General features: G+C 65.5%; 94 protein-coding genes, 1 tRNA gene, 2 other RNA genes, 2 pseudogenes and 1 riboswitch (2 of these 100 running past the window's edge). Of the genes and pseudogenes, 44 read left to right on the forward strand and 55 right to left on the reverse strand.

The features are described from left to right. Positions 1-697, reverse strand: the 5' portion of a protein-coding gene (locus ACCQ09_RS15255) for an IS5-like element IS1646 family transposase (RefSeq protein WP_108133919.1). Its footprint begins 284 nt before the window's first position; 697 of the gene's 981 nt are visible here — the first part of the coding sequence; the start codon lies at positions 695-697; its stop codon lies beyond the left edge, outside the window. Positions 698-1,110: 413 nt separating this feature from the next. Here ACCQ09_RS15255 and mutS point away from each other — a divergent pair, with 413 nt between their 5' ends. From mutS to katG, 3 genes are all read left to right on the forward strand, one after another. Next, the gene (mutS, locus tag ACCQ09_RS15260) at positions 1,111-3,666 is read left to right on the forward strand and encodes a DNA mismatch repair protein MutS (protein WP_012438933.1); all 2,556 of its coding nucleotides are present in this window, start codon (positions 1,111-1,113) and stop codon (positions 3,664-3,666) included. Positions 3,667-4,187: 521 nt separating this feature from the next. Beyond that, the gene (locus tag ACCQ09_RS15265) at positions 4,188-4,802 is read left to right on the forward strand and encodes a DUF937 domain-containing protein (RefSeq protein ID WP_040941616.1); all 615 of its coding nucleotides are present in this window, start codon (positions 4,188-4,190) and stop codon (positions 4,800-4,802) included. 307 nt (positions 4,803-5,109) lie between these two features. Beyond that, complete coding sequence (katG, locus tag ACCQ09_RS15270; protein ID WP_040941617.1) at positions 5,110-7,356, forward strand: catalase/peroxidase HPI; 2,247 nt, start codon at positions 5,110-5,112, stop codon at positions 7,354-7,356. 338 nt (positions 7,357-7,694) lie between these two features. Here the strand turns inward: katG and ACCQ09_RS15275 are convergent, their stop codons facing one another. Next, complete coding sequence (locus tag ACCQ09_RS15275) at positions 7,695-8,102, reverse strand: RNA-binding S4 domain-containing protein (protein ID WP_040941618.1); 408 nt, start codon at positions 8,100-8,102, stop codon at positions 7,695-7,697. Between the two features lie 548 nt (positions 8,103-8,650). On the opposite strand from ACCQ09_RS15275, the gene ACCQ09_RS15280 reads away from it, so the two are divergent. Continuing rightward, a complete protein-coding gene (locus ACCQ09_RS15280) occupies positions 8,651-10,126 on the forward strand; it encodes an MATE family efflux transporter (RefSeq protein ID WP_011036400.1) in 1,476 nt (491 codons plus the stop codon). A gap of 1,101 nt (positions 10,127-11,227) precedes the next feature. Here ACCQ09_RS15280 and rplS read toward each other — a convergent pair. The 9 genes from rplS to ffh form a co-directional block, all read right to left on the reverse strand. After that, entirely contained in the window at positions 11,228-11,635 is a 408-nt protein-coding gene (gene rplS / locus ACCQ09_RS15285; RefSeq protein WP_011036399.1) for a 50S ribosomal protein L19, read from the reverse strand. A 144-nt stretch (positions 11,636-11,779) separates the two neighbouring features. Then, positions 11,780-12,538 carry a tRNA (guanosine(37)-N1)-methyltransferase TrmD gene (gene trmD, locus ACCQ09_RS15290; RefSeq protein ID WP_012438935.1) on the reverse strand — a complete coding sequence of 253 codons (759 nt, stop codon included), beginning with the start codon at positions 12,536-12,538 and terminating at the stop codon, positions 11,780-11,782. Positions 12,539-12,596: 58 nt separating this feature from the next. Then, positions 12,597-13,109: a ribosome maturation factor RimM gene (rimM, locus tag ACCQ09_RS15295; RefSeq protein ID WP_012438936.1), complete on the reverse strand. Its 513-nt coding sequence runs from the start codon at positions 13,107-13,109 to the stop codon at positions 12,597-12,599. A gap of 43 nt (positions 13,110-13,152) precedes the next feature. Further along, positions 13,153-13,413: a 30S ribosomal protein S16 gene (gene rpsP, locus ACCQ09_RS15300; RefSeq protein ID WP_011036396.1), complete on the reverse strand. Its 261-nt coding sequence runs from the start codon at positions 13,411-13,413 to the stop codon at positions 13,153-13,155. Between the two features lie 108 nt (positions 13,414-13,521). After that, positions 13,522-14,319 carry an aminotransferase class IV family protein gene (locus ACCQ09_RS15305; protein WP_040942368.1) on the reverse strand — a complete coding sequence of 266 codons (798 nt, stop codon included), beginning with the start codon at positions 14,317-14,319 and terminating at the stop codon, positions 13,522-13,524. Further along, a complete protein-coding gene (locus ACCQ09_RS15310; RefSeq protein WP_040941619.1) occupies positions 14,310-15,404 on the reverse strand; it encodes an NAD(P)H-dependent flavin oxidoreductase in 1,095 nt (364 codons plus the stop codon). The genes ACCQ09_RS15305 and ACCQ09_RS15310 overlap by 10 nt, the downstream gene beginning before the upstream one ends. 1 nt (position 15,405) lies before the next feature. Continuing rightward, entirely contained in the window at positions 15,406-16,245 is an 840-nt protein-coding gene (locus ACCQ09_RS15315; protein ID WP_011036393.1) for a DUF2314 domain-containing protein, read from the reverse strand. A gap of 258 nt (positions 16,246-16,503) precedes the next feature. Then, entirely contained in the window at positions 16,504-17,730 is a 1,227-nt protein-coding gene (locus ACCQ09_RS15320) for a hypothetical protein (RefSeq protein WP_228428444.1), read from the reverse strand. Between the two features lie 100 nt (positions 17,731-17,830). Further along, complete coding sequence (gene ffh, locus ACCQ09_RS15325; protein ID WP_011036391.1) at positions 17,831-19,207, reverse strand: signal recognition particle protein; 1,377 nt, start codon at positions 19,205-19,207, stop codon at positions 17,831-17,833. 280 nt (positions 19,208-19,487) lie between these two features. Between ffh and ACCQ09_RS15330 the strand changes: the two genes are divergently transcribed. After that, a complete protein-coding gene (locus tag ACCQ09_RS15330; protein WP_011036390.1) occupies positions 19,488-20,285 on the forward strand; it encodes a cytochrome C assembly family protein in 798 nt (265 codons plus the stop codon). Between the two features lie 277 nt (positions 20,286-20,562). Here ACCQ09_RS15330 and ACCQ09_RS15335 read toward each other — a convergent pair whose 3' ends face one another. Beyond that, on the reverse strand, positions 20,563-21,618 hold the full coding sequence (locus ACCQ09_RS15335) for an aldose epimerase family protein (protein ID WP_012438939.1): 1,056 nt from the start codon (positions 21,616-21,618) through the stop codon (positions 20,563-20,565). Between the two features lie 276 nt (positions 21,619-21,894). Here ACCQ09_RS15335 and ACCQ09_RS15340 point away from each other — a divergent pair, with 276 nt between their 5' ends. Beyond that, positions 21,895-23,475, forward strand: a complete 1,581-nt coding sequence (locus tag ACCQ09_RS15340; protein WP_012438940.1) for an alpha-N-arabinofuranosidase — start codon at positions 21,895-21,897, stop codon at positions 23,473-23,475. Between the two features lie 157 nt (positions 23,476-23,632). Here ACCQ09_RS15340 and ACCQ09_RS15345 read toward each other — a convergent pair whose 3' ends face one another. After that, positions 23,633-24,640 (reverse strand): LysR family transcriptional regulator, encoded by a 1,008-nt coding sequence (locus ACCQ09_RS15345; RefSeq protein ID WP_040941621.1) that lies wholly within the window; start codon positions 24,638-24,640, stop codon positions 23,633-23,635. 129 nt (positions 24,641-24,769) lie between these two features. Between ACCQ09_RS15345 and ACCQ09_RS15350 the strand changes: the two genes are divergently transcribed. Next, the gene (locus ACCQ09_RS15350; protein ID WP_011036386.1) at positions 24,770-25,039 is read left to right on the forward strand and encodes a DUF2798 domain-containing protein; all 270 of its coding nucleotides are present in this window, start codon (positions 24,770-24,772) and stop codon (positions 25,037-25,039) included. Between the two features lie 229 nt (positions 25,040-25,268). Then, complete coding sequence (locus ACCQ09_RS15355; RefSeq protein WP_011036385.1) at positions 25,269-26,627, forward strand: glycoside hydrolase family 16 protein; 1,359 nt, start codon at positions 25,269-25,271, stop codon at positions 26,625-26,627. A 58-nt stretch (positions 26,628-26,685) separates the two neighbouring features. Here ACCQ09_RS15355 and ACCQ09_RS15360 read toward each other — a convergent pair. The 3 genes from ACCQ09_RS15360 to ACCQ09_RS15370 all read right to left on the reverse strand — a co-directional run bounded on the left by ACCQ09_RS15360 (position 26,686) and on the right by ACCQ09_RS15370 (position 28,356). After that, a non-coding RNA gene (locus ACCQ09_RS15360) (sX9 sRNA) lies at positions 26,686-26,760 on the reverse strand. 77 nt (positions 26,761-26,837) lie between these two features. Next, complete coding sequence (locus tag ACCQ09_RS15365; RefSeq protein ID WP_011036384.1) at positions 26,838-27,200, reverse strand: response regulator; 363 nt, start codon at positions 27,198-27,200, stop codon at positions 26,838-26,840. After that, positions 27,193-28,356, reverse strand: a complete 1,164-nt coding sequence (locus ACCQ09_RS15370) for a two-component system sensor histidine kinase NtrB (RefSeq protein WP_228428136.1) — start codon at positions 28,354-28,356, stop codon at positions 27,193-27,195. Before ACCQ09_RS15370 ends, ACCQ09_RS15365 begins: the two co-directional genes overlap by 8 nt. A 156-nt stretch (positions 28,357-28,512) precedes the next feature. On the opposite strand from ACCQ09_RS15370, the gene ACCQ09_RS15375 reads away from it, so the two are divergent. The 6 genes from ACCQ09_RS15375 (at position 28,513) to trxC (ending at position 35,350) form a co-directional block, all read left to right on the forward strand. Next, positions 28,513-31,653 (forward strand): hybrid sensor histidine kinase/response regulator, encoded by a 3,141-nt coding sequence (locus tag ACCQ09_RS15375; RefSeq protein WP_040941622.1) that lies wholly within the window; start codon positions 28,513-28,515, stop codon positions 31,651-31,653. Then, positions 31,626-32,474 carry a CheR family methyltransferase gene (locus ACCQ09_RS15380; protein ID WP_016944969.1) on the forward strand — a complete coding sequence of 283 codons (849 nt, stop codon included), beginning with the start codon at positions 31,626-31,628 and terminating at the stop codon, positions 32,472-32,474. The genes ACCQ09_RS15375 and ACCQ09_RS15380 overlap by 28 nt, the downstream gene beginning before the upstream one ends. After that, positions 32,471-33,058, forward strand: a complete 588-nt coding sequence (locus ACCQ09_RS15385) for a chemotaxis protein CheB (RefSeq protein WP_011036380.1) — start codon at positions 32,471-32,473, stop codon at positions 33,056-33,058. Before ACCQ09_RS15380 ends, ACCQ09_RS15385 begins: the two co-directional genes overlap by 4 nt. After that, the gene (locus ACCQ09_RS15390; protein WP_011036379.1) at positions 33,055-34,179 is read left to right on the forward strand and encodes a hybrid sensor histidine kinase/response regulator; all 1,125 of its coding nucleotides are present in this window, start codon (positions 33,055-33,057) and stop codon (positions 34,177-34,179) included. The genes ACCQ09_RS15385 and ACCQ09_RS15390 overlap by 4 nt, the downstream gene beginning before the upstream one ends. A gap of 181 nt (positions 34,180-34,360) precedes the next feature. Then, the gene (locus ACCQ09_RS15395; protein WP_011036378.1) at positions 34,361-34,729 is read left to right on the forward strand and encodes a DUF1428 domain-containing protein; all 369 of its coding nucleotides are present in this window, start codon (positions 34,361-34,363) and stop codon (positions 34,727-34,729) included. 174 nt (positions 34,730-34,903) lie between these two features. Next, the gene (gene trxC, locus ACCQ09_RS15400; RefSeq protein WP_011036377.1) at positions 34,904-35,350 is read left to right on the forward strand and encodes a thioredoxin TrxC; all 447 of its coding nucleotides are present in this window, start codon (positions 34,904-34,906) and stop codon (positions 35,348-35,350) included. 227 nt (positions 35,351-35,577) lie between these two features. Here trxC and ACCQ09_RS15405 read toward each other — a convergent pair whose 3' ends face one another. Further along, on the reverse strand, positions 35,578-37,947 hold the full coding sequence (locus ACCQ09_RS15405) for a TonB-dependent receptor (protein ID WP_040941624.1): 2,370 nt from the start codon (positions 37,945-37,947) through the stop codon (positions 35,578-35,580). 183 nt (positions 37,948-38,130) lie between these two features. On the opposite strand from ACCQ09_RS15405, the gene ACCQ09_RS15410 reads away from it, so the two are divergent. Further along, complete coding sequence (locus ACCQ09_RS15410) at positions 38,131-39,894, forward strand: glycoside hydrolase family 43 protein (protein WP_372386167.1); 1,764 nt, start codon at positions 38,131-38,133, stop codon at positions 39,892-39,894. 83 nt (positions 39,895-39,977) lie between these two features. On the opposite strand, the gene ACCQ09_RS15415 is transcribed toward ACCQ09_RS15410, so the two are convergent. From ACCQ09_RS15415 to ACCQ09_RS15440, 6 genes are read right to left on the reverse strand one after another with little or no spacing between them, the layout of a single operon-like run. After that, a complete protein-coding gene (locus ACCQ09_RS15415; RefSeq protein ID WP_197708510.1) occupies positions 39,978-41,912 on the reverse strand; it encodes a PAS domain-containing hybrid sensor histidine kinase/response regulator in 1,935 nt (644 codons plus the stop codon). Next, complete coding sequence (locus tag ACCQ09_RS15420; protein ID WP_040941627.1) at positions 41,905-42,783, reverse strand: sensor histidine kinase; 879 nt, start codon at positions 42,781-42,783, stop codon at positions 41,905-41,907. Before ACCQ09_RS15420 ends, ACCQ09_RS15415 begins: the two co-directional genes overlap by 8 nt. After that, a complete protein-coding gene (locus ACCQ09_RS15425; RefSeq protein ID WP_040941628.1) occupies positions 42,780-43,790 on the reverse strand; it encodes an ATP-binding protein in 1,011 nt (336 codons plus the stop codon). The genes ACCQ09_RS15420 and ACCQ09_RS15425 overlap by 4 nt, the downstream gene beginning before the upstream one ends. Next, positions 43,781-44,182: an anti-sigma regulatory factor gene (locus tag ACCQ09_RS15430; RefSeq protein ID WP_011036370.1), complete on the reverse strand. Its 402-nt coding sequence runs from the start codon at positions 44,180-44,182 to the stop codon at positions 43,781-43,783. The genes ACCQ09_RS15425 and ACCQ09_RS15430 overlap by 10 nt, the downstream gene beginning before the upstream one ends. Beyond that, positions 44,179-44,541, reverse strand: a complete 363-nt coding sequence (locus ACCQ09_RS15435; RefSeq protein WP_011036369.1) for an STAS domain-containing protein — start codon at positions 44,539-44,541, stop codon at positions 44,179-44,181. Before ACCQ09_RS15435 ends, ACCQ09_RS15430 begins: the two co-directional genes overlap by 4 nt. 1 nt (position 44,542) lies before the next feature. Continuing rightward, on the reverse strand, positions 44,543-45,385 hold the full coding sequence (locus tag ACCQ09_RS15440) for an STAS domain-containing protein (protein WP_011036368.1): 843 nt from the start codon (positions 45,383-45,385) through the stop codon (positions 44,543-44,545). Positions 45,386-46,044: 659 nt separating this feature from the next. On the opposite strand from ACCQ09_RS15440, the gene ACCQ09_RS15445 reads away from it, so the two are divergent. Then, positions 46,045-47,145, forward strand: coding sequence for an NADH:flavin oxidoreductase/NADH oxidase (locus tag ACCQ09_RS15445; protein ID WP_040941629.1), 1,101 nt, complete (start codon positions 46,045-46,047; stop codon positions 47,143-47,145). A 369-nt stretch (positions 47,146-47,514) separates the two neighbouring features. On the opposite strand, the gene ACCQ09_RS15450 is transcribed toward ACCQ09_RS15445, so the two are convergent. The 3 genes from ACCQ09_RS15450 to ACCQ09_RS15460 form a co-directional block, all read right to left on the reverse strand. Beyond that, complete coding sequence (locus ACCQ09_RS15450; RefSeq protein ID WP_040941630.1) at positions 47,515-49,839, reverse strand: tetratricopeptide repeat protein; 2,325 nt, start codon at positions 49,837-49,839, stop codon at positions 47,515-47,517. Between the two features lie 22 nt (positions 49,840-49,861). Next, complete coding sequence (locus ACCQ09_RS15455; RefSeq protein WP_040941631.1) at positions 49,862-51,736, reverse strand: ATP-binding protein; 1,875 nt, start codon at positions 51,734-51,736, stop codon at positions 49,862-49,864. Positions 51,737-52,138: 402 nt separating this feature from the next. Then, the gene (locus tag ACCQ09_RS15460) at positions 52,139-53,494 is read right to left on the reverse strand and encodes a helix-turn-helix transcriptional regulator (protein WP_016944964.1); all 1,356 of its coding nucleotides are present in this window, start codon (positions 53,492-53,494) and stop codon (positions 52,139-52,141) included. Positions 53,495-54,394: 900 nt separating this feature from the next. On the opposite strand from ACCQ09_RS15460, the gene ACCQ09_RS15465 reads away from it, so the two are divergent. Beyond that, a complete protein-coding gene (locus ACCQ09_RS15465; protein WP_029217108.1) occupies positions 54,395-55,180 on the forward strand; it encodes a winged helix-turn-helix transcriptional regulator in 786 nt (261 codons plus the stop codon). A 473-nt stretch (positions 55,181-55,653) separates the two neighbouring features. Here ACCQ09_RS15465 and ACCQ09_RS15470 read toward each other — a convergent pair whose 3' ends face one another. From ACCQ09_RS15470 to murJ, 13 genes are all read right to left on the reverse strand, one after another. Then, on the reverse strand, positions 55,654-56,040 hold the full coding sequence (locus ACCQ09_RS15470) for a DUF805 domain-containing protein (RefSeq protein WP_011036362.1): 387 nt from the start codon (positions 56,038-56,040) through the stop codon (positions 55,654-55,656). Positions 56,041-56,365: 325 nt separating this feature from the next. After that, positions 56,366-57,757 carry a DNA repair protein RadA gene (radA, locus tag ACCQ09_RS15475; protein ID WP_012438953.1) on the reverse strand — a complete coding sequence of 464 codons (1,392 nt, stop codon included), beginning with the start codon at positions 57,755-57,757 and terminating at the stop codon, positions 56,366-56,368. A 601-nt stretch (positions 57,758-58,358) separates the two neighbouring features. Next, complete coding sequence (locus ACCQ09_RS15480; protein WP_228428134.1) at positions 58,359-60,239, reverse strand: M61 family metallopeptidase; 1,881 nt, start codon at positions 60,237-60,239, stop codon at positions 58,359-58,361. A 155-nt stretch (positions 60,240-60,394) separates the two neighbouring features. Next, positions 60,395-60,730: a cytochrome o ubiquinol oxidase subunit IV gene (cyoD, locus tag ACCQ09_RS15485; protein ID WP_011036359.1), complete on the reverse strand. Its 336-nt coding sequence runs from the start codon at positions 60,728-60,730 to the stop codon at positions 60,395-60,397. Then, positions 60,730-61,365 carry a cytochrome o ubiquinol oxidase subunit III gene (cyoC, locus tag ACCQ09_RS15490; RefSeq protein ID WP_172666290.1) on the reverse strand — a complete coding sequence of 212 codons (636 nt, stop codon included), beginning with the start codon at positions 61,363-61,365 and terminating at the stop codon, positions 60,730-60,732. Before cyoC ends, cyoD begins: the two co-directional genes overlap by 1 nt. Beyond that, on the reverse strand, positions 61,362-63,362 hold the full coding sequence (gene cyoB / locus ACCQ09_RS15495) for a cytochrome o ubiquinol oxidase subunit I (protein ID WP_228423640.1): 2,001 nt from the start codon (positions 63,360-63,362) through the stop codon (positions 61,362-61,364). Before cyoB ends, cyoC begins: the two co-directional genes overlap by 4 nt. Further along, complete coding sequence (gene cyoA, locus ACCQ09_RS15500; protein WP_103702634.1) at positions 63,362-64,297, reverse strand: ubiquinol oxidase subunit II; 936 nt, start codon at positions 64,295-64,297, stop codon at positions 63,362-63,364. The genes cyoB and cyoA overlap by 1 nt, the downstream gene beginning before the upstream one ends. A gap of 354 nt (positions 64,298-64,651) precedes the next feature. After that, positions 64,652-64,727 (reverse strand) — tRNA-Thr (locus tag ACCQ09_RS15505). A gap of 184 nt (positions 64,728-64,911) precedes the next feature. Then, the gene (gene ispH, locus ACCQ09_RS15510) at positions 64,912-65,862 is read right to left on the reverse strand and encodes a 4-hydroxy-3-methylbut-2-enyl diphosphate reductase (RefSeq protein ID WP_040941634.1); all 951 of its coding nucleotides are present in this window, start codon (positions 65,860-65,862) and stop codon (positions 64,912-64,914) included. A 135-nt stretch (positions 65,863-65,997) separates the two neighbouring features. Further along, a complete protein-coding gene (gene lspA / locus ACCQ09_RS15515; RefSeq protein ID WP_011036354.1) occupies positions 65,998-66,501 on the reverse strand; it encodes a signal peptidase II in 504 nt (167 codons plus the stop codon). 267 nt (positions 66,502-66,768) lie between these two features. Beyond that, entirely contained in the window at positions 66,769-69,600 is a 2,832-nt protein-coding gene (gene ileS, locus ACCQ09_RS15520; RefSeq protein WP_040941635.1) for an isoleucine--tRNA ligase, read from the reverse strand. Between the two features lie 6 nt (positions 69,601-69,606). Next, positions 69,607-70,695 carry a bifunctional riboflavin kinase/FAD synthetase gene (locus ACCQ09_RS15525; RefSeq protein ID WP_012438958.1) on the reverse strand — a complete coding sequence of 363 codons (1,089 nt, stop codon included), beginning with the start codon at positions 70,693-70,695 and terminating at the stop codon, positions 69,607-69,609. Positions 70,696-70,932: 237 nt separating this feature from the next. Next, positions 70,933-72,525 (reverse strand): murein biosynthesis integral membrane protein MurJ, encoded by a 1,593-nt coding sequence (gene murJ, locus ACCQ09_RS15530; protein ID WP_012438959.1) that lies wholly within the window; start codon positions 72,523-72,525, stop codon positions 70,933-70,935. A gap of 116 nt (positions 72,526-72,641) precedes the next feature. Between murJ and rpsT the strand changes: the two genes are divergently transcribed. Then, positions 72,642-72,911, forward strand: coding sequence for a 30S ribosomal protein S20 (rpsT, locus tag ACCQ09_RS15535; RefSeq protein WP_002807888.1), 270 nt, complete (start codon positions 72,642-72,644; stop codon positions 72,909-72,911). Between the two features lie 91 nt (positions 72,912-73,002). On the opposite strand, the gene obgE is transcribed toward rpsT, so the two are convergent. The 3 genes from obgE to rplU form a co-directional block, all read right to left on the reverse strand. Beyond that, a complete protein-coding gene (gene obgE, locus ACCQ09_RS15540) occupies positions 73,003-74,055 on the reverse strand; it encodes a GTPase ObgE (protein WP_011036350.1) in 1,053 nt (350 codons plus the stop codon). A gap of 250 nt (positions 74,056-74,305) precedes the next feature. Then, positions 74,306-74,566, reverse strand: a complete 261-nt coding sequence (gene rpmA, locus ACCQ09_RS15545) for a 50S ribosomal protein L27 (protein ID WP_011036349.1) — start codon at positions 74,564-74,566, stop codon at positions 74,306-74,308. Positions 74,567-74,578: 12 nt separating this feature from the next. Further along, on the reverse strand, positions 74,579-74,899 hold the full coding sequence (rplU, locus tag ACCQ09_RS15550) for a 50S ribosomal protein L21 (RefSeq protein WP_005989959.1): 321 nt from the start codon (positions 74,897-74,899) through the stop codon (positions 74,579-74,581). A gap of 292 nt (positions 74,900-75,191) precedes the next feature. Between rplU and uvrA the strand changes: the two genes are divergently transcribed. The 5 genes from uvrA (at position 75,192) to ACCQ09_RS15575 (ending at position 81,296) form a co-directional block, all read left to right on the forward strand. After that, complete coding sequence (uvrA, locus tag ACCQ09_RS15555) at positions 75,192-78,158, forward strand: excinuclease ABC subunit UvrA (RefSeq protein ID WP_075286029.1); 2,967 nt, start codon at positions 75,192-75,194, stop codon at positions 78,156-78,158. Continuing rightward, entirely contained in the window at positions 78,158-78,562 is a 405-nt protein-coding gene (locus ACCQ09_RS15560; RefSeq protein WP_011036347.1) for an acyl-CoA thioesterase, read from the forward strand. The genes uvrA and ACCQ09_RS15560 overlap by 1 nt, the downstream gene beginning before the upstream one ends. Positions 78,563-78,795: 233 nt before the next feature. Then, positions 78,796-79,566: an enoyl-CoA hydratase/isomerase family protein gene (locus ACCQ09_RS15565; protein WP_075286033.1), complete on the forward strand. Its 771-nt coding sequence runs from the start codon at positions 78,796-78,798 to the stop codon at positions 79,564-79,566. A 54-nt stretch (positions 79,567-79,620) separates the two neighbouring features. Continuing rightward, positions 79,621-80,526: an acyl-CoA thioesterase II gene (tesB, locus tag ACCQ09_RS15570; RefSeq protein WP_011036345.1), complete on the forward strand. Its 906-nt coding sequence runs from the start codon at positions 79,621-79,623 to the stop codon at positions 80,524-80,526. Positions 80,527-80,789: 263 nt separating this feature from the next. Continuing rightward, on the forward strand, positions 80,790-81,296 hold the full coding sequence (locus ACCQ09_RS15575; protein ID WP_228428132.1) for a putative signal transducing protein: 507 nt from the start codon (positions 80,790-80,792) through the stop codon (positions 81,294-81,296). A 122-nt stretch (positions 81,297-81,418) separates the two neighbouring features. Here ACCQ09_RS15575 and ACCQ09_RS15580 read toward each other — a convergent pair. Continuing rightward, positions 81,419-81,493: non-coding RNA, sX9 sRNA (locus ACCQ09_RS15580), on the reverse strand. Between the two features lie 176 nt (positions 81,494-81,669). Here ACCQ09_RS15580 and ACCQ09_RS15585 point away from each other — a divergent pair. Then, entirely contained in the window at positions 81,670-82,872 is a 1,203-nt protein-coding gene (locus ACCQ09_RS15585; protein ID WP_011036343.1) for an RNA polymerase sigma factor, read from the forward strand. 209 nt (positions 82,873-83,081) lie between these two features. Here the strand turns inward: ACCQ09_RS15585 and ACCQ09_RS15590 are convergent, their stop codons facing one another. After that, entirely contained in the window at positions 83,082-83,675 is a 594-nt protein-coding gene (locus ACCQ09_RS15590) for an EF-hand domain-containing protein (RefSeq protein WP_011036342.1), read from the reverse strand. Between the two features lie 39 nt (positions 83,676-83,714). Between ACCQ09_RS15590 and ACCQ09_RS15595 the strand changes: the two genes are divergently transcribed. The 4 genes from ACCQ09_RS15595 (at position 83,715) to ACCQ09_RS15610 (ending at position 87,855) form a co-directional block, all read left to right on the forward strand. Next, positions 83,715-84,632, forward strand: coding sequence for an arginyltransferase (locus tag ACCQ09_RS15595; RefSeq protein WP_016944959.1), 918 nt, complete (start codon positions 83,715-83,717; stop codon positions 84,630-84,632). Positions 84,633-84,649: 17 nt separating this feature from the next. Next, positions 84,650-85,900 (forward strand): endonuclease/exonuclease/phosphatase family protein, encoded by a 1,251-nt coding sequence (locus ACCQ09_RS15600; protein WP_372363212.1) that lies wholly within the window; start codon positions 84,650-84,652, stop codon positions 85,898-85,900. Between the two features lie 258 nt (positions 85,901-86,158). Next, positions 86,159-86,773, forward strand: a complete 615-nt coding sequence (locus ACCQ09_RS15605; RefSeq protein WP_012438967.1) for a hypothetical protein — start codon at positions 86,159-86,161, stop codon at positions 86,771-86,773. A 26-nt stretch (positions 86,774-86,799) separates the two neighbouring features. After that, complete coding sequence (locus ACCQ09_RS15610; protein WP_011036338.1) at positions 86,800-87,855, forward strand: XVIPCD domain-containing protein; 1,056 nt, start codon at positions 86,800-86,802, stop codon at positions 87,853-87,855. A 265-nt stretch (positions 87,856-88,120) separates the two neighbouring features. Here ACCQ09_RS15610 and purT read toward each other — a convergent pair whose 3' ends face one another. After that, positions 88,121-89,323 (reverse strand): formate-dependent phosphoribosylglycinamide formyltransferase, encoded by a 1,203-nt coding sequence (purT, locus tag ACCQ09_RS15615; RefSeq protein ID WP_011036337.1) that lies wholly within the window; start codon positions 89,321-89,323, stop codon positions 88,121-88,123. Positions 89,324-89,451: 128 nt separating this feature from the next. Here purT and ACCQ09_RS15620 point away from each other — a divergent pair. From ACCQ09_RS15620 to ACCQ09_RS15640, 5 genes and pseudogenes are all read left to right on the forward strand, one after another. After that, positions 89,452-90,322, forward strand: a pseudogene (locus ACCQ09_RS15620) (SPFH domain-containing protein). Positions 90,323-90,331: 9 nt separating this feature from the next. After that, positions 90,332-90,616 carry a hypothetical protein gene (locus tag ACCQ09_RS15625; protein WP_011036335.1) on the forward strand — a complete coding sequence of 95 codons (285 nt, stop codon included), beginning with the start codon at positions 90,332-90,334 and terminating at the stop codon, positions 90,614-90,616. Continuing rightward, positions 90,613-90,792 carry a type II toxin-antitoxin system antitoxin gene (locus tag ACCQ09_RS15630; protein ID WP_011036334.1) on the forward strand — a complete coding sequence of 60 codons (180 nt, stop codon included), beginning with the start codon at positions 90,613-90,615 and terminating at the stop codon, positions 90,790-90,792. Before ACCQ09_RS15625 ends, ACCQ09_RS15630 begins: the two co-directional genes overlap by 4 nt. Then, positions 90,789-90,968 carry a DUF4177 domain-containing protein gene (locus ACCQ09_RS15635; protein WP_011036333.1) on the forward strand — a complete coding sequence of 60 codons (180 nt, stop codon included), beginning with the start codon at positions 90,789-90,791 and terminating at the stop codon, positions 90,966-90,968. Before ACCQ09_RS15630 ends, ACCQ09_RS15635 begins: the two co-directional genes overlap by 4 nt. 139 nt (positions 90,969-91,107) lie before the next feature. Continuing rightward, positions 91,108-91,905 carry a M15 family metallopeptidase gene (locus tag ACCQ09_RS15640; protein ID WP_040941643.1) on the forward strand — a complete coding sequence of 266 codons (798 nt, stop codon included), beginning with the start codon at positions 91,108-91,110 and terminating at the stop codon, positions 91,903-91,905. Between the two features lie 34 nt (positions 91,906-91,939). Here ACCQ09_RS15640 and ACCQ09_RS15645 read toward each other — a convergent pair whose 3' ends face one another. From ACCQ09_RS15645 to ACCQ09_RS15670, 6 genes and pseudogenes are all read right to left on the reverse strand, one after another. Continuing rightward, positions 91,940-92,614 (reverse strand): DNA-3-methyladenine glycosylase family protein, encoded by a 675-nt coding sequence (locus ACCQ09_RS15645; protein ID WP_040941644.1) that lies wholly within the window; start codon positions 92,612-92,614, stop codon positions 91,940-91,942. 1 nt (position 92,615) lies between these two features. Then, positions 92,616-92,987, reverse strand: a complete 372-nt coding sequence (locus tag ACCQ09_RS15650) for a DUF423 domain-containing protein (RefSeq protein ID WP_029217087.1) — start codon at positions 92,985-92,987, stop codon at positions 92,616-92,618. A gap of 95 nt (positions 92,988-93,082) precedes the next feature. Continuing rightward, a complete protein-coding gene (locus tag ACCQ09_RS15655; RefSeq protein ID WP_012438971.1) occupies positions 93,083-94,264 on the reverse strand; it encodes a polyketide cyclase in 1,182 nt (393 codons plus the stop codon). Between the two features lie 518 nt (positions 94,265-94,782). After that, positions 94,783-94,851, reverse strand: a pseudogene (locus ACCQ09_RS15660) (DNA-binding response regulator); the annotation flags it as partial. An 82-nt stretch (positions 94,852-94,933) separates the two neighbouring features. Beyond that, positions 94,934-95,575 (reverse strand): response regulator, encoded by a 642-nt coding sequence (locus ACCQ09_RS15665; RefSeq protein WP_011036328.1) that lies wholly within the window; start codon positions 95,573-95,575, stop codon positions 94,934-94,936. Continuing rightward, the gene (locus ACCQ09_RS15670; RefSeq protein ID WP_040941645.1) at positions 95,575-96,768 is read right to left on the reverse strand and encodes a sensor histidine kinase; all 1,194 of its coding nucleotides are present in this window, start codon (positions 96,766-96,768) and stop codon (positions 95,575-95,577) included. Before ACCQ09_RS15670 ends, ACCQ09_RS15665 begins: the two co-directional genes overlap by 1 nt. A gap of 153 nt (positions 96,769-96,921) precedes the next feature. On the opposite strand from ACCQ09_RS15670, the gene ACCQ09_RS15675 reads away from it, so the two are divergent. The 5 genes from ACCQ09_RS15675 to ACCQ09_RS15695 all read left to right on the forward strand — a co-directional run bounded on the left by ACCQ09_RS15675 (position 96,922) and on the right by ACCQ09_RS15695 (position 99,962). Then, positions 96,922-97,518: a GNAT family N-acetyltransferase gene (locus tag ACCQ09_RS15675; protein WP_011036326.1), complete on the forward strand. Its 597-nt coding sequence runs from the start codon at positions 96,922-96,924 to the stop codon at positions 97,516-97,518. Positions 97,519-97,521: 3 nt separating this feature from the next. Next, entirely contained in the window at positions 97,522-98,271 is a 750-nt protein-coding gene (minC, locus tag ACCQ09_RS15680; protein WP_012438972.1) for a septum site-determining protein MinC, read from the forward strand. Positions 98,272-98,307: 36 nt separating this feature from the next. Next, positions 98,308-99,117: a septum site-determining protein MinD gene (gene minD, locus ACCQ09_RS15685; RefSeq protein ID WP_011036324.1), complete on the forward strand. Its 810-nt coding sequence runs from the start codon at positions 98,308-98,310 to the stop codon at positions 99,115-99,117. Positions 99,118-99,119: 2 nt separating this feature from the next. Then, entirely contained in the window at positions 99,120-99,377 is a 258-nt protein-coding gene (gene minE, locus ACCQ09_RS15690) for a cell division topological specificity factor MinE (RefSeq protein ID WP_011036323.1), read from the forward strand. Positions 99,378-99,470: 93 nt separating this feature from the next. Next, positions 99,471-99,962 carry a hypothetical protein gene (locus ACCQ09_RS15695; protein ID WP_040941646.1) on the forward strand — a complete coding sequence of 164 codons (492 nt, stop codon included), beginning with the start codon at positions 99,471-99,473 and terminating at the stop codon, positions 99,960-99,962. Positions 99,963-99,994: 32 nt separating this feature from the next. On the opposite strand, the gene ACCQ09_RS15700 is transcribed toward ACCQ09_RS15695, so the two are convergent. Further along, complete coding sequence (locus ACCQ09_RS15700) at positions 99,995-101,278, reverse strand: sensor histidine kinase (RefSeq protein WP_012438974.1); 1,284 nt, start codon at positions 101,276-101,278, stop codon at positions 99,995-99,997. Continuing rightward, positions 101,271-101,990, reverse strand: coding sequence for a response regulator transcription factor (locus ACCQ09_RS15705; RefSeq protein WP_011036320.1), 720 nt, complete (start codon positions 101,988-101,990; stop codon positions 101,271-101,273). The genes ACCQ09_RS15700 and ACCQ09_RS15705 overlap by 8 nt, the downstream gene beginning before the upstream one ends. Before the next feature lie 103 nt (positions 101,991-102,093). Here ACCQ09_RS15705 and ACCQ09_RS15710 point away from each other — a divergent pair, with 103 nt between their 5' ends. The 5 genes from ACCQ09_RS15710 to ACCQ09_RS15730 all read left to right on the forward strand — a co-directional run bounded on the left by ACCQ09_RS15710 (position 102,094) and on the right by ACCQ09_RS15730 (position 110,581). Next, positions 102,094-103,860: an ArnT family glycosyltransferase gene (locus tag ACCQ09_RS15710; protein WP_228428130.1), complete on the forward strand. Its 1,767-nt coding sequence runs from the start codon at positions 102,094-102,096 to the stop codon at positions 103,858-103,860. A gap of 100 nt (positions 103,861-103,960) precedes the next feature. Continuing rightward, positions 103,961-104,731 (forward strand): phosphatase PAP2 family protein, encoded by a 771-nt coding sequence (locus ACCQ09_RS15715; protein ID WP_011036318.1) that lies wholly within the window; start codon positions 103,961-103,963, stop codon positions 104,729-104,731. Continuing rightward, on the forward strand, positions 104,728-106,383 hold the full coding sequence (locus ACCQ09_RS15720; RefSeq protein ID WP_184395742.1) for a phosphoethanolamine transferase: 1,656 nt from the start codon (positions 104,728-104,730) through the stop codon (positions 106,381-106,383). Before ACCQ09_RS15715 ends, ACCQ09_RS15720 begins: the two co-directional genes overlap by 4 nt. 118 nt (positions 106,384-106,501) lie before the next feature. Further along, entirely contained in the window at positions 106,502-108,520 is a 2,019-nt protein-coding gene (locus ACCQ09_RS15725) for a M2 family metallopeptidase (protein ID WP_228428128.1), read from the forward strand. A 129-nt stretch (positions 108,521-108,649) separates the two neighbouring features. Then, the gene (locus ACCQ09_RS15730) at positions 108,650-110,581 is read left to right on the forward strand and encodes an XVIPCD domain-containing protein (RefSeq protein WP_228428126.1); all 1,932 of its coding nucleotides are present in this window, start codon (positions 108,650-108,652) and stop codon (positions 110,579-110,581) included. Positions 110,582-111,275: 694 nt separating this feature from the next. On the opposite strand, the gene ACCQ09_RS15735 is transcribed toward ACCQ09_RS15730, so the two are convergent. Further along, on the reverse strand, positions 111,276-111,677 hold the full coding sequence (locus ACCQ09_RS15735; protein ID WP_011269939.1) for a hypothetical protein: 402 nt from the start codon (positions 111,675-111,677) through the stop codon (positions 111,276-111,278). A gap of 16 nt (positions 111,678-111,693) precedes the next feature. Next, on the reverse strand, positions 111,694-112,947 hold the full coding sequence (locus tag ACCQ09_RS15740) for a multidrug effflux MFS transporter (protein WP_040941651.1): 1,254 nt from the start codon (positions 112,945-112,947) through the stop codon (positions 111,694-111,696). A gap of 270 nt (positions 112,948-113,217) precedes the next feature. Then, positions 113,218-113,332: riboswitch (glycine riboswitch) on the forward strand. A 99-nt stretch (positions 113,333-113,431) separates the two neighbouring features. On the opposite strand from ACCQ09_RS15740, the gene gcvP reads away from it, so the two are divergent. Further along, positions 113,432-115,343: the 5' portion of an aminomethyl-transferring glycine dehydrogenase gene (gcvP, locus tag ACCQ09_RS15745; RefSeq protein WP_040942372.1), read on the forward strand. 1,016 nt of this gene lie beyond the right edge of the window; only the first 1,912 of its 2,928 coding nucleotides appear in the window; its start codon is at positions 113,432-113,434; its stop codon lies off the right edge, out of view.

Below are 115,343 nucleotides of genomic sequence, written 5' to 3' on the forward strand. Positions count from 1 at the left end.
TCTGCAGTTCTTCGCGGTTGTCCGCACCGGTGTAGCCGCTGTCGCCGAACACGCTGTCTTCTTTGCCATGCAGTAATGCGTGCGTCACCGTGACGTCGGCGACATTGGCGGCTGTGCAATGGACGTGGTGCACCAGCCCGGAAAATTCATCCACGCCGATGTGCGCCTTCATCCCGAAATACCACTGATTACCTTTCTTGGTCTGATGCATCTCAGGGTCGCGCGCATGGTCGGCATTCTTGGTCGAACTGGGTGCAGCGATCAGCGTCGCATCGACGATCGTGCCCGACCGCAGGCTCTGCCCCTTGCGTGCCAGATGCGCGTTGACCGCTTCCAGCATCCGCGCGGCAAGGCCATGGGTCTCCAGCAGGCGCCGAAAGTTGAGAATCGTGGTCTCGTCCGGAACGTTGTCCAAGCCACCGAGCTGGGCAAAGCGCCGCAAGGTCGGAATCTCGTGCAGCGCTTCTTCCATCGCCGGATCGCTCAGCGCATACCACTGCTGCAGCAGATGAATCCGCAACATCGTCGCCAGTGCGTATGGCTGCCGACCTGGCCGGCCCGACACGGGATAGTGCGGCGCGATCAGCCCGAGCAGTTGCTGCCACGGAACCACCTGCTCCATCTCGGCCAGAAAGATCTCGCGCCGGGTCTGCTTGCGCTTGCCCAGGCCCTCAGCGTCACCGAACGTCAGTTGCATGGATCACCCCTCAACATCAGGCGGGTAGTGTCGCGTATCTGTGGTGCGTTGTTCAGAGGTTCCCTAATCAGCGCGCCGGCTCGCACGTGCAACCCGCTGCGGTCAGCCTGCGGCCGACGAACTGAGGTTTTTTTGCCATGTCGGCTTAAACTTGCACCCTCCACGGCCAAATGCACTCCGGCCACCGCTCCTCTTCCGTTCCATCGCAACGGGTCTGTTGGTCGCGACAGCGCATTGGCCTTTTTCGCGCAGCGCCGCCACACCGGCGTAGCAAGGCTACCGCCACGCGCCGCTTGCGACCCATCGACCGCCAGATTTATCGACCGCCAGATTTCCGGACAACGTTCTTGCAAACCGCCGACACCAAAGACAAAACCAAACTCAGCACGGGCGCCGCCGAGCACACCCCGCTGATGAAGCAATTCTTCGCAGCCAAGTCGGACTACCCCGACCTGCTGCTGTTCTTCCGCATGGGAGACTTCTACGAGCTGTTCTACGACGATGCGCGCAAGGCCGCGCGTCTGCTGGATATCACGCTGACCCAGCGCGGCAGTTCCGGCGGTGCGCCGATTCCGATGGCTGGCGTGCCGGTGCATGCCTACGAGGGCTATCTGGCGCGCTTGGTGGCGTTGGGCGAGTCGGTGGCGATCTGCGAGCAGATCGGCGATCCGGCACTGGCCAAGGGCCTGGTCGAGCGCAAGGTGGTGCGCATCGTCACCCCGGGCACGGTCACCGACGAGGCGTTGCTGGACGAGCGCCGCGACACGCTGTTGATGGCGATCTCGCGCAGCAAGCAAGGCTATGGCCTGGCCTGGGCCGATCTGGCCAGCGGGCGTTTCCTGGTCAATGAAGTGGACAGCGTCGATGCGCTGGAAGCGGAAATCGCGCGCCTGGAACCGGCCGAGCTATTGGTGCCCGACGAAGACAACTGGCCGGAATTCCTGCGTGGACGCGTCGGCGTGCGGCGCCGGCCACCATGGCTGTTCGACGCCGATAGCGGCCGGCGTCAGCTGTTGGCGTTCTTCAAATTGCACGACCTGTCCGGCTTCGGCATCGACGACAAGCCCTGCGCCACCGCAGCGGCCGGCGCGCTGCTCGGCTATGTCGAAGAAACCCAGAAACAGCGCTTGCCGCATCTGACCTCCATCGCGATGGAAGTGGCCAGCGAGGCGATCTCGATGAACGCAGCCACACGCCGGCATCTGGAGCTGGACACGCGCGTGGATGGCGATACCCGCAACACCTTGCTCGGCGTGCTGGACAGCACGGTCACGCCGATGGGCGGGCGCCTGCTGCGCCGCTGGCTGCATCGCCCGTTGCGTCTGCGCGAGGTACTGGTGCAGCGCCACCACGCGGTCGGCAGCCTGATCGACACCGGCGCCGATACCGACGTGCGCGAGGCCTTCCGCGCGCTGGGCGATCTGGAGCGCATCCTCACCCGCGTGGCGCTGCGCTCGGCGCGCCCGCGCGATTTCTCCACCTTGCGCGATGGCCTGGCGCTGCTGCCGAAAGTGCGCACGATCCTCGCGCCACTGGATTCGCCGCGCCTGCAGACGCTTTATGCCGAACTCGGCGAGCACGATGCCACCGCGCATCTGTTGATCAGCGCAGTGGCCGAACAACCGCCGCTCAAATTCAGCGACGGTGGCGTCATCGCCACCGGTTACGACGCCGATCTGGATGAGCTGCGCCGCCTGTCCACCAACGCCGACCAATTCCTGATCGACCTGGAACAACGCGAACGCGCCAGCAGCGGCATCGCCACGCTCAAGGTCGGCTACAACCGAGTGCACGGCTACTACATCGAGATCAGCAAGGGCCAAGCCGAGAAAGCCCCGCTGCACTACAGCCGCCGACAGACGCTGACCAACGCCGAGCGCTACATCACCGAAGAACTCAAGAGCTTCGAAGACAAGGTGCTATCGGCGCGCGAGCGCTCGTTGTCGCGCGAAAAACTGCTCTACGAAGGCCTGCTCGACGCACTCGGCGGCGAGCTGGAAGGCCTCAAGCGCTGCGCCAGTGCATTGAGCGAACTGGATGTGTTGGCCGGGTTCGCCGAACGGGCCCAGGCGCTGGATTGGTCGCAACCCGAACTGGAAAGCGCGCCGTGTCTGCACATCGAACGCGGCCGCCACCCGGTGGTGGAAGCCGTGCGCGACCAGCCATTCGAACCCAACGATCTGGACCTGCACCCGGACCGCCGCATGCTGGTCATCACCGGCCCGAACATGGGCGGTAAATCGACCTACATGCGGCAGAACGCGTTGATCGTGTTGCTGGCGCATATCGGCAGCTATGTACCGGCCAGCCGCGCGGTGATCGGGCCGATCGACCGCATCCTCACCCGCATCGGCGCCGGCGACGACCTGGCGCGCGGGCAATCCACCTTCATGGTGGAAATGGCCGAGACCAGCTACATCCTGCATCACGCCACGCCGCAATCGCTGGTGCTGATGGACGAGATCGGCCGCGGCACCTCCACCTACGATGGCCTGGCCTTGGCCGATGCGGTGGCGCGTCATCTGGCCCACACCAATCGCTGCTACACGCTGTTTGCCACGCATTATTTCGAGCTCACCGCGCTGGCGGATGCCTCGCATGCCGGTGGCGGCAGCGGCATCGCCAACGTGCATCTGGATGCGGTGGAACACGGCGAGCGCCTGGTGTTCATGCATGCGGTCAAGGACGGCCCGGCCAATCGCAGCTTCGGCTTGCAGGTGGCCGCGCTGGCCGGCCTGCCGAAGGCGGCGGTGCAGCAGGCACGCCGCCGGCTGGCCGAACTGGAGCAACGCGGCGGCGACAGCCACGCTGCCGAGATGGCACCCGCCGCGCTGGATGCACCGCAGCAATTCGGCCTGTTCACCGCGCCGTCTTCGGCCGCGCAGGAAGCCTTGCAGGCGCTGGATCCGGACGAACTGACGCCCAAGCAGGCACTGGAAGCGCTGTACCGGCTCAAGGCGCTGCTCTGAAGCAGCGTAATCCGGCCTGTGGCGCGCTGATCGCGTCACAGGTCTGCGCGGACGCAATGCTGATCAACGCCTGAAGTAAGCCGCGCGCCAGATCGCCAACGGTTTTTCTCGACAACGAACTGCACGTAGCCAACGTCACTCTGGCCGTTACCCACATCGTGCCGCTGCTGGAAAGCGACACGGCACCGCTACAACGCCCACCTGCGTTGCACGCTTGTCAGCGCTAGCAGCGCCACCTCAGGGATGCTGCAACTTCCTGTGTGCTGCACCGAAGACGCCACTGCTGCTTCCAGCCGCCGCGCAGATTAGGCACTGCAGTCGGGAGCTCTCTGCTGCAACTAAAGCACCGCAACTGATCCGCAGCCGTTGCACGCTCCAGGCGCTGCCACCGCCCCCGCAGCGCACTCGCATCGACATCCCGATACACGCCGCCCTACCCGCCCCCACGTCATCTCCGGATTGCCCTGCGCGCCAGACAAGCGCACCCTGCCGCAACGCTTGCTCACCAGGATTCGGCACCGATGACCACTTCCGACTCGCTCACCTCGCAACTTGCCGCGCAGTTGCAGGGCCCGCAGCTGCAGCAGCTCGCCAGCCGCCTCGGCATCGCACCGGAGCAGGCGCAATCGGCGGTGCAGACCGCTCTGCCCTTACTGATGGGCGCGATGGGCCGCAACAGCCAGCAGGCCGGCGGCACGCAGGTGCTGGCCAGCGCATTGCATCGCGACCATACCGCCGCACCAGATCTCGGCAGCCTGTTGGGCTCGCTGCTGGGCGGCTCGGCCAGCGGCGCGCAGGCCAATGGCGCCGGCATCGTCGGTCACCTGTTCGGCGACAAGGCGCCACAGGCTGCCGCGGGCCTGGGCCAAGCCACCGGCCTGGAACCCAGCAAGGCCAGCCAGCTGCTGCAGCTGCTGGCGCCCATCGTGATGGCATATCTGGCCAAGCGCTTCCTGGGCGGCGGCACGGCCGACACCAGCCAGCTGGGCAACGCGTTGGCGCAGGAACAGAGCCATGTACGCAACCACAGCAGCGTCGGCGGCCTGCTCGGCAGCGTGCTGGACCAGGATGGCGACGGCCAGCTCGGCCTGGGCGATGTGATGAAGCTGGGCGGCAGCCTGTTCGGCAAGCGCTGACGCCGCCGACCCCTGGGCACCCACGTCCTATCGATAGCGTGACGCTATCGATATGGTTGGATAATTCGAATTCAACTAATGATCGGCGTTGTATATCGTGTGCCCACACCCGTGTTGAGCCCGCCACCAATGCAGCCGCTGTCGTCCACACCCGCCGTCGTACAGCGCCCATCGGCCGCAGCCCCGCCCTGACGCACCCGCGTCACCAACGTCGCCCAGATTCGCTTCACCACCGCCGCAGTCTTTCCACCAGCGCGCGCCCTCCGGCACGCAGCTCCCTACGTGCAGCCGCACCCAGGTAAATGCCATGACTACCGAAGCAAAGTGCCCCTTCAACCACAGCGTCGTCGGCGCCGGCACCACCAATCCCGATTGGTGGCCCAAGCAACTGCGTGTGGACCTGCTCAACCAGCACTCGACCCGCTCCAATCCGCTGGCGGCTTCTTTTAACTACGCAGAGGCCTTCAAGCGTCTGGACCTGCAGGCGCTCAAGCAGGAGCTGCGCGCGTTGATGACCGATTCGCAGGACTGGTGGCCGGCCGACTTCGGGCATTACGGCCCGCTGTTCGTGCGTATGGCCTGGCACAGCGCCGGCACCTACCGCACCGGTGACGGCCGCGGGGGCGGCGGCCGCGGGCAACAGCGCTTCGCGCCACTCAACAGCTGGCCGGACAACGTCAGCCTGGACAAGGCACGCCGCCTGCTGTGGCCGATCAAGCAAAAGTACGGGCAGGCGATTTCCTGGGCCGACCTGATGATCCTCACCGGCAACGTCGCGCTCGAATCGATGGGCTTCAAGACCTTCGGCTTTGCCGGCGGCCGCGAAGACACCTGGGAGCCGGACCAGGACCTGTATTGGGGCCGCGAAACCAAGTGGCTGGGTGGCGATGACCGCTACGCGCACGGCTCGCCGGGCGTGGACCAGGCGCATGGCGTGCTGGTCAAGGACGACGACAGCGAAGTGCAGCACACCCGCGATCTGGAAAACCCGTTGGCTGCCGTGCAGATGGGCCTGATCTACGTCAACCCGGAAGGCCCGGACGGCAATCCCGACCCGCTGCTGGCGGCCAAGGACATCCGCGACACCTTCGGCCGCATGGCCATGAACGACGAAGAGACCGTGGCGCTGATCGCCGGCGGCCACACCTTCGGCAAGACCCACGGTGCTGCCGATGCGGCGCACGTGGCGGCCGAGCCGGAAGCCAGCGACCTGGAAAGCCAGGGCCTGGGCTGGCACAACAGCTTCGGCAGCGGCAAGGGCGGCGACACCATCACCAGCGGCCTGGAAGTGACCTGGACCACCACCCCGGCGCAGTGGAGCAACGACTTTTTCGACCACCTGTTCGGCTTCGAGTGGGAGCTGAGCAAGAGCCCGGCCGGTGCGCACCAGTGGGTGGCCAAGAACGCCCAGGCCATCATTCCCGATGCGCACGACGCCTCCAAAAAGCGTTTGCCAACGATGCTCACCACCGACCTGGCACTGCGCATCGATCCGGCGTACGAGGCCATCTCGCGCCGCTTCCACGCCAACCCGGACCAGTTCGCCGATGCCTTCGCGCGCGCCTGGTTCAAGCTCACCCACCGCGACATGGGCCCGCGCGCGCGCTATCTCGGCGCGGATGTGCCGGCCGAAGAATTGCTGTGGCAGGACCCGATCCCGGCCTTAAACCATGCGCTGATCGATGCGCAGGACGCTGCCGCGCTCAAGCAGACCGTGCTGAGCTCCGGCCTGAGCGTTGCGCAACTGGTTGCCACTGCCTGGGCCTCGGCGTCCAGCTTCCGTGGCTCGGACAAGCGCGGCGGTGCCAATGGTGCGCGCATTCGTCTGGCCCCGCAGAAGGACTGGGCCTCCAACGAGCCTGCGCAGCTGGCCCAGGTGCTGGCCACGCTGGAGCGTATCCAGGCCGACTTCAATGCACGCCAGTCCGGTGGCAAGCAGATCTCGCTGGCCGACCTGATCGTGCTGGGCGGCAATGCCGCAGTCGAACAGGCCGCGCACGCCGCCGGCCACGCGGTCACCGTGCCGTTCGCCCCCGGCCGCATGGATGCCTCGCAAGCGCAGACCGACGTGGAATCGTTCGCAGTGCTCGAGCCGGTAGCCGATGGCTTCCGCAACTACGCCAAGGCCCGCTACGCGGTGTCTGCCGAAGCGCTGCTGATCGACAAGGCCCAGTTGCTGACCCTCACCGCACCGGAAATGACCGTGCTGGTCGGCGGCCTGCGCGTGCTCGGCGCCAACACCGGGCAGTCGCACAATGGCGTCTTCACCACCCGTCCGGGCGTGTTGAGCAACGACTTCTTCGCCAACCTGCTCGACATGCGCACCGAGTGGAAAGCCACGTCCGAGACCAAGGAAACCTACGAAGGCCGCGACCGTGCCACCGGTGAGCACAAGTGGACCGGCACACGCGTGGATCTGGTGTTTGGTTCCAACTCGATCCTGCGCGCGGTGGCCGAGGTCTATGCCAGCGCAGACGCACAGGAGAAGTTTGTGCAGGACTTCGTGGCCGCGTGGACCAAGGTGATGCAGCTGGACCGTTTCGACCTGGCCTGAGTGAAGCGCAGCACGCGCTTGCTGCGCGCGCTGTCATGGCCGAGCGCGATTGCTGCCACACGCGATGTCACTGCAGTAACGCAAACGCCCCGGTTCGCCGGGGCGTTTGCGTATGCGGCATTGCGCGCGATTGTGCTGTGGCCGCGATATGGCGTTACGTGCAGCATGGCGCATGCGGCATTGACGCTATGTGGGTGTTGCGTCGTACGGCCGATAGAGCGTTTAGACGCCAGGACTCTGCGTCGTACGGCCGAGTGATCAAGTCATGAGATGCGCCGCGCTTCATGCAACTCCGCCGCACGATCACCGGCCCTACATCCGCAACCGCAACCGCAACGCTACGACGCGTCGATATCACCCAGCGCGGTGATCAAGCGACGTGCGCGTTTATCCGGCTTGCCATCGGGCGGGCGATACCCGGTGCGCTCGGCGGCACGTTGCAACCGCCACTGCGCGCGCGCTTCGCGCGACGCCTCGGTTTCCGTGTAGAGCGCCTGCGCCACCGGCGCCGGGCCGCGCACCTCGCTCAGGGCCGCCACGGTGATCTCGAAAATTTCGCCGCCGCGGTCGATCCGCAGCTGCTCGCCGGTGCGCACTGCACGCGACGGTTTAGGACGCTGACCGGCCACATCCACCTTGCCGGTATCCACGGCATGCTTGGCCAGGCTGCGCGTCTTGAAAAAGCGCGCCGCCCAGAGCCAGACATCCAGCCTGACCGTGACCGCTGATTCCACCTGTAGAGTCATCGCGTTGTGCTTGTCGTATCTGTTGAGGGGCTGCCGCAGCGCTCCGTCCTTTCGAAACTGCCGGGGGACAGGCAACGATCTGCCGCGATTTCCGATATTTGGGCCGGGCCCAGGGAACTCAAGCAAGGCCAGCCAGCGCGCAATGGCGTGCACGGGGCAGTGCCTGAACGCTTCGGTGTTGTGCTGGCTGCATGTGGCGTTACGGGCGCGCGCACGCAGTACTCGCAACGCACCCAGTGCACCGGAAGCCCGCAATTAAAGTCGCTGCGGCGCGCCTGGTGCCTTTACGCAAACTGCCGCCGCGCACAGGCATCAGCAATCCTGGACCGTCCCTGCCAAGCCTTCAAGAAAAACTCCGGTAGTCACCGTCGTGCCCGCAGGCACTGCGCCGATCCCGGTGAGCACACGCAGCCGTCGCAGCTCAGCCGGAGCCACACCAACTTTCAGCGCGTATTTCCTCCGAACCGCAACGCAGCGCCGCTACCGCGCATGCATGCCGCACACCCGCAATGCTAGTGTGCGCAGCTTCCGCACATGGCTGGCCTGCGATGCCCAAATCCGCCGTATTGACCGAGGGACCGATCGGCAAGAACCTGCTGCTGTTCGCGTTGCCGATCCTGGCAGGCAACATCGCCCAGTCGCTCAACGGCTCGATCAATGCGATCTGGATCGGCCGCTATCTCGGCGAAGCCGCGCTCACTGCGGCGGCCAACGCCAACAGCATCATGTTCTTTCTGATCGGCTCGGTATTCGGCATCGGCATGGCCGCCACCATCCTGATCGGCCAGGCCATGGGCGCGCGCGACATCGCCCAGGCACGCAAGGTCATGGGCACCAGCGCCACGTTCTTTGGCGGGTTGTCGGCACTGATCGCCGTCGCCGGCTGGTGGCTGGCGCCACACCTGCTTGCCGCGATGGGCACGCCACCGGCCTCGCTGGCGCTGGCCGAGGATTACCTGCGGGTGATCTTCGTGGCCATGCCCACCATCTACCTGTTCGCGTTCCTGTCGGCGGCCCTGCGCGGCACCGGCGATGCACGCACGCCGTTTCGCTTCCTGCTGCTCTCGGTGGTGCTGGACATCGTGTTCAACCCGCTGCTGATCTTCGGCGTTGGCCCCTTTCCGCAGCTAGGCATCGCCGGCGCGGCCTGGGCCACGGTGCTGGCGCAGTCGGTGGCGCTGGCGGGGCTGCTGCTGTATCTGCGCAGCCGTGGCCACGTGCTGTGGCTGGGACGGCGCGACCTGGCGCTGTTCCGCATCGATCCCGCCATCCTGCGTGCGCTGGTGGGCAAAGGCGTGCCGATGGGATTGCAGATGGTGCTGATCTCGCTGGCCATGATCGCGATGCTGACGCTGGTCAACGGCTTCGGCACCGATACCGCTGCCGCCTATGGCGCAGCCCTGCAACTGTGGAACTACGTGCAGATGCCGGCGATGGCGCTCGGCGCGGCCTGCTCGACGATGGCCGCGCAGAATGTCGGCGCCGGCCTGTGGGCGCGCGTGGATGCCACCGCACGCACCGGTGTGGCCGCCAATTTCCTGATGACCGGCCTGCTCATCGCACCGCTGATCCTGTTCGACCGCTGGACGCTGGCATTGTTCCTGCCCAGCGACAGCCCGGCGCTGGAGATCGCGCGCCACCTCAATCACATTTCGATCTGGTCGTTCCTGCTGTTCGGCGTGACCTTCGTGGTTTCCGGCGTAGTGCGTGCCACCGGCGCGGTGATCCCGCCACTGCTGATCCTGGCGTTCGCGCTGTGGGGCGTCCGCGTGCCGCTGGCCAACCTGCTGCTGCCGCACCTGGGCGCGGACGCGGTGTGGTGGAGCTTTCCGATCAGCTCGGCCTGCTCGATGCTGCTGTCGCTGGCGTACTACCGCTGGGGTGGCTGGCGCAAGGCCCGCATGCTGGCAACACCGGCGCATCCCTCCGAACTGGCATCGGCAGCGGAAGTGCCGGCCCACCCGGCCGCCCCGATTGCCGACCCCGCCCCACTGACCGAGCCGCCTGCAGCGCAGCCGCGCTGATCGTTTAGCGAAGTTGCTGCTTACGATGCGTTGCAGACCGATCGAGCAATGCAATGCGATGCGCGAAGTGCTGTACCGCCGTGACCGACGCAATGAAACGCCAACGGCAACGTGCGTAAAAAAACCGCGATGGCCGCACGTGGCAACACAGCCGGCACCGGCGCAGCAAATGACGGACGGCGCTGCTCCGTAAAAGATGGCTAAATGCCGAAAGACGACGCGCGCATCACGCCAGCGGATCCTGCCACCTGTCATTCGGTCACCTGCTCAGTCTGCACATGTGTGCGACGAGACGACTTGGCAGCACTGCACACTAGCGCCGACCGCACGACGCGTGCGCTGCCACCAATGACGCAGTCACGCACTACGCAAGCTTGCGCCCGCAGCAGGGCGAAGACTCAGAGCGACTCACGCTGGGAAGAATGCGTGACACGTCGCGCGTGTTGAATGCATCGGTGCAACGACAGCTGCGCTGCAGGGTTGAACCACATGCAGTGCACCGACCAGCGTCTGCGCCAGTATCGCTACTGTCCGACAGAAACCGCATCGCGTGCCCTAACTGCATCGATGCAACGACAGTTGCGCTGCAACGTTGGACTACCCGTCCACTGCACAGCGCGTGCGACACGCATAGCTACCACTCGACACGAAACGAGCGTGTGCATCAGCGCAAGGACAGCTGAGCCGCACTGTTGAACCAGACTCGCTGCACTGCCCAACCCTGCTGCGGCATCGCTACCAGCCGACAGCAAACGCGTCGCGTGCTCTGATTGCATCGATGCGTTGCCAACTGCGCGCTGCAGCGTTCAACCACACGTGCTGCACTGCCAAGCGCCTGCGGCAAATCGCTACTGCCCGACAGCAAATGCATCGTGTGCTCTCACTGCATCAATGCATCGACAGTTGCGCTGCAATGTCGAACCAACCCGCCGGACTGCCTAACGTACGAAAGCCTCGCCACGACTCGACAACAAACCGGCACGCCACACCAGTCATTGCCATCGCATTGCTTACCGCCTTGCAGGCAGCCAAACGCCAAAACGCAAACAGCCGCCCAAAGGCGGCTGTTTGGCAGTGGCGGGACAAGCCCGCCAATGTGACTTACTCGGCCTTGGCAGCAGCCTGGCGAGCAGCCTTGGCCTGCGCAGCGGCAGCCAGGTCTTCCTTGATGCGGGCAGCCTTGCCTTCCAGACCACGCAGGTAGTAAAGCTTGCCGGCGCGGACCTTACCGCGACGCTTCACTTCGACCGAGTCGATGATGGCGCTGTGGGTCTGGAACACGCGCTCGACGCCGAAGCCGTGCGAGATCTTGCGGACGGTGAACGCGGAGTTCAGGCCAGCATTCTTGGTACCGATCACGACACCCTCATAGGCCTGCACGCGCTCGCGGTTGCCTTCTTTCACCTTGACGTTCACCACGACGGTGTCGCCCTGGTTGAACTCCGGCAGCTGGCGCTGGATCTGGGCGGCTTCGAAGTCAGCCAGGATGGTCTTGTTGAGTTTGCTCATGATGGGCACCGCGTGTCTGGTGATATTGGACCGGCAGTCGCCGCACGGCGATTGCTCGAGGTTCGTGGCAGGGCCAGACGCAAGGCTGGCCAGCAAGCCGCATATTATACCCCTATCTGTTTCGCTAGAGCTAGGGGTGAGCCCTTATTTCTCGTCGCCCGGGGCAAGTTCGCGACGGAACTCTTCCAGCAGACGTCGATCCTGCTTGTCCAACGTGGCCTCGTCGAGCAACTCCGGCCGACGCAGCCAGGTCCGGCCCAACGATTGCTGCCGCCGCCAGCGCGCAATGGCACCGTGGTTGCCCGACCGCAGCACCTCCGGCACATCACCCCAGGCATGGCTGGATGGATGGCTGTAGTGCGGGCAGTCCAGCAGCCCCTGCGGGCCTTCGAAACTGTCCTGGGCTGCGGATTCGGCATCGTTCAACACGCCGTCCTGCAACCGGGTCACCACATCCACCAGTACCGCCGCACCGAGCTCGCCACCGGACAATACGTAGTCGCCGATGGAGATTTCCATGTCCACGGCCTGGTCGAGAAAGCGCTCGTCGACACCTTCATAGCGCCCGCACAGCAGCACCATCCGCGGCAACTGGGCCAGCTCGCGCGCCAGTGGCTGGGTCAGCGGACGCCCTTGCGGGCTGAGGTAGATCACCGGTGCCGGCCGCGCATCGGCGGCTTTCGCCGCTTCCAGGCAGGCCCGCAACGGCTCGATCAACATCACCATGCCCGGGCCGCCACCGAAGGGACGGTCGTCCACCCGGCGGTAATTGCCCTGCGCATGGTCGCGCGGATTCCAACCCTGCAATTCGAGCAGCCCACGTTCCTGCGCCCGCCCGACCACGCCGAACGCCGCGCATTGCGCGATGAACTCGGGGAACAGGCTGATGACGTCGATGCGCACTGGGGAATCGGGACCGGGGAATGGGGAGAGCAAGAGCGGAGCCGAAGCACCGCTTCGATCAGAAATCCGGATCCCAGTCGACCACGATCAGGTTGGCCTCGAAATCCACCGACTTGACGTACTCCGGCAACACAAACGGGATCATCCGCTCGCGATCACCGCGCACCACCACCACATCGTTGGACCCGGTTGAGAACAGATGCGAGACCGCGCCGAGCTTGATGCCCTCCACGGTTTCCACCTGCAAGCCTTCCAGATCCACCCAGTAATACTCATCGGGCTTGGGCGGCGGCAGCGCACTGCGGGCCACATAGATCTCGGTCCCGTGCATGGCTTCGACGGTGTCGCGGTCGGTGATGTCGGGGAACACCGCAATCAGGTTCTTGCCCTGATCGCGCCCACGGACCCCACTGAGCACCGACTCCTGACCCGACGGCGTGCGCACGATCCACGGCTGATAGCGGAAGATCGCACTGCGCGGCTCGGTCCAGGATTCGAGCTTGAGCTCGCCCTTGACACCAAAAGCGCCGACAATCCTGCCTAACAGGATGCGGCGCTCGGTCGGCTTCATCTGTGTCGACTCTGGGCCAGGCAGCGATGCCCGGCCCTCAAGATCAGGCCGCAGCGGCCTGGGACTTGGAGGCTTCGCGATACAGGTTACGCACCTTGTCGGTCAGCTGTGCGCCCTGGCCGACCCAATGGTCGACGCGTGCAACGTCCAGCACGACGCGCGGCTCGGCGCCCTGCGCAACGGGGTTGTAGTAACCCAGACGCTCGATGTTGCGGCCGTCGCGCGCGCTGCGCACGTCGGTCACGATGATGTGGTAGAACGGACGCTTCTTGGCGCCGCCGCGGGTCAGTCGAATCTTGACCATGGTGTGTAGTCCTAAGTTGCCCAGTCGCCAGGGTGGCGCGGTAAGCCGGCGATTATAGCGGGGCCCGGCGGCGAAGCCAACCCACCGGCCGCCAGCGCCTGTCATCGCTCAAATCGCTTGCCAGGGCTGGGTCTGCAGGGCCTGGGCCAGGAGCGGCAGTTGCGCGGTATGCGGACCCCAGCGGGCCGGCCCCATCGCCACGATCGCCTGCTGCCCCCGCGCATTACAGGCAAATGCCCCATCAAACCGGTCCAGTTCGTCCAGCGGTACTGGCCGACGGATCTGGCTGACTCCCAGCGCCTCCAGCCCGGCCTGCAGCAGCCGTTGGCGGGTGCCCAGCAAGGCCGGGCCCTGCGGCCAGACCACGCCGCCGCGTTCCCACAGGCCAAGATTCCAGAACGCACCTTCCAGCACCCTGCCCTGCGGGTCCTGCAGCACCACGTCGTCGTGATCGGCGTTGATTGCCAGCCGCCGCAGGTGCAGCAGCGGGAACGTGCCGACATGCTTGAGCTCAGGCTGCTCACGGACGTAGGGGGTCACCTGCACCCGCAGCCCGGTGTCGGGCATGTCCAGCGGCGGCGAGACCGCCATCAGCACGTCCAGCGCCACCTCGCGCAGCGGGTTGCGGAAGTCGTACTCCTGCGCGAACACGGTAATCCGCACACTGGCGTCGGCCATGGCAGAGGCCTGCAGGGCCGTCTGTAGCTGCGCACGCACCTGCGCGGGAGTGAGTTCCTGTCCGAACAATGCACGGCTGCCCTCCTGCAGCCGCTGCAGATGCAGCTCCAGGCCCTGGGTGGCGCCGCCACGCACCTGCAACGAGGTGAAGTGGCCGTAGTTGACCAGCGCCGCGGCGCCGAGCTGGGCCGCGGTAGCAGGCGCGCCGTTGCAGAAGATCACCGGCACACGCGTGCCTGTGCCTGGGCCCACCACTGCGTGACGAGGTCGGCGGCCGGCTGCGCGGGCGCCATCCATGCGGACTGCCCGGCCCAGGCCTGCAAGGCGTCAAGGCGATTCTCGCGGGCGGCCGCCTGGCGCATCACCGCCGTCAGCGCGCGCTGTATCGGGTAGGGCGCCGGCGGTGGCGCGTCCACTGCGGCGGCGGCGCGGACGTAAGCCGTGGCGATCGACCGCCCCAGGCGCCCGGAAAATGCACGTGTTGGCCAGGTCTGCTCCGGCTCTGTGGCCGCCAGGGCGTTGGCCCAGGCGCCGGGCAGCGCCGCTTCGGGCGTGCGCAACAAGCCGGTGCCGATCTGCACCGCGCTGGCGCCCAGGGTGAGGGCCGCAGCAATTCCACGTGCATCGGCAATGCCGCCGGCGGCGATGACCGGAATCTCCAGGTGGTCGACCAGACGAGGCAGCAACGCGAACAACCCGGTCATCTGGCGCTCGGCCTGGCTGGCATCGAACGCGCCGCGGTGACCGCCGGCTTCCGCCCCCTGCGCAACCACCGCATCGGCGCCCGCAGCCTGCGCCGCGCGTGCCTCCTCCAATGTGGTGGCGCAGGCGAACCAGGCGATGCCGGCGGATTTCAGGCGGCTGACCTGATCGGGCCGGAACACGCCCATGATCGAGGAGGCCACTGCCGGGCGGGCCTCCACCAATGCATCGAACTGCGCATCGAAACCGGCCGGGGTGGCATCGCCGGCATCGGCCGCCACCGCCGGGCCCCACTGCTCCAGAAATGCACGCATGCGCGCTTCGGCATCGGCGTCGCGGTCGGGCGCCGGATCGGGGATCCACAGATTGATCTGCGCAGGCCCGTCACTGGCCTGCCGGAAGGCCTGCACCCAGGCCACGATGTCCTGCGGTTGCGAGAGCACCGCGCCCATCGCGCCCATGCCGCCCGCCGCGGCCACCGCAGCCGACAACGGCACCGGGCAGGCGCCGGCCATCGGGCTGAGCAGGATCGGCACGCGCAGCCCGAAGCGCTGACAGAACGCGGCTACGTGCGCATAGGGACCGTCTGTCGCCAGGGTCGCGGCGGCCATGTCAGTGCGCGCCTTCCAGCAAGTGCACGATCCTGGGCCACTGCATCTGCCGTGCCAGGTCCAGCGCGGTCTTGCCGCTCGGAGTGCGCAAGGTGGGGTCGGCCCCATGCTGCAGCAGCAAGGCGACTGGCTGGTAATTGCCCGCAAGCGCATCGCGCTGCAACAGCGTCCAACCTGCGTCATCGCGCAGTTGCACCATCTCCGGCTGATCGCGAAGGCCTTCGTCGAACTTGGGGCCCATGTTCTCGCTCATCGGATGCTCCTGTTGCAGCGGATCTTCGATCCCCGGCGCAACAGGCGTGCCCTTGCCGCCGAACATCTTGTCGAACAGGCCCGGTTTGCGCGCCGCGGCCTGTGCCGGCACCAGCCGCACCGCGCCGGGCTCACCGAAATCCAGGCCCCAGGCGGCATCGTGCTCGGCGCGCTCGTCCGGCGCCATGCCACGCCGCATGGCATCGATGGTGTGGCCGCCGTAGACCTTGCCGTCGACCACGTACATCCAGTCTTCCAGATCCGCGAACGGCGCCGACACCGCGTCGCCGGCTGTGAGCGCTTCGATCCATTCCGGTTCGTTGAGCAGGCTGCCGGAGATCTGCTCGCCGTCGAAGTGCACATCGGAGATCCACATGTGCTCATGCGTTGGCGCAGCGTGCACTTCCTGCGCGGCGCTGTCGGTGGCGAACGGCAGTTTGACTGCGGCCATATCCAGGCCCGGAACGATGCGGCGGTATTCCCAGGACAACTCACGCCAGAAGAATTTGAACGTGTGGCGCGCGGCGACATAGCCCGCCTGCAACGCGGCATCCTGGTTGTCTGCGAAATACATCCGGGTATCGCTCATCTGCTGGCGCTCCTGCCAAGAAAGAGGCAACACGCTACTGCAGCCATGCAGCGAGGGCAACGCGTGCACGACAGATGTAGCGCAATGCCGCATCCGTGCGCGCATAAGCCAAACCGCTGCTGGAAGGCATCGGCATGCGAAAACGAACCCATCGTGGCGCGGCCCGGCCAGGGAGACATCATGGCCATTGTCCCTGCGCCTGGCGTGCGCTCGCCAAATTCAGAACCGGCGCCCACGCGGCATGGCGCTCAACACCGATCAGTACTGCAACGGCAACGGCAGGACATCCCGATACCAGTCTTCCACCATCACATCGCGCAATGCGAACGCGCGCACGGCCTGCGGACGCTGCACAAACGCGCCCCACAGGCGAATGTCGACAAATGCCGATGAGGGCCGCGTGCGCCACGCCTCCGGACCGAAGAGACGAACTTCCAGGCAATAAAAGCCATCGGCGATACATGTGATCTGCCTGCACGCAGGCGTTGTCGCACTTGCCCACAGATGCTCGAGATCCGGGCCACGGACGAGCTTGAACACACGCAGCTCGCCCTGGGTGCGCCCGGTGCAATTGTCGGGCAAGGGCAGCGGCTGGTCGAAGTATTCGGCGGCCCAGGCGCATTCCAGAGCCAGCACATCGCCCTGGCTCAGTTGGAAAAAATAACGGTGAAGATGCGTATGTTTTTCCCGCCATGACGAGGCGGGATCCGACGCTGCCGTCACGTCCCACGCATCCTGCGCGCTGCCGAATAACAGCACCGACCTGCTTGGCGCCGCAGACACTGTCGTCGTTTCCAATTGCGCATGCGGCAGTACACGCGCTTCGTCTTCGATACGCACTCTTGGCGTGCCGTCATCGCACTGTTCATAACGCAGATGCGAGCCATGCGCGGGCCGCCACGGCAGCGCAAGCCGGTCCGGCTCCGGCACGCACACCCAAAGACTCACCACACCCGGCGAAGGGCCATACGCCTGACCGATGCCGACTGAGTACACGCCGGTTTGCCCGACCGGCACACGCACCTCCCGCGTTGCGAAAACGTCCACCCACTGCGGATGGTTGGCGGCGGGACGCCAGAGATCGCAGCGCCACTGCGCAGGTGCGTCGCCGTCGTTCGGTGCGGGGTGAAATGCGAGCACCAGCGCATCGCCTGCCCGCAGGAAAACATCGACCGTCGTACAGACGTCCTGCCGCGGGTAACGCTCTTCTTCGTAGGCGGCGACGTCGATGATATGGCGCCGCCATTGACGCGGCGTGTCCAGGCCAGGCCGCAGATCAGCGGGCCGCAGCGGCGTGTTCGGCAATGCCGCCAGGCGGATGGTCGACTTCGACTTCGAGTTCGAGTTCGACTTCGCCGGGGTATCGGACACCGCAGCTGCACCCGGCGGTTCACCAGCGACGTTTGCGCGCGCCTCGGCACGTTCATCGATCAGCCCGGCGACCACCACGACCACCACCCAATACACCACCACCGCCAGCAGCACCGTCCAGCCAGTGGTCGACTGCAGCGCCAGCGTGATCGCCAGCGCGAGTTCCAGGCACCGCCTGCCTGCCACGGTACTCATGTGCGCGAGCGCGTGGAACTCAGCGGAACGGCATGCCGCCGCGGCCGCCCATGGCGCCCATCATGCCTTTCATGTTGCGCATCAGGCCCTTCATGCCGCCGCCGGCGAGCTTGCCCATCATCTTTTCCATCTGCTGGTACTGCTTCATCAGCTTGTTGACGTCGGCCGGCTGCATGCCGGAGCCGCGCGCGATGCGGGCGCGGCGCGAGCCGTTGAGCAACGCCGGGTTGCGGCGTTCCTTCTTGGTCATCGAGTTGATGATGGCGATCATGCGCGGCACTTCCTTGCCGGTGACCTGCTGCTTGACGTTGTCCGGGATCTGGCCCATGCCCGGCAGCTTGTCCATCAGCCCATGGATGCCGCCCATGTTCTGCATCTGCTCGAGCTGTTCCTTCATGTCGTTGAGGTCGAACTTCTTGCCCTTGGCGACCTTGGCGGCAAGCTTGGCGGCTTTTTCCTGGTCGACACTGTGCTCGACCTGCTCCACCAGCGACAGCACGTCGCCCATGTCCAGGATGCGGCTGGCCACGCGGTCCGGATGGAACACGTCCAGGCCGTCGGTCTTTTCGCCGGTGCCGACGAACTTGATCGGCTTGCCGGTGATGTAGCGCACGCTCAGCGCCGCACCGCCGCGCGCGTCGCCGTCGGTCTTGGTCAGCACCACGCCGGTCAGCGGCAGTGCCTCACCAAAGGCCTTGGCGGTGTTGGCCGCGTCCTGGCCGGTCATCGCATCGACCACGAACAGGGTTTCGGTGGGATTGACCGCGGCGTGCAGCGCCTTGATCTCGTCCATCATCGCCGCATCGATCGCCAGGCGGCCGGCGGTATCGACCAGCAGCACGTCGGCGAAGGACTTGCGTGCATCGCTGATGGCCGCACGCACGATGTCCACCGGCTTCTGCGAGGCATCGGAGGGGAAGAACAGCACACCGACCTGTTCGGCCAGGGTCTTGAGCTGCTCAATCGCGGCCGGGCGATAGACGTCGGCCGAGACCACCATGACCTTCTTCTTGCGCTTTTCCTTCATGTGCTTGGCGAGCTTGCCCACGGTGGTGGTCTTGCCCGCACCCTGCAGGCCCGCCATCAGGATGATGGCCGGCGCCGGCACATTGAGGTTGAGGTCGGCAGCGGCGGCGCCCATGACGGCGGTGAGCTCGTCGCGCACGATCTTGATCAGCGCCTGGCCCGGGGTCAGCGACTTGAGCACTTCCTGGCCTACTGCACGCACCTTGATGCGTTCGATCAGGGCCTGTACCACCGGCAGCGCGACGTCGGCCTCCAGCAGCGCAATGCGCACCTCACGGGTGGCTTCGCGGATGTTCTCCTCGGTCAGGCGGCCACGGCCACGCAGGCGCTCCATGGTGCCGGAGAGACGTTGGGTAAGGGACTCGAACATGCGCAAGGGACCGCGTAAGGGGAAACGGGTGCCGATTATAGCGGCACCGGCTGACGGCCTGCCCCGGCCAGCGCCGCTACCCCGGACCAGCGCCCCTGTCCTGCCCGACATGGTCAGCTCGCCCAGGCCGCCCGCGTCGCCGCCAGCCCGACCAGCGCCAGGTCGATGCCCGGCCCCACGAGTGCTCGCTGCCAGCCCCTCAACTCGCGCGACCCACAGCTGCTGCTTCACGAATCCCGATTCCCGAATCCCGGCCCCACCAATATGCGAAACTTCAACGATGACAATCGTTCTCATCGCCTTTGCCCTGTACCTGCTGGCCGCCGGACTGCTCACCCGCGCCGTACTGCGCGATGGCAACCAGTCGCCCGCGCGCTGGCTGCTGCCGGCCCTGGCGGCCGTGGCACTGCATGCCGGCTATCACGTGCTGGTGGCGTTTCGCACTGCGGGCGGGCCGGACATGCACTTCTTCGCCGCACTGTCGCTGACCGGGCTGGGCATGGCCGGACTGACCGCGGTGTTTGGCGGACGCGGGCGCATGGCAGCGGTGGGCGTAGTGGTGTTTCCGCTGGCGGCAATCCTGCTGGCCTGTTACCACGGCTACGGCCACGAACCCAGCGCGGATCTGGGCTGGCGGCTGGAACTGCATGCCTGGATGGCGCTGCTGGCCTACGCCACGCTGGGGATCGCCGCGTTGCTGGCGATCATGCTGTGGCTGCAGGAGCGTGCGCTGCGCCGGCGCGACTTCCACACCTGGCTGCGGGCGCTGCCGCCATTGACTGAGCTGGAAACGCTGCTGTTCCGCACGATCACGGTGGGCTTCATTTTGCTCACCCTGACCTTGCTGACCGGCCTGCTGTTCGTGCAGGACTTCCTGGCCCAGCGGCTGCTGCACAAGACCGTGCTGAGCATCCTGTCGTGGATCGTATTCGGCGCGCTGCTGATCGGCCGCTGGCGCAACGGCTGGCGCGGCACCAAGGCGGTGCATTGGACGCTGACCGCCATGGCCTTGCTGGTGCTGTCGTTCTTCGGCAGCAAGTTCGTGATTGAACTGGTGCTGGGGCCGCGCGGCGGCTGAGGGTGGGCCAGGCGGTGGCGCGATGCGGCGATATTGGAGGCGTAAGCGCCTATCCATTGCTCGCGATTGATCAGGCACGCCAGCCTGCAGTGTTAGCGATCACTAAGGCCGGTGTTACCGGCCGTGTACGCTCGCTGCGCTGAGACGCATTGCGGCCGCCGAGGTGGCTGCAGTTACAGCCACGACCAGCAACGCGCCGCTACCTCACCGCCACGCCGGGCGTCATCGACGCACGCGCCGGACGATCTCGTCTGCAGGAGCAGCCCAGCGACCACCCTCACGCATTCAGCGCAGCGATCACCGACGTCCACGGCTGCTCCGGCCCGGGGGCCGCAAAGTGGTAGGCAATGCGCCGCCGATATACCTGGCCCGGGCGCAGGATCGCCGACGGGAACGCTGGCTGATTGGGCGCATCCGGATAGTCCTGCGGTTCCAGGCAGACGCCACGGCCCAGGCCGGGATGGTGGCTATCCAGATGCTGGCCTTCGTACAGCTGTACCGCCGGCGCATCGCTGGTGATGCGCAGCGCGACGCCGCTCTGCGGGGAGTACAGCTCGGCGATGCAGTCGTTGTGCGCGTCCTTCGCCAGCACCAGGCACTGGTCGTAGCCCTTGCCGAGCACCACCTGCGGATGCGCAGGGTCGATGCGCTCGGCCAGCGCAGCAGGCGTGCGGAAATCGAAGGGCGTCCCCGCGACCGAGGCAATTTCGCCGGTCGGAATCGATTCGGCATCCACGGGCAGATAGCGCTCCGCAGGCACGCGCAATACCTGCGAGGCCGCGCGTGTCTGCGGGTCACCGGACAGATTGAAATACGGGTGATGGGTGAGGTTCAACGGCGTGGGGGCATCGCACTGCGCTTCGAAATCCAGATGCAGGCGATTGCCCTGCACCTGCAGCTGCGCGCGTACCTGCAAGGTGCCGGGGTAGCCTTCCTCGCCATCGGGCGAGGTGTAGCCGAGCACCACCCGGTTCGGCGCCTGCTCCAGCACCTCCCACACGCGCCGCCCGAAGCCATGCAGCCCCCCATGTAGCTGATTGCGCCCTTCGTTGGCGGCGAGCACATGGGTCACGCCGTCCAGGGTGTAGCGGGCGCCAGCGATGCGGTTGCCGAAGCGGCCGACCAGGATGTTGAGGCTGTCGTTGTCGGCGGCGTAGGCGGGCAGATCGGGCAGTGTCAGCACCAGCGGCACGCGGCCTTGCGGGGTGGTCAGTTCCAGCGCGTGCAGGATGCCGCCGTAGGTGAGCACTTCCGCTTCCAGGTCGCCATCGCCACGCAAGCGCAGCGCATGCACCTGGACACCGTCCGCCAAGGTTCCGAACACTCGCTGCATGAAGACACCCGCCGATGAAGTGAGCGGCGAGCATAGCGGCGCCACCGGCCCGGCACCATGGCGCGGCGCACATCCTGGCGATGCGGTGCCACCTGGTACGCCACCCCGCACTCGCACGCGGCAGAGCCTGCCAGCCAGCAGATGTGGCAGTAAGCAACGTGGCCTGCGGCGCAGACAGGCGAGGCCGCACGCACTAGGCTTGCAGCGCGCCAGCGCTCGCCGACGCACCGCCCCCGCACTTGCCCTCGCCCATTCCTCGACAGGAGCAGCACACCGATGCAGTGGATTTCCAACACCTTGCGGCAACCGCGTTCATGGCTGTTGCCGGCCGTGCTGATCGCACTGACCGTGAGCGGTAGTGGCGCGCAGGCGGCCGATGTGCAGGTGCGCGGCACGCTGCAGGTAGAGAAGCCAGGCGCGCAGGTGTCGCGGCATCTGTTCGGGCAGTTCGCCGAGCACCTGGGCACCGGCGTGTATGGCGGTCTCTGGGTTGGACCGGAGTCTTCCATTCCCAACACGCGCGGCTATCGCAACGACGTGCTGGCGGCACTGAAGGCGATTGCGGTGCCGAATATCCGCTGGCCCGGCGGCTGCTTCGCCGATGAGTACCACTGGCGCGATGGCATCGGCGCGCCCGGCAAACGCCCGATCAGCGTCAACACGCACTGGGGCGGCGTGGAAGAGTCCAACCGCTTCGGCACGCACGAATTCATGGACTTCACCGAGCTGCTGGGCACCGACGCGTACGTGGCGGGCAATGTCGGTAATGCCGCGCCGGACGAAATTGCACAGTGGGTGGAATACATGACCGCCGGCACGCGCTCCAGCCTGGCGGAGCAACGTCGCGCCAACGGCCGCCAGGCACCGTGGAAGGTGCCGTTCTTCGGCGTCGGCAATGAGTTGTGGGGCTGTGGCGGCAACATGCGGGTGGAGTACGCCGCCGATGTGTATCGGCGCTACCAGACCTTCGTCAAGGCGCCGTCCGACCAGAAAATCCTGAAGATTGCGCCCGGCCCCAACAACGACGATTACCACTGGACCGAGGTAATGATGCGCGAGGCGGGCACGCTCATGGATGGCCTGAGCCTGCATTACTACACCGTGCCTGGCGGCTGGCCGCCGCGCGCCTCCTCCACCGACTTCGACGAAGCAGCCTGGATCGAGACGCTGTCGCGCACGCTGGTGATGGACGAGCTGATCACCAAGCACAGCGCGATCATGGACCGCTACGACCCGGCCAAGAAAGTGGCGTTGGTGGTGGACGAATGGGGCACCTGGTACGCCGGCCTGCCTGGCGCCAACCCGGGCTTTTTGCACCAGCAGAACAGCCTGCGCGATGCGCTGGTGGCAGCGTTGAACATCGACATCTTCAGTGCGCATGCCGATCGCGTGCGCATGGCCAATATCGCGCAGATGATCAATGTGCTGCAGGCGATGATCCTGACCGATGGCGACCGGATGGTGCTGACCCCGACCTATCACGTATTTGCGATGTACAAGCCGTTCCAGGATGCCACCCACCTGCCACTGCAATTGCAGCCCCCCGACTATCGGCATGGCGACATCCACGTGCCCGCCGTGCATGGCTCGGCGGTCAAGGCCAAGGATGGGCATGTGTATGTGGCGCTCACCAATCTGGATGCCAACAGCCCGGCCACGGTCAGCGTGGCGGTGGACGGGGTCAGCGTGCGCGGCGTGGAGGGGCAACTGCTCACCGCACCGACGATCACCGCGCACAACACCTTCGCTGCGCCCCGCACCGTGCAACCAACCGCCTTCACCGGCGCGCGGATTCAGGGCAACACGCTGCAGGTGGCGCTGCCGGCACGGGCGATCGTGATGCTCAAGCTACGTTAACGCGGCGACCATGCGCGGGCGCCGCATACGGCGCTGTGGATGATGCCGCCACGCTGCCATCGCGCCTGCACACTGCACCGCGTGCGCGATGGCGGCATGGCGGCATGGCGGCATGGCGTGTGTTCTCAAATGCATGGTGTGTGCGCAGGGCTGCTGATCAGCGCGCATCGCTCTTTGACGACTGTGTGAACTCGTCCGCGTCGGTCGGGCGCGCAGCTGTCTCGCGTAACGCGGGGAGCGAAATCCGCCAGTCGTCCGGCAGCCGCTCCAGCACGTGCTCCATGAAAGCACGCACCTTGGGGGTGAAGTCGTGTCGGTCTGCCACGCACAGGTACAGCCGCAACGGCTCCAGCGCGAATGGCGTGGCCGTGCCGCCAGTGCGAGCAACGAACAACGGCTGCAGTTGTCCGCGTAGCAGATACGGCTGCACCACGAACGCGCCCAGGCGTGTGATGCCGCCGCCAGCCGCGGCCATGGCGGCCAGTGCGTCGACATCGTCGCTGACCAGCGCACGGCCGAGGTCGGGCTGAAAGCGCACGCCATCGCGGATGAAATTCCAGCGCAGGTAGCGCCCATCCACCGGGTAACGCAGCAGCAGGCAGTCGTGATATTTCAGCTCGTCCGGCGCCTGCGGCGCGCCGCAGCGCTGCAGGTACGCCGGCGCTGCGCATACCACGAACGGCACATTGGCGATGTGGCGCGCCACCAGGCCGTCCTCGAGCTGGGCTTCGATGCGCAGGCTCACATCCACGCTTTCCTGCGCGTGTTGCACCACCCGGTCGGTGCACAGCAGTTCGATCTCCAACCGCGGGTAGCGCTGCCGCAGTGACGGCAACATCGGTGCCAGCACATGCCGCGCGAAGGCGGCGGTGCTGGCCACGCGCAGGCGGCCGGCCGGGGCCTGCTGCGGGCCAGCCACCAGTTGCCGCGCGCGCTCCAGGTCGCGTTCGATCTGCCGCACCTGCTCCACGTACAGCGCGCCGCGCTCGGTCAGTGCCAGGCTGCGCGTGGTCCGGTGCAGCAGGCGCACACCCAGGTGTTGCTCCAGGCGCGCGATGTTCTGGCTCACCGCGGCCGGGCTCACACCCAGGCGCTTGGCGCCGCCGGCGATGCTGCCGGCATCCACCGTGCTGACGAAACTACGAATGGACTGAAGAATGTTCATATGCCCAGCCAGTTTTACCAATGGATTCGTAAGATTTTCTTACGTAAGCAACAAGGCTACGCGATCTACCGGCCTGGGTGAGCTGCTTCTACAGTGGCCGCTCCGCCGCACTCCACCCGAGGCCACCGCATGTCAGCCACCCCCACCGCCCTAGCCCGTGCTCGCTGGAAGCTGGGCGTGCGCGCCACCCCGTTCGTGTTCGCCTTCTACATGGCCGCGATCATGGCGCTGCTGATGTGCCTGGTGATCACCGGCGCCAACACCGGCCTGGCTGCCGGTTACCTGTGGCGGGTGTTGGATGCCTACCGCATCGCCATGCCCACTGCATTTTGCTGTGTGCTGGTGGTGCGCCCATTGGTCGTGCAACTGGTGGCCTGGACCGTGCATCCGCCGCGCTGAGCCGTGCCGCCTGTGGCTGCCGGCAGCGGCCGGGTTTGCCAACGCAAGCAGGTGCTGCCGCGCAGCATCGCGCCATGCCGGTTTGCGACCGCCGTCATGGCTGGCCGCAATGATTCCGGAATGAAATCCACGGAACTGAACTACAACCGCAAATTGCTTTGACTCTGTACCACCAGCTGCGCAGCGTCGCCCCTCCACGAACCCGGGTTCGTTTTTGGAGAGAGAGGCAATGAACATGCGATGCAATGTTGCTGTGCAGGTCGCCGTGCTACTGGGAACCGCCTGTGCAGCGCTCACCCCGCAGCTGCGCGCACAAACACTGGTGTGGGAAGACAATTTCAACGGCCCCGCCATCGACGGCAACACGTGGACCTATGACGTCGGCAATGGCTGCCAGATCGGCTTGTGCGGCTGGGGCAACGGCGAGATGCAGTACTACACCAGCCGGCCCGAGAACGCGCGCATCGAAAACGGGCGGTTGGTGATCGAAGCGCGCCGCGAAGCGTTTCAAGGCATGCCGTTCACGTCGGCGCGGCTCAAGACCGAGGGCCGCATGCACTTCAAGTACGGCACGCTGGAAGCACGCATCAAGACGCCGGTGGTCGGCAACGGGCTGTGGCCGGCGTACTGGATGCTCGGCACCATCGGCGTGTGGCCCGGCCGCGGCGAGATCGATCTGATGGAAGCCGGCATGGCCGCGGCAATCGCCAACGGCACCGCCAATCGCCGCATCGGCGCGGCCGTGCACTGGGACTACAACGGCGCGCAGGCCGACTACGACACCAGCTACACCCACCCAGTGGATCTGCATAACGACTTCCACGTGTACCGGATGACCTGGGACCCGAACGTCATCCGCATGAGCATCGACGGCCAGCAGTACTTCGAATTTGCGATCTCCAATATCGAAGGCGCCTCGCTGCACGAATTCCATCAGCAGCATTACCTGCTGCTCAATCTGGCCGTCGGCGGCACCTTCACCGGCATCAACACGCCGGGCGGTGTGACCGCGCCGCTGCCGGGCAAGATGGAAGTGGATTACCTGCGGCTGTATCAGAACCCAGGCGCGTCGCTCTATGTGGGCGCACAACACACCGCGCCGGCCGGGCGCTTTGGTGTGTTCACCGATCAGACCGACACCGCTGCGCGGCTCACCTTCGGCCAGGACGCGCAGCTGTATCTGTGGAACAACCTCAGCCCGATTGCGCAGGCACCGTTCGAAGGCGGCAACGTGATGGCCTACCGCGCCAATGCCGGCGCCTGGTATGGACTGGGCATCCAGACCGACTACCGTGACATGCGCAATTACGCGGGCGGCTCACTCAAGTTGCATCTGAAGACCACCACGCCGTCGACCTTCAAGATCGGCATCAACACCAGCTTTGGCGACAGTTGGGTGGACTTCGTGCCGGGCGGCAACCAGTACGGCCTGGTGCGCGATGGCGTGTGGCACGAGGTGAGCATCCCCTTCAGTGCCTTCTATGACCTGGATCTGCAATCGGTCAAACAGATGTTCATGCTGGTGGCCGACCCGCCGGCGAGCCCGGTGGAGATCGCCATCGACAAGGTCTACTACCAGAGCCGTTGAGCGCCGGCAGCGCCCCCTTGTCTGCATCGCTACGCACGCGGCGATGCAGACTAAGAGCGGCTAACAAAACGTAGCGAGCAGCCGTCAGGTGGGTGCGGACGGCGCGGAGGAACCGGAGTGTACGTGGGTACATGCCGATTCCGAGCACCGGCCGCGCCCGCCTGGCGGCTGCGCAGTCGTTTTGATAGCTGCTCTGAGCAGTAAGGCGACTCAGCCGCCCTCGCCCTTCAACAGGCCGATCAGCTGGCGCAGGCGATAGGGTTTTGGCAGGAAATCCACCTGGGCCGGCAGCGGCGGCAACTGTGCCTTGGCAAAGCCCGAGGCCAGGATGATGCGTGCCTGCGGCAGCAACTGGCTCACCTGTTCGCTCAGTTCGATACCGGACATGCCGTTGGGCATGCGGATGTCGCTGAACACCACGTCGTAGGGGCCGTTCTCGCGCAGCATGCGCAGCGCGCAGTGGCCATCGTCGGCGGTATCGACGGTGATGCCGGCGTCGCGCAGCGCTTCGCCGATGAGATCGCGCAGTTCCTGTTGGTCTTCGACCATCAGCAAGCGCAGGGAATCAGTCATGCTCGGCCTCCAGAATCGCCGGGAGCAACAGGGTCACGGTGGTGCCGCGGCCGGGCGCGGTCTGCAGATCGACAAAGCCGCCGGATTGCGCGGCAAACCCGTGCACCTGGCTCAACCCCAGGCCGGAGCCCTTGCCGACTTCCTTGGTGGTAAAGAACGGCTCGCTCGCACGCTGCGCCACCTGCGCAGACATGCCCGGGCCCGTGTCGCTGACGGCGATGCCGACATAGGCGCGCGCGGAGCCGTGCGGGTCGTCCAGCGGCGCGCGCTGTTGCGTGGACGCAGAGAGCACGATGCCGCCGCCGGCAGGCATCGCATCGCAGCTGTTGAACACCAGGTTGAGCAAGGCTGCCTCCAGTTGGCCGGGGTCCACGCGTACGTCGGGCAGCGCATCGGCAAAGTCCACGCGCAGGCTGATGCCGGCCGGGCAGGCGCGCCGCAGCAATTCGAGCGAGCGCTCCACCACCGCCGCGGGTGCGTGGCGCTCGGGCACCAACCGTTGTCCACGGGCGAAGGCGAGCAACTGCCGGGTCAGCAAGGTGCCACGATCCACCGCGGTCTGCGCGGCCTCCACCAGCATGCGCGTGCGTGCATCCTCGCCGGCGCGCAGCGCGATCAGGTCCAGGCTGGTCACCATCACCGTCAGCAGGTTGTTGAAATCGTGCGCCAGGCCCAGCGTCAGGCGCCCCAGCGCTTCGACTTTCTGCGATTGCAGCAACGCCTGCTGCGCGTGCTGAAGCAACTGCTGAGCTTCATGGCGCTCGGTGATGTCGCGGGTGACCTTGGCAAAGCCGATCAGCACGCCATGCTCGCGCACCGGCTCGATCACCACGCTGGCCCGGAAGCGGCTGCCATCCTTGCGCAGGCGCCAGCCCTCGGCGGAAAAGCGTCCTTCGCGCAACGCCGTGTCCAGCGATCGCGCAGGCTCGCCACGCTCGGCGTCTTCGGGCAGATAGAACCGCGAGAAATGCGTACCGAGCACTTCGTCGGCGCTGTAGCCCTTGATGCGCTCGCCACCGGGATTACAGCTACGCACGAAGCCCGCGGTATCCAGCAGATAGATCGCGTAGTCGGACACGCTCTGCACCAACAGATGGCATTGCCGGCTGTCGTAAGAAAGCGGCCCAACGCTGTCCACGGCCGTTTCCGCATCCATCGCGCGGTTTCCCCCGGAAAAGCGCGCGAACATAGTGACGGAGCCGTGAAGGCAATGTGCAAGCCAACACGGCTGTAAATCCGTCAAAAAACCGGCGATTTGCGTGTGAAATTTATCGGCTACCATGACCGCCCTCCCAGTTTGGTCCACACCTCCATGCAGAACATCACGACCTCGCGCGACCGCTGGATCTGGGTGATCGCAGCAGGGTTGATGGCCGGCACGTTGGGGGTGGAACTGGTCACGCCGCTGGGGTACGCGGTGTGGCTCACCTACTTTGTCGCCGTCGGCGTCACCGTGTTCCAGAACCATGTGCGCGTGCCGCTGGTGGTGGGCGTGCTGTCGTGCGTGTTGCTGGCAATCGGTTTCCACCTGGCCCCGTCCAGCACCAATTCGAGTTTCTCCTCGGTCAACCGCAGCATCGGCGGCATCTCCTTTCTGGCCATGGCGCTGGTGGTGATGCAGGCGATCCGCGCCCGCCGCCAGGCCGAAACCGCGCTGTGGCTGCAGCAGGCCGAAAACACCGTCGAAGCGAGCCTGCGCGGCGACCAGAGCCCGGAAGCGCTGGCCGATGCCGCCGTGCGCGCCCTGTGCGACACGCTGGAAGCGCAAGTTGGCGCGCTGTATCGGCTGGAAGGCGAGCGCCTGCGCCTGACCGGCGGCGCCGCGCTGGCCGAGGACGTACCAAGCACCCTGCCCACCAACCTCGGCCAGCTGGGCGAAACCCTGCAGCGCGGCAGCGTGCGCCGCGTGCGTGGCGTGGATGCCGGGCACCTGCAGATTGCCTCGAGCCTGGGCAAGAGCGATTGCCAGGAATTGCTGCTGGCGCCAGTCACTGCCGACGGCCGCATCATCGGCATCGTCGAGCTGGGCCGCACGGGCGCGCCGGGCACGGCCGCCACCCGCGAAGAAGAGCTGCTCGCCCGCTGCGGCGAGAACATCGGCGTTGCCCTGCGCACCGCGCTGCTGCGCGCCCAATTGGTGAGCCTGCTCGAAGAAACCCAGCGGCAGAGCGAGGAATTGCAGACGCAGCAGGAAGAACTGCGCGTGGCCAATGAGGAACTGGAAGAACAGAGCCGCAGCCTGCAGCAGTCACAGAGCGATCTGGAACAGCAGCAGGCCGAACTGGAACAGACCAACGTGCAGCTGGAAGAACGCACCCAGGCACTGGAGGCGCAAAAACAGGCCTTGCTGGTGGCGCAGGGGCAACTGGTGCGCAACAGCAACGAGCTGTCCACCGCGTCGCGCTACAAGTCCGAATTCCTGGCCAACATGTCGCACGAGTTGCGCACCCCGCTCAACAGCTCGCTGATCCTGGCCAAGCTGCTGGCCGACAACAAGGACCACACGCTCACCGCCGAGCAGGTGAAGTACGCGCAGGCGATTCATTCGTCCAACAACGATCTGCTGGCGCTGATCAACGACATCCTGGATCTGTCCAAGATCGAAGCCGGGCATGTGGAATTGTCGGACGACACCGTGGCGATGAGCTCGGTGGTGCAGCGCCTGCGCGACACCTTCGAACCACTGGCGCGGCAGAAAGGCCTGCAGCTGGAGATCAGCGCCGACGCCGCCGCGCCGACGCAATTGGTGGTGGACAACCAGCGCCTGCAGCAGATCCTCAAGAACCTGCTGGCCAATGCGATCAAGTTCACCGAGCACGGCCAGGTCAGCCTGGCGGTGCAATCGCACGGCAATGGGCGCGTGCGCTTTGTGGTGTGCGATACCGGCATCGGCATTGCGCGCGAGCAGAGCGAGGTGATCTTCGAAGCGTTCCGCCAGGCCGATGGCAGCACCCGCCGGCGCTATGGCGGCACCGGGCTGGGTTTGTCGATCTCGCGCGACCTGGCGTTGCGCATGGGCGGCAGCATCAGCGTGGACAGCGAGCCCGGACGTGGCAGCTGCTTCACCCTGGAATTGCCCGTGGACGGCGCACCTGCCGACGCAGCTGCCCCGGCTGCTGCACCGGCGACGCACCTCGCGCCCACCCCGCGCAGCGACACCACGCAGCTCTTTGCAGCGCGCACATCCGCCGTAATCAGTGCTGCGCCGGTAACAACGCCTGCCAGCAACGCGGCACCGAGCGTGCGCGCCGAGGATGACCGCGATCAGCGCACCCGCCCCGGCCGCCTGATCCTGGCGGTGGAAGATGAAACCCGCTTTGCGCAGGCCCTGGTCGACCTGGCGCACGAGCTCGATTTCGATTGCGTGGTGGCGCCCAATGCCGAAGAAGCGCTGCGGCTGGCCGCCGAACTGCGCCCCAGCGGCATCCTGCTCGACATCGGCCTGCCCGATGCCTCCGGTTTGAGCGTGCTGGAGCGGCTCAAGCGCGACCCGGCCACCCGCCACATCCCCGTGCATGTGGTCTCGGCGCTGGAGCGCAGCCAGATTGCGCTGGAGCTGGGTGCGGTGGGCTACCTGATCAAGCCGGCCACCCGCGAATTGCTCGCCGGGGCGATCCGCCAGCTGGAAGAAACCAACGCGCGCGCACTGCGCCGCCTGTTGATCGTCGAAGACGACAGCGCGCTGCGCGCCAACCTGGAACTGCTGCTGGCCCGCGATCAGCTGGAGATCGTCGCAGTCGGCACCATTGCCGAGGCGATGGACCAACTGGGCAGCGCCACATTCGATTGCATGGTCACCGACCTGGCCCTGCCCGACGGCAGCGGCTACGACCTGCTCGAACGCATGGCCGGCAACGATGCGGTGGCCTTCCCGCCGGTGATCGTCTACACCGGCCGTGCGCTCACCCGCGACGAAGAACAACGCCTGCGCCGCTACTCCAAGAGCATCATCATCAAGGGCGTGCGTTCGCCCGAGCGCCTGCTCGATGAGGTGACCTTGTTCCTGCACAGCGTGGAAGCCTCGCTGCCCAGCGACCAGCAGCGCCTGCTGCGCGAAGCGCGCCGCGGCGATGCGGTGCTCGATGGCGCCACCGTGCTGCTGGCCGAAGACGATGTGCGCAACATCTTCGCGCTGTCCAGCGTGCTCGAACCGCTGGGCGTCACCCTGCAGATCGCCCGCAACGGCCGCGAGGCGCTGGAGCACCTGGCCAAGCACGAAGTGGACCTCGTGCTAATGGACATCATGATGCCGGAGATGGATGGCATCACCGCGATGCGCCAGATCCGCGCCAACCGCCAGTGGCAAGACCTGATGATCATCGCGCTGACCGCCAAGGCGATGGCCGACGACCGCGAACACTGCCTGCAGGCCGGCGCCAACGACTACATCGCCAAGCCCATCGACGTGGACAAGCTGGTGTCGCTGTGCCGGGTGTGGTGCTCGCGGCAATGACTGAAGTGGAGCTGTTCGACCTGGAGCTGCGCGTGCTGCTGGAAGCGGTCTACCAGCGCTACCACTACGATTTTCGCGATTACGCGGTGTCGTCGTTGCGCCGGCGCATGCGCCACGCCATGGGCCGCTTCGACTGCGCGCGCGTGGCCGATCTGCAGCACCGCTTGCTGCACGAGCCGGACACCTTTGCCCAGGCAATGCAGTTCTTTACCGTGCAGGTCTCGGAAATGTTTCGCGACCCGGCGTATTTTCGGGTATTGCGCGAACACGCCGTCCCGGTGTTGCGCACCTATCCGTCGATCAAGCTATGGGTGGCCGGCTGCAGCACCGGCGAAGAGGTCTGGTCGCTGGCGATCCTGCTGCACGAAGAAGGCCTGCTGGAGCGCGCGGTGATCTACGCCACCGACATCAATCCTGAAGCACTGAACATGGCCGAGGCCGGTGCCTACGGCATCGACCGCATTGCCCAGTTCAGCCGCAACTATCTGGACGCCGGCGGCCGCGGTTCGCTGTCGGATTACTACACCACCGCCTACGACGGCGCGGTGTTCGACCGCCGGCTCAAACGCAATATCGTGTTTGCCGATCACAGCCTGGCCACCGACACGGTGTTCTCCGAAGTGCATCTGGTGTCGTGCCGCAACGTGCTGATCTATTTCAACCGCAGCCTGCAGGATCGCGCGGTGGGCCTGTTCTACGATGCGCTGGTGCACCGTGGCTTCCTGGGGCTGGGTAGCAAGGAGTCGCTGCAGTTCGGCGCCCATGCACAGGCCTTCGAAACCTGTGCGCGCGAGCAGCGGTTGTACCGGAAGGCCGCATGAGCCCGGCCACGCCGCAGTATCTGGAATTCGATGCCATCGTGATCGGCGCTTCCGCCGGTGGCGTGATGGCATTGCAGACGCTGTTGTCCGGCCTGCCGGCCACGCTGCCGATGCCGGTGCTGGTGGTGCTGCATTTGCCGCGCGACCGCCCCAGCCAGGTGGCCGAGCTGCTGGATGCGCGCTGCGCGCTGCCGGTGCGCGAAGCCATCGACAAACAACCGCTGCAGCCCGGCACGGTGACCATCGCGCCGCCGGACTATCACCTGCTGGTGGAAGGCCGCGACAGCCTGGCATTGTCGATGGATGCACCGGTGCTGTTCTCGCGCCCGGCGATCGACCCGTTGTTCGAATCGGCTGCCGATGTGTTCGGCCAGCGGCTGCTCGCGATCCTGCTCACCGGTGCCAGCAGCGACGGCAGTGCCGGCGTGGCCGCGGTGCGCACTGCCGGCGGAAGCGCGTGGATCCAGCGCCCCGACGATGCCGCATCTCCCCTGATGCCCGCCTCCGCGCTCGCCCATGCCGGCGCCGATGCGGTGCTCACCCTGCAGGCGATCTGCAGCCGACTGGAAGCCTTTCACGCATGAACCTCACCGCGACCAGCGCCGCCGCCCGCAGCGACGAACCCGCCAAGATCCTGATCGTCGACGATGTGCCGCAAAACCTGGTGGCCATGGAAGCGCTGCTGCAACGCGAGGGGATCCAGGTGCTGTGCGCGGCTTCCGGTGCGCAGGCGCTGGAGCTGCTGCTCGAACACGATGTGGCACTGGCATTGCTGGATGTGCACATGCCGGAGATGGACGGCTTTTCGCTGGCCGAGCTGATGCGCGGTTCGCAGCGCAGCCGGCATGTGCCGATCATCTTTTTGACCGCCTCGCCGAACGACCCGATGCGTGCGTTTCAGGGCTATGAAACCGGCGCGGTGGATTTCCTGCACAAGCCAATCGAACCGCACGTGATCCTGAGCAAGGTCAACGTGTTCATCGAGTTGTACCAACAGCGGCGCCTGCTCAAGGCCCGCAATGCCTCGCTCGAGCGCGCGCTCACGCTCAACGAAACCATGATGGCGGTGCTCACCCACGACCTGCGCACGCCGCTGTCGGTGATTCTGCTGTGCGCGGACAAGCTCGGCCTGGACGTGCCCGAAGACGGCTCGGCCGCGCGCACGCTGGAGCATCTGGAAAACAGCGCGCGGCGCATGGCGCGCATGGTCGAACAATTGCTGGATTTCTCGCGCCTGCGTACCGACGGGCTGTCGATGCAGTTCGGCCCATGCAACCTGGGCGAGGTGGCGCACAGCGTGGTGGGCGAAGTGGCGCAGGCCAACCCGCATACGCCGATCGAGCTGCGCACCGAAGGCGACCTGGACGGCGATGGCGATGGCGACCGCCTGGCGCAGGTGGTGTCCAACCTGGTCGGCAACGCGGTGCTGCATGGTGGGCGCCACCCGGTGCAGGTGCACCTGGATGGCCGTGAACACGACACCCTGCGGCTGTCGGTGCGCAACACCGGCCACATCCCCGACACCTTGATGCCGCGGTTGTTCGAACCATTCAAGGCCAGCTTCCATGCCAGCCAGGGGCTGGGGTTGGGCCTGTTCATCGCTGATCAGTTCGTCAAGGCGCATGGCGGCACCTTGCAGGCACGCAACGAAGACGGCGACGTGGTGTTCGAGGCCAAACTGCGCCGGCGCAACCTGGCTGCCTGACGCCGGTCTGCGATGCTGTTGGCAACTGCCCCAATGACTGGACGCGGCACGGACAGCAGCAAGCAGCCTCATCCGCACGGTGCAACGCAATGCCGCGCGCAGTCTCTGATGTCGATTTTTGCAGGCTTCATTCGTCGTGATTTACAGACGCACGCCGTGCGTCCTGCCAACGGAGGTTGTCATGTCGTATATCGATGGGTTTGTGCTTGCCGTGCCCACTGCCAACAAAGAGAAGTTTCTCGAACACGCCCGTACCGGCGATGCGATCTGCCTGGAGCATGGCGCGCTGCGGGTGGTGGAATGCTGGGGCGACGATGTGGCCCATGGGAAGCAGACCGACTTCTACCGCGCCGTGGAAGCCAGCGCGGACGAAACCGTGGTGTTTTCCTGGATCGAATGGCCGGACAAGGCCACCCGCGATGCCGGCATGCAGAAGATGATGGACGACCCGCGCATGGATCCGGAGAACAACCCGATGCCCTTCGACGGCAGGCGCATGATCTACGGCGGCTTCGTGCCGGTCGTCACGCTGGGCAAGGCGGCCCGCTGAGCGCATTGCGCGGCAACTTCGGGTGGATGCATTCGCCAGTGGCAGTGCGTCCACCCGCCTGCACAAGGCTGCAGCGGTGCGCGCATTACACTGACCAGCCTGCGTGTCCTGCATTGCAATCCGATGCAGCACACGCCGTGCCGGGCAAATGCGCGTACCCACTGGAGAGCCTTGATGACCGATACACCGCTACTGGTGGCCTGCCCCAGCTGCGCCGCAATGAACCGGCTGCCACCCTCGCGGCTGCGCGATGCGCCCAAGTGCGGCAGCTGCCATACCGCCTTGTTCCTGGGCACGCCGGTGGCGCTGTCGTCGGCGGATTTCGATAAACATGCGGTACGTAGCGAACTGCCGCTGCTGGTGGATTTCTGGGCCCCGTGGTGCGGGCCGTGCCTGAGCATGGCGCCGCAGTTTGCCGCGGCCGCCGCCAGCCTGGAGCCGCAGCTGCGCCTGGCCAAGGTGGACACCGATCTGCATCCGGTGCTGGGCACGCGGTTTGGAATCCGCAGCATCCCTACCCTGCTGATCCTGCGCAACGGCAAGGAGCTGGCCCGCCAGTCCGGCGCCATGGGCAGCACACAGATCATCGCCTGGGCGCGTTCGGTGCTGTCCAGCCACTGAAGTCCGTGCATGCGGATGCGTGCTGCATGCGTGTGTGCATGCGGCACATGCGCGCGTCAGGCCATGAGGTCGATCAGCGGCCGGCCAACTGGAAGCAGTGGTTGACCCACGCGCAGGTTGCACGATGAGACGCCTGCACGCTGCAAGCCGTTTGAACGCTGCAAGCCGTTTGAACGCAGAGCGGCGGCTCATGGCCGCCGCACTGCTTACAGCGCAAACGCTTTCGCTTACTGCCAGTTGACGTTGACCGACACGCCCACAATGCGCGGCTCGTTGTAGACCGCGGCCATGTAGTTCTCGATCACGCCCTTGACGTTCTTTTCGTTGGTGATGTTGCGCGCAAACGCCGCCACTTCCCACGCGCCGTAGCCACCGGTGTAGCCCAGCTTGAGCCCGCCCTCGAAGTTACCGTCGGCGCGAAACTCGGTGGAGTCGTACAGCACGAAGCTGGTTTCGCCCTGCTTGTTCCAATCGGTGGACACGAAGAACGCACCGTCATTGCCCACCGGAATGTCGTAGCGCGCGGCCAGGTTGAGGTTGTACTTGGGCGCGTTGGGCAGCGGGTTGCCATCGATCTGCGCGAAGGTGTTGGCGCCCACGCGGATGGTGGGGTCGTTGACCGTGCACACCACCACGCCGTTGAGCGCACAGGCCTGCGCATACACACGCTTGTCCTGGATTTCGCTGTGCAGCAGGCTCAGGCCGGCGGTCAGCGACAGGTTGGAGATCGGGCGCCAATCCAGGTCCGCTTCCAGGCCGTAGGCCTTGGCCTTGTCGGCGTTGAACAGCACGCCATTGCCGTCGGCGTCGTTGCCGTTGAGCTGGATGTCGTCCACCGTGTAGGTGAAGCCACTGACATTCAGGCGCAGGCGGTTGTCGAACAGGCTGCTCTTGATGCCTGCTTCCCAGGACAGGATGGTTTCCGAATCGGCGGTGGTGAAGTCCAAGTTGAACACCGCGCTGCGGCCCTGGATGGTGGGGCCGCGGAAGCCGCGGGCCACGCGTGCATACACGCTCAGGTCCGGGTTGATTTCGTACATCGCGCTCAGGTCCCAGCTGGGCTGGGTGTCGGACAGGCGCACGTCGCGACGGCCGCGGTAGGTGACCGCGCCGGCAGCGGTGTCGGCGGTCTTGAGCAGGCGGGTTTCCTTGGTGTCCTTGGTCTGGCGAATGCCGGCGGTCAGCGTGAGCGCATCGGTGGCCTTGTAGCTGAGCTGACCGAAGCCGGCCCACGAGGTATTGGTGTTGCGCAGGCGCACCCAGTTGTTGGGGTTGCGCGCGGCGGTCTGCAGGAAATAGGCGCGCTGGTAGAAGTCGGTGGTGTCGCGGCCATCGAAATAAAACCCGCCCACCTGCCACTGCAGCGCGTCATCGCCCACGCTGGCCAGGCGCAATTCCTGGGTGTACTGGTCGAGGTCACGGATCTGCCCCATCGACTGGCCGAAGCCGTTCGGCACACCGTTGACCGGATAATTGGCCGCCGCGCCGCCATCGGTGTCGCCCCGGCTATAGCCGGAGGTGGTTTCGTAGGCGCTGATGGAGGTGAGCGACACGCCGCCGAAGTCGTACACCGCCTTGATCGAGCCGCCATCGGTCTTGTACGCCTGCGGGTTGTCGTGCGCTTCGTCATAGGCCACGCGGTCGCGCGGCACATCCACCTTGTCGCTGCCACGGGTCACCGCATTGCGCAGGAACAACGTGGAGGTACCGTCGTAATCACGCGTGTGTGCGGACGCCAGCACCGAGAATTCCTCGCTGGGCTTGAGCAGCAGCTGCAGGCGCGCATTGCGGTCGTTGTACCCGCCCATCGCGTCCTTGCGCGGCGTGCGTGTGCCGTCGGCGCTGCTGCCGGCGAAGGTGTTGTCTGCCCAATCGTCGCGGTGCTGGTACAACGCCGACACGCGGAACGACAGCACATCGTTGATCGGGCCGCCGAAGCCGCCATCCAGCGAGATGGTGTTGTAGCTGCCGTAGCTGGCGTTGACGCGCCCGGTGTAGGTGTCGCCGGGTTTGACGGTGTCGAACTTGACGATGCCGGCCGTGGTATTGCGGCCGAACAGGGTGCCCTGCGGGCCGCGCAGCACTTCCACCTGGTCCACGTCGTAGACGGGGTTGGACTTGAGCACCACGTGCTCCAGCACCACGTCGTCCTGGATGATCGACACCGGCTGCGAAGCGCCGAGATAGAAGTCGATATTGCCCAGGCCGCGAATATAGAAGCGCGGGAAGATGCGCCCGGTGGTGGTTTCCGCATAGAAGCCCGGCACCCGGCCGGACAGCGCCAACAGCGTGTCGTCGCCACCGGCGGTGTACTCGCGCATCGCCGCGCCCTGCACCACGCCCACCGACACCGGCACGTCCTGCAGGTTCTGCTCGCGGTGCTCGGCAGTGACGGTGACCGTGTCCAGCGCGGTCGGGCTGGCTTCGCCCTGGCTCGCCGGCGCCTGTTGCGCGGCCGCGCCAGTGGCCACCGATGCAAGCAGCAATGCGGCGCAAGCGCGTGCCAGCAGCGTGCGCTGCAGGCCGGCGCTGGAGCGCGTCACGCTGCGTGCGGCAAGACAGGACAGGGAAGAGGCAACAGGCGAGTACAGCGACATGCGAGGGTGATCCTTGGGTGGGTGGCGCGTGGTTGCGTCCGTTCGGCGTGCGCAAGCCGTGGGAGGCGCCGTGTGGCGCCGCGCGCACGATATGTCAGCGATGTTGCAGCTCTATGGCAGCGATGCCGGCCGCGATGCGTCGCTCAGTGCGCGCCTCTAGCCATTCCGGCCAGCACGCCTGGCATGGCAAACCGTCATGCCGGCGCTGCGGGCGGGCTGTCATGCTTGGCAGCGCGCCGGAACACCGTCCAAGGCGCCGCGCTACCAGGGGGAAATGCTGTGGAACGACTGCGATGGATGTGTGGCATGGCGCTAGCCATGGCCTGCCAGATGGCAATGGCCGGCACGGCGTTGGTCACCCAGGTGGACTACCAGGGCGATGACGGCGGCGCGGTGCCCACTGACGCCCAGTACCGCAATCCGGTGCTGGCAGGCTTCTATCCGGACCCATCGGCGATCCGCGTCGGCAACGCGTTTTATCTGGTCACTTCCAGCTTCGGGTATTTCCCGGGCCTGCCGGTGTTCAAGAGCAGCGATCTGGTGCACTGGACCCAGATCGGCAACGCCATCGATCGCCCCGGCCAGATCAACTACGGCAACGACGCGCTCACCCGCGGCCTGTTCGCCGCCAGCATCAGTCACCATGACGGCACGTTCTACATCGCCAACACCTGTTTCTACTGCGATCGCGGCAATTTCCTGATCACCGCCAAGGACCCGGCCGGGCCGTGGTCGGATCCGATCTGGCTGGACGCCAAGGGCATCGACCCGTCGCTGTTCTTCGACGACGACGGCAGCGCCTGGCTGGTCAACAACGATGTGCCGGCCGGCAAGTTGCGCTACGACGGCCACCGTGCCATCTGGTTGCAGCAACTGGATCTGCAACGCATGAAGCTGATCGGCCCGCGCCAGGTGATCGTGGATTCCGGCTTCCAGCCGGCCAGCAATCCCGAGCACATCGAAGGCCCGCATCTGTTCCGGCGCGATGGCTACTACTACCTCACCGCGGCCGAAGGCGGCACCGGCGAACAGCACGCGCAGATGGTCTACCGCAGCCGCCAGATCGCCGGCCCCTACGAGCCGTGGTCGGGCAATCCGGTGTTGACCCAGCGCGACCTCGACCCGGCGCGCCCGGCCCCGATCACCTCCGCTGGCCATGCGCAGTTCGTGGAACTTGCCGATGGCAGCTGGTGGGCGGTGTTTCTGGCCACCCGCCCGTACCGCGGCAACCACTACACCCTGGGCCGCGAAACCTTCCTGCTGCCGGTGCAATGGCGCGATGGCTGGCCGCTGGTGTTGCCACATGGCAAGGCGATCCCGTCGGTGGCCACGCGCCCACCGCTGCCGGCCGGCACGCAGGCCACGCCGACCAGCGGGCCGATGCACTGGAGCGAGCGCTTCGATGGCGCGCGCGTGCCGATGCAGTGGATGACCATCCACCCGCCACGCCAGCCGTGGTTTGCCACCGGCCCGACCGGCCTGCGCATCACCCCGTCGACCATCGCACTGGGCACCGAAGGCGCGGGCCAGCCCGCCTATCTCGGCCACCGCCTGCAGCACCACCACGCCACGCTGGTGGCCAGCGTGGATGGCAGCGACCTCTCCATTGGCGAACAAGCCGGGCTGGCGGTGGTCGCCAAGGAAAGTCATTTCCTGGCCGCCATGCTGGTGCGCGAAGCCGCCGGCAATGCGGTGGTGCTGTACCGCCGCGCCGGCACGCAGGAGCCGCCCACCGGCGTGGTCCAGGCGCGCATGCCGCTGCCCGCGGCCACGCAACCGGTGACGCTGCGCGTTGCGCTGGATGCGGCAACGGTGCACGTGGATTTCGCGGTAGGCGACGGGCAATGGCAGACCTTGCTCGAACGCGGCGACGCCAGCCTGCTCAGCACCGAAACCGCCGGCGGCTTTCTTGGCGCCACCTTCGGCCCGTACGCCTACAGGCCGTAAGCCGTGGTTCCGGCGCGCTGCCGTTCTCGGCGCGGGTATGGAGGTGCGAAAAATTCCTCCGCGCACGCAGCGCTGTGCAGCCGTCAGCCCAGCATGCGGCTGACGGTATTGAGCAGGTCGTTGAGGCTGAAGGGCTTGGGCAGCAACGCCATGCCTTCGGCGAGGAATTCCTGCCGGGTGGCCGCATTTTCGGCGTAGCCGGTGATGAACAGGATCGGCAACCCGGGGCGCAGATCACGCGCCACATCGGCCATGTCGCGCCCGTTCATGCCGGGCAGGCCGACATCGGACACCACCATGTCGATCTGTGCATCGGCGCGCAGCTGCGCCAGCGCGCCATCGGCGTTTTCGGCCTCGATCACGTGGTACCCGGCATCGCTGAGCACCTCGCTCACCATCATGCGCACCACATCGGTGTCGTCCACCAGCAGGATGCGCTGCGAGCGCCCACGCGGCGCATTCGGCGGCGGCGGTGGCAATGCCTCGCCCACGGTCAGCCCGCGCGGCAACAACAAGGCCACCGTGGTGCCGCTACCCAGCGTGCTGGTGATGCGTGCGGTGCCGCCGGACTGGCGCGCAAACCCGTAGGTCATCGACAAGCCCAGCCCGGTGCCCTCGCCGATCGGTTTGGTGGTGAAGAACGGCTCGAACACCTGGCTCAGGATCGCCGGATCGATGCCGCTGCCGTCGTCGATCACGTTCACCACGACATAGTCGCCGTCCTCCAGCTCCGGGTCGTTGTAGGCGGTGTGCGGCGCGCTCTGGATGCGGATGGTGCCGTGGCCCTGCAGCGCATCGCGTGCGTTGATGACCAGGTTGAGCACCACGTTTTCCAGTTGATTGGCATCGGCGATGGCCACCAGTGGCGCCTCCGCCAGCTGCAGTTCCAGTGCGATGTTTTCGCCGATCGAACGGCGCAGCATGTCTTCCAGCGAGCGCACCCGCGCATTGACGTCGAACGGCTGCGCATCCAGCGACTGCTTGCGTGCAAACGCCAGCATGCGCTGGGTCAGCGCAGCAGCGCGGTGGGCCGAGCCGGTAGCGATTTCCGCCAGCCGTGGCACGCGCTCGATGCGGTTGGATTCCACCGCCAACTGGATCATGTCCAGGCCGGAAATGATGCTGGTGAGCAGGTTGTTGAAGTCGTGCGCGATGCCGCCGGTGAGCTTGCCCAGCGCCTCCATCTTTTGCGCCTGCAGCAACTGGATTTCGGTGCGTTGGCGCTCGGCAATCTGATGCGCCAGCTCGGAGGTGGCGGTATCCAGTTCCTGGCGTTGCTCGCGCTCGCGCAGGCGTTGCTCGGTGACGTCTTCGACAAACAGCAAGCCCAGGTCCGGTTCGCGGTACGGCGACACCCGCCATTCGGTTTCGCGCACCGCGCCATCGCGCAGGATCGACAAGGTCCCGCTCCAGCGCTCGCGCCGGCCCAGTGCGGCGGCCAAGGCCTGCACGGTGGCGCACTGGTCCAGGCCGGGCACGTTGATCGCCTCGCACGGGGTGGCGCTGCCGATCAGCCGCTGAAACGCCGCATTGGCCTCCTGCGTGTGCAGCTGCGCATCGACCACCGCGATCGGCGCGCCGATGTGCTCGAAGATTTCGCGAAAGCGCGCCTCGCTGAGCCGCAGTGCTTCTTCGGCATTGCGCGCGCGCAGCAGCGTGCGCAAGGTGGCGACCAGCACGTTGGGGTCGACCGGATGGATCAGGTAGGCATCGGCGCCGGCGTCCAGGCCGGTGATCATGTCACCGGTGGCAATCGAGGCCGCCGACACGTGCACCACCGGCAGCAGCGCGGTACGCGGCTCGGCGCGCAGCGTGCGCACGATGTCGAAGCCGCTCATGTCCGGCAGGTTGACGTCCAGCACTACGGCGGCAAATGCCTCGGCAGCCAGGCGCACCAGCCCCTCGCCACCGGTCCCGGCTTCTTCGACCACGAACTGGTGGTGTTCGAGCACGCGCCGCACCGAGTAGCGGGTGGCCGCGTTGTCGTCCACTACCAGAATCCGATGACTGCTAGGCAAGACCATCCTCCTGCTGCGGCGCCAGCGTCACCGGCAATACCACGAAAAATTCCGAGCCCTGCCCGACCACGCTGTTGATGCCTACGGTGCCGCCCAGCAACTCGGCAAAGCGCTTGCAGATCGACAGGCCAAGGCCGGTGCCGGTGAGGCGCTTTTGCAGTGGCGAATCCACCTGCACGAAATCCTCGAACAGCGCGTCGTGCAGTTCGGCCGGGATCCCAATGCCGGTGTCCTGCACGCTGAAGCGCACGTGGGTGTCGCCCTGCAGTTGCGCGAACACGCGCACATGGCCTCGCGGGGTGAACTTGAGCGCGTTGGAAATGAAGTTGCGCAGGATCTGCGCCAGCTTCTTGTCGTCGGTGTAGAGCATCGGCAACACCGGCGGATCTTCGAAGATCAAGGTGGTGCGGCTGGCGTCGGTGAGCGGGCGGAACATGCCGCGCAAGGCCGCGAACAGATCCATCAGATCGAACCAGCCCGGCGAGATGGTGACCCGCCCGGCTTCGATCTTGGCCAGGTCCAGCAGGTCGTCCACCATCTCGCTGAGCTCGCGCGTGGACGCGCTGACAAAGCGCACCTGCTTGAGTTGCTCGGCATTGAGCGGGCCGTCCATGCCGTCTTCCAGCAGCCGGGTGATGCTCAGGATCGAGCCCAGCGGCGTGCGGAATTCGTGGCTCATGTACGACAGGAACCGGCTCTTGAGCTCGGACACGTCGCGCAATTGCTCAGCCTGCTGATCCAGCTCGGCATACAACGCCAGCACGCCCTGGTTGGTTTCGTCCAGTTCCTCGCGCAGCGCCTGATTCTGCTGGCGCAAGCTCTCCAGCTCGGCCATTGCATCGATGGCGGGAACCTCATTTGAGTGACTCATGACATGCCTCCCAAGCGCATGACAAACACACTGCAATCGTCGCGGCCGCGGTCGTGATCGCGCACCAGCAGTGCGGCGATGATGCGCGGATGGCGCGACAGCAGACCCGGATGATCGCGCAGATTCCAGCGCGATTGCAGCCCGTCGCTGTGCATCACCAGCAGCTTGCCGGTGGCCTGTGGAAAATCGAATGGCTGCGCCTTGCGGAACTGCACGCCCACGATGCCCGGATGCGATGGCATGCCGCGCACGCCATCGCCGTCGCAGAGCGCGGCCGCGATATTGCCCACGCCGGCAAAGCGGACCTGTCCGCTGCGGCTGTCGAACTGCGCCACCGCTGCCGCGCCGCCACGCGTGCCGGACATGGCGGCATGCAGGCGCGTGACCCGCTCGCCGGGCTCGCCGGTGGCTGCCGCGGCCGCGCGGGTGCCGGCGTCTGCCGCCTCCGCTGCACCGGCGCCGTGGCCCAACCCGTCGATCACCGTTACCGTGGCACGCGCCTCGCGGATCTCCAGATGCCAGGCATCGCCACACACGGTTTCGTTGTGGATCGGCACGCGCAGCGCGCCGTACGCCAGGTCCTGGTCAGCGCCTTGCTGCGCAAACACACGCGCCACCACAATGGCGCCCTTCGCATCGGAATAGGCATCCAGCAGCTGCGCCTGGCGGTGGATCGCGCCCAGCCCGGTGCCCGGCGTGCCGGAGGTGGAATAGCCATCGCGCAGGCACTGCGAAAGCGCAAATCCGGGGCCGTTGTCGAGCGTGCACAACTCCACGCCAACGCCGGCGCGCCCGGCCACCGGCGACAGCTGCACGCAGCCACCACGCCCATGCTTGAGCACATTGGTGGCCAACTCGGTGGCCACCAGCGCCACGCGCCCACAGCTGGCCTCATCCAGCGCCAATGCCTGCGCCAGGGCCACTGCTTCGCGGCGTGCCTGCCCGACTTGGCTTGCGTCGTCTAGACGAATCGACCGGGTCGGCGCACCTGCAAACGTCACTTCCATTTGGTGATGGTGATCCGCGTGCCCTTGCCGGGCGCGCTGTCCAGCACGAAATCGTCCACCAGGCGGCGGCTGCCGGACAGGCCCAGGCCCAGGCCGCTGCCCGAGGTCCAGCCGTCGGTCAGCGCCAGGTCCAGATTGGGGATGCCCGGGCCTTCGTCGCGGAAAGTCAGCTGCACGCCCTTGCGGATGCCGCTCTCTACCAGCGCCCAGTCCATGTCGCCGCCGCCGCCGTAGATCACGGTATTGCGCGCCAGTTCGCTGGCCGCGGTGACCAGCTTGGTCTGGTCGACCAGGCGCAGGCCGCATTGCACCACCAGCTTGCGCACGGTCTGCCGCGCCATCACCACGTCCTGCTCGGTACGCACCGGTTGCGAGCCAGCCGGCGTGCTCATGGATCGAGCACGGGTTGCTGCAGCAGCCGCATGCCGCGTTCGACATTCAAGGCGGTGCGCACGGTGGGCAGGGTCAGCCCCAGCTCAACCAGCGTGATCGCCACCGCCGGCTGCATGCCCACCACCACGGTCTTGGCATCCATGATCGCCGCCAGCCCGGAGATGGTGCTGATCATGCGGCCGATGAAGGAGTCGACGATGTCCAGCGCGGAGATGTCGATCAACACGCCGCGCGCAGAGGTGGCGCTGATCTTTTCCGACAGGTCTTCCTGCAGGGTCAGCGCCAGCTGGTCGTGCATGTCCACCTGGATGGTGACCAGCAACAGATCACCCATCCGCAGGATCGGGATGCGCTCCATGTCAGCCCGCCTTGCTCACGGTCACGCCGGTGCGCTTGAGCGCCAACGCCAACGCATCGGCCAGGTTGGCCTTGGTCACGATGCCCTGCAGGTCCAGGCCCAGATGCACGATGGTCTGTGCAATCTGTGGGCGCACACCGCTGATGATCGCATCGGCGCCCATCAGGCGGATGGCGGTAACGGTCTTGAGCAGGTGCTGGGCAACCAGGGTGTCCACGGTGGGCACGCCGGTGATGTCGATGATGGCGATTTCCGAACCGGTATCGACAATGCGCTGCAGCAGCGATTCCATCACCACCTGGGTGCGCTGCGAATCCAGCGTGCCGATCATCGGCAGCGCCAGCACGCCTTCCCACAACTTCACCACCGGGGTGGACAGTTCCAGCATCTCTTCCTGCTGGCGCGCAATGATGTCTTCGCGGGTTTTCTGGAACGCCTTGATGGTGTGCAGGCCCAGCGCATCCATCAGCTCGGACAGCGCCCACAGCTGGTGGCCGAGTTCTTCCGGCGTATCGGCGTATTCGCGCTGCACCAGTTCAAACAGCGCGCGCTTGAGCGAGAAGAGGAAGTTGGCGGTTTCCTGCGAATCGAAACCACGGGTGGCGCGGTCACGCGAGAGGTTCTCCAGGAACCGGCGCACTTCGCTCCATTCGGCACTGTCCAGGCTGCTGCCGCCGTCCTTCAACGAAGCCGCCAGCAAGCGCAGAAAGTCGGCGCCCTGCGCCTGTGCATCCTTGTGCGAAATGCGCGCATCGGCGGTCAGGCTGGAGCCCAGCCATGCCGACAACAAGCCGCCTTCCTGGCCACGAATCGCATCGATCGTGCGCTGCTGCAATGCCACCATGAGATCACCCGTCGAGTAGTAGTAAACGATGACGTGGCATGCGAGCTGGACTGCGCCCAAGTTGGCGCGGCGCCCCCACGCCGAAGCGCTGCAGATTAAAGCAATTCAGGTTTGCCAACCAGACACGAACCTGTAGCGGTCATTTGGATCGCTCCAGGCCAGTTTGACATTGCTCCGGAGCGCTGAACGTGCGCCGGGCCACGGCTGCGGGAATGGGGAATGGGGAATGGGGAATGGGGAATGGGGATTTGCGATTCGGGATTCGGGATTCGGGATTCGGGATTCGGGATTCGGGATTCGCAGGCTGCCGCTGCATGTGTGCGGTGGCTACTGGGGCGTGTTGGCGAAATGAGAGAGCTGATCTGGTCTGCGGGCTGCGTGTCAGGACACGTCGGGCGGTGTCTCACAGTGACGGCTGTGTTCGCTGCACGTTGTTGCGTGGGTTTGCGTGTGGCCGGAACTGTTTTGAGGTCGCGTTTCGCGGCATTGCCCTGCGAATCGGTGGCTGCACCGCCGCGCGCCGCAGCGCTCGATCAAGTTTGCTAGCTCGGCGATCTGCGCGCCTTCAGCCGCTGCAACGCGCTGTGCTACTGGCAGTGTTTTGATGCGCGCGGCGGCGTGCTCTGATCGCTCCCTGATTTTCCAAGGCTCTCTCCCCGATGTCATCGCTGTTTTCGCCGTATCAGCTCAAGGATGTCTCGCTCCGTAATCGCATCGCGATCCCACCGATGTGCCAATACACCGCCACCGACGGTTTCACCAACGACTGGCATCAGGTGCACTACGCCAGCATGGCGCGCGGTGGTGCCGGGCTGGTGATCGTCGAGGCCACCGGCGTGTCGCCGGAAGGCCGCATCACCCCCGGCTGCCTGGGCCTGTGGAATGACGCCCAGGCCGAAGGACTCGCAGGCATCGCCGCCTCCATCAGCGCCGCGGGCGCCGTGCCCGGTATACAGATCGGCCATGCCGGGCGCAAGGCCAGCGCCAATCTGCCGTGGGAAGGCGACGACCATATCGCCGACGGCGATGCGCGCGGCTGGGACACGCTGTCGCCGTCAGCGGTCGCGTTCGGTGCGAATCTGCCCAAGCTGCCGCGTGCAATGGACCTGGACGATATCGCCCGCGTGCGCGGTGATTTTGTCGCCGCCGCCAAGCGCGCCCTCGCTGCCGGCTTCAAGTGGCTGGAGCTGCACTTCGCTCATGGCTATCTGGCACAGAGCTTCTTCTCCGTACATGCCAACCAGCGCCAGGACGCTTATGGCGGCAGCGCCGAAAACCGCGCGCGTTTTCTGCTGGAAACATTGCAGGCGGTGCGCGCGGTATGGCCGGAACACTTGCCGCTGACCGCACGTTTCGGCGTGATCGAGTTCGACGGACGCGACGAGGAAACCCTGCAGGAAGCCATCGCACTGACCCGCAATTTCAAGCGCGATGGGCTGGATCTGCTCAACGTCAGCATGGGCTTCAGCACGCCCAACGCTGTCATTCCGTGGGGGCCTGCCCTGCTGGCACCGATCGCCGAACGCGTGAGCCGCGAGGCCGCGCTGCCGGTGGCCTCGTCCTGGAACATCGACGATCCGCTGGAAGCAGACCGCGTGGTTGCGGCCGGGCAGATGGAGCTGGTGATGGTCGGCCGCGCACATCTGGCCAACCCGCACTGGCCGTATCACGCCGCGTTGGCGCTGGGCGAAGAACGGCCGTCGTGGGTGCTGCCGCCGTCCTACGCACATTGGCTGGCACGTTACGGCAAGCGCAGCTGAGTCAGCTCTTGAAGGTGTGCCTTGCTGGAAATGCAAGGCACACGGTCGCAGACCGGCGCGGCGCATCGTGCACGCCAGTCTGTGCTGGATGTTTGGCCGGATGCAGGACGCGTGGCATAAGCGCGAGAAATGTTGTACCAGTCGCTGCGAGATCACACGCAAGCGTTTCGCAGCGATGTGCTTTCGTGTCCCTAAAAGCGCGAACATTCCGCTGTTTCTGCAGGTTCAATGACGCCTAGTTCGAGCGTCAAAAAAATTCCAGGGTCATCGCGCTTACCAGCGCTAAAGACATCAGCGCCCGCATTGCGATTCGTCAATAAAAAAACGGCGCGCCACGAGAACCGCAGCGCGCCGTAACCACTGGTGGTCTTACAGACCGTAGCGCTCGATCGCCTGCATATGCGGGGCGGTGTCCTGGTCGCAGGCTTCGGCAAGCCGCATCCAGCACATGCGGTGCGGCCAGCCGGCCGTCGCCATCACCAGCGCGCGGTGCAGTTCCAGCGGTGGCACTGCCTCCGGCAAAGCCACGGTGAACAGCACGCCCGGCAATCCGGACTGCGGGTCTTCCGCATCGAAGGCATCTGCATTGTCCAGATCGATCAGGCGATAGTCGTCGCGGCTATGCACCCACAGCGTCCACCCGCGCGATTCGATGTCCTTGCGCAAGGCGTCGATCGCCTGCTCGCCCGGATGCACGCCATCCACCAGCCAGCTGTTGCCGTAACCACCGGCCTGCAGCACATGCACCTGCGGATAGGTCGGCACGAAGCGCTCGCGTTCGGCCTCGTCTTCCGGCGGCGGATACACCAGTTCCGCATCGAACACCACCCAGTCGCCCACGTGCTGGCGGCGCTGCGACGGCGCATTTTCGACGATGCGTGCGGTCACCGGCCCGGTGCGGCGTGCGTAATACTCGGCCACTTCGCCATCTTCGATACAGCGGATGATCACCCAGCCCCAGGTCTCCTCGACCACGCCGCTGGTGCTGCTCAACTCCATGCCGATCGCCTGCGCGGAGGCACGCACTGCGTCCCAGTCCTGCGCCGCACTGGCGGCGGTCATGTGGTCCCAATATGCCGAGCGCGGTTCTTCCAGTAGCTCAGTCAGCTGCCGATAGACCTCGGCCGCCTCGGCGAAACGCCCGGTGTTGAGGTACATGCGCGCCAACAGCCCGCGCGCACCGTGCGAGCTCGGCGAGAGCGCCAGCAATGCGGTGCAGGTCTGCTCCAGTGCGGGCCAGTCGGCCAGCCGCTGTGCCAGCTGCGCCTCGCACCACAACGCCGCCACCGGCACCTGCGCGCGATACAGCTGCGCCAGGCGGCGCACGCCGGCCTCGTCGCCACGGCCGAGCAAGAGATTCATCAGCCGGAACGTGGGGCTGGTTTCGCGATCGGCGTGCCGCTGCACGAACTGCCACAGCAAGGCGATCGCGTATTCATCGGCCGCACATGCGCTCAAGGCCGATGCGGCGGTGTCCACCAACTCGGCATCGTCGGGCCGCTCGGCCACTGCCTGCAGCAACCACTGCGCTTCCTGTTCCGGATTGCGCGCGGACTCCTGGTCCTGCGCGGACAACCACGCCAGCAACTGGTCGGCGGGCGCCGGCGGCGGCGCGCTCACCGGCGCCGCATCGATGCGTGCGGCCAAGGTGTTCAGCAGCTCGGTGGCGCCACGGTCCAGCCGCAACTTGGGCACGTGCGCGCGGGCCAGCGCCAGATGCCGACGCGCGGTCCACACCGCGCCGCGCTGCAAGGCCATCCCGATCGCAAGCTCCGCTGCTTCGATCAAGATGCGGTGCGCACCCACCTGCGCGTAGTGGTCCAGCATGGTCTGCACGCGGCTGCCCAGGTCCCAGCTGTTGCGCTCGGGCGCGCGCGACACCAGCACCGCCACCGCACGCAACCAGTGCAGGCGATAGCGCGGCGCCACATCGCGCCACGGCAGCAGGGCCTGCTTGGCCTCTTCGTCGCGCCCCAACAAGGCCAGCGCGCGGGTTTTCTGCAACTGGCGCGGCTGGCTGCAGTTGGCCCACTCGGCGCCTTCGCGCGCAGCCTCGCGTTCGCGCTGTTCGACCAGTTCCAGCGCCTCGGCAGCGCGGCCCAGCGCCAGCAGGATCGAGATACGCATGTCCGGCACGCCGTCGTAGATCTCGCCGCCGTGCGCCAGGATGGTTCCCGACTGCTGCTCCAGATACGCCAGCGCCGCATCGCCGCGGCCGTCGTCGAGCAAGGCGTCGGCTTTTTCGCAGCTCAGGCACTGGTAGCACGACCAGCTGGGGTCGATGCGCGCCAGCGTTTCTTCGCACACCTCGATGCGCTCTTCCACCCAGCCCGGGCCATCGATGTTGGCGTAACACGCCGCCAGGTCCTGGGTGACACACACCGACTGCGGGCATTCCACCGCATCGGGGCGGTGCGCGCGTTCGAACAGCGACACCGCATCGCCCAACGCACGTTCGCCCTCGCACAGGTTGCCCACCCGGTTGCGCATTTCCCAATGTCCGACGAACACTTCCAGCCACGGGTTGGCCAGGGTCTTGCCCAGCGCGCGCGCCTCCGGCAATAGCGCCTCGGCACGCTCGATCTGCAGATCGCAGATGTGATCGGTCAGGCGTGTCAGCAGCTGCGCATTTTGCGGCTGCCCGGCTTCGCCCAGATCGTCCTGCAGTTTTTCCACCCAGTTCCAGATTTCCATGACGCGTCCTTTGATCCGGCGCTCAGCGCGCCAGCAAGTGGGTGACAGCCGCGGCAAAATCGCCGAAGGCCCGATTCAACGCAGACACACCCGCCTCCGCTTCGGCCGCGCCTGGCGTCTGCTGGGTGCGGCCCTGTGCAGCAACAATCACCTTGAGCGAACGCAGCAAACGTGCGGCGACGGCCGCCTGCGGGTTGCCCGCGCGGTGCGCGGCCAGCAGGGATTGCAAGGCAGGGTTGTCCAGATTCAGATACAGCCGCTGGGTCTGTTGCGACTCGATGCGCGCGGTGAACTGCCGCGCCAGGCGCAAGGCCGCGGTCGAGACGCGCTTGTCGTTCTCGTCCTGTTCCAGGCGCCGCTTGAGCTCCGCCTCACGGTCGGGCACCACCACCAACGGCAATTCCTCCGGGCTGAAACGCGCCGGCACCAACGCCTCGCCATCGCCCAGGTGCTGCTCCAGCCAGGCCAGTTCGTCGGCAGGCAGGCTATCCAGATGGAACAGCTGCCGGTTGCCTTGTTCGGTGCCCAGTTCGACCAGGCGCACGCCCTTGGCCTGCGCCCAGCGGCGCAGGAACGGCACCACCGCATAGCGGTTGCCATAGGCCACCGGCACGCCCATGGCGCGGAACAGCATTTCCTCGAAGCCGGCGTCGCTGTCCAGGATCACGTGCACCGCGCCACGCGCCGGCAGTTGCTGCGCCGGCAGATCGCCTTGCGAGGTGGGCACGCGCACATGTTCCATCAACAATTCGAACAGGCGCTCGTCGCACAACGCCGCGCCCAGCAGCGCTTCGTTGTGACGGAGCAGGATGCGGCGCCATGTCTCCGGCTGCTGACGCGCGACCTCGGCCAGACCTTGCACCAAGGCTTCGGAGAGTGCATGTTGCACCGCGCTGTACACCGCATCGCGCTGCAAATCTTCGCGGCTGGCAGTGGGCGTCAAGCGGTTGGATTCGATCACCCCACCGATGAAACCGGCCCATGGCGGCAGCAATTCGCGCGCGTTGTCATCGAGCAACATGCCACGCAAAAAAACCGACAGATTGCGGTTATCGCTGGTGCCGTAGGTCGCCCCATCCTGCACCCACAACAGACCGACTGCATCGCTGCCTTCGTCGCTGCGCACCGGCATGCAGCACAACGGCTCGAAGTTGCGCTCGAAGCGCGCGGCAAATTCGCGCTGGCGGCGCCAGGCCTGCACCGGATGCAACGGCACCGCATCGACCATGCGCCACGGCGGCGGCTCCGGGTTGATCGGCTGCGCATCGCGGCCAATCTGGATCGGCTCGCGCAACAGCGCGCAGTACTGCGACAGGATCTCGCGCAGGCGGCCCTCCTGGGCCAACGGCAGATAATCCGGATGCAGCTCCAGCACCACCTCGGTGCCGACCTGGGCACGTGCGGCAATCGGGCTCACCGTGTATTGCTCGGCATTGCTGGACACATAGCAATGGCCCAGCGTCGGCGTCTGATACGAGGTGGTGCGCACGGTGACCCGCCGTGCCAGGACGAATGCCGACAGGAAGCCCAGCCCGAACATGCCGATCAGGCCGCTGTCTTCATGCCCGCTCTGACGCAGGCCGCGGGTGTAGCCCACGCCCACGGTGGCCAGATAGTCGTGGATCTCCTGTTGGGTCAGCCCGGCGCCGGTATCGATGATGCGCACGGTGCCCTGGGCGGGATCGCCATGCACTTCGATCAGCGACGCACCACCCCACTCCGGCTGCTCCAGGCGCCGGCGCAGGATCGAGTCGTGCGCGTTCTGCACCAGCTCGCGCAACGCGACCACCGGCGTCGAATACAAATGCTTGCTGAGTACGGACATGAGCCCGTTGAGATCGACGCCTGCGCGGCGGATCTGCGAGGCGTCCGTCGCCTCATTGATGGGATCTTGCATGATCGGTCGTCGTGTCCTTGGCGGCCGCGTCCATCCTCGGACACGCCTGCCTGGGTGGCAATGCGAGCCGGAAAGGATAGCCGCAAGCCACGGACCGCGCACGTACGCGCCGCGCCGGCGGCACAGGCCGGCCTTCTCAGGCAACAGATCCCAGCGTTACATCCATCGTTACATAGGTGCCGGGTATTCAAGGCCCGGCAGCACACTCTTGCAAAGCGCTGCAAAACGGCCGGATTTGCCGGCAAAAACTGCAAACGTCACGCCTGCTTCGTGCAAGCGCGCTGCGCATAAACGCCGGCTGAGCCAACGTCCGGCACAGCGCGAACAGGGGCGCATCGCCGCCGCGTGCCACCCCTCTACCCGCTCACCGCTGCCCTGCATTGCTGCAGGGCAGCGGCCTGCTTAGCGTTGCAGGGTTTCCATCGGCGCTTCATTGAAATGCTGGCGATAGCCCTTGGCCAGCGCCGAGCGACTGCCCACACCCCAGCGGCTCGCCGCCTGCAGCACGCTGCCACAACCGCCATCGGCCAACAGTTCATCGCGGATGCCCTGCATGCGATACCGGCGCAGCACCTGGGTCGGCGACAAGCCGGTCGCTGATTTGAAGGCCTGCTGCAGCGCGCGCCCGGTCACCCCGATCTGCGCGGCGACCTCGTTGATCGACAGGTCCGATCGATGGGCATTGGTGATCATGTACGCGTAGGCACGCCGGTACTTGGCCGGCAGGCGGGCGGAAATGTCATCGCTGACATGCGCCGGTGTGCCGCTTTCCAGCAACCGCGGCGCCTGGACCTCGCTGCGCAGGCATTGCACAGCCCCCAGGGCGTAGCGGTTGTAGAGCAGCAAGGCTTGCTCGGCACGTCCCAGTGCCTGGCTGATCTTGGCCTGGCAATACTCGAACTCCAGGTTCCAGCGCGGCGCGTGATGGCGCCCGGCACCGGCCAGCGCGCGTTCGGCCAGGTCCGCACGCCCAACCGCCAATGCGGCCAGCGCCAGCTCCACTTGCGCATCCTGCCGCGCGCATGGCGGGCAACCGGTGGCCGCTGCGGGCAAGGCATCGATCTGCGCGTCGAAGCCGAAGATGTCTCCACCAGCAATGCGCAGCAGATTGCGCACATGGCGCATGCGTTGCGCCAGCACCGGCATGCTCTCGGACAGATCGGCGATGCAGGCACGCAGCTCGCTGGCCTCGAAGGTATGCGCGGCATCTTCCTGGCGCAGCGTGGCCTGCCAGAACACGTGGTCGCTCATGCGCTCGCCGCGCCGGATCCGCAGCTGGGCGATCAGGTCCAGACGCAGCGCGCCGACCACACGCGTCCAGTCCGCCGCACCGAGCTCCAGCTCGGAAACCACCTCTTGCGCGCGTTCCAGCGTCTGCAGTGCCAGGGTGCTCTGGCCCAGGTGGAAGTGGGTCAGCGCCTTGCCGAGCAGGCTCTCGCCACACAGCACCGCCGGGGTATCGCGGTCCATGGCCAGTTGCGCAAAGCAATTGAGCGCTGCACTCAGCCGGCGCTGGCTCAACATCAGCCACGCGGTGTTGCGGCACGACAGCAGGCGCAGCTGCCGCTGGTGCCCACGCATCGCCTTGGACGCCTGCCGATAGGCATCCTCTGCCTCTTCCTGATACTCCAGAATCAACAAGGCATCGGCGCTGGCGCCCAGCAATGCGACTTCGTCGTCGCTGCCATCCGGAGCTGCCTGCCCCTCGCGACGTTGCTGGAGGTGCTGCAGACCCTGTGGCCAAGCACCAACAAGCATCCTGCTCGTATAGATCGGAAGACGGTCTGCGTAAGACAACGCAGAGATCGCTGCGAAGTAGGTCGAAAGGATCATGCCGGGCTCTCTGAAGGGGAGGAGCAAAAACAACAAAAGGCGCCGTTGTGGTGGGCGCAAACGATTGTATGCAGCGGATCCAATAGAATTTCTCACTTCGAAGCAGCTAGAAATTCAAAAATTCTCACTCTGTCTTGCAAACTGCGAAGTGGATCCCGCACCTGCGTAGCGACGAAGGCCAGACGATGCGCCGGCGTATCTTGACGGTGCATCACAGGACGATGCGTGGGCGTACGGATGCGGTGTTCGGCACGCAGATGCGCGAAGGCGCGCTAAACATCTGCGATCGCTCGCGCTCAATGTCAAATGGCCGTTAATCCAGTGCAATGAGGGCACACGCTGTTTTCCGGCGATTCGCCGGTCCACCTGTAATTACAAGAGCATTTTGTTCAGCGGCGCGATAGTTAAGTCCCTCGAGATATTCTTTCTCGCGCAGAGAGTCAGCAAAATCTCTATACCTTGGTCTACACCTGCACGTTGGCATGCCGCCGCTCCAGCATGGGGTTTTGTGTGCAGCAACCCGACCGAATTAAAACGCCCCAACCAGCCCTATGCGTCAGACGACGATTGCATAACTAGAGAGTAAGAGCTGTGTTGCGGCTAACTGACCACCCGCTAAAGCGGATGACTCCGCTGATCGGAATTCGCGCTAGGCAACGAAACTTTTCGCCTCCGCAATGGTACATACCATTCGTCTGACGCAGGTCAGATCCCCCCGAAGCGGTCGAGTGATATGGCTATGTGCCTGGATACCTTTAGTAAGCCTGTTGTGCTCAGTTCCATGGTCTGGGCTGCGCCCGTACCGCCGGCGTGGGCGCGCGAGTGATGGACGCCGCTGCGAATGACCGCCAAGGATCGGCATTCGTACTGACGCAGGACGCGCGGCTGGCATCACAGATCAACGCCAGCCTGGCGACTCTGGTCCCAGAGGTCACCATCTTTTCAGACGAACTCGAATTGCTGCGCTGCCTGCGCCACTCGCCGTGCGAGCTTCTGGTTTTCGATGCCCATTGCGTGGCATCGGACGACAGTTCCCTGCTCGCCTGGCAGCGCTGCCACAGTGGTCACCCCACCCCACTGATTGTGCTGGGCCGTTTCGAGTGCCCCGACGACTTGCTGGCCTGGTATCGCGCCGGCGCCCACGAAGTGCTCAGCCTGCCAGTCAACTCACACGAGTTGCATGTGCGCGCATCGCTCGCCATTTGGCCGATGGCAGCCACCTGCATCCAGGCCCAGCAGATCAAGGTGGGCCCGTATCAGCTGCTCCGCGAGAAGAACACGGTGTACCTGCACGAAACCGCGATTGCCTTGACCGCGCGCGAGTTCTCCATCGCCTGGCTGCTGTTTTCGAATCCGGGCGTGTGCTTCCGCCGCTGCCAGCTGGCCAAGGCAGTCTGGGGTAGCCATACCGAGTTCACCGACCGCACCATGGAACAGCACATCTACAAGCTGCGCAAGAAACTGCGGCTGTGCAACCACAGTGGCGCAGTGCGCATTCGCACCGTGTATTCGCATGGCTACAAGCTCGAACTGGCGCTGTCGGACGGCAACACGGCGGCACCCTCCAAGGGCATGACGTCCAATACGGTCAATCGCACCGCAGCTTGCTGAGCTGCGGCTGCTCTGCTTGGAGATAACGCACCGGTGCAGGCGTTGCTGGCGTCTTGACGGAGCTCGCCTGAGTCAGAGTGTTTGGCTGCACGGGCGCGACGTCACGCGCACGGTCGATGGGGTTCGTTCGTGTTGCGACGGCTCATGAAGACTTGGGCTTCGCAGTCAGCGCAGACGTGTACGTTCGAGGCAGCAATGTCAGTAATGCGAGGCCGAAGCGCCGCATGGAGCAGTGCTTCGGCCGCCGTCGTTGCGGCATCGCCGACACCGGAAATATTGGCCATCCCTGCAGAGCGTTGATGTCCAGCAACAAGGCGGCGTTCTCGCCAGATCCCCCGCCGCTCCTGATCAAGCTTGCGCCGCATGGCAACCCCCGCTGCTGCCATTGCATTACCGCACCGATGCAAACACCCATAAACGACAACGGCGCCAGGTTTCCCTTGGCGCCGCTGTTTTTTGCAGTTTAGAAGAACTTACTGCTTCGGGCTCTCGCCGTACTCGTTCGGGCCGGGCGTACCTTCGAGGCACATAAACACCAACACGATGAAGCCGCCGAGGTAAGGCACCAGGCTGATCAGATAGAACCAGCCAGACTTGCCCTGGTCGTGGAAGCGACGCACGCTCACCGCAATGCTCGGCACCACCATTGCCAGCATCACGATCACCATGATCGCGAAGACCACCCAGGCCAGCGCGCCCGGGCCGTTATCGCCGCCGCCCACTGCCGCTGCGATGCCGAAAAGACCACCCAGCACCAGCAGGATGATGGCCTGCAGCAGCATGAACATCCAATATTCCTTGCGGCGCGAACGACCATTGAAGTCGGCATAACGCTTGAGCGGCAGCAACATCCATTCCATCGTGAGTCTCCTGGTGACGAGCAATAAGCGGTGTGTGTGATCCGGTGCACAGTGCAACGGGCCGCGCATGGTGCCATAGCCGCAGTCTGGTGAAAACGTTTTCTTTACGCTCTGGCGCGTATGGCTGGCGCTGTCCGACGAGCGGTCGGGCCTGGCGCTGCTGCTGACCCGCACGGCCGCACGCCCCCCATCGCACTTGTCGCTGGGGAGAGCTGCAGCTTGCAGAACGTGGAGGCGCAGCGCCTGCGCCGCCCGCAACAGCGAGCCCGGTAGAGGCGAGCAACCAGGCAGCGACTTAGCGACAACGTCGGTGGCGGCTGCGGGCTTACTCCGCCGCCGCTTCCAGGGCCTGGCTCAATCGCTCCACGGCAACGATCTCCATGCCCTTGATGCTGGACGCCTTCGGCGCATTGGCCTTGGGTACGATCGCGCGCTTGAAGCCGTGCGTCGCCGCCTCCTTCAGGCGGTCCTCGCCGTTGGGAACCGGGCGAATCTCTCCCGACAACCCCACCTCACCGAAGGCGATCGTCTTCTCGGCCAGTGGCCGGTCGCGCAACGACGACAACACCGCCAGCAGCACCGGCAAGTCGGCGGCGGTCTCCTGTACCCGGATACCGCCGACCACGTTGACGAACACGTCCTGGTCACCGACCACGATGCCGCCATGCCGGTGCAGCACCGCCAGCAACATCGCCAGGCGGTTCTGCTCCAGCCCCACGGCGACCCGCCGCGGATTGGACAACGGCGAGGCATCCACCAGCGCCTGCACCTCCACCATCAACGGACGCGTGCCTTCGCGGGTGACCATCACGCAACTGCCCGGCTGATGGGTGCTGCCGCCGGAAAGGAAAATCGCCGAGGGGTTGGAGACCTCCTTGAGGCCCTTCTCACCCATCGCAAACACGCCCAGCTCGTTGACCGCACCGAAGCGGTTCTTGAACGCACGCAGCAAGCGGAAGCGGCTGCCGCTTTCGCCCTCGAAATACAGCACCGCATCGACCATGTGCTCGAGCACGCGCGGGCCGGCGATGCCGCCTTCCTTGGTGACATGCCCGACCAGGAACACCGCCGTGCCGGTTTCCTTGGCATAGCGCACCAGCCGCGCAGCGCTCTCGCGCACCTGGCTGACCGAGCCGGGTGCCGCGGTCAGCGACTCGGTCCACAGCGTCTGCACCGAATCGGCCACGATCAATTTGGGCCGCGCCACGCTGGCGTGCTGCAGGATGTTCTCGATCCCGGTTTCGGCCAGCGCATTCAACCCTTCCAGTGGCAGGTCCAGCCGCACCGCGCGCCCGGCCACCTGGGCCAGCGATTCTTCGCCGGTGACGTACAACACCGGCAGCGTGCTGGCCATGCTGGCCAGCGCCTGCAGCAACAACGTCGACTTGCCAATACCCGGGTCGCCGCCGATCAGGACCACCGCACCCTCGACCAGGCCGCCACCAAGCACACGATCGAACTCGCCGATGCCGGTGGACACCCGCGCCTGCTCGGACTGCTGCACATCCTTGAGCGCGGTGATCTTGGGCGCTTCGGTCTTGCCCGCCCAGCCGCTGCGCCGCGAGGCCGCCGGCGAGGCCTTGCCAGCGGGCGTGGCGCTTTCCAGCACGATCTCGCTGAGCGTGTTCCACACCCCGCACTCGGTGCACTGTCCCTGCCACTTGGTGTACTCGGCGCCGCATTCGCCGCAGACATAGGCCGTCTTCGCCTTCGCCATCATCTTCTTGCCGTTGCTTCTGAAGCCGAAGCATAGCTGCGGCGGGTCTCACCGCGCGCGACCTGAGCCGGAGACTGGCGTCAGCCAATCACGGTGTGGTGTGTCAGCGGTTGCGGGTCCAGCCGGTGCGGCATCGACCGTTGATGCAAGCCATTCGATTACTCAGTCCCGATGCCGAGCGCACTGCGCGTCGCGGATTCGGGATTCGGGATTCGGGATTCGGGATTCGGGATTCGGGATTCAAGAATGCTGCTCGCAGCTCGCGACAAAAACTACCCGCCTGCGGCATGCATGGAGTCGCTCAGGCATTGATGCAGGAAACGCACGCAGATGGTTCCGGCACCCAGACATAAGCCGGGATGGCGCCGTCACTCCGCGTAGCGAGATACGGCGGCATGCCTCGCGCGAACAAAGGCCCTGAAAAGGCGCATCTAAACCACTACGACATTTGCAAACAGCGCACCCAGCGAGCGGCAAGGTGAACGAGCGACGCCCACGCACCAGACTGCTTCAGCCGAACAAGCACCGCTCATCCATCGACGATCATCCAGCTCTACACCGGCATCCTGCACGCATGCAGGATGCCGGCGCAGCGCTCCATTCAACGCGCCTTGTACAGCTCGCTCAAACGGTCCGGTTTGCCGGCAATCCGCTCAAGATGCGGATACAGCAGCCCGCCGTGGTAGTCGATGCGCACTGTGTCGTAGCGGTCGAGTCGCTTGACCAGCAGCTCGATCGGCACGGTGGTTCCCTTGGCGGCGGTGATCGCGTCCTTGATCACGTCACTACTGAAGGCGCGGCCGTTGACCGCCACGATCGTATTGCCCGTGATCAGGCCCGCATTGAAGGCCGGGCCGTCCCAAAGCACATCGCTGATATCGCCCGAGGCTTTCAACGACATGCCAAGCGAATAGGTCAGGCTGGCGTCCTTGTCGTCGCTCTCGTCGGTCTTGGTGGCCAGGTTCGGCTCGTCGTTGTAGACCAGTTTCCAGCCATTGGCTTCGATGCCGCCGATCAACGAACCATGCCCATCCATGCGACTGCGCAGGAAGCTCGCCCAGTCGAAAGCAGCTACGCCGTTGAGGGTGCTGACGATGTCATCAAACGTGTACGGATTGACGTCCCAATCGCCGTTCTTCATGCCGAAGAACGCCTTGCCGAAGTCATCGATGGAGCGCTTGTTGTTGGTCAACGCCCGCAGCTTGCTATCCACTTCCAGCCACATCATCTGGCCGCCGGAGTAATAGTCTTCCGACATTTGATAGTTGCGGTACGCCTTGGGGCGGCGCATCGACATGGTCGGGTCGTTAGTGGTGTCCTGCACCGTGCGCCACGCCATGCCGGGGCGGCCACGCTCGTATTGGGCGGCTACGCCGGCAAGCACTTCGCGTGCCTGTTCCTGCGTCCATAGGCCGGAGCGCGCCGACATCACTTCGCCCCAGAACTGGGTCTGGCCTTCATACAGCCACAGCAGGCTGTCGCCCATGGGCACGTTGAAATTCGGCGTCGCCAGATCCGCACCGCGGCGGTATTTGCCGTTCCACGAATGGTTGAACTCATGCGCCAGCAAGTCGCGCCCGGTCCAGCTCTTGTCCCACTCGGTGAAGTAGTTCGGTGCACCGCTGTTCTCGCTGGAACGGTGATGCTCCAGGCCGATGCCGCCCAGCTTCTTGGTCAGCGCCAGCAAAAATTCGTAGTGGTCGAAATGCCGCGCACCATACAGCTTGTCCATCTGCTGCACCAACGCGGCGTGCGCCTTGATCTGCTCGGGCTTGGCGTCCAGCGATTTGGCTTCGTCGGCAAAGACGTTCAGATACACCGGCTGCTTGCCGGCGCTCAATTCCACCCGCTTGTAGTACTTGCCGGCAAACATCGGCGAGTCGACCAGGTCATCGAAATCGATCGGCTTGAAGGTCACCGTGTCGCCCACGCGGCGTTCGGTTTCCATGGCCGTGGCATAGCTCCAGCCCGCCGGCAGGGTCACGCTGGCCTGCGCCTTGATGTTGCGCGCGAAGTAGCCGGCCGGATACAGCGCCGTGGTGTTCCACTGCAGGTTGAGCATTTCCGGAGTCATCATCACCCGGCCCTGGCTGCTGGCCTGCGGCGAGAGGAACTTGAACTCGGCCACCAGCTCGCTGGCGCCTTGCGGCACGTCCACCTTGAAGGCGTAGACATCGAACTGGTCGCGCGTCCAGGGCACCACCTTGCCATCGACCCTGATCACCAGACCGGCCAGTTTGTCGATCGGGCCGGTAGGCGAATGGTTGCCCGGGATCCACTGCGGATACAGCAGCGTCATCGGGCCCGGCGTGGCCGGCATGGTGGTCTTGACCTTGAAGATGCGGTGCTGCAGATCGGTGGCATCGACGTCGATCTTCAAGGTGCCTTCGAACGGCACATCCTGCGGCGCGGCGGTCTGTGCGGCGGCAGGCAGGGACAGCGCCGCGAGCAGCGACAAGGACAAGACAGTGGGGACGTTCATCGCGATTCCGTTGGGACCTGGATCAGGCAGCCTTCGATGCTAAGCGCACGCCAGCGCTTCCCCCGTATGCCATTGGTCATGCTGCGATGGATTGCCGGGCAAAAAAAAGCCGCCGGAGCTCCGGCGGCTTTCAGTGATCCGGCGTGGCTGCCGTCTCAATGCATCATGTTGACGTTCATGTTGTGCAGCACCCACAGCGAACCCACGATCACGATGCCGATGATCAGCAGCGAGAACAGGCCCACTTGCACGTTGGAACGCTGCTCCGGCGTACGGTCCATGTGCAGGAAGTACACCATGTGCACCAGCATCTGCACGGCAGCCATCACCGAGATCACGATGACGGTGACGCCCTTGGAGAACGCCCCGCTCATCACCATCGCAAACGGGATGACGGTGAGGATCACGGCCATGACGAAGCCGATCAGGTAGGACTTCAGACCGCCGGCATGCGCGTCGGCAGCGTTTTCGGTGTGGTGGTGATTGGCCATTACAGCGCTCCCAGCAGATAGACGACGGTGAACACACCGATCCAGATGATGTCCAGGAAGTGCCAGAACAGGCTCAGGCAGGCAAGACGCGTGCTGTTGCGCGCGGTCAGGCCGTTCTTGGAGATCTGGATCACCAGCACCGCCATCCACAACAAGCCTGACGCCACGTGCAGGCCGTGGGTGCCCACCAGGAAGAAGAAGGCCGACAGGAACGCACTACGCCCCGGGCCGGCACCTTCATGGATCAGGTGGTTGAACTCCCAGATTTCCATGCACAGGAAGCCGATACCCAGCAGCGCGGTGACCGCCAGCCAGCCGTACAGGCCGGCCATCTTGCGCTTGTGCGCGGAGATCATGGCGAAGCCGAAGCTCAAGCTACTGAACAACAGCAGGAAGGTTTCCACCAGCACGAACTTCAGGTCGAACAGCTCCTTCGCCGTCGGTCCGTCCACCGTGGCGCCGGACAGCACCGCGTAGGTGGCGAACAGGCCCGCGAACAGCAGGCAGTCGCTCATCAGGTAGACCCAGAACCCGAAGACGGTGTTGCCACCGCCGTCGTGATGCTCGTGGTCGTGATCGTGGCCGCCCGCGTGGGCGCCGTGGTGGTCAAGCGTGGTCGTGGAGGACATGGTCAGATCGCCTTCGCGGCCTGAGCCGCATGTTGCTGTTCGAGCTTGGCAAAGCGCGCGTCTTCGATGCGCTTCACTTCCTCGGCCGGCACCCAGTAATCGATGTCGTCATCGAAGGACCGGGCGATGAAGCTGCCGATCATGCCCGCCAGGCCGATGATGGCCAGCCACCAGATGTGCCAGGTCAGACCAAAGCCCAGCAGCACGCTGAAGGCGGCGATGTAGACGCCTGCACCGGTGTTGCGCGGCATGTGGATGGGCTCGTACGAGGACGGACGCACCCAGCCCTTGCCATTCTGCTTGTCGCCCCAGAACTGGTCGCGGTCATCGATGTGCGGCAGCACGGCGAAGTTGTAGAACGGCGGCGGCGAGGAGGTCGCCCATTCCAGCGTACGGCCATCCCACGGATCACCGGTATGGTCCATGTTGTCCTTGCGCTTCCAGACGCTGTAAGCGATCTGCACCAGGTTCAAGAAGATACCCAGGCCGATGATCGCTGCACCTGCGGCGGCCACGTACAGCCACGGCGCCCACTCGGGGTGGTTGTAGGTGTTCATGCGGCGCGTCATGCCCATGAAGCCAAGCACGTACAGCGGCATGAAGGCCACGAAGAAGCCGATGATCCAGCACCAGAACGAGGCCTTGCCCAGCTTTTCGTTGAGCTTGAAGCCGAACGCCTTCGGGAACCAATAGGTCAGACCTGCCAGGTAACCGAACACCACACCGCCGATGATCACGTTATGGAAGTGGGCGATCAGGAACAGGCTGTTGTGCAGCACGAAGTCCACGGCCGGGATGGCCAGCATCACGCCGGTCATGCCACCAATGGAGAAGGTGATGATGAAGCCGATCGTCCACAGCACCGGCGAAGTCATGTGCACGCGACCGCGGAACATGGTGAACAGCCAGTTGAAGATCTTCACGCCGGTCGGGATCGAGATGATCATCGTCGTGATGCCGAAGAAGGCATTGACGTTGGCACCCGAGCCCATGGTGAAGAAGTGGTGCAACCACACCACGAACGACAGCACGCCGATACACGCAGTGGCATAGACCATCGAGGTGTAGCCGAACAGGCGCTTGCGGCTGTAGGTGGCAATCAACTCGGAGAAGATGCCGAACGCCGGCAGGATCAGGATGTAGACCTCCGGGTGACCCCAGATCCAGATCAGGTTGACGTACATCATGGCGTTGCCGCCACCGTCGTTGGTAAAGAAGTGCGTGCCCAGGTAACGGTCGGCACCCAGCAGCGCCAGCGCCACGGTCAGGATCGGGAACGCAGCGATGATCAGGATGTTGGTGATCAGCGCGGTCCAGGTGAAAATCGGCATGCGCATCAGGGTCATGCCCGGAGCGCGCATGCGCATGATCGTCACGAAGAAGTTCACGCCGGTCAGCAACGTGCCTAACCCGGAGACCTGCAACGCCCAGATGTAGTAGTCCACGCCAACGCCTGGACTGTATTCCAGCCCCGACAACGGCGGATACGCCAGCCAACCGGTCTGCGCAAACTCGCCAACACCCAGCGAGATGTTGATCAGCGCCGCACCGGCCACGAACAGCCAGAAGCTCAGCGAGTTCAGGAACGGAAACGCCACGTCGCGTGCGCCGATCTGCAGCGGCACGATCAGGTTCAACAGGCCGGTCATGAACGGCATGGCCATGAAGAAGATCATGATCACGCCGTGCGCGGTAAAGATCTGGTCGTAGTGGTGCGGCGGCAGCACGCCTTCGCCACCGCCACCGGCCAGCGCCTGCTGGGTGCGCATCATGGCCGCGTCGGCAAAGCCGCGCAGCAACATGACCAGCGCCACGATGATGTACATCACACCGATGCGCTTGTGATCCACCGAGGTGAACCACTCATTCCACAAGTAGCCCCACAGCTTGTACTTGGTGATGGCACCCGCGATGAGCAGGCCAAGCAGGCCGGCGCCACCGAGGGCGATCATGATGATCGGCTCGTGGTACGGAACCGCCTCGATCGTAAGTTTGCCTAGCATCACTTGTCTCCAGAAGTGCACATGGCAACGGGCTCTGCAGCCGATGCCTGATGGTCGCCATGGCCTTTACTGTGGCCCGGACCATTCATGTATTTGTCGACCAGCGAGCGGAACATGCCGTCCTGCACCGACGAGTAGTAGGTGACCGGATACTGTTCCTTGTCGTTGCGGTTGGCGGCCAGCACCTGGTACTCGGCGGCGTCCAGCGCCTTCGGCGAGGCCTTGACCTTGGCCACCCATGCATCGAAGCCGGCCTGATCGGTGGCGTGCACGGTGAAGCTCATCTTCGAGAAGCCGTGACCGCTGTAGTTGGTGGACAGGCCGAAGTACTCACCCGGTTCGTTGGCCACCAGGTGCAGCTTGGTTTCCATGCCAGCCATCGCGTAGATCATGGTGCCCAGGTGCGGGATGAAGAACGAATTCATCACCGTATCGGAGGTGATCTTGAAGTTCAGCGGCGTATGCACCGGCACGGCGATTTCGTTGACCGTCGCGATGTTCTGGTCGGGCATGATGAACATCCACTTCCAGTCCAGCGACACCGCCTCGATGTTGAGCGGCTTGACGTCCGAATCCAGCGGCCGGTACGGGTCCAGCGCATGCGACGAGCGCCAGGTCAGCACCGCCAGCACCAGGATGATCACGCACGGGATCGACCAGACCACCACCTCGATCGCGGTGGAGTGCGACCAATCCGGCTCGTAGCGCGCCTTGGTGTTGGACGCGCGGTATTTCCACGCGAACGCAATCGCCATGACGATCACCGGGATCACCACGATCAGCATCAGCACCACCGAGGTGATCAGCAGTTGCTTCTCGTCGTGGCCGATCTGGCCTTTCGGATTGAGGATGGCCGAGTTGCAGCCTGCCAACAGCAGGAACGGCAACATCAGACCTGGACGAAGTACACGCCCGAGATGTTTCAACGGAATCATCGGTCGATCCAAGTGCGAAGGAACGCCAGCCTCGTTCGTCTGATCCGCCAGCGGCGTTTTGAACAGCCCGCTCCCGGTGGAGATGGCGGCCCAGATCGAAGACACGGGTTAGCTCCCTAATTTTAGTCTTTGCTGCACCTGCACGAAACCCATTGGCAATGATCCATCGCAATGAATGCGCGCAGATGTGTGCGACATGTTGTCGCAGCGCGTCAAAGTGCAGGGAATGCGGCCAGTTGCGGCCGTCGTGCAGTGGGCAGAGAACCTACGCGATGCTCTTAAAATTCCAGCGTCGACGCGCACAGCGCCCAAACGCAACTGGGCCGACCAAAGGTCGACCCAGTGATGATGCGATGGTGCCGGAAATAGGAATCGAACCTACGACCTACGCATTACGAATGCGCCGCTCTACCAACTGAGCTATTCCGGCGAGCCGTGAATTGTAGGAGCGGAGCGCCGCTGCGGTCAATCGCCTTGGGCGTCGCGGCTATGCCACGCACCTGCGTGTCAGCCGCCGCGATCGTTGCGCCCTCCTCCGCAGCGCCCGGCTTCACCCGAGCCGGTGAGGCAACTGCGCGGATGTTTCGCCGATGACCTGGCGCGCGCCTCCCGCCTCAGCTGACCAGCCGCAGCCGCAGCTCCTTGGGCAGCGCGAACACCATCGACTCCGGCTCACCCGCCAGTTCGGACACGCCATTGGCACCGAGCTCGCGCAGCCGCGCCAGCACGCCGTCGACCAGCACCTGCGGCGCCGAGGCGCCTGCGGTCAGGCCGATATGCTGCTTGCCGACGATCCAGGCCGGGTCGATCTCGCTGGCGTTGTCGATCAGGTAGGACTCCACCCCGTCACGGCGCGCCAGCTCACTGAGCCGGTTGGAGTTGGAGCTGTTGGGCGAACCGACCACCAGCACCAAATCGCACTGCCGCGCCAGGTCGCGCACCGCATCCTGGCGGTTCTGCGTGGCGTAGCAGATGTCGTCATGCTTTGGCCCCTGCATGGCCGGATAGCGCACGCGCAAGGCCTCGATGATGCCCATGGTGTCGTCCACCGACAGCGTAGTCTGGGTCGTATAGGCCAGGTTCCCCGGCTGGCGCACCTGCAAGGTGGCGACCTGCTCGATATCTTCGACCAGGTAGATCTGCCCGGGGCCGCGCTCGCGGCTCCACTGGCCCATGGTGCCCTCCACTTCCGGATGCCCGGCATGGCCGATCAGCACCACGTCGCGGCCGGCGCGGCAATGGCGGGCGACTTCGAAATGCACCTTGGTTACCAGCGGGCAGGTTGCATCGAACACCTTCAGCCCGCGCCGTTCGGCCTCCACGCGCACGGCCTGGGAGACGCCGTGGGCACTGAAGATCACCGTGGCGTCGTCCGGCACTTCGTCCAGTTCCTCGACGAAGATGGCACCGCGCTGCTTGAGGTCGTCGACCACGAAGCGGTTGTGCACCACCTCGTGGCGCACGTAGATCGGCGCACCCAGCGTCTCGATCGCACGCTTGACGATCTCGATCGCGCGGTCGACACCGGCGCAGAAGCCGCGGGGATTGGCGAGCAGGACGTCCATAAGCTTTTTCTCTCGACGGCCCGGCCGCGATGGCCGGACGTTTTCAACAGGGGGCGCGGCCGCCGACAACGCGGCGCCCGGCGCGTTGCTGCGGCGTGCCCGTCAAGGCAGCGCCGCAGCGGGCATGGATCGGGATTATCCCGCTTTTCGACTGCGCTTGCCGTCGAACAAACCGAACAGTGCGATGCCGATCGCGCCACCCACGATTGCCGAGTCGGCGATATTGAACGACGGCCAGGTGTGCTCGCCGACATACCACTGGATGAAATCGACCACGTGGCCGTGCATCAGGCGGTCGATCACATTGCCGATCGCCCCGCCGATGACCAGCGCGTACGGCACTGCGCTGCGCCAGTCGCCGCGCGCGGTGCGCGACAGCCAGAACGCCAGCAGGCCACTGATGCCGACCGCCAGCGCGGTGAAGAACCACAGCTGCCAGCCACCGGCATCACTCAGGAAGCTGAAGGCTGCCCCGGTGTTGTAGGTGCGGTACCAGTTCCAGAACCCGTCGATGACCGGCACCGGGGTGTATTCGGGCAGGCTGGACAGCACCCAGGCCTTGCTCCACTGATCCAGGCCGATCACGACAGCCGAAAGCAGTAACCAGATCAGGGCGGACGGGTTGGGTCGTTGGCTCATGTCGAAATATCGCAAGTAGGAGGCCTTCTCCGTGGCGGAGAAGAGGCCTGGATGGCGGGAACAACACAGGATGGCACGCACGGGACAACCAACCGACCTGCCCCATGCCGGACTGCGCGCCGGGCTTCAGCTGCAGGGCCGGCTGCAGGGCAAACTGAGGAACGATGGCTGCCCAACAGAACCGCGCCGACAGCCCAGCTAGCCGGGCGACTCAACCCCTGCAAGCGGACGCGGCGGCGCCGAACACGCCGCCACGCGATAGCCGCATCAGAACCAGCGACGCTCCTCGCCCGGGCCTTCGATGTTGCTGACGCAGCGGCTGCACAACTCCGGGTGCCGCGGGTCGCTGCCCACGCTGGCCTGGTGGTGCCAGCAGCGCACGCACTTGGCCTTGGTGGTGGGCTGCGCACTGACGAAGATGTCGTCGGTGCTGGCCGCGGTCACGGTGACGTCGCCACTGATGAACAGGAAACGCAGCTCATCGCTCAGCGGCTGCCAGCGCGCGGCGGTCTGCGCGTCGGCGGCCACGGTGATTTCCGCTTCCAGCGCCGCGCCGATCGCGCCATTGGCACGCATCGGCTCCAGCACCTTGGCTATCTGCTCACGCAGCGCCAGCAACTTGTCGACGTCGGCGCTGGTCAGTGCAGCGTCCGCCGGCATCGGCGCCAGCCCGTCGTACCAGGTGGCGAACAGCACGTTGCCGGAGTGCTCGCCAGGCAGGTACGCCCACAGCTCTTCGGCGGTGAAGCTCAGCACCGGCGCAATCCAGCGCACGAACGCCTCGGCCACGTGATACATCGCGCTCTGCGCCGAACGGCGGCCGCGCGCATCCTCGGCCATCGTGTACAGGCGGTCCTTGGTGACATCCAGGTACAGCGAACCCAGGTCCACGCTGCAGAAATTCAGCAGCCCCTGCACGATCTCGGCGAAGTCGTAGCGCGCATACGCGGCAGTGATCTTCTCCTGCAGCTCGTGGGCGCGATGCACGATCCAGCGGTCCAGCAGCACCATGTCGTCCAGCGCCACCAGATGCTGCAACGGGTCGAACCCATGCAGATTGCCAAGCAGGAAGCGCGCGGTATTGCGCAAGCGACGGTACGCATCGGCATTGCGCTTGAGGATCTCCTGCGACAGCGACATCTCGTTGCTGTAATCAGCCGAGGCGATCCACAGGCGCAGGATGTCGGCGCCCAGCGTGCGCATGATTTCCTGCGGCTCGATCCCGTTGCCCAGCGACTTGGACATCTTGCGGCCGTGCTCGTCCACAGTGAATCCGTGGGTGAGGCACTGCTTGTACGGCGCGACCTTGTCCATCGCCACGCCGGTCAGCAGCGAGGACTGGAACCAGCCGCGATGCTGATCGGAGCCTTCCAGGTACAGGTCGGCCGGCTTGGGCAGGCCGCGATCCACCAGCACTGTTTCATGGGTCACGCCCGAGTCGAACCACACGTCCAGGATGTCGGTGATCTTGTCGTAGTCGCCGGCTTCATCGCCCAACAGCTCGGCCGCGTCCAGCGTGTACCAGTCATCCACGCCGCCCTGCTCCACCCGTTCGGCCACCTGCCGCATCAGCTCGGTGCTGCGCGGATGCGGCTCGCCGGTTTCGCGGTGCACGAACAACGCGATCGGCACGCCCCAGGTGCGCTGGCGCGAGATGGTCCAGTCCGGACGCCCGTCGATCATGCCGGCGATCCGCGCCTGGCCCCACGACGGATACCAATGCACGGTTTCGATGGCCTTGAGCGCATCGGCGCGCAGGTTGGCCTGCTCCATCGAGATGAACCACTGCGGCGTGGCACGGAAGGCGATCGGCGTCTTGTGGCGCCAGCAATGCGGATAGCTGTGCTCCATCTTGCTGGCGGCTAGCAACGCGCCGGTGTCGCGCAACGCATCGATGATGACGTCGTTGGCTTTCCAGATATGCAGCCCGGCCAGCACGGTGTCGCCCAGCGGCGGGGTGGACGGCAGATACACGCCGCGCCCGTCGATCGGGTTGATCTGCGCGGCGCTGTAGCGCTCCAGCAGACCGTACTGTTTGGAGACCTGGTAGTCCTCCTGGCCGTGGCCCGGCGCGGTGTGCACCGCACCGGTACCGTCGTCGTCGGAGACGTGATCGCCCAGGATCAGCGGGATGTCGCGTTCGGCATAGAACGGGTGCGCCAGCAGCAGTTGGTCCAGCGCTGCGCCCTTGGCGTGGCCATGCACCACCACTGCATCGACGCCGTAGCGCGCCAGCGCCTTGCCGGCCAACGCCTCGGCGATCACCAACCAGCGCGGCTGGCCGTGGTCGGCCGCGCCTTCGACCAGCACGTAGTCCAGTTCCGCGCCCAGGCTCACCGCCAGCGAGGCCGGCAGCGTCCAGGGCGTGGTGGTCCAGATCGGCACCGCCACCTGCGTACCCGCAGACAGCGTGACGCCGAATGCTGCAGCGACGGCCGCCGGATCGCGTGCCGGATAGGCGATATCCACCGTCGGCGACACCTTGTCGGCGTATTCGATTTCCGCCTCGGCCAACGCCGAGCCGCAGTCGAAGCACCAGTGCACCGGCTTGACGCCGCGTGTGAGGTGGCCGTTGTCGATGACCTTGGCCAGCGCGCGGATTTCATTGGCTTCGAAGCGGAAGTCCAGCGTCTTGTACGGGTTGTCCCAGTCGCCGATCACGCCCAGGCGCTTGAAATCGCGCCGCTGTAGGTCGATCTGCTCGGTCGCGTACTCGCGGCACTTCTGGCGGAACTGCGCGGCGTCCAGCTTCACGCCGACCTTGCCGAACTTTTTCTCGATCGCGATTTCGATCGGCAGCCCATGGCAGTCCCAGCCCGGGATGTACGGCGCATCGAAGCCAGCCAGGTACTTGGACTTGACGATGATGTCCTTGAGGATCTTGTTGACCGCGTGACCCAGATGGATCTGCCCGTTCGCATACGGCGGGCCGTCGTGCAGCACGAACAGCGGACGGCCAGCGGCATTGGCACGCACTTGTGCGTACAGCCCCTCGCGCTCCCAGCGCTCCAGCATCGCCGGCTCGCGCTTGGGCAGGTCGCCGCGCATCGGAAAGTCCGTGGCGGGCAGATGGAGTGTGGCTTTGTAGTCTTGGGTCACGGGAATCTACCGTTGCGCTGCGTTATGTGAACCGTCCGCACGGGCGTGCGCAGGGCTTTGCGAGGGGCTCGCAGGTGAGGTCTCTGCAGACGTGTCTGTGGCTGCCTGCGTCGAAGGTGCATCGGCGTGCTGTGCATCGGCATGCTGCGGCAAAGAATGCGCGCGCGCATGCGCGGCAAGCACGGCGCGCGCCTGCTCGGCATCGCGATGCATCTGCACGGTCAGCGCTTCCAGGCCATCAAACTTTTCTTCATCGCGTAGCTTGGCGACGAATTCGACCGCGATGTGGCGCCCGTACAAGTTGCCCTGAAAATCGAACAGGTGCGCTTCCAGCAAGGGCTCGATCCCCGCAACCGTGGGCCGCGTGCCGAAGCTGGAGACCGACGGCCATGGGTGCGCGGCCACGCCATGCACCCAGGTGGCATAGATACCGGATAACGCCGGGGTGCGGGCAAACCGCAGATTGGCGGTGGGATACCCCAACGTGCGGCCAAGCTGCTTGCCGCGGACCACACGTCCACCGATTGCGTACGGGCGGCCGAGCAGTTCGCCGGCATGGGCAAATTCCCCAGCCACCAGCAGTTCCCGGATGCGCGTTGCAGAGATGCGCTCGCCGCGCAGATGCACCGGCGCAATCTCGCCGGCAGCAAAGCCGTGCTGCTCGCCCAGGGCACGCAACAGCGCAATGTCGCCGCCGCGCCGATGGCCGAAGCGGAACTCCGGGCCGATCCACACTTCGCGTGCGCACAGGCGCCCCACCAATGCCAGGCGAACGAAGTCCTGCGCGCTCATCGCCGACAGCCGCCCATCGAAACGGATCATGCCGACGCTATCGGCACCAAAGCCGTACAAGCCTTCGATCTTGGCCCGGGCCAGGGTCAGGCGCGGCGGCGGCGTGTCATTGGCGAAGAACTCGCGCGGCAACGGCTCGAAGCTCACCGCCACTGCCGGCACGCCCAGCGCACGCGCACGTTCGACCGCATGGCGCACCAGCGCCTGATGGCCCAGGTGCAGGCCATCGAAGGCACCGATGCAGACCACGCTTCCGTGCGGGAACAGCGTCCCGCCCTCGACGTCTCTAAACAGCCTGCTCATTCCTCGTTCCAAAGCGACGCCAGCCTGCGGGCCAGCCCTCGATCATGCATAACCGTCAAGTATAGCCGCGCGCAACAAATCGCATGGCCCCGGCAGCTGAGATGGGGACGTCCGCCCGGCTTGCCAATCGACCGGCAGCCGGCGCACGCGCAGCGTGTGCCGGGTCGCCTCGGCCGCGTGAGGAGCGACACCCATCTCCGGCACGCAAGCCTCAAGCGTCCAAGCCCCTTCGCGGCGTCACTGCTCGCGCAGATGCCGCGGCCGCAGCCCCAGTGCCAACTGCGCCACTACATAGGTGAGCCCGCCACTGCCCACCAGCACCGCCAGCCAGCCGATGCGCTGCCACTTGTCCATCTCGGTGAACGACGGCAACCACCACAGCAGGCCCAACAGCACCACCACCATCGCCGCACAGGCCACCAGCAGCCGCGCCGCATAGCCTGCCCAGCCCGGCCGGCGCTGATACACGCCGGACTTGCCCAGCCAGAACCACAACAGGCCCAGGTTGAGATAACTGGACAGCGCACTGGCAATGCCCAGCGCCAGATGCAGGCCAGGCTGCTTGCCGAGCGCCTGCATCACGCCTTGCGCCTTCAATTCCGGCGGCACCATCACCTGGTAGAGCACGGCCAGGAACGCGAAGTTGAACACCATGTTGGCGATCAGCGCCGCCACGCCCGCGCGCACCGGGGTGCGGGTGTCCTGCCGCGCATAGAACGCTGGCAGCACAACTTTCAGCATCGCGTAGGCCGGCAGGCCAAAACTCAGCCCGTACACCGACAGCGCAGTCATGCGGGTGTCGAACGCGGTGAACTGGCGGTACTGGAACAAGGTGGCCACCAGTGGCTCGGCCAGTAGCAGCAAGCCCAGCATCGCCGGCATCGCGATCAGCAAGGTAGTGCGAAAACCCCAGTCCAGCGCCCCGGAGAACGCGGTGCGGTCGGTCTTGACATGATGCCGCGCCAACGCCGGCAGGATCACCGTGCCCAGGGCCACACCGAACACGCCCAGCGGCAGCTCCAGGAAGCGGTCCGCCAGCGACAGCCACGACTGCGACCCGTCGCTCAGGCGCGCGGCAATCACCGTGTCCAGCATCAGGTTGATCTGCGCCACCGATGAGCCGAACAGCGTCGGGATCATCAAGGTCAGCACCTTTCGCACGTCCGGATGACGCCAGCCCCAGCGCGGCAGCGTGAGCAGGTCGATACCCTTCAACGCCGGCAGCTGGAACAGCAGTTGCAACGCACCAGCCACCAGCACTGCCCAGCCCAGCGCCAAAATCGGCACATCCAGGCGAGGCGCCAACCACAGCGCGCCGGCGATCATGCATAGATTGAGGATCACCGGGGTCAGCGCGGGAATCGCAAACCGCTGGAAGCTATTCAGCGCACCACCGGCCAGGGCCGTCAGCGAAACGAACAGCAGGAACGGAAAGGTCAGCCGCAGCAGATCCACCAGCAGGCCGTACTTGTCCGGATCGGTGGCCGCGCCATCGGAGAACACCGAAGCGAGCTGCGGGGTGAAGATCAGCCCCAGCGCCGTCACCAGCAGCAACATGCCGCCCAGGGTGCCGGAGACCCGCGCCATCAATTCGCGCAGGTCGGCGTGCGGCCGGGTCTCCTTGACCTCGGTGAACACCGGCACGAAGGCGGTGGCGAACGAGCCTTCGGCGAACAGGCGCCGCAGGAAGTTCGGAATCCGGAACGCCACCCAGAACGCGTCGGTCACCGCGTTGGCGCCGAAGGTAGTGGAGATCGCCTGGTCGCGGATCAGGCCCAGCACCCGCGACACCATGGTCATACTGCTAAACGAGAGCAGCCCCCTCATCATGCGGGGTGTGCTCATGGGCAATCCCTCTTGACAACTGACTTGACGTACATATCTGGGTCCATCATACTTTCGCGCTTGCTTTTTCCACCATACCGATTTTTCAGGAACCCACCACCGTGGCCAATATCAAGTCCGCCAAGAAGCGCGCCAAGCAGACCGTTGTGCGCAACGAGCGCAACACGGGCCAGCGTTCGATGCTGCGCACCGCCGTCAAGAAGGTGATCAAGGCCCTTGACGCCAACGATGCTGCAGGCGCCGAAGCTGCTTTCGCCGTTGCTCAGCCCATCCTCGACCGTTTCAGCGCCCGTGGCCTGATTCACAAGAATAAGGCTGCGCGTCACAAGAGCCGCTTGACCGCTCGCATCAAGGCCATCAAGGCCGCGTAAGCGATCAGCAGGTTCGCCATCGAGAGCCCGGCTTTCGATGGCACAAGAAAACCCGGCCTTGGCCGGGTTTTTTGTGGGCGCCTGTCTGCGCTCAACCTGCATTGCGCGCCTCGAGCTCGTCCTCGCGCTGACGATCGAAGAAGGCCATCACGTCCTTCATGATCGGGAAGGTGCCATCACGGCCCAGTGCCGACACCAGGTACCACGGCGCCGTCCAGCCCAGCTCGGCCACGATGGCCTCGGCAGCGGCCTGCGCTTCCTCCGGGAACATCAGGTCGGCCTTGTTGAGTACCAGCCAACGCGGCTTTTCCAGCAGCGCCGGATCATGCCGTTCGAGTTCGCGCTCGATGGTGCGCACCTGATCGACCGGCGACACGCCATCCACGCCGCCGTCCATCGGCGAAATGTCCACCAGATGCAACAGCAGGCGGGTGCGCTGCAGATGGCGCAGGAACTGCGTACCCAGGCCGGCACCATCGGCGGCGCCCTCGATCAGGCCCGGCACGTCGGCGATCACGAAGCTGCGATACGCCTCGACGCTGACCACGCCCAGATTCGGGTACAGCGTGGTGAACGGGTAATCGGCCACCTTCGGCGTCGCCGCCGAAACCGCGCGAATCAACGTGCTCTTGCCGGCATTGGGAAAGCCCAGCAGGCCGACGTCGGCCAGCAGCTTGAGCTCCAGCTTGAGCAGGCGCTCCTCGCCCTCCTCGCCGGTGGTGGACTGGCGCGGCGCGCGGTTCACCGAGCTCTTGAAATGCATGTTGCCCAGGCCGCCCTTGCCGCCCTTGGCCACCAGCAGGCGATCGCCGTGCTGGGTCATGTCGCCGATGATTTCATCGGTCTGCACGTTCATCACCACCGTGCCGACCGGCACCACGATGACGCGGTCTTCGCCACCCTTGCCATAGGCCTGCCGGCCCATGCCGTTCTCGCCGCGCTGCGCCTTGAACGCGCGCTCATGGCGGAAATCGACCAGGGTGTTGACGTTTTCGTCGGCCACGATCCAGACGCTGCCGCCGTTGCCGCCGTCACCGCCATCCGGCCCGCCAAGCGGGATGAACTTCTCGCGGCGAAAGCCGACACAGCCATTGCCGCCATTACCGGCGGTGACCAGGATTTCTGCTTCGTCGACTAACTTCATGGGCTTGCAACCGGGAATGGGGAATAGGGAATGGGGAATCGGCCAGCAAAAGCGGCGGATTCCTGCCGGCGAAAACACCCGCCAGCACGGCTGTAGAAAAACGCGATGGGACGCAGAACCGGCTTTTCCGATTCCCGACTCCCTACTCCCGATTCCCAGCCGTCAAACGAAAAACCCCGCCGAAGCGGGGCTCTCCGTCTCGCCCGCCAGGCAATACTGCCGTGCGGGCTGGTCTGCATGGAGCGGGCGATTACGCCTCGGCAACCACGCTGACGGTGCGACGCTTCTTCGGGCCCTTGGTGGTGAATTCCACCTTGCCGTTGACCAGCGCAAACAGCGTGTGGTCACGACCCAGGCCGACGCCGGCGCCCGGATGGAACTGGGTGCCACGCTGACGCACGATGATGTTGCCGGCATCGATGGCCTGGCCACCGAAGATCTTGACGCCGAGGTACTTCGGGTTGGAATCGCGACCGTTGCGCGAGGAACCTACGCCCTTTTTATGTGCCATGACTGGTTCTCCTTACTTCTTGTCGCCACCGGCGATGCCGGTGATCTCGATTTCGGTGTAGTACTGACGGTGTCCCTGACGCTTCATGTGGTGCTTGCGGCGGCGGAACTTGATGATGCGCACCTTGTCGGCGCGGCCATGGGCCACAACCTTGGCGGTGACCGAAGCGCCCTTCAGCGCGTCGCCCAGCTTGATGCCATCGCTATCACCCAACATCAGGATGGTGTCGAACTTGATCTCGTTGCCGGCTTCGACTTCGAGTTTTTCCACGCGGAGCGTTTCGCCCTGCGCGACGCGGTATTGCTTACCGCCCGTTACCAGAACTGCGTACATGACCAGGTTTTCCTCTGTAGTTATTATGGTCGCCTGACTTGCCCATGGGGCAGACAGGAGCGGGATTGTACTGCCCTAGCCGGTTTCGGGTCAACCCGCAAGCAGGCCTGCCGCCGCAGGCCAAAATCGCCCCCGTGGAACGGATCATCCGGCCGCCACAAGCGCTCGGTCACACTGGCATTTGGGGCAATTGCCCTCACCTAGGTCGGCGGGTAGGCTGATCGACTGCCACTCATTCCTGCTGAGCACGCTCGCACCACTGCCGGTTCGCCGGCCCGACATCGGATCCCCCATGGCGATGGATTTCATCCGCATCCGCGGCGCGCGGACGCACAACCTCAAGAACATCGACCTCGACCTGCCTCGCGACAAATTGATCGTGATCACCGGCCTGTCCGGCTCGGGCAAGTCGTCGTTGGCGTTCGACACCATCTATGCAGAAGGCCAGCGCCGCTACGTCGAGTCGCTGTCGGCGTATGCGCGCCAGTTCCTCAGCGTGATGGAAAAGCCGGACCTGGACCACATCGAAGGGCTGTCGCCGGCGATTTCGATCGAGCAGAAGTCCACCTCGCACAACCCGCGCTCCACGGTCGGCACGATCACCGAGATCTACGACTACCTGCGCCTGCTGTACGCCCGCGTAGGCCAGCCGCGCTGCCCGGACCACGGCTTCCCGTTGGAGGCGCAGACCGTCAGCCAGATGGTCGACCACATGCTCACACTGGACCCGGAGCAGCGCTACATGCTGCTGGCACCGGTGATCCGCGACCGCAAGGGCGAGCACGCACAGGTGTTCGAACAACTGCGTGCGCAGGGCTTCGTGCGTGTGCGCGTGGATGGCGAGTTGTACGAGATCGATGCGGTGCCGCCGCTGGCGCTGCGCCAGAAGCACACCATCGAAGCGGTGATCGACCGCTTCCGCCCGCGTGAAGACATCAAGCAGCGGCTGGCGGAAAGCTTCGAGACCGCGCTGAAGCTTGGCGAAGGCATGGTTGCAGTGCATTCGCTGGACGATGCCACTGCTGCGCCGCATCTGTTTTCGTCCAAGTACAGCTGCCCGGTGTGCGATTACTCGCTGCCGGAGCTGGAACCGCGCCTGTTCTCGTTCAACGCGCCGGTCGGCGCCTGCCCGAGCTGCGATGGCCTGGGCGTGGCCGAATTCTTCGACCCGGACCGCGTGGTGGTGCATCCGGAGCTGTCGTTGTCGGCCGGCGCAGTGCGTGGCTGGGATCGGCGCAATGCCTATTATTTCCAGCTGATTGCCTCGCTGGCCAAGCACTACAAGTTCGACGTGGATGCGGTGTGGAACACCCTGCCGGCCAAGGTGCGCCAAGCGGTGCTGTTCGGCAGTGGCGATGAGGTGATCAGCTTCACCTACTTCACCGACGCGGGCGGGCGCACCACGCGCAAGCATCGCTTCGAAGGCATCCTGCCGAACCTGGAACGCCGCTACCGGGAAACCGAGTCGCCGGCCGTGCGCGAAGAGTTGACCAAGTACGTCAGCCAGCAGCCCTGCCCTGCCTGCAACGGCACGCGTTTGAACCGTGCCGCGCGCAATGTGTTCGTGGCCGACCGCCCGCTGCCGGAACTGGTGGTGCTGCCGGTCAACGAAGCGCTGAACTTTTTCCGCGGATTGTCGCTGCCGGGTTGGCGCGGCGAGATTGCCAGCAAGATCGTCAAGGAAATCGGCGAGCGTCTGGGCTTCTTAGTCGACGTGGGCCTGGATTACCTCACCCTGGAACGCAAGGCCGACACGCTGTCCGGTGGCGAAGCACAGCGCATCCGTCTGGCCAGCCAGATCGGTGCGGGCCTGGTCGGCGTGATGTACGTGCTCGACGAACCCTCGATCGGACTGCATCAACGCGACAATGAGCGCCTGCTCGGCACGCTGACGCGACTGCGCGACCTGGGTAACACGGTGATCGTGGTCGAACATGACGAAGACGCTATTCGCCTGGCCGACCACGTGCTGGACATCGGCCCTGGCGCGGGCGTGCACGGCGGTGAAATCTGCGCGCAGGGCACGCTGCAGGACATCCTGGAGTCGCCACGTTCGCTGACAGGGCAATACCTGTCGGGCAAGCGCCGCATCGAGATTCCCAAGCAACGCCACAAGCCCAACCCGAAGATGATGCTGCATCTGCGCGGGGCCACCGGCAACAACCTGAAAAATGTGGACCTGGAGATTCCGGCCGGCCTGCTGACCTGCATCACCGGCGTGTCCGGTTCGGGTAAGTCGACGTTGATCAACGATACGTTGTTCACGCTGGCGGCCAACGAGATCAACGGTGCATCGCACACGGTGGCACCGCATCGCGAAGTCGAAAATCTGGACCTGTTCGACAAGGTGGTGGACATCGACCAGTCGCCGATCGGGCGCACACCGCGTTCCAACCCGGCGACCTACACCGGCATGTTCACTCCGCTGCGCGAGCTGTTCGCGCAGGTGCCGGAATCGCGTGCACGTGGGTATTCGCCGGGCCGCTTCAGCTTCAATGTGCGCGGCGGCCGCTGCGAGGCCTGCCAGGGCGACGGCATGATCAAGGTGGAAATGCACTTCCTGCCCGACGTGTATGTGCCGTGCGATGTCTGCCATGGCAAACGCTATAACCGCGAGACGCTGGAGATCCGTTACAAGGGCTTCAACATCAGCGACGTGTTGCAGATGACGGTGGAAGACGCGCTGCGGCTGTTCGAGCCGGTGCCGTCGATCGCGCGCAAGCTGGAAACCTTGGTGGACGTGGGCCTAAGCTACATCAAGCTGGGCCAGAGCGCGACCACGCTCTCCGGCGGTGAAGCACAGCGTGTGAAGCTGTCCAAGGAACTGTCGCGCCGCGATACCGGGCGCACCTTGTACATTCTCGACGAGCCGACCACCGGCCTGCATTTCCACGATATCGAAGCGCTGCTCGGCGTGCTGCACAAGCTGCGCGACGAAGGCAACACGGTGGTGGTGATCGAACACAATCTGGACGTGATCAAGACGGCCGACTGGATCGTGGATCTTGGGCCGGAAGGTGGCCACCGCGGCGGCACCATCCTGGTCTCCGGCACGCCGGAAGATGTGGCCGCGCACAAGGCCTCCTACACCGGGCAGTTCCTGGCCAAGATGCTGCCGTCGGTGAAGGCACGCGAAACCCGCCCGGCCGCGATGGCCAACAAGCCTGATGCGCGGCCACCGCGCAAGGTCAAGCCGGAGAAGGTGGCCAAGGCCACCAAGACCGCCACCAAGAAGACTGCGAAGAAGAAGGCAAGCTGATGAGCGAACACAAGATCCTGGCACGCGTTCCGATCAGCGTGCGCTGGCGCGACATGGACAGCATGGGCCACGTCAACAACGCCAAATACATTTCCTACCTGGAAGAAGCGCGCGTGCGCTGGATGCTGGGCGTGGAAGGCGTGGCGATGACCGATCGCATCGCACCGGTGGTCGCGGCCACCAACGTCAATTACAAGCGGCCGTTGGTTTGGCCCAATGACATCCTGGTGGAATTGTTCGTCGAACGCCTGGGCAGCAGCAGCGTGACCATCGGACACCGCATCCTCGACCAGAAGGACGAGGGCGTGCTGTATTCGGACGGCAACGTGGTGGTGGTGTGGATCGATACCCAGACCGGCAAGAGCGCGTCATTGCCGGATGCGGTACGCGCCGCGAGCAGCTGATCGCGCGCAACGCAGACGCGGGTGAATGACATACGGCGGCTTCTTTATGGAGCCGCCGTTTTTTATTCGCGCGTTTCTCGCCCCCGGTGAAACAGCTGGCGCCCACGTGCGCTGGATGCTGCACTGTGCCTGCGCGCGCGCCAGCGGCGGCAATGCATCCAGCAGCGCGTTTGCATGCACGCACCGCGTGCAGCGACGGCCGTCTATCATGGCCAGACTTTCAGGAGCCCCACATGAGCATCCAGATCCTTGACCACGGCCGTCTTCGCGAAATCCGTCTGGCGCGCCCGCCGGTCAATGCGCTGGATACCGCGCTATGCCAGGCACTGACTGCCGCCGTGCAGCAGGTGGGAAGCGAGGTCGACGGCGTGGTGTTGTCGGGCAGCGAACGTATTTTTTCCGGTGGCATGGACGTGCCGCACCTGCTCTCGCATGGCACCAACCGCGGCGCGCTGCTGGAGAGCTGGACAGCGTTTTTCGATGCGGCTAACGCGCTGGCGCACTGCCCGGTGCCAGTGGTCGCGGCAATCGGCGGGCACGCGCCGGCCGGCGGTTGCGTGCTGGCGTTGTGCTGCGATTACCGGGTGATGGCGCGCAGCGCCGATACCGCGCGGCCTTACGTGATTGGTCTGAATGAAGTGCAGGTCGGCCTGGCGGCGCCGGAAGGCATCCAGCGCCTGTTGCGCCGCGTGGTCGGTGCGCACCGCGCCGAACGCCTGCTGATCGCCGGGCAGCTGGTGCCGGCCGAAGAGGCAGTCAAGATCGGGCTGGTCGACGAGCTGGTGGATGGCGAGCTGGTCACCGCGCGCGCCGTGGCCTGGCTGCAGGACCTGCAGCAGTTGCCGCGCCAACCGATGCTGGCCACCCGCGCGGTGGCGCGTGCCGACCTGCGCGCGGCGCTGGCGCCAGAGTTGATCCAGCTGGAGCGCTTCATCGACGGCTGGTATGCGCCGGACGCGCAGGCCGCACTGCATGGGCTGGTGGCGCGCCTGCAAAAGGCATAGCACGCACAGGCGGGCCGCTATAATTGCGCTCCGTCGCACGCTCAGGCCAGCCTCTTGTCCGCCAACGCCGAACCCGTGGTCTCCGAACTGATCAGCCTGCTCTCGCTGGAGCGGCTGGAAGACAACCTGTTCCGTGGCCAGAGCCGCGACATCGGCACCAAATACGTGTTCGGCGGCCAGGTGCTGGGCCAGGCCCTGTCCGCGGCCCAGGCCACGGTGGAGAACGGCCGCCAGGCGCACTCGCTGCACGCCTACTTTTTGCGCGCCGGCGATATCGACCACCCCATCGTCTATGACGTGGACCGCACCCGCGATGGCGGCAGTTTTTCGGTGCGGCGTGTCACCGCGATTCAGCACGGCAAGGTGATCTTCTTCTGCGCGGCCTCGTTCCAGGAACGCGAAGACGGCGCCGAGCATCAGTCGGCCATGCCGGTGGTGCCGCCGCCGGAGGACATCGAACCCACCGCGCCGCTGGCACCGGAGGTGCTGGCGCGCCTGCCGGCCAAGGTGCAGCGCTGGCTCTCGCGCGGCGGCCCGTTCGAATTCCGCCACGTGTTCCCGCGCGACGAGCTCAAGCCGCCCAAGCGCCCGCCCTTCCAGCAGATGTGGCTGCGCCTGAGCGACCCGGTGGGCGATGACGTCGGCCTGCACCAGGCACTGCTGGCGTACGCATCGGATTTCCAGCTGCTGGGCACCTCGACGTTTCCGCACGGCATCAGCTATTACACGCCCAACGTGCAGATGGCTTCGCTCGATCACGCGCTGTGGTTCCATCGCCCGTTCCGCACCGACGACTGGCTGCTGTACTCGCTGGACAGCCCGACCGCGCAGGGCTCGCGCGGCCTGGCGCGCGGGCAGTTCTTCACCCGCGACGGCGTGCTGGTGGCCAGCACCACCCAGGAAGGATTGATCCGGGTAGTGCGTGACGGCAGTGCCACCGCCGTGCCGGCCAAGGACTGACACGTGCGATTGCTGCAACCGGCCGTGATCACTGCATGGGCGATACATCCGCGCGGGGGAGCGCTTGGCGCAGTGATGTTGCGCGATAGGCCGGCCCGTGCCGCGTCTAGCGCCGCAACAACCGTAGTTGGTAACCGCGCGCTACTGCGGATTCGCCCACGCACACAGGCGGCACGCACTGCACCGCCAGCCCCTTTTCTTTCTCCCGTTCTAAGCAATTGCGCGCCCAGCGCAGTGGCGACAGACATCGATGGCACGCCCTAATGCGCAAGATTTTCAGCAGTCAACGGATCGAAACCGCCGAGGGCGTGGCCAACCTGCTGCGCAATGCCGGAATCGAGATCCGCATCAGCAATGGCCGGTCTTACCAGAGCAAGCGCAGCGGCCAGTTCAGCTATCTCGAACAAGGCAATGCGCAGGCGCATCCAACCGTGTGGATCGTGCACGCCAACGACCAACCACGTGCGCGCGAACTGTTGCGCGATGCGCGCCTGCTGAACACCACGCGCCGTGACATGCCCAACGTGGAATACACCTTCCGCGAGGGCGAGACCGGCTCAAGCACCAGCGCGCGCAGCTGGGCTTGGCGGATCCGGTTGGTGCTGTTGCTGGTGATCGGCGCCGTGGCCATGGTGGTGGTGATGCGTCACCGCGCAGCGCCCGAGGCACCGGCGGCCACGCCGGCAGCGCAACCGGCACCGGCAAAAACACCGCAAGCGCCCGCCGCGGAAGAAGACCAGACACGGGTCCGCATCCAGCCGGCCAGCTGATTGGCGCGTGGCCAATCGGCCGCGCAGGCGCCAATGCGCATCGCCTGGCATCGTGGCGCGCGTTGGTCATCGCACGACGTGGCCACGATGCCGCAGTCGATCTGGCGACCATAGCTAAGAGCGGCTAACAAAACGGAGCGAGCAGTCGTCAGATGGGTGCGGACGGCGCGGAGGAACCGGAATGTACGGGCGTACATGCCGATTCCGAGCACCGGCCGCGCCCGCCTGGCGCCTGCGCAGTCGTTTTTATAGCTGCTCCAAGTAATGCAACGGCTCCAGGGAACCAGTCCAGCACGCTTACGCGCTGACGCAGCGAGCGGTCACATTCGCCAGGCAACTGCGTCATGCTGGTACCTGGACACGGATTCCGACGATGCACGCCGACACCCTGGACGCGATGCTCCACCACGAACTGCCGCACGCCGCGGCGGGTTGTCAGCAGGCGTACGGCCGCATCGTGACTGCCTGCCAGAACACGGTCACCGCCATCGCGCTGGCGATCACGCGCGATGTAGCGGCCAGCGAGGACATTGCGCAGGAAGCATTCCTGCGTGCGTGGCAGCGGCTGGCGCAGCTGCATCAACCGGCCAGCTTCCTGCCCTGGCTGCGGCAAATTACCCGCAACCTGGCGCGCGACTGGCTGCGTAGCCACCGGCATCGCCCACTGAGCGGTGAGGCGGCGGATCTGGCCATCGCAATGGCCGCCGACCCTTCGCCCTCGCCGGCCGAACAGGCCCTGCAGGTGGAAGAAGAGCGCGCCGCGCTGGAGATCATGTCCGCGCTGCCCAACGACAGCCGCGAGATCCTGCTGCTGTACTACCGCGAGGGCCAGCGCTCGCAGCAGGTGGCCAGCCTGCTCGGGCTCAGCGATGCGGCGGTGCGCAAGCGCCTGTCGCGCGCCCGTGCCACCGTGCGTAACGAACTGCTGCAGCGCTTTGACACCTTCGCACGCGGCAGTGCACCGGGTGTAGCCTTCGCCACCACGGTGACCGCTGCCACGATGCTCGCCGCGCCCGGAACGGCAAGCGCGGCGATTGCGCTGGGGGGGATTGGCAGTCTCGGCGGCGTCGGCAAACTGGGTGCCAGCGGCCTGAGCGGATCGGCGTTGACCAGTGGCAGTGCCGCCGGTGCGCTGAGCGTCCTGCTCGGCATGCCGATGGCAATCGCCTTGCTCGCAATCACGGGCGTGACGCTGACAACCTACATGTCTGGCGCGTATCTGTTGCGCTTTGCGACCACCGCGCGGGAAGCCGCTGCGATTCGTGGTTTCACTCGCCTGAGCACCTTGACCGCTGCACTGACCTGTGGAGCACCCTTGTTGCTGCGGGCGTTCGGTGCGCCCAAGTGGCTGGCGCTCTGCGTGCTGGCAGTTGGCATGTCGGTGGTCTGTTACCACACCTTGGGCACCCTGCCGCGCATCATGCAGCCGATGCTGGAGCGCGACGCGCGTCGACGCGGCACCACCCGCCCGCCGTTACTGTACCGCTGCATGTTCAGCCGCAGCGCAATTGCAGTCAGCCTGGCTGCGGTCATCGTGCCCATCGCCTACCGCTATGGGGTGCTGGGACTGGTGTGACGTGGGCATGGCTACGTTGTCGCTGAGAATGCGCGCTGCAAAAGAAACGGCCTCCTGCAGTTGCAGAAGGCCGTCGGTCGATCGGCGCCTTGTTACGGTGTTGCTGAGTTGCGACTACGTGTGTTGTCCGTGTTGTCCGTGTTGCCAGTCATCGCCACACGCCCTGGCTGAGCCCCTCTCGTCAGGGCATGCGTGGGCCTTCCTATCGATCAGTTACCGGCCGCCGGCTTGGCCGGCATCGGGCGCTTGCCATGCTCGCCACGCTCGCCGTGTTCACCCCGCGGACCATGTTCGCCGCGCAACTTGGACGCCGCATCGAACTCGGCCTTGCTCAGCTTGCCGTCCTTGTCGGTGTCGGCCTTGGCGAACCAGGCATCACGGTGCTGCTGCATGCGCTGCTCGCGATCGGCACGGTCGACAAACCCGTCCTTGTTGATGTCCATCTGGTCGAAGCGCGCGGCGAACTTGGGGTCGGCCTTGGCTTCGTCACGGCTGATGCGCCCGTCCTTGTTGGCATCGAGCTTGGCCCACATTTCGCCGCGGCCATCACGGCCCGGGCCGCGACGGTGCGGACGTTCGTCGCGCGACAGCTTGCCGTCCTTGTTGGTATCCAGGCTGTCGAACTTGGCGGCCAGGCGTGGGTCGGCGGCCGCTTCGCTGCGGTCGATCACGCCATCGCCGTTGGTGTCGAGCTTGGCCGGGCGCGGTGCGTCGCCTGCGGCAGGCGGGGTGGCAGCGAAGGCGCTGGCGGTGGACAGCGCGGCCAGCACGGCCAGGGCGAGAAACGGTTTGCGGGACGTCATGAGAAACTCCTTGGATGTGAAAACCACACGCGGCACTGCATGGGCCGCATCGCGTGGGTGGTGCGTCCGGACGCGCCGTGCGCTGCCACCAACATCCACATCAACGGGCGATTGCCGCCGCCGTTGACGCGCCAACCGGGCGCATTCATCCAGCGGACAGTCGCCGCCGTTGCGACGCGCAGGCGCTATCCTGCGCGCATGGCCATCCATGCCGACACCCACGACGACCTGCGCCTGTTCCAGACCGGCGAGCATGCCTGCGGGTATTGGTCCGATCGCCAGGCACGCGACCTGGTGCTGGACCCGCACGATCCACGCCTGGGCGCGCTCTATCCGCAGGCGCTGGCGTGGGGATTTCGTCGTTCCGGCGATCTTGTGTACCGCCCGCATTGCGAACGCTGCCGCGCCTGCGTGCCGGTGCGCATTGCCGTGGATGCGTTTCATCCGGACCGCAGCCAGCGCCGCTGCCTGGCGCGCAACCAGGATCTGGTGGTGCGCGTGGTCGCCGCGGAACGCACCGAAGAGCAGCTGGCGCTGTATCGCCAGTATCTGCAGCACCGGCATCCGGGCGGCGGCATGGACACGCACGGCGCGGCCGAGTTCGATCAGTTCCTGATCGGCGGCTGGTCGCACGGGCGCTTTCTGGAAATCCGCGAACCGGCCGTCGACCATGTGCCCGGCCGGCTGCTGGCGGTGGCGGTGACCGATGTCACTGAGCACGCCTTGTCGGCGGTGTACACGTTCTACGCACCGGATGCGGCTGCACGCAGCCTGGGCACCTTTGCCATCCTCGAACAGATCCAGTGGGCCAGGCGCGAACGCCGCGCGCACCTGTATCTGGGCTACTGGATCGAAGGCCACGCCAAGATGAATTACAAGCGCCGCTTCAACGCGCTGGAAGCCTACGACGGCCGTCATTGGCGCGGCTTGCCCGCGGCCCAGGGCTCGGCCCGATAGCCCCACGCGACATCGGTCTGTCGCATGCTCCATGCGAGAATAGCGCCATGATCAGACCCGTCTTATTGCTTGCATTGGCCGCGCTTTGCACCGCCTGTGCCCACCGTACCGCCCCGACCGGGCAGAGCGCTGCATCCACCACGGCCGCCCCCTTGCGCATCGCCACCTACAACACCTCGCTGTACTCCGACGAGGCCGGCGGGCTGGTGCGTGAACTGCAGGGCGACAGCGCGCATGCGCGCAAGATCGCCGCCGTGCTGCAGCGCGTGCGCCCGGACCTGGTGCTGCTCAACGAGTTCGATTTCGACCCTGCGCATCGTGCGGCCGATCTATTCCAGCAACGCTATCTGCAAGTGGCCCAGCCCGGCGGTGGCGACGCATTGTCGTATCCATATCGCTACCTGGCACCGGTCAATACCGGCGTGCCCAGCGGCCTGGACCTGGACAACAACGGCAGCGTTGGCGGCGATGGCCGCAGCCGTGGCAACGATGCCTGGGGCTATGGGCTGCACCCTGGCCAATACGGCATGCTGGTGCTGTCGCGCTATCCGATCGATGCGCAGGCAGTGCGCAGTTTCCAGTTGCTGAAGTGGAGCGCGCTGCCCGGCGCACTGCGCCCGGTCGATCCGGCCACCCGGCGCCCGTTCTACAACGATGCGGTCTGGGCACAGCTGCGGCTGTCGTCGAAATCGCACTGGGACGTGCCGGTGCGCACGCCGCTGGGCGTGGTGCACGCATTGGTTTCGCACCCCACTCCGCCGGTATTCGACGGTGCGGAAAAGCGTAATGCCGCGCGCAACCACGACGAACTGCAACTGTGGCGCGCCTACCTGGACAACGCCGCCGACACCACGCGTTGGCTGTGCGACGACCAGGGCCGCTGTGGCGGCCTGGAACGCGACGCGCACTTCGTGATCCTGGGCGATCTCAACAACGACCCCATCGATGGCGCCGGCCGGCATGAAGCCATCCGTGCGCTGATCAATCACCCGCGCGTACTAAAGTACCCCACACCCGTCAGCGCCGGTGGCCCGGAAAAAACCGCCGAATACGCCGCACAAGGCATTGCGCATACCGGCGACCCGCACCAGGTCACCGGCGACTTCGGACCGCAGGCGGGCACGATGCGGCTGGACTACGTACTGCCATCGCATCAATTCACCCTGGCCGGCAGTGGCATCTTCTGGCCCGCCGGCAGCTCGCCGGATGCGGCGATCGCCGATGGCAGCGATCACCATGCGGTGTGGGTGGATGTGGCTGGGAAGTAAGGGCCTACCAGCACCCGAGAGATTTTATGAATGACGCCCGGCGACGGCAGGCGGCGCCCGCTCGCTCGCCCGCCCGGGCCGATAGTGGCAACAAGCTGGCTGGTGGTTTGCCGCCTGCCAGCCAGCAGTAACGAAGCTCGGTATTTCAGCTTTTACAGGCGCCAGGCATCACCTCATCCCTTTATACACAAGGCAGGCCTAGTCGGCTTCAGATCGCGGGTTACACTCTGATGCAATCCTGTCTGCAATGAGAACCGGATGAGACCAAATTTGCAGGATATGCGTTCCCGCATGCGGGGTTTGTGGTCATCAATCGTGATCGCTACGATGCTGGCTGCCTGTGGTGCAAGCAAAGCGCCGCAGTCCGAGAAACAAGATCTTTTTCTCAGTCAACCATTTCGCGTGGATGCCACGGACGAACATGTGCGCTTTGAATTCGAAGCCACACCGGACAACGTGAACCTTACGCAGCCCTATATCGTCGGGTTGACACTAAGTCGCAAGGGATCTATCGACCCAGTCACGATGTTAAACAAAAGCGAATCGCCCGTGCGATATGCGCTTAAAGTTGAGGCATGCAAGTGGGTGGGAGACCGATGCTTAGAAATAAAAACAGAAGATGCATTTCAAGAATATATGAGGGAGGAGCCCAGCAGAAAAAAATTTTTCGACTGGAGAAAGGGAAAAGATGAAGTAAAATACATCGACATCGGAGCCCATACTTCAAACTCAAGTGACTGGGTTGTATGCAACCTACCTCTAGAAAGTTACGGCCGCTACCGCATTGACATCTCCACACAGCCAAGCAATCCAACATTGAAAGACCCCACTGCACAGGTTTCCATTCAAAAGAGATGGACTTCCTCGAAATAGCCTCGAGATCTCACATGGAGCAAGAGATGGATAAGCAGCAATACACCGTAACGATTGTTATCGCGGCGCCTGGCACCCCGCTATATAAAAACGGCGAACAGCAGGTTATAGATGGCGAACCGGCCAATTCCGGGCCAGGGCACATGTTTTTTATACTTGACGATAGCAAGAGCAAACCGATTAGTTATGGATTTGCTCCCATCACGCACGGCGAGATGAACGGACCAGGAAAAATCTATAACTCAGACGCTAAGGAATACCATAACCCTGCCTATTCCAGAACGATTGAAATAAGCAAAGAGCAGTATGAAAAACTGCAAAAATTCGGTGAAGAGCCGGAAAAACTGGGGTTCGACAAAGAGTACAGGGACGTGCACAACAACTGTGTCGACTTTACCTGGGCTGCACTCAATCATGCCGGGCTCCATCGCAACAAGAGCATTGATGTGAATGGATTGCTTGGGCCTGGCGGAGTCGGACAACTGCTTCCGGACGTTCGCATCCCTTTGCCGGTTGAAGGCTCGGGGAAAGATGCTTACCGCCCCTTGCGCAATATTCATGGCGTGGAAAGCATTGAGGCACCGTTTCCGCAAAGCCCGCTGAACAAAGAAGTTCGGCATCCGCTTCCGGCAGACAGATCGATCCAACAACATCTCTTGAGCGATCAGCAGCAACTGCCGTCACTCCGTAATCCCGATCATCCTGGGCACACGCTGTTCGCCCAGGCACAGACCCATGTGCAAGCTTTGGATCAGGCAAACAACCGGCAATCGGATGCGCGCAGCGACAACCTGGCTGGTTGCCTGGCGGTGCAATCCTGCAAAATGGGCATGAACCGCATCGACGACGTTCGTCTAAGCGAGGACGCCTCACATGCGTTTGCGGTACAGAACAATCCCAACTCACTGGGACCGCATGACCAGTTGCGTGCCCATGTGGATACTGTCGTTGCACTCAATACACCGCTGGAGCAAAGCAGTCAGAACTGGGTCCAGGCTGCGGCAGAACGCGCGCACGGCGAACAGCAAAGGCAGATACAGCAAGAGCAGAGCCAACCACACCCTGCAAGGGCCTTGACCTGAAACTTGCAGTTCGACTTACATGCCCCCTGCTTCCTACGCCTTCGATGGAGCAGACGGATGCCTATCAGATCACTGTCTGACAGTGGTTTGGTCTCACCCGCAACGGATGTAATGCGGGTGTAGCCACCATGGTTCACGAAGCAATGTTTCGAGATTGCTGCACGTTGGCTGCATGCCAATCTCGCCAGCTGAAAGCAAGGCAGTCTTGAAAATCGTGGGCAACGGTCAAGCCGATGCCCACAAGGCCCCGCAAGAACTACGTTATTTAATCGCGAAGCTGAATCGTCAGCGCCGCGGCAGCCACGCGCGCTTTCTCGCGCGCCGCATCGATGCTGCCGGCGCGCGCCAGCGTCACGCCAACCCGGCGATGACCGTCCACGCGCGGCTTGCCGAACAGGCGCAGCGCGGTGTCCGGGTCGCGCAAGGCCTCGGCCACGTTGTCGAACACCGGCACGCCGTTGCCATGCGCCAATAGCGCGCACGATGCGGAGGGACCGCTCTGACGGATCACGCCGCCGTTCTCCGCTCCGACCGGCAGGCCCAGAATGGCGCGCGCGTGCAGCGCGAACTCGCTCAGTTCCTGCGACACCAGCGTGACCAGGCCGGTGTCGTGCGGGCGCGGCGAGACTTCGCTGAACCACACCTCGTCGCCCTTGACGAACAGCTCCACGCCAAACAACCCCCAGCCGCCCAGCTCATCAGTGATTGCCTGTGCAATCTCCTGCGAGCGGCGCAGCGCCGCGGCCGACATCGGCTGCGGCTGCCAGCTTTCGCGGTAGTCGCCATCTTTCTGCCAATGTCCGATCGGGTCGCAGAACGAGGTGCCACCGGCATGGCGCACGGTCAGCAGGGTGATCTCGTAATCGAAATCGATGAAGCCTTCGACGATGCAGCGGCCGGCGCCGGCGCGTCCGCCCGTTTGCGCGTAGTCCCAGGCTGCGTCGATGTCCGCCTCGCTGCGCAGCGTGCTCTGGCCTTTGCCCGAGGACGACATCACCGGCTTGACCACGCACGGCAGCCCGACTGTGGCGATCGCCTCGCGATACTCGGCGGCGGTGTCGACAAAGCGGTAGGGCGAGGTCGGCAGGCCCAGGGTTTCGGCAGCCAGGCGACGGATGCCTTCGCGGTCCATGGTCAGACGCGCGGCACGCGCGGTGGGGATCACCTTCTGCCCCTGCTCGTGCTCCAGCGCTACCAGGGTCTCGGTGTGGATGGCTTCGATCTCCGGCACGATCAGGTGCGGCTGCTCCTGCGCGATCAGCGCCCGCAAGGCTTGCGGGTCGAGCATGTCCAGCACGTGCGAACGATGCGCCACCTGCATGGCCGGTGCGTTGGCATACCGATCGGCGGCAATCACTTCCACCCCGAAGCGCTGCAGCTCGATGGCGACCTCCTTGCCCAGTTCGCCCGAGCCCAGCAACAGCACACGGGTGGCGGAAGGCGACAACGGCGTGCCGAGAGTGGTCATGAGCGCGGTCCAGATCGGGAGGGGCCGCCATTCTAACGAACGCGCGATTGCCGCAGATGGCGGCAGCCCTTGAATAATCTGATATCACTTTGATATCTTTCTCACGAACCCACATGGACTCCCTCCTCATGAAAGAGAAGCCGATCGGCTCGTTGGCAGGCATCCCCATCATCCTTGCCGTGGGCGCCGCGTTCGCGGGCATGGCCTGGTATTTGCTCAGTGCAATTTCCGCCGCGAGCATCACGCCGGCCAGCTTCATCGCGGCGCTCGCAGTCGTGGTGGTCGGGATCTTTTTCTTCGCCGGCCTGTACACCCTGGAACCGAATCAGGCCGCGGTGCTGAGCCTGTTCGGCAAGTACGTCGGCACCGTGAAGGACCCAGGCCTGCGCTGGAACAGCCCCTTCTATGCAAAGAAGGCGGATCAGCCAGCGCGTGCGTAATTTCGAAAGCGGCCGGCTCAAGGTCAATGAACTCGACGGCAGCCCGATCGAGATCGCGGCCGTGATCGTGTGGCAGGTGATGGATGCTTCTGAGGCGGTGTACAACGTGGACGACTACGAAAGCTTCGTGCACATCCAGTCCGAAGCCGCGTTGCGCGCGATGGCCACCAGCTATCCGTACGACCAGCATGAGGAAGGCCAGATTTCGCTGCGCAGCCACCCGGCCGAGATCAGCGAACAACTCAAGCGGCATCTGGACGAGCGCCTGACCCAGGCCGGCGTGGACGTGATCGAGGCGCGCATCAGCCACCTCGCCTACGCACCGGAAATCGCCCAGGCCATGCTGCAGCGTCAGCAGGCCAATGCGGTGATTGCCGCACGCTCGCGCATCGTGGCCGGCGCCGTGGGGATGGTGGAGATGGCACTGGCCGAGTTGCAGAAAAACGGCGTGGTGCAGTTGGACGAAGAGCGCAAGGCGCATATGGTCAGCAACCTGCTTACCGTGTTGTGTTCTGATCGCGGCACCCAACCGGTGGTCAACACCGGCTCGCTCTCTTGAGGTGAAACAATGAATGTCATGGTGCCGTTGGTGGTCGCGCTGTCCGGCTTGCCCGCACTGGCGATCGCCGCCTCCATCGGTGCGGACGACGACGACCGCGCACGCGGCCTGGGCCTGCGCTGGGCCTTGATCAGTCTGGTGATCCTGATCGGTGCCGCCTGCCTGTACTGGGCCGGCGACAACCGCGCCGGAATCTATGCAGTGGTGATCGGCATGATCATCGGCGTCAACGTCTTGATCGTCTCGATGGTCATGCACCTGCGCCGCCACAGCGGCCGCGGTGAGCGCGAGTGAGCGAAAAGAAGGCCTACCCGCTGCGCATCAACGCCGATGTGCTGGCAGCCGTGCAGCGCTGGTCCGATGACGAACTACGCAGCCTTAACGCGCAGATCGAATATGTATTGCGCGATGCCTTGCGCAAGGCAGGGCGGCTGCCAAAGCCGCCCGCCGACAAGGAACCACACGCATGAGCAAGCGCTGGACTGACCTGACGCTCGAGTTGAAGCCCTCGTTCATCGGCAGCATCAAGACCAAGGATCTCCAGGCCGAACTGACCAAACCGGGCAACCTCGGCTGGGAGCTGGTCAACAGCATCATACCGGCACCGCTGAGTGCGGCGTTGCTGGTGTTCAAGAAGGAGCTCTGAGGTGACGACGCCATCGCGCCAGCGGCCCGGCGGGAGTGCAGCAACGGTGGCATGCAGTGGGCAAGGCCGGCCGCCGCGCCAGCTACTGCAGGATCGGCTGCAGCTGGCCGCGCAGCGCACTTAGCCCTACCCTGTTGCGATGCGCCCGACACAGTCCCTGCTGCTCAACACCACCGCGATCGAACTGCTTCCTGCTGCCCTGCTACGCGCGCGCAGCAATGCCGACGCACGCGTATTGGCGCAGGCCGATTGGCTGCTGCGGCGCAAGCGCGATGGCAAGTACCTCGCCGCGCAGCTGCCGCATGGGTTGATGCCACTGATCCCACGCCTGGCCCGCGAGCCGGGCCTGGACGAGGCGCTGGATCTGCTACACACCAGCGCGCGCCGCACCACGCAGGCGCTGGATGCCGCGCTGCCGATCGACGGGCTGCAGCGCCGCCTGACACAGCTGGGCATTGGCGCCGACGCGTATGTGGCGCAGACCGGGCTTGACCTGATCGCCGAACCGGCAGCGCTGCACCTGGCCGGGCGCGATCGCTTTGCGCGCCCGCTGTGGCTCAGCGCCGGTGCTGCGCGTGCGTGGCGGCAGCTGCGTGCGGCCGCGCTGCGCGAAGACGTGGTCCTCGATGCCATTTCCGGCTACCGCAGCCACGACTATCAACTGGGCATCTTCGAACGCAAGTTCGCGCGCGGCCTGACGCTTGCGCAGATCCTGGCGGTCAACGCGGCACCTGGATTCAGCGAACATCACAGCGGCGATGCAGTGGATATCGGCACGCCTGGCGAACCGCCGGCCGAAGAACGTTTCGAGTCAACCGCGGCATTCGCATGGCTGCAGACGCATGCCGGGCGCTTTGGTTTTCGGCTGAGCTATCCGCGCGACAACCCGCACGGCATCGTCTACGAGCCCTGGCACTGGCGCTGGTGGCCGGCCTGATGGCGCGTGCGCAGGCAGGGCTCAGCGTGGCCGCTCATTCCTGCGAACGCGGCGTCGACACCTTCGCGGCAATGCTGAAGTCGGCGATCTTCCACAGGTAGAACGCAGCGTAAGTGCGGTACGGGCCCCAGCGCTCGCCGCGCTCGGCGAGTTCCTTCGGCGTTGGCATCTGCGCTTGTTTGTCCACGCGCTGGGCGCCCTTGCGCACGCCCAGGTCGTCGATGGGCAAAAGGTCCGGACGGCCGAGGCGGAACATCAACATCATCTCCACCGTCCAGCGGCCGATGCCACGGACCGGTACCAATGCCTCGACGATGGCGTCGTCTTCCATGAAGGCGAGTTTGCGCAGTGAGGGGATCTCGCCCAGTGCCTCGCGCCGCGCCAGGTCGCGCAGTGCCAGCGCCTTGTTGCCGGAAACGCCGCAGGCACGCAGCGCCGCATCGTCCACGCGCCCCAATGTGTCGGCATGCAGCCGGCTGGCACCGATCGCCACCTCCACGCGCCCAACAATGGTGGCCGCGGCCTTGCCGCTCAGTTGCTGAAACAAGATGGCGCGCGCCAGTGCGTCCACCGGATCGAACGGCTTGCGCCATCCCGGCTGCGGTGCGATCGGGCCGATGCGTCTCATCCAGGCCCCCAGCGCGCGATCACTGCGCGCCAGATGGGTGAAGGCCATCTCCACATCGAAGCCGCGGGCGTGACGTGGCATCTCAGCGCCTCAACGCACCGATCGCCAGCACCACCCAGCCCAGCATCAGGCTGACCCCGCCGATCGGCGCCAGGCTGGTGGGCCAGTGCAGCAACGCGCCGCCAACCAGGCTGCCGGCAAACAGCAGGGTGCCAAGCAACAGCAGGTACAGGCCGATGCGGCCCAGCGCGCGGGTCTCAGCACCGCCCAGCACCACCAACACGGCGCCATGGCCGAAGGCATACAGCGCGGCCAGTTGCAGGCGCGATTGCACCAGCGCATCGGCCACACCATGCGAGGCGTAGGCCGATAGCCCCACTGAGGCGGCGGCCAGCAGCGCTCCCACAAAGGCCAGGAGCGAAGGATGTTTCTTGCGACGATCAGGCAACGACATGGTGGCAGTTCCAAAGGCAGCGCCGCAGCGCAAAAAAAACGCGCCGCAAGGATGCGGCGCGTTTTCGTCTGGATCACATCATCGTGGTGAAACGATTACTTGATGGCCCAGTAGACGTCGTAGGTACCGTCCTGCGTGAACGACTTGTCCACCCCACCCTTCCACGACTCGTACGGACGCTCGGTCACGTCATTGCCGCTGGTGGCAGCCCAAGCGCGCAGCGAGTTACGCACTGCATCCAGGCCGGCCATGTGGCCTGCGTAGGTTGCGAACGCGGAACGGTGCGCCTTGGTGCGCTCGTACTTCACCGGTGCTTCGGTCGGGATGTTGACCTTCAGCTCTTCACCCGTCGCGGCAACCGGGGTTGCGTCGACAGGTGCAGCAGCAGCGGCGTCGTCCTTCTTGTCGTCAGCCTTGGCGGTGTCGGCCTTGGCGTCGGTCTTGGCAGCGCCGCCGGCCTTCTTGCGCACCGGCTGCACGACGTCAAACGCGTACTTGTCGGTGGCGAAGTCGGTGGTGACGATCCGCACCGGACCCGACGGCTCGAGGCCATTGGAATCCATGACGCGCTTGATCCACTCCTGGTTGTCCTTGATCGACTTCTTGATCGTCTCGTTGTCGCGATCGATGTTGCCGGCGGTGACGACCAGCAGGTCCTCGGCAGGCACATCGACGAGCTTGAGATCGCTCAACACCGGCTTGCCTTCCAGCTCGGCGCGGTAGTCGAAGTTCGGCACGGTGGCCAGTGCGGTGGTCAGGCGCGACAGACCCAGCTTCAGGTCATCGCCGACATGCCGGCTGACGTACAAGCCCGCGTAGCGACCAAACAGGTTCCAGCCGTACTTGACGCTGTAGTCCTGGGTGATGCGCACGTTCTTGTTGTTCTTGCCGGTCGGCTTCAACGTGAAGTTGGTGACCTTGTCGTAGCCCTTGGTGGGATCTTCGATCGAGATCTCAACGCGCTCGTTCTTGACGCTGTTGGTGATCTCCCAGCTGCCCTGACCGATGTAGCCTTCAGTGGAGCTATATTCAACGCGTGCACCCTTGCCCTCTTCCGGGCCGGCCAGCTTCAGCTGGATCTTGGGATCACGCAGCACAAGCGGGTTCCAATCCTTGAAACGACGGAAGCTGTTCACGGTGTCGTAAACAATCGTCATCCTGCGGTTGGTCTCGACACTCTCGGACATCTGCCGCTCCGAGGGCAACACCAAGCCCACCACGACAAACAAGCCAGCCACGATCCCCAAGGCGATCAGGAACTCGATAATACGGGTCATTCAGGAGGTCTCCGGGGCCGATCCCACGGCCGGGTTGAGTGAAGCGAAGCCGCCATCCTAGCAGGCTTCGAGAAAGATGTTCAGTTGTGCGACGGGTAGCGCGGTCCTGCGGTGTCATCCGCGCGCTCGCGCCGCGTGGTGCAAAGGCGCAATCGCAACCTGGACAAGGGTTTGCAGCGATTGCGCGCGGACATCATGCACGCGATGACGCGAGCGCGTGTGATGCACAGGACGCACTCCCTCGCCATTGCGGGTAGGCAGCCTGTTCCGTTCACTTGTAGACGACTGCGCCGCGATGAACAAGCGCATCGGCCAGACGCGGTGAGGGCATAAGCCGACGCACCGCTGGCCCAAGGCGCCTGACCATCAGACCAGCTGCAGCTCGAACGCCTTCAGCACCGCCCGGGTACGGTCGCGCACGCCCAGCTTGGACAGGGTGAGCGGGCGCTGCTTGCAAGCCATTGGCTTGCGCGCGCGCGAACGCACGGCGCGCTGCGCCGGGCCGGGCATCCTGTGGCTCAGACCAACTGCAGCTCGAACGCCTTCAGCACTGCCCGGGTGCGGTCGCGCACGCCCAGCTTGGACAGGGTGAGCGGGCGCTGCTTGCAAGCCATTGGCTTGCGCGCACGCGAACGCACGGCGCGCTGCGCCGGGCCGGGCATCCTGTGCTCAGACCAGCTGCAGCTCGAACGCCTTCAGCACCGCCCGGGTGCGGTCGCGCACGCCCAGCTTGGACAGGATGTTGGACACGTGATTCTTGATCGTCCCCTCCGCCACGCCCAGCGAATTGGCGATCTCCTTGTTGGAAAAGCCGCTGGCCATCAGGCGCAGGATCTCGGTCTCGCGGTCGGTGAGCGGGTCGGGCCGGTCCAGGCTGACGAACTCGTTGCGCATGTGCTCCAGGCCCGACAGCAGGCGCTGGGTCACCGCCGGCTGCACCAGCGAGCCGCCGTCGGCCACGGTGCGGATCGCGCCGACCAATTGCTCCAGCGAGACGTCCTTGAGCAGGTAGCCCTTGGCGCCGGCCTTGAGCCCGGCCAGCACCAGCTGGTCGTCGTCGAAGGTGGTCAGGATGATGGTCGGCGGCAAGGTGCCGTTGCGCGAGAGCATCTGCAGCGCTTCCAGGCCGGACATCACCGGCATGCGCATGTCCATCAGCACCACGTCCGGCTGGATCTGCGGAATCTGCTCCACCGCCTGCCGGCCATCGGCCGCCTCGGCCACCACCTCGATCCCGGCGTCCAGGGCCAGCAGCGAGCGGATGCCCTGCCGTACCAAGGTTTGGTCATCGACCAGGCACACACGGATCATCACGACACTCCTTGAGTAATGGCCGCGGGCATCAGTGCCGGCGCGCCTGGAACGGAGATGCGCAGGCAAAAGCCGTCACCCCGCCGGGTTTGAATCTCGAGCTGCCCACCATACTGGTTCAGGCGTTCGCGCATGCCGCGCAGGCCATTACCGGGCGCCACCGCGTCGGCACCCTGGCCGTCGTCGCGCGCATCGATCAACACCGTATCCGCATCGCGGCGCACCTGGATCCACAGATTGCGCGCGCCGGCGTGGCGCACCGCGTTGGTGATGATTTCCTGGGTACAGCGCAGCAGCACATGCGCGCGTTCGGGGTCGTCCAGGGTCAATGGCTGGCCGATGTCCAGATGGATATCCAGCGACGGCACCTGGGTCACCAATGGGCGTAGCGCCGCTTCCAGGTCGATGGCGCCGCTGTCGCGCAGCTGGCTGACCGCTTCGCGCACGTCGGTGAGCAGCAGCTTGGCCAGGGTATGGGCCTGGCGCACGTGTTCCTGGGCCTGGCCTTCGGTGATGTGGCCGGCCACTTCCAGATTGAGGCTCAGCGCGGTGAGGTGATGACCGAGCAGGTCGTGCAGCTCGCGCGAAATGCGGGTGCGCTCGTTGATGCGCGCGCTTTCGGCCAGCAGCGCGCGGGTGGCACGCAGTTCCGCATTGAGCCGGCGCTGTTCTTCGCGGGCCTCGGTCTGCTGGCGCGCGACCAGGCTGGTCACGAAGATGAACATCGAAAACCCGCCGTACAACAGCGACTGCATCAGTGCGCCGGAAATCGGAAAGCCGAGCAGCAGGTGGTAGACCGGCAACACCGCCAGCTGGCTCAGCACCAGCCACACCACGCCCACGCGCAGCGGCAGCAACCAGGGGATCACCCCGGCCGCGACCATCATCAGGATGCTGCCGAGCCCGGTTCCGGTGAGATAGCTCACCGCCAGTGCGCAGATGGTCAGCAGCAGCAGGATCAGGCGGTCGTACCAGTGCGCGTGGCCGCCGCTGTTCAAGCCACGCGTCAACCAGAAGTAGCTCGCACCGAAGCCGACGAAGAACGCCGACATCATGATCGCCTCGGCCATGCCGCGGTGGCGGTCCTCCTCTGCCGGTGCCCAGTAGATGAACACCAACGGCATGGCGATCATCGCCCAGGTGAACAGGCCGGCGAAGCGCAGGACGCGCGTATGACTGAGGTATCCCAACATGCACGCATCTTAGGCGTAACGCCTGCGGCTGCCCTCTTGCCGGAAGTCATGCATGCCGATGGTCGTCACGTCAGGTCGCCGCTTCAGGCCTGCCATGTAATAATCCGACGCAGATCCGATTTCGGGTCGATAGCGTTACCCCACGGAGTCCCAATGTCGATCGTCATCCGCGACGTGCGCGAGCACGAGCTCGATTCCGTCCTGGCCCTGAACAACAATGCCGGACTGGCGATCCTGCCGCTGGATTCAACCAAACTGCAGCGTTTCTACGAGCAGGCCGAATACTTCCGCGTCGCCGAGCGCGACGGCAACCTGGCCGGTTTCCTGGTCGGTTTCGGCAGTGGCAGTGCTCATGACAGCAGCAATTTCGCCTGGTTCCGGGACCGTCACCCGGAGTTCTTCTATATCGACCGCATCGTGGTGGCCAGCCGCCGCCGTGGCGGTGGTGTCGGCCGTGCGTTCTATGCGGACGTGCAGAGCTACACCGAACTGCGCTACCCGCAGCTGGCCTGCGAGGTGTTCCTGGACCATGGCGCCGATGCGGCGCTGCTGTTCCATGGCAGCTTCGGCTTTCGCGAAGTGGGCCAGAACACCATGGCCGACGTGGAAGTGCGCGCCAGCATGCTCATGAAAGACATGTGCAGCTACCCGTGGGTCAAGGAGACCTATGCCGGCAAGCTGCCCGAAGAGCTGCCCTGGGTGGGACGGCCGCGGCACGCCGCCGCCGACAACCGTTCGACGGGGACCTGAGGCGTGTCGAGTGTGAATGTGGATTTTGAACAGGCCGGCGAACTGAAGATCGGCCAGGTGGGCATTGCCAACCTGCGCATCCGCACCCTGGATGTGCCGCGCCTGGTGCGCGAGATGCAGGACCGGGTGACCCGCGCGCCGAAGCTGTTCGGCCGCGCGGCGGTGATCCTGGACTTCGGCGGCCTGGCACAGACCCCGGACCTGGCCACCGCCAAGGCCTTGCTCGATGGCTTGCGCAGCGCTGGCGTGTTGCCGGTGGCCCTGGCCTATGGCACCAGCGAGATCGACCTGCTCTCGCAGCAGCTCGGCATCCCGTTGCTGGCCAAGTTCCGCGCCCAGTACGAAACCGCCGCGGTCAGCCCACCGCCGCCTCCCCCGCCACCGCCTGCACGCGCCGAACCGGCCGCCCCCGTGGCGCGGCCGGCGCCGGGCCGCATGCAACGCAACGCGGTGCGCTCGGGCCAGCAGCTGTACGCGGAGAACTGCGACCTGACCGTACTCAGTACGGTGGGGGCCGGCGCCGAGGTCATCGCCGACGGCAGCATCCATATCTACGGTACCCTGCGTGGCCGCGCGTTGGCCGGCGCCCAGGGCAACCCTGACGCGCGCATCTTCTGCCGCGACTTCCACGCCGAACTGGTCGCCATCGCTGGCCACTACAAGGTGCTGGACGATGTTCCCATGGACCTGCGTGGCAAGGCCGTCCAGGTCTGGCTGGAGCAGGATCAGATCAAGATCGCTGCGCTGGATTGACGCAGCCCAACCACAGAAATATTTCGGAGAAATCCTTTGGCTGAAATCATCGTAGTCACCTCCGGCAAGGGCGGCGTTGGCAAGACCACCACCAGCGCGAGCCTGGCCTGCGGGCTGGCACGGCGCGGCAAGAAGGTCGCCGTCATCGACTTCGACGTCGGTCTGCGCAACCTGGACCTGATCATGGGCTGCGAGCGGCGCGTGGTGTACGACTTCGTCAACGTCGTGCATGGCGAAGCCACGCTCAAGCAGTCGCTGATCAAGGACAAGCGTTTTGACAACCTGTACGTGCTGGCTGCCTCGCAGACCCGCGACAAGGACGCGCTGACCCAGGAAGGCGTGGAGAAGGTGCTCAAGGACCTGGCCGCCGACGGCTTCGAATACATCGTCTGCGATTCGCCGGCAGGTATCGAGAAAGGCGCATTCCTGGCGATGTATTTCGCCGACCGCGCGGTGGTGGTGGTGAATCCGGAAGTGTCTTCGGTGCGCGACTCCGACCGCATCATCGGCCTGCTCGATTCCAAGACCCGCAAGGCCGAGGAAGGCAAGAACGTGCCGGCCTTCCTGCTGCTGACCCGTTACAGCCCGGGCCGGGTGGAAGGCGGCGAGATGCTCAGCATCACCGACGTGGAAGAAGTGCTGGGGCTCAAGGCCATCGGCGTGATTCCCGAATCCGGCGACGTGCTCAATGCCTCCAACAAGGGCGAGCCGGTGATCCTGGATGGCGAGTCCCCGGCAGGCCAGGCGTATGACGACGCAGTCGCCCGCATCATGGGCGAAGAGCGCCCGATGCGATTCATTTCCGTGGAGAAGAAAGGCTTCTTCAGCAAGCTGTTCGGAGGGTAAGCATGGGCCTGCTCGATTTTCTCAAGAGCAAGAAGAACACCGCCGAGACGGCCAAGAACCGTTTGCAGATCATCATCGCGCAGGAACGTAACCATCGCGGTGGGCCGGATTATCTGCCGCTGATGCAGCGCGAATTGCTGGAAGTGATCAAGAAGTACGTCAACATCGATGCCGATGCGGTACGGGTGGATCTGGTCAAGGATGGCGAGCACGATGTGCTCGACATCACCGTCGCCCTGCCGGAAGACGGCGACAAGTAAGCTGCACGGCACCGTGTGCGCACGGTGCCGTGTTGTTGTGGTCCACCCGCCTCCGCGCCCTGCGGCGGCCTGCATCTACCGCGAGCCCTGCGCGTGAGCACCTCCCCCTCTTCCCTGCCTGCCGCCGATGCCGTGTTGTGCGTGGGCGATATCGGCCTGGACGCGCCTGCCGCCCTGCTGGCCCGGTACGGATTGCGTCTGCAGCATGTGGACGCGGATGCGCCGATTCCCGGCAGTTTCTGGGGTGAGCCGGAAGCGGGCATCATCGGTTGCGATGTGTATGTGCGCGACGACACGCCGGTGCATTCGATGCTGCACGAGGCCGGGCACTTGATCGTGCTGCCGCCGGACAAGCGTGCCGCCGTGCATACCGATGCCACCGATTCGGTGGATGAAGAAGACGCCACCTGTTATCTGCAGATCCTGCTGGCGGCGCAGTTGCCCGGCGTGGGCAGCGCGCGCCTGATGGCCGACATGGACAGCTGGGGCTACACCTACCGGCTGGGATCGACCCGCGCCTGGTTCGAGCAGGATGCGGAGAATGCGCGCAGCTGGCTGCTTGCGCGCGGCCTGTTGCCGAGGTGATGGGTGTGGGCGTTCGAACGCGGCGGTGCGCGCTAGGTCAGGGTCGCGCCACTGAGATCCAGCGTGGCCACCGTGCCCTGCCCCGCACTGGAATCCAGGCGCAGGTGCCAGCCCAGGTGCTCGCAGAGGCGGCCGATCAATTCCAGGCCGATGCCGTTGCCCTGACGCGCGTTGCCGCGTGCCAGCCGTGCATAGATCGCACTGATTTCTTCCGGCGTCATGCCGTGGCCGGGGTCGGTGATCTGCACCACGCCCGGTGACGCCAGCGCGATATGGATGATGCCGCGATCGCTGTTCTCGATCGCGTTGCGCAACAGGTTGCCGATGGCGGTCTGCACGATCGCCACCGGCGCCACCAGGCTGCACGGTGGCAGCGGTGCGACCTGCAGTTGCAGGTCCTTGTCGGCGCACAGGTGCGCATGGTCGGCCACGATCTCCGGCAGCAATTGATCCAGGCGCAGCGTGTCGCTGCTGCGCACCAGCCGGCCCGGGTCCTTGGCCAGCACCAGCAACAAGGTGATCAGCTGTTCCACCGCGCCGCTGGTCTGCGCGATGCGTTGAAGTTGATGGCGCACCACGGCGGGCGTGTCCGGTTGCTCCAGCGCCAGCTCGGCGGCGTTGCCGATCACCGCGATCGGCGTGCGCAGTTCGTGGCTCGCGCTGTCGATGAAGGCGCGCTCGCGCTCGACGAACTGGCCGTTGCGTTCGAGATAGTCATTGAGGGCATCGGCGATCACATACAACTCGGTGCTGCCTTGCGGGCCCACCGCGATGCGCTGGTCGCGCCGTTCCGGGCGCAATGCGCCGATATCGCGCGCAAGATCCACCAGCGGGCGCACCAGCCGCGCCATCGCATAGGTGCCCATCAACACGGTGATGGCGATCAAGGCGATGCCGGCGGCCAGCATCCAGCGGGTGAGGAAGTGTTCCAGTGCTTCGAAGTCGGTGATGTCCAGCACCAGCGCCAGGCGGCCGGCATGCGTGGTGTCGCGCACCATCACCGCGCTTTGGCGGCCGGCGATCTCCAGGTCGTCGTGCAGCCCGGGATGCAAGCTGCGCAGCGCCGGCGGCACCTGCGCGCTGCCGTCCACGCGAAACAGCCGCAAGGTGTCCGAGTCCTGCCAGCGATAGCCCGGATCCTGCGCGCTGCGGTCCAGGATGCTGTCCAGTTCCGAATTGAGCAGCGAGCGCCACACGCCATGCTCGGCGCGTTCGTGCAGGTACTGCGCGGTGCCGAACACCGCCAGCACCATCAGAAAGGTGTAGCCGAACAGCCAGACCAGCACGCGCCGGCCCAGCGGGCGATGCTTAGCCATCGGTGCACTCGATGGCAGTGGCGGCGTCATCGGCGGCTTCCAGCGCGGCCACCCGGTAGCCCAGCCGCGGCAAGGTGTGGATGAGCTTTTGCGCGAACGGGCCATCCACGCTGCGGCGCAGTTCGTAGATGTGGGAGCGCAGCATGTCGCCATCGGGCGGATCGTCGCCCCACAGCGCCTGCTCCAGACGCTGGCGGGTGACGACGGCGGGGCTGGCCTGCATCAGGATCTCCAGCAACTTGCGGCAGGCTGGATACAAATGCAGCGCCTGACCGGCGCGGGTGGCGTCCAGCGTGGCCAGATCCAGCCGCAGATCGGCCACCTGCAGCAGCTTGCCGCGGCGGCGCCCCTGCGCGCGCGCCAGCAGCGCTTCCAGACGCACTTCGAGCTCGGGCAGGGCGAAGGGCTTGGTCAGATAGTCGTCGGCGCCGGCGCGGAACCCGGCGATCTTGTCGGGCAATTCGTCGCGCGCGGTGAGCATGATCACCGGCAGCTCGGACTGGTGCTGCTCGCGCAGCCGGCGCAGTACTTCCGGCCCGTCCATGCGCGGCATCATCCAGTCCAGCACCAGCGCGTCGTAATGCTGGGTGGTGGCCAGATGCAAGCCGGTGATGCCATCGGGCGCCGCGTCCAGGGTGTGCCCGCGCGCTTCGAAATAGTCGAACAGGTTGGCGACCATGTTGCGGTTGTCTTCGATGACCAGCAGGCGCATGGCGGTCTCCGGGGCGTCCGCGGCACGGACAAGTGTGCGCATCCTAGCCGAGCCACGGCGGCGGCGGCGATCGGGTGCATTCCGACATCCTTCCGACACGCGCATGGGCATCGTCCTGCACCGTTTCGACCAAGGCGCCCGTGTGCCGTCTGCCGTTTCCGCCGCGCTGTCGCGCAAACCCGCCCTGGCTGCCGCGCTGGCGTTGATCGTCATTGCGCTGCTGGCCGGGCTGGGCCTGCGCCAACCCAACCCGCCGGACGAACCACGCTTCGTGCTGGCCGCACGCACCATGGTGGAGACCGGGCAGTGGTTGCTCCCGCACCGGGGCAGCGAGTTGTATGCGGAAAAACCGCCGGTGTTCATGTGGTTGCAGGCGGCCAGCTACGAACTTGTGCCGTACTGGCCGATCGCCTTCCTGCTGCCATCGTTGCTGGCCGCATTGCTCACGCTGTGGCTGACCTGGGACCTGAGCCGGCGGCTCTGGAACCGACGTGTCGCGCGTTACGCGGTGCTGTCGCTGTTCACCGTGCTGCAGTTCGGGCTGATGGCCAAGCGCGCGCAGATCGATATGGTGCTGGTGGCGCTGACCACGCTGTCGCTGTGGGGATTGCTGCGTCATCTGCTGCGTGGGCCGGACTGGCGCGCCTGGGTGATCGGGCTCTGTGCTGCGGGCGTGGGCACGGTGACCAAGGGCGTGGGGTTTCTGCCGCTGCTGGTGCTGCTGCCGTGGATGGCGCTGCCACGCCGTCACCCCAGCGTGCTGCCGGCGCGGGCACTGGCCGGGCGCAGCTGGCTGCTGGTGCTGCCGGCGTTTGTGGCCGGCACCGCGGTGTGGCTGGGGCCGCTGGGCATCGCCCTGCTGCACAGCCCCGACCCGGCGTTGCATGCCTACGCGCACGAGTTGTTGTTCAAGCAGACCGGCACGCGTTATGCGCACGCTTGGCATCACGTCAAACCGTTCTGGTACTACCTGCAGGTGATCGCCACGCTGTGGTTGCCGGGCTGCCTGCTGCTGCCGTGGCTGGTGCCGGCGTGGTGGCGCCGGCTGCGCCGCGGCGACCCACGCCTGCTGTTGCTGCTGGCGTGGAGCCTGCTGGTGCTGGTGTTCTTCAGTGCCAGCCCGGGCAAGCGCGAGGTCTACATCTTCCCGATGCTGCCGGCGCTGTGCATCGCCGCCGCCCCGCTGCTGCCTGGCCTGTTGCGACGCCGTGGCGTGCAGCGGCTGCTGCTTGGCTATGTGCTGTTGCTGGGCGTGGCGGCGCTGGCACTGGGCGGCGGCATCGGCCTGCACCTGCACTGGGCCGAACGCAGCGCGCTGCAACGTGGCATCGCGTTGACATCGCTGCAGACCATGAGCCTGTGGCTGATAGGTCTGGGGCTTGTCGCGCTCGGACTGGTGGCCTGGGCACGCGGCAGGCGCGCCGGCAGCGCGCTGGTCGCCGCCACCGCGGCGTTGTGGACGGTCACCGGCCTGGGCGTGATGCCGGCATTGGACCCCTATAGTTCATCTGCGGCGCTGATGCAGCGCGTGGGCGAGCGCATCGGCCCGCACGCCGAGCTGGGCATGCTGGCGTGGAAGGAACAGAACCTGTTGCAGGCCGACCGACCGGTCACCGACTTCGGCTTCAAGGCGAGTTGGCAGGCGCAGTGGGCGCAGGCCGGCCCGTGGTTGGCGCAGGCGCCGCAGCGGCGCTGGTTGTTCGTGCTCAAGCAGGCGGTACCGGCCTGCGTGGCGCGCGCGCAGGTGGTGGAGATCGGCGAATCGAATCGCAACCAGTGGCAATTGGTGCCGGGAACGGCATGGCACGCGGGGTGCAACGCTGCAGGCTCCGCTGCGGAAGGCGCAGATGCCGACACCGACACAGACTGAACCAACACAGTGCGCTTAACGCCGGTCCAACCCGGGTCCGACCGCTTTCCGACACGCCGCTTTCGAAGATGCCCGCCATTGCAATGGTCCGGATCTTTCGATGACAACGCTCCCCCTTCATGCGCCTGCGCTGACACGCACCGCCACCAGCTGGCAAACCCGCTTTCTGCTGGCGCACCTGTGGCTGCCGCTGGCGGCGTTGCTGGCGATCAGCGCGCTGCTGATGCTCGGCGGCGGCGACCAGTGGGTGGCCGACGCGCTGTATCGGCTGGAAGGTGGGCACTGGCTGTTGAAGGAACAGTGGTTCACCAGCCAGCTGGTGCACCGCGGCGGCAAGTGGCTGAGCACGGTTGCAGCCGTGGTGGTGCTGGGCATGGCGGTGTTGGCATGGTCGCGGGCGCGTCCGGGCGCACGCGCCTTGCGTTGGCCGCTGACCTACCTGGCGGCGTCGGTGGCGCTGTCCACCACGCTGGTGTCGCTGCTGAAGTCGTGGACGGCAATGGACTGCCCGTGGGATCTGAGCCGCTATGGCGGCACACATCCGTTGATCGGCTTGTTCGCCTCGCGGCACGGCCTGCATGCCTCCGGTTGCTTTCCGGCCGGCCATGCCAGCGCCGGCTATGCATGGGTGGCGCTGTACTTCTGCGCACTGGCGCTGCGCCCGGCCTGGCGCTGGCCGGCGCTGTTGACCGGGCTGGCCGCCGGGGCGGTGTTCGGCATATCGCAGCAGTTGCGCGGCGCGCATTTCCTCTCGCACGACCTGTGGTCGCTGGGCGTGTGCTGGTTGACCGCGCTGGGTCTGTATTGGCTGCTGCTGGCGCCGCCGCGGCAACCGCTGCGCATGCTGGTGCTGACGGGAGGTGAGCAATGAGCACCTTGCTGCCGCATCCGCGTTGGCGCACGCGCCTGCACGCGCTGAGCTGGAGCACGCGCCCCACTGTCTCTACCGAGATGCTGGTGTTGCTGAGCAGCCTGTTCTTCGCCCTGGTCTGCAACCAGGTGTTCTGGCGCACCGCCATGGCGACCCACCCGGGCAGCCTGGGCTTCGCCGCCTCGCTGATGGCCTTGCTGGTGGCGGTCAATGCGCTGGTGCTGGGGCTGCTGGTGTGGCGCTGGAATGCCAAGCCGCTGCTGACCGTGCTGCTGCTCACCACCGCCTTGGCCGCGCACTACATGGACAGCTACAACGTCTATCTGGACGCGGACATGCTGCGCAACGTGCTGCATACCGATCACAAGGAATCGCGCGAGTTGCTGACGCCAGGGTTGATCCTGCCGTTGCTGTGCTACTTCGCCATCCCGGCCACGTTGCTGTGGCGCGTGCGCGTAGGGACCCGCAGCTTGGGCAAGACCTGGGTGATGCGGGTCGGTTTTATGGCCGTGATGGCAGTGGGCGGAATGCTGGGCGCGCTGCTCTCGTTCCAGGACATCTCCGCGTTGATGCGTAACCACCGCGAAGTGCGCTATCTGGCCACGCCGATCAACTACCTGGTGGCACTCAAGCAGAACTTCAAATCCGATTCGCCGATCAAGCATGCGCCCAAGCAGCCGGTCGAGCATGATGCGATGGCCACGCCGCGCGCGGCCGGCAGCCGCCCGCGCCTGTTGCTGGTGGTGCTGGGCGAAACCGCACGTGCGCAGAACTGGGGCCTGAATGGCTACGCGCGCCAGACCACGCCGGAGCTGGCGCAGGCCGGGGTGATCAACTTCCCGGACATGCATTCGTGCGGCACCAGCACCGAGGTCTCGGTGCCGTGCATGTTTTCCCCGTTCGGCCGGCGCGATTACAACGAAGACATGATCCGCGGCCATCAGTCGCTGCTGCATGTGCTTGAACACGCCGGCATCTCCACGCTGTGGCGCGACAACCAGTCCGGCTGCAAGGGCGTATGCGACGGCTTGCAGATCGAACAACTGGACAACGCCACCACCCCGGGCCTGTGCGCCGATGGGCGCTGCATGGACGAGATCCTGCTCGGCGATCTGGCCGCGCAGGTGCGTGCCAGGCCAGGCGATCGCGTGGTGGTGCTGCACCAGTTGGGCAGCCACGGGCCGAGCTATTTCGAACGCTACCCGGCTGCGTTCGAACGCTTCAAACCGGTGTGCAAGACCGCCGACCTGGGCAGCTGCAGCCGCCAGCAGATCGTCAATGCCTACGACAATTCCATCACCTACACCGATCACTTCCTCGCCCAGGCCATCCACGCGCTGCGCGGAATGCCGGACTACGACACCGCGATGATCTACCTCTCCGACCACGGCGAATCGCTCGGCGAAAAAGGCCTGTATCTGCATGGCGTGCCGTATGCGATCGCGCCCAAGGAGCAGACCCACGTGCCGATGGTGATGTGGTTCTCGCCGGAGTTCGCCCGCGACCGTGGCCTGGACGAAGCCTGCCTGCGCCATCGCGCCGGCCAGTACACCGACCAGGACGCGCTGTTTCCGTCGGTGCTCGGCCTGCTGCAGGTCAAGACCAGTGCCTATGCCCGCGAGCGCGACGTGTTCGCCAGCTGCACCGGCTGAGCCCGGCGCCGCGTACGCTTGCCGATTCACCGGCGCCATGCAGCACGCATGGCGCTTTTACTTGCCCTGAACCCCGGCGCGCTCTAGCCTTCGCCGGACTTCACCGCAAGGACCACCCGTGAATCCTCGTCTGCTGTTGCTGGCGCTCGCCGTTGCCGCCGGTACGTTGTCGCTGTCGTCGTGCCGCCAGGATGCGGCGCCGACGCCCAAGCCCGCCACCACCAAGACCGTACCCAGCGAAAACGCCGACCAGTTCGTGGCGCGCATCAGTGCCGAGTACAAGGTGGCGTATCCGGAAATGACTGCCGCGCAGTGGCTGTCGTCGACCTACATCAACGGCGACTCGCAGTTGCTGGCCGCCAAGGCCAACGAGCGCGCACTGAGCCAGCTGGATCGCTGGATCGACCAATCCAAGCAGTACGCCGGCACCCCGATGTCCGCCGACAGCGCGCGTGCGCTGCAATTACTCAAACTGATGAGCGCCCTGCCCGCCCCGCGCGACCCGGCCAAGCTGGCCGAACTCACGCGTATCGCCGCGAAGATGGAAGGCGACTACGGCGCGGGCAGCGCCTGCACCGGTGACGGCGAGCAACGCCGTTGCCGCCAGCTGGGCGAGCTCGAACAAGTGCTGGCACGCAGCCGCGACTACGACGAACAACTGCAGGCCTGGCAAGGCTGGCACGCCACCGCGCAACCAATGCGCAAGGACTACCAGCGCTTTGTCGAGCTCGCCAACGACGGTGCACGCGGCATGGGCTTTGCCGATGTCGGTGCGATGTGGCGCAGCGGCTACGACATGCCGCCGGCGCAACTGGCCAGCGAAACCGACCGCCTGTGGGAACAGCTCAAACCGCTGTATACCCAGCTGCAATGCTACGCGCGCGGCAAGCTGGATACGCAGTATGGCAAGGACAAGGGCGAGGTGGCCGGCGGCATGCTGCCCGCACACCTGATGGGCAACATGTGGCAGCAGGACTGGAGCAACCTGTGGGATCTGCTGCAGCCCTATCCGGGTGCGGGCGACCTGGACATCACCTCGGCACTGGAAAAACAGTACCAGGGCAACCTGAGCGCCGCGCTGGCGCGCAATACCGGTGGCGATGGCGGCGCAGCTGCACGCTTTCTCGCCGAGCGCGACGCGCAACTGCGCACTGCCCAGCAGATGACCGAACGCGCGCAGGATTTCTACACGTCGCTGGGCATGCCGAAGTTGCCGGACACCTATTGGCAACGCTCGCAGTTCATCAAGCCACTGGACCGCGACGTGGTCTGCCACGCCAGCGCGTGGGACATGAACATGGGTGGCGAGCCGAACGCGGGCACCGGCCCGGACGTGCGCACCAAGATGTGCATCCGCCCCACCGAAGAAGACTTCACCACCATCTACCATGAGCTTGGCCACATCTATTACGACATGGCCTACAACCCGTTGCCGCCGCTGTTCCAGAACGGCGCCAACGACGGCTTCCACGAAGCCATCGGCGACACCATCGTGCTGGCGATGACGCCCAAGTACCTGCAGTCGATCGGCATGGTTGGCGAGCAGCAGAGCGGGCGCGAGGCATTGATCAATTCGCAGATGCGCATGGCGCTGAGCAAGGTGGCGTTTCTGCCGTTCGGGCTGATGATCGACCGCTGGCGCTGGGGCGTATTCGACGGCTCGATTCCCCCGGAACGCTACAACCAGGCCTGGTGGGAGTTGAAGGCCACCTACCAGGGCGTGGCACCGGTGAGCCCACGCGGCGAGGACTTCTTCGATGCCGGCGCCAAATACCACGTGCCCGGCAACACGCCCTACACCCGTTATTTTCTCGCGCACATCCTGCAATTCCAGTTCTACAAGGGCCTGTGCGATGCCGCCGGCCACCAGGGGCCGCTGTACGAATGCAGCTTCTACGGCAACAAGGAAGCCGGCCAGAAATTCTGGTCGATGTTGCAACGCGGCTCCAGCCAGCCCTGGCAGACCACGCTGAAGGAAGTGACCGGCAAGGACACGCTCGATGCCGGCCCGATGCTGGAATATTTCGCACCGATGCAGGAATGGCTCAAACAGCAGAACCAGGGCCAGATGTGCGGGTGGCAGGCCAAGGGGGCCACTGCAACGCCGCCGGCAACGCCGGCGCCTTCCGCGCGCTGATCCACGTGCGTGACGTCATGCGGTTGCCGGATCCCGGCAGCCGCATAACGACCTGTTGATAATCGCGAAAAACCTCGGCGATATACTTCGGCCCCCGCTGCGTCAGCGCAGCATGCAAGGAGCAATCCGATGAACCAGGCCTCCACTGGCCCGGGTCCGCACGATGCGGATCGCGATGCACAGATCATTGCAGACGCGCAGCAGGGCGCGTTTGATCCAACCTACGGCAGCACCGGCACCGAATTCGCGGCCAACGGGCCGGGTGGCCGCAGCCTGGGTCTCAACCCCGGCGAACAGTCGATCAAGCACACGCAGAGCACGCAGCAGAGCAGCGGCAATGCGAGGCAGCCGCTGGGCGAAACCAGCCTGCGCAGCGCCAGCTCGCAGAGCCTGGGCGTGGTCAGCGATGCCGATGCAAAGACCACCACCTTCAGCCTGGAAGCAGACGCGCAGACCGGCTTGCAGCAAAGCCGGCAGACCAAACTCGGCAGCGGCACGTTGAACCTGGAAGCCGGTGTGGCCGCTGGCCAGCGCATGCGCTACACGTTGACACTGCCTGGCGCCGATCAATCAGTGGACGCAGCCACGCAGGTGAACCCGCTGCAACCGGAGAGCTTGCCGGTGGGCGCACGTGCAGTGCTCGATAGCCAGGCCTTCGCACAGCGCGAGGTCAAGGCGGACCTGCAACAGGTTGCGATGCAGAGCAAGATCACCGAAGCCAGCGGCCGCAGTTACCTGATCGAACGCGTGGACGAGCGCCACGTGCGCGTGGCTACCGGCCCCAACGACGCCATCGAAGCGGCCAATGCAATTGGACTCAAGGCCGGCCCCGCGCAGGCCCTGGTTGGCCGCACCGACCGCCTTGGCACTTCACGTGTGCAGAGCGCGCAGTTCGACCTGGGCGATCCTCGCGCCGTCGACGCCATGACGGCGTTTGCGCGCACGGGCGAAGTCGCGCCCGGCACGCCCGGCGTGGATCAGATCCAGACGCTGGAGCGGATCGGTTTCAGTTCGCAGCAGCGCATGCAGTTGCAACTGGGCCCGCTCGACGCCGATCTGGGGGGCACCCGCAATGAAGGTAGCCAGATCCGCATCAGCGAACCCGGCCAGGACGACTACGCCGTGGTGCAGCAGCTGAAATACGGCGATAACGTGCCACTGACAGTGCTGCGCCACTACGACGGCAACAATGTCGAACGCGTGCAGGAGCGCAGCTACCGTTTCGAAATCGACGGCGACGTTGCCACCCCTGGGCTGATGCAACGCCTTGGCGGCCGCAACGAGGCCAGCGAAGAAAAAGCCATGGCGCAATCGCTCAATAGCGCGATCAGCGGCGACATGGCGGGCACTGGCGCAATTCAAGCCGGGCAGAAAACCACGCTGGTGTTCAACGAGCAGCAGATGCAGGCGTTGCTGCAGCAAACGCAGACCGCCGCCACTGCCAACAAGATCGGCGCAAGCCCGTTGGCGTTACTGGTCGGCAACGGCCAGCCATCCGACACCGAGCAATTCGCCATTGCAATGGCGCGCAATGTGGGCGGGCAGCCTGCGGCCTTTGCCGAGCGCCTGCAACGCATCGCAGACGGCGCCGACGGCCAGTTCGACGGCCGGCTGCAACGCATCGACGCCGATGTGGCACCGCGCCCGGCGGCCGCAACCGCAGCAGTGCCTGATCCGCGCGACCCTGCGCATCCGGACCATGGGCTGCTGCAGCAATGCACCGCTGCCGTGGGGCGACTGGAAGGTGCGCATGGCCCCACGCCGGGCATGGACAGCGAGCGTCTGGCACTGGGATCGCTGGTGGCCGCGCGTGAGCATGGGCTACAGCGCGTCGACCACGTGCTGCTCGGGAACGACCCGGCCCGCGGCTTCGTGGTCCAGGGCGCGCTCGATTCACCGGCGCACCTGCGCGGCAGCTTCGACGCCAAGGCGGCGCAGGAAGCGCCGGTGGAAGCCAGCCTGCAGCGCTTGCAGGCATTGGGACCAGCGCCCGAGCGCGATGCTGCCGCGCTGGAGCAGGCAACGCAGCAGGAGTCGGTGCGGCATTCGCAGGCGCGTTGACTGCGTTAGCCGGTTCAGTGGCAGCGTCGTGGCCACGCCTGCGACGCTGCCTTTGCTGGATCGCAAGGGCAGCGATGTAGCAACCAAGCGGGCAGTTGCTGGGCTGTCGTAGGAGCGCGCTCGCGCGCGATGGGGCGTTCCCGGGAAGGCCCTCGGGCGCAAGCGCGCTCCTACAACAGCGCTGTTGTTCGGGCTGCCGTGTTCATGCCGATCAACGCAGGCGATGCGACGCAAGCAACCTCACTGCGCTGGCGCGTGGGCGAAAGACGCGCACGCAACGTGGTTCAATCGAGTTCCACGCCCCAGCAAACACAAACGCCAGACCAATCATCGCCGCAGTCATCGTAGGAGCGCGCGCGCGCGCGATGGGGCGTTACCGGGAAAGCCCTCGCGCGCAAGCCCGCTCCTACAACAGCGCTGTGGTTCGGGTTGCCGTATTCACGTCGATCAACACAGGCGATGCGACGCAAGCGCGCTCACTGCGCTGTCGCGCTGGCGCAAGGCGCGACGCAACGTGACTCAATCGAGCTCCACTCCCCAGCAATCACAAACGCCAGACCAATCATCACCCCGACCATCGTAGGAGCGCGCTCGCGCGCGATGGGGCGTTACCGTGAAGGCCCTCGCGCGCAAGCGCGCTCCTACAACAGCGCCCGAAACCAACAGCGCCCGCAACGCGCACTTGCACAGCAGATCAGTTGAGCTTCGCGCCCTGCAAGCGCTCGCTCAGCTTGGTCTTGAACTGCTCGAATTCCATGCCGTCCGCAGCGGCCTCGGCGTGCGCGGCGTCCTTGAGGGCGTCCGAATAGGTCAGCCGCACGGGGGTGCCCTGGCGTTCGTGCAGTTCGGCCGCTCGCATGATCAGGGCCAGCACCTGCGCGGCGCTGGTGCTTTCGCCGGCGATGCGGCCATCCATGCCCAGCACCCACTCGCCGTCGCGGCGCACGATGCCGGCCAGCAGCGTGCGTTGCTGGTCGCGCAGTTCGGCATGCGGTTCGATCGGCGAGACCGGCGCGGGGTTGGCAGCGGCCTGGTTGCGCGCGCGCTCGGTGGCCCGCTTGCGGGCATCGCGGCGCAGCTTGGAATCGGTGGACATGCAGGCTCCTGTGGGGTCAAAGGTGGTCGGCCGGCTCCAGAGGCAGTGCCTCGGCAGCCTGGCGGCGCCGCAAGCGGCGGCCGCTGCGGCGCTCCCAGCGCCAGAATAGCCAGCCCAGCAAGAAAAAGCCGGTCATGCCGAATGCCAGATGCCGCGGGTGTTCACTCAGCAGCGGCGACAGCACCCCGGCCACCACGGTATTGGTCATCAGTTGGGTGAAGGCCTGCAGCGAGGACGCCAGGCCGCGCTGCTGCGGGTACATGTCCAGCACCGCCAGCGCCAGGATCGGGAAGATCAGCGCCATGCCCAGCCCGGCCAGGAAGATCGGCAGCACCGCCCACGGCAGGCTGATCTGCGCCACCGCCAGCGTGTAGCCAAGGTTGACCAGCGCCGCCACACCGCAGCAGATGAAGCCAATGCGTACCTGCCGCACCGGATCCATCCGCCCGGCCATGCGCCCGGACAGGAACGAGCCAAGGGTCATGCCGCCGATGGTGGGAATGAACAGCCAGGCGAAATCGCCCTCGCCCAGGTGCAGGTGACGCATCACCAGCACCGGCGCCGAGGCGATGTACAAAAAGATGCCGGCGAAGTTGAACGCACCGGCCGCGGCCAGGCGCTGGAAACGTGGGTTGAAGCCGATCCGCACATAGTCATGCAGCAGGCGGCGCAGCTGCAGCGGCGTGCGCGCTTCCACCGGGTGGGTTTCCGGCAGCCAGGTCACCGTGGCGATTAGCAGCACCAGCCCGAACACCGCGAGGAACCAGAAGATCAGCGGCCAGCCGGCGCCGCTGAGCAGGATCCAGCCGCCGATGATCGGCGCGATGGCCGGGGCGATGCCGAAGATCATCGACACCTGGCTCATCAGGCGCTGCGCGTCGTGGCCCTGGAACAGGTCGCGGATCACCGCGCGCCCCACGATCATGCCCACGCCCGCCGACAGCCCCTGCAGCGCGCGGAATGCCAGCAGCGTCGGCAGATCGCGCGACAACGCACAGCCAATGGTGCCGGCGATGAACAGCACCAACCCGCCCAGGATCACCCGCTTGCGGCCCCAGGCGTCGGAAAGCGGCCCGTGCGCGATGCTCATCAGCCCGTAGGCCAGCAGATAGACGCTGATGGTCTGCTGGATCGCCACCTCTTCCACCGCCAGGCTGCGGCTGAGCTGGGAGAACGCCGGGAAGATGGTGTCGATGGAAAACGGGCCGAACATCGCCAGGCCGGCGAGCAGCAGCGCCATGCGACGGGTGGAGGGCGTGGTCGGGGTCATGCCGGGATCCGGAAAGCGGGTACAGCGGAGTGTGCACGTCAGGGGCCGCGTCGGCGGCGGGGACTGGATGCACACAGGGCCGCAGATGATAGGTGTTCGCCCCGGCAAGGTTAAGCAAACCCGAGCGCAGCCCCCGTGCCGCGGCGGCGTGGTGCGGCGCGCCGGCGGCTTGGGCGCAGGCTATAATCGGCCGGCAACACGGTGGGAGAAGCGGCACTGCCGCTGCCGAAGGCGCAACAGCCCGTAATCGCTCAGGCCCGATACCATCTTCAACACAACTCTGGAGAGACCGGTTCACTCCGGCGCCGAAGGGGCACGGAACGCAGGCAGGCCACAGGCCAGGCCGCGTTCTTAAACTCTCAGGCAAAAGGACAGAGGGGCGCGAGGAAGACCGCCAGTGCGGCAGGTCGTGGTGCGCGTATGCGCGTCATGCCGGTCGTGGTGCTTCCGACCTTTCGCATGCCCCCTGCCCCGGATGCCCGCCATGTCCCAGACTCCGTCTTCCCTGCGCGACCTCGAACACCACAGCGCGTTCGTCGAACGCCACATCGGCCCCAACGACGCGGAAATCGCGCAGATGCTGGGCATGGTCGGCCACGACTCGCTGGATGCGATGACCGACGCCATCGTGCCGTCCAACATCAAGTCGCCGGCCGCGCTGGCGCTGCCCGATGCGATCACCGAAGAAGAAGCGCTGGCCAGGATCCGCGCCATTGCCAGCAAGAACCAGGTGCAGCGCACGTTCATCGGCCAGGGGTACTACGGCACGCATACGCCGAAGGTGATCCTGCGCAACATCCTGGAAAACCCGGCCTGGTACACCGCCTACACGCCCTACCAGGCCGAGATTTCGCAGGGCCGCATGGAAGCGCTGATCAACTTCCAGACCATGTGCGCCGACCTCACCGGCATGCAGATCGCCAATGCCTCGCTGCTGGACGAAGCCACCGCCGCAGCCGAAGCGATGACGCTGGCCAAGCGCTCGGCCAAGTCCAAGTCCGATACGTTCTTCGTGCACGACGCAGTGCACCCGCAGACGCAGGAGCTGCTGCGCACGCGCGCCGAGCCGCTGGGCATCGTGCTGCGTGTGGGCACGCCGGACGAAGCCATGCAGGCCGAGTGCTTCGGCGTGCTGCTGCAGTACCCGGACAGCTTCGGCCACATCGGCGATCACGCCGCGCTGGCCGATGCCGTGCACGCGCAGGGCGGCCTGGTCGCCGTGGCCACCGATCTGCTGGCGCTCACGCTGATCGCCGCGCCGGGCGAATGGGGCGCGGACATCGTGGTCGGCAACTCGCAGCGCTTCGGCGTGCCCTTCGGCTTCGGCGGCCCGCACGCCGCATTCATGGCCTGCCGCGACGCCTACAAGCGCTCGATGCCGGGTCGCTTGATCGGGGTGTCGATCGATGCCGCCGGCAACCCGGCGTATCGCCTCACGCTGCAGACGCGCGAGCAACACATTCGTCGTGAAAAGGCCACCTCTAACATCTGCACCGCACAGGTGCTGCTGGCGGTGATGGCCTCGATGTACGCGGTCTACCACGGCCGCGAGGGCCTCACCCGCATCGCGCGGCGCACCCATCGCCTGGCGGCGATCCTGGCGGCCGCATTGCGCAGCGCGGGCGTCACCGTGGGCGAGCATTTCTTCGACACCCTGCACGTCAAGGCGATCGATGCCGATGCCATCCACGCCAAGGCGCGTGCGGCCGGCATCAACCTGCGCGCGATCGATAGCGAAGCGGTCGGCATCAGCCTGGACGAAACCAGCACGCGCGCCGATGTGGTGGCACTGGCGCAGCTGTTCGGTGCCCAGGCGGATATCGATGCGCTGGATGCGGCCACCGCCGACGCGCTGCCGCAGGGCCTGCGCCGCACCAGCGCATTCCTGCAGCACCCGGTGTTCAACACCCATCACAGCGAGCACGAACTGCTGCGCTACATGCGCTCGCTGGCCGACAAGGACCTGGCCATGGATCGCACCATGATCCCGCTGGGCAGCTGCACGATGAAGCTCAACGCCACCGCCGAGATGATCCCGGTGACCTGGCCGGAGTTCGGCGCGATCCATCCGCTGGCACCACCGGAGCAGTCGGCCGGTTATGCGCAGCTGATCGAAGAACTGGAAGCGATGCTGGTCGAATGCACCGGCTACGACGCGGTGAGCCTGCAGCCCAATTCCGGCGCGCAGGGCGAATACGCCGGCCTGCTGGCAATCCGCGCCTATCACCGCTCGCGCAACGAAGCCCACCGCGACATCTGCCTGATTCCCGAATCCGCACACGGCACCAATCCGGCCTCCGCGCAGATGTGCGGCATGACCGTGGTGGTGACCAAGTGCGATGCCAACGGCAATGTCGATGTCGATGACATCCGCGCCAAGGCCGAGAAGTATTCCG

Origin of the sequence: Xanthomonas sp. NCPPB 2586 (genome assembly GCF_041475775.2) — a bacterium.
Lineage (GTDB): Bacteria > Pseudomonadota > Gammaproteobacteria > Xanthomonadales > Xanthomonadaceae > Xanthomonas > Xanthomonas campestris.

What these genes read in the sequence shown, in the direction of transcription:
- mutS (WP_012438933.1), top strand. Translation starts at nt 1,111, where the DNA reads ATGAAGCAATTCTTCGCAGCCAAGTCGGACTACCCCGACCTGCTGCTG.
- ACCQ09_RS15265 (WP_040941616.1), top strand. Translation starts at nt 4,188, where the DNA reads ATGACCACTTCCGACTCGCTCACCTCGCAACTTGCCGCGCAGTTGCAG.
- katG (WP_040941617.1), top strand. Translation starts at nt 5,110, where the DNA reads ATGACTACCGAAGCAAAGTGCCCCTTCAACCACAGCGTCGTCGGCGCC.
- ACCQ09_RS15275 (WP_040941618.1), bottom strand. Translation starts at nt 8,102, where the DNA reads ATGACTCTACAGGTGGAATCAGCGGTCACGGTCAGGCTGGATGTCTGG.
- ACCQ09_RS15280 (WP_011036400.1), top strand. Translation starts at nt 8,651, where the DNA reads ATGCCCAAATCCGCCGTATTGACCGAGGGACCGATCGGCAAGAACCTG.
- rplS (WP_011036399.1), bottom strand. Translation starts at nt 11,635, where the DNA reads ATGAGCAAACTCAACAAGACCATCCTGGCTGACTTCGAAGCCGCCCAG.
- rimM (WP_012438936.1), bottom strand. Translation starts at nt 13,109, where the DNA reads ATGAAGCCGACCGAGCGCCGCATCCTGTTAGGCAGGATTGTCGGCGCT.
- rpsP (WP_011036396.1), bottom strand. Translation starts at nt 13,413, where the DNA reads ATGGTCAAGATTCGACTGACCCGCGGCGGCGCCAAGAAGCGTCCGTTC.
- ACCQ09_RS15310 (WP_040941619.1), bottom strand. Translation starts at nt 15,404, where the DNA reads ATGGCCGCCGCGACCCTGGCGACAGACGGTCCCTATGCGCACGTAGCC.
- ACCQ09_RS15315 (WP_011036393.1), bottom strand. Translation starts at nt 16,245, where the DNA reads ATGAGCGATACCCGGATGTATTTCGCAGACAACCAGGATGCCGCGTTG.
- ffh (WP_011036391.1), bottom strand. Translation starts at nt 19,207, where the DNA reads ATGTTCGAGTCCCTTACCCAACGTCTCTCCGGCACCATGGAGCGCCTG.
- ACCQ09_RS15330 (WP_011036390.1), top strand. Translation starts at nt 19,488, where the DNA reads ATGACAATCGTTCTCATCGCCTTTGCCCTGTACCTGCTGGCCGCCGGA.
- ACCQ09_RS15335 (WP_012438939.1), bottom strand. Translation starts at nt 21,618, where the DNA reads ATGCAGCGAGTGTTCGGAACCTTGGCGGACGGTGTCCAGGTGCATGCG.
- ACCQ09_RS15340 (WP_012438940.1), top strand. Translation starts at nt 21,895, where the DNA reads ATGCAGTGGATTTCCAACACCTTGCGGCAACCGCGTTCATGGCTGTTG.
- ACCQ09_RS15345 (WP_040941621.1), bottom strand. Translation starts at nt 24,640, where the DNA reads ATGAACATTCTTCAGTCCATTCGTAGTTTCGTCAGCACGGTGGATGCC.
- ACCQ09_RS15350 (WP_011036386.1), top strand. Translation starts at nt 24,770, where the DNA reads ATGTCAGCCACCCCCACCGCCCTAGCCCGTGCTCGCTGGAAGCTGGGC.
- ACCQ09_RS15355 (WP_011036385.1), top strand. Translation starts at nt 25,269, where the DNA reads ATGAACATGCGATGCAATGTTGCTGTGCAGGTCGCCGTGCTACTGGGA.
- ACCQ09_RS15365 (WP_011036384.1), bottom strand. Translation starts at nt 27,200, where the DNA reads ATGACTGATTCCCTGCGCTTGCTGATGGTCGAAGACCAACAGGAACTG.
- ACCQ09_RS15370 (WP_228428136.1), bottom strand. Translation starts at nt 28,356, where the DNA reads ATGGATGCGGAAACGGCCGTGGACAGCGTTGGGCCGCTTTCTTACGAC.
- ACCQ09_RS15375 (WP_040941622.1), top strand. Translation starts at nt 28,513, where the DNA reads ATGCAGAACATCACGACCTCGCGCGACCGCTGGATCTGGGTGATCGCA.
- ACCQ09_RS15385 (WP_011036380.1), top strand. Translation starts at nt 32,471, where the DNA reads ATGAGCCCGGCCACGCCGCAGTATCTGGAATTCGATGCCATCGTGATC.
- ACCQ09_RS15390 (WP_011036379.1), top strand. Translation starts at nt 33,055, where the DNA reads ATGAACCTCACCGCGACCAGCGCCGCCGCCCGCAGCGACGAACCCGCC.
- ACCQ09_RS15395 (WP_011036378.1), top strand. Translation starts at nt 34,361, where the DNA reads ATGTCGTATATCGATGGGTTTGTGCTTGCCGTGCCCACTGCCAACAAA.
- trxC (WP_011036377.1), top strand. Translation starts at nt 34,904, where the DNA reads ATGACCGATACACCGCTACTGGTGGCCTGCCCCAGCTGCGCCGCAATG.
- ACCQ09_RS15405 (WP_040941624.1), bottom strand. Translation starts at nt 37,947, where the DNA reads ATGTCGCTGTACTCGCCTGTTGCCTCTTCCCTGTCCTGTCTTGCCGCA.
- ACCQ09_RS15410 (WP_372386167.1), top strand. Translation starts at nt 38,131, where the DNA reads ATGGCAAACCGTCATGCCGGCGCTGCGGGCGGGCTGTCATGCTTGGCA.
- ACCQ09_RS15420 (WP_040941627.1), bottom strand. Translation starts at nt 42,783, where the DNA reads ATGAGTCACTCAAATGAGGTTCCCGCCATCGATGCAATGGCCGAGCTG.
- ACCQ09_RS15425 (WP_040941628.1), bottom strand. Translation starts at nt 43,790, where the DNA reads ATGGAAGTGACGTTTGCAGGTGCGCCGACCCGGTCGATTCGTCTAGAC.
- ACCQ09_RS15430 (WP_011036370.1), bottom strand. Translation starts at nt 44,182, where the DNA reads ATGAGCACGCCGGCTGGCTCGCAACCGGTGCGTACCGAGCAGGACGTG.
- ACCQ09_RS15435 (WP_011036369.1), bottom strand. Translation starts at nt 44,541, where the DNA reads ATGGAGCGCATCCCGATCCTGCGGATGGGTGATCTGTTGCTGGTCACC.
- ACCQ09_RS15440 (WP_011036368.1), bottom strand. Translation starts at nt 45,385, where the DNA reads ATGGTGGCATTGCAGCAGCGCACGATCGATGCGATTCGTGGCCAGGAA.
- ACCQ09_RS15445 (WP_040941629.1), top strand. Translation starts at nt 46,045, where the DNA reads ATGTCATCGCTGTTTTCGCCGTATCAGCTCAAGGATGTCTCGCTCCGT.
- ACCQ09_RS15450 (WP_040941630.1), bottom strand. Translation starts at nt 49,839, where the DNA reads ATGGAAATCTGGAACTGGGTGGAAAAACTGCAGGACGATCTGGGCGAA.
- ACCQ09_RS15455 (WP_040941631.1), bottom strand. Translation starts at nt 51,736, where the DNA reads ATGCAAGATCCCATCAATGAGGCGACGGACGCCTCGCAGATCCGCCGC.
- ACCQ09_RS15460 (WP_016944964.1), bottom strand. Translation starts at nt 53,494, where the DNA reads ATGCTTGTTGGTGCTTGGCCACAGGGTCTGCAGCACCTCCAGCAACGT.
- ACCQ09_RS15465 (WP_029217108.1), top strand. Translation starts at nt 54,395, where the DNA reads ATGGACGCCGCTGCGAATGACCGCCAAGGATCGGCATTCGTACTGACG.
- ACCQ09_RS15470 (WP_011036362.1), bottom strand. Translation starts at nt 56,040, where the DNA reads ATGGAATGGATGTTGCTGCCGCTCAAGCGTTATGCCGACTTCAATGGT.
- radA (WP_012438953.1), bottom strand. Translation starts at nt 57,757, where the DNA reads ATGGCGAAGGCGAAGACGGCCTATGTCTGCGGCGAATGCGGCGCCGAG.
- ACCQ09_RS15480 (WP_228428134.1), bottom strand. Translation starts at nt 60,239, where the DNA reads ATGAACGTCCCCACTGTCTTGTCCTTGTCGCTGCTCGCGGCGCTGTCC.
- cyoD (WP_011036359.1), bottom strand. Translation starts at nt 60,730, where the DNA reads ATGGCCAATCACCACCACACCGAAAACGCTGCCGACGCGCATGCCGGC.
- cyoB (WP_228423640.1), bottom strand. Translation starts at nt 63,362, where the DNA reads ATGCTAGGCAAACTTACGATCGAGGCGGTTCCGTACCACGAGCCGATC.
- cyoA (WP_103702634.1), bottom strand. Translation starts at nt 64,297, where the DNA reads ATGATTCCGTTGAAACATCTCGGGCGTGTACTTCGTCCAGGTCTGATG.
- ispH (WP_040941634.1), bottom strand. Translation starts at nt 65,862, where the DNA reads ATGGACGTCCTGCTCGCCAATCCCCGCGGCTTCTGCGCCGGTGTCGAC.
- lspA (WP_011036354.1), bottom strand. Translation starts at nt 66,501, where the DNA reads ATGAGCCAACGACCCAACCCGTCCGCCCTGATCTGGTTACTGCTTTCG.
- ACCQ09_RS15525 (WP_012438958.1), bottom strand. Translation starts at nt 70,695, where the DNA reads ATGAGCAGGCTGTTTAGAGACGTCGAGGGCGGGACGCTGTTCCCGCAC.
- murJ (WP_012438959.1), bottom strand. Translation starts at nt 72,525, where the DNA reads ATGATGAGGGGGCTGCTCTCGTTTAGCAGTATGACCATGGTGTCGCGG.
- obgE (WP_011036350.1), bottom strand. Translation starts at nt 74,055, where the DNA reads ATGAAGTTAGTCGACGAAGCAGAAATCCTGGTCACCGCCGGTAATGGC.
- rpmA (WP_011036349.1), bottom strand. Translation starts at nt 74,566, where the DNA reads ATGGCACATAAAAAGGGCGTAGGTTCCTCGCGCAACGGTCGCGATTCC.
- rplU (WP_005989959.1), bottom strand. Translation starts at nt 74,899, where the DNA reads ATGTACGCAGTTCTGGTAACGGGCGGTAAGCAATACCGCGTCGCGCAG.
- uvrA (WP_075286029.1), top strand. Translation starts at nt 75,192, where the DNA reads ATGGCGATGGATTTCATCCGCATCCGCGGCGCGCGGACGCACAACCTC.
- ACCQ09_RS15560 (WP_011036347.1), top strand. Translation starts at nt 78,158, where the DNA reads ATGAGCGAACACAAGATCCTGGCACGCGTTCCGATCAGCGTGCGCTGG.
- ACCQ09_RS15565 (WP_075286033.1), top strand. Translation starts at nt 78,796, where the DNA reads ATGAGCATCCAGATCCTTGACCACGGCCGTCTTCGCGAAATCCGTCTG.
- ACCQ09_RS15575 (WP_228428132.1), top strand. Translation starts at nt 80,790, where the DNA reads ATGCGCAAGATTTTCAGCAGTCAACGGATCGAAACCGCCGAGGGCGTG.
- ACCQ09_RS15585 (WP_011036343.1), top strand. Translation starts at nt 81,670, where the DNA reads ATGCACGCCGACACCCTGGACGCGATGCTCCACCACGAACTGCCGCAC.
- ACCQ09_RS15590 (WP_011036342.1), bottom strand. Translation starts at nt 83,675, where the DNA reads ATGACGTCCCGCAAACCGTTTCTCGCCCTGGCCGTGCTGGCCGCGCTG.
- ACCQ09_RS15595 (WP_016944959.1), top strand. Translation starts at nt 83,715, where the DNA reads ATGGGCCGCATCGCGTGGGTGGTGCGTCCGGACGCGCCGTGCGCTGCC.
- ACCQ09_RS15605 (WP_012438967.1), top strand. Translation starts at nt 86,159, where the DNA reads ATGAGACCAAATTTGCAGGATATGCGTTCCCGCATGCGGGGTTTGTGG.
- ACCQ09_RS15610 (WP_011036338.1), top strand. Translation starts at nt 86,800, where the DNA reads ATGGATAAGCAGCAATACACCGTAACGATTGTTATCGCGGCGCCTGGC.
- purT (WP_011036337.1), bottom strand. Translation starts at nt 89,323, where the DNA reads ATGACCACTCTCGGCACGCCGTTGTCGCCTTCCGCCACCCGTGTGCTG.
- ACCQ09_RS15625 (WP_011036335.1), top strand. Translation starts at nt 90,332, where the DNA reads ATGAATGTCATGGTGCCGTTGGTGGTCGCGCTGTCCGGCTTGCCCGCA.
- ACCQ09_RS15635 (WP_011036333.1), top strand. Translation starts at nt 90,789, where the DNA reads ATGAGCAAGCGCTGGACTGACCTGACGCTCGAGTTGAAGCCCTCGTTC.
- ACCQ09_RS15640 (WP_040941643.1), top strand. Translation starts at nt 91,108, where the DNA reads ATGCGCCCGACACAGTCCCTGCTGCTCAACACCACCGCGATCGAACTG.
- ACCQ09_RS15645 (WP_040941644.1), bottom strand. Translation starts at nt 92,614, where the DNA reads ATGCCACGTCACGCCCGCGGCTTCGATGTGGAGATGGCCTTCACCCAT.
- ACCQ09_RS15650 (WP_029217087.1), bottom strand. Translation starts at nt 92,987, where the DNA reads ATGTCGTTGCCTGATCGTCGCAAGAAACATCCTTCGCTCCTGGCCTTT.
- ACCQ09_RS15655 (WP_012438971.1), bottom strand. Translation starts at nt 94,264, where the DNA reads ATGACCCGTATTATCGAGTTCCTGATCGCCTTGGGGATCGTGGCTGGC.
- ACCQ09_RS15665 (WP_011036328.1), bottom strand. Translation starts at nt 95,575, where the DNA reads ATGATCCGTGTGTGCCTGGTCGATGACCAAACCTTGGTACGGCAGGGC.
- ACCQ09_RS15670 (WP_040941645.1), bottom strand. Translation starts at nt 96,768, where the DNA reads ATGTTGGGATACCTCAGTCATACGCGCGTCCTGCGCTTCGCCGGCCTG.
- ACCQ09_RS15675 (WP_011036326.1), top strand. Translation starts at nt 96,922, where the DNA reads ATGTCGATCGTCATCCGCGACGTGCGCGAGCACGAGCTCGATTCCGTC.
- minE (WP_011036323.1), top strand. Translation starts at nt 99,120, where the DNA reads ATGGGCCTGCTCGATTTTCTCAAGAGCAAGAAGAACACCGCCGAGACG.
- ACCQ09_RS15700 (WP_012438974.1), bottom strand. Translation starts at nt 101,278, where the DNA reads ATGGCTAAGCATCGCCCGCTGGGCCGGCGCGTGCTGGTCTGGCTGTTC.
- ACCQ09_RS15705 (WP_011036320.1), bottom strand. Translation starts at nt 101,990, where the DNA reads ATGCGCCTGCTGGTCATCGAAGACAACCGCAACATGGTCGCCAACCTG.
- ACCQ09_RS15710 (WP_228428130.1), top strand. Translation starts at nt 102,094, where the DNA reads ATGGGCATCGTCCTGCACCGTTTCGACCAAGGCGCCCGTGTGCCGTCT.
- ACCQ09_RS15715 (WP_011036318.1), top strand. Translation starts at nt 103,961, where the DNA reads ATGACAACGCTCCCCCTTCATGCGCCTGCGCTGACACGCACCGCCACC.
- ACCQ09_RS15720 (WP_184395742.1), top strand. Translation starts at nt 104,728, where the DNA reads ATGAGCACCTTGCTGCCGCATCCGCGTTGGCGCACGCGCCTGCACGCG.
- ACCQ09_RS15730 (WP_228428126.1), top strand. Translation starts at nt 108,650, where the DNA reads ATGAACCAGGCCTCCACTGGCCCGGGTCCGCACGATGCGGATCGCGAT.
- ACCQ09_RS15735 (WP_011269939.1), bottom strand. Translation starts at nt 111,677, where the DNA reads ATGTCCACCGATTCCAAGCTGCGCCGCGATGCCCGCAAGCGGGCCACC.
- ACCQ09_RS15740 (WP_040941651.1), bottom strand. Translation starts at nt 112,947, where the DNA reads ATGACCCCGACCACGCCCTCCACCCGTCGCATGGCGCTGCTGCTCGCC.